This is a genomic window from Staphylococcus sp. 231237_7MaSpsaltlick, assembly GCF_043107035.1.
In genome coordinates, this window is sequence record NZ_JBICNX010000001.1 from 57,672 (window position 1) to 173,014 (window position 115,343).

The window sequence follows — 115,343 nt, forward strand, 5'->3', positions numbered from 1 at the left end:
ATTTTATCAATTTCTTTTTTTAAATCATTTTCCGCTTTATCCAAGTCTACACTTTCTTCATATTCTACTGTAACCATAGAAGCATTTTGTATGGACTGTGCTGTGACATTTTTAACACTAGCCATCGATCTAACTTGATCGTCAATCTTATCACTGACGTCTTCTTTAACTGTTTCCGGCGTAGCACCTGGCATAGAAGTTTGTACTGTAATCATTGGAGATTCTACATCAGGTAATAATTCCAATTTCATTTTAGCACTAGCATATAATCCACCTAAAACAACCAATATTACCATTAGAAATATGGCGAATTTATTCCCCAACGAAAACTGCAACATTTTCTTTATCATATAATTTCCCCTCTCCCGTTTCTTAAGTAAGACACATTCTGTAGTAATAATAAATTTTCTCTTTTTGATGCGTTAACATTAATTAATATAAATACCGGTAAAATATGTATACATAAATAGCGCACGTTATATAGTTTATTAAATTAATTCTAAAACTTTATAACGTGCATGCATTTGAATTTGACTGCTTATTTATTTTTTAATTTTCTTGATAATTTAATTTTTGCTTTAGTAAGTTTAGGTTTAAAATTCTCAATAACTTGATATAGTGGTTGATTTAATACATAATCAAATTCACCAATTTTTTCACTCAAATAAGTGCCCCAAACTTTTTTAAATGTCCATAAACCATAATGATCAGAAGTTTTATCAGGATCGTTATCTGTGCCCCCAAAATCATAAGTCATGGCGCCATGCTCTCTAGCATACTGCATCATTGCAAATTGCATATGATGGTTTGGTAAGAAATTACGATATTCATTTGAAGAAGCACCATATAAATAATATGATTTATTACCTGCGAACATTAACAATGCGCCTGATAAGTATATACCTTCTGGATGATTAGTTTCTAATGTAACCATTTCATCAATCAGTTCTTGCGTTTTACTGATTTTATTATCTGCATCGTTGATTTTATTAAGTGTCTTTTTATCTTGTTTCTTCTCAGCTAGTTTTACTTTTTCAGCTTCAATTTCTTGTAATTCTTTTCTTAATTCTTGTAAAACTGGTTTGGGTTCTAATTTAACTAGGAATAACTCTGCATCACCGTCAGGATGTAAGGCATCATAGATATTCTGGAAATAGCTAATATCTCTTGTTAAAAAACCATCACGTTCTCCTGTAATCTGCATTAAATTAGCAAATGTTTTTAAACCTTCTCTATTTGAATGTTCAACTGTCGTACCACGTTTTAATGCCAATCTTACTTTTGAACGATTACGACGCTCAAAACTTTGAATCAATTCTTCATCTGTTTTGTCGATTGGTGTAATCATTGTCATTCTTGGTTGTATGTAATCTTTAGATAGTCCTTCTTTAAATCCTTTATGTTTAAAACCTAATGCACGTAAATTGGTTAAAGCTTCCGCACCTTTATCTACTTCTACATCTGGATCAATCTTAATTGCATACGCTTTTTCTTCTTTAGCAATTTGCATAGCAGCTTCCAACAATGTCTCTAAAGCCAACTTATTACTATAGTCAGTAACAAAACCACGTGAAATATAACAAAGTGTATAAGGCAACTTAGGCACTTTTTTAAACAACAGTTGTCCTACACCCACAATTTCTCCTTCTTCTCCAACTGCGATACGTCTTGAATACCAGCCAGTTAATGTCTTGGTTTCAGCCCATTTAGTTAATTGTAATAAGTCACCTTGCGGATGAGCTTTAACAAATGCATCATGCGCTTGATTAGTGATATTCATCTTTTCCATAAAAACCGATTTCTCCTTTATCAATTCAATTCTTTGATATTATATATTGTTTTATTCTAATTTTCACATACAAACCATCATTTGCTATACTATAATAAATATAGAAATGAGGTTTTTTTATGAGGATTTTTATTACTGGTTTACTATTATTAATTAATTTAATTTTCATTTTTCAAGCTATCAATGAACCACTTACAATTTCATATTTAAGCTTAAGAATCATTTTAGCAGCTTTCACATTTATAATATCTGTTTATTTAGTATTATTGCGTACTCAAAAAATTTCTACTTACTTAGCTATTTTAACACTTATCATATCTTTGATACACATATTCATAATTGCACATAGTGCATATTTATATATTTATTAGTCTGCTATAAATTTGTAACTTAAACCACGTATAATTAATGTATAAGGGGACGTTGTTTTATTATCTTTTATAGTGACTGATTTATAACCTGAATCATTACCATCACTAATGTTAAATAATATTTCATCCCCCATTAATTTTAATGTTGTGACACTTTCTGTTTCGTTTATAATTTCCATATCAAACCAACGTTGCCACTTATTCACTGTATGTTCACGCTCAGTACTAGTCAATTCAACAGATTGAATTATAAATTCATTTTGACGTAGTGATGCTAACTTTTCATTCCGCGTATCTTCTTGTTCATTCCATTGGATAAAAAATGGGGGTTTTACTCTATAATCTGGGTCAGCAATATATAATAATTTCCAAGACGTTTTATCACCTTTCATATTCTCTCTTTGCATGTTTACAGGACCAATAACCTCTACATCTTTTTTTTCTAAGTCTAATTTTAATTGCTCAATATCTTGTGTACGAAAGGCTAATGTTTTTAAACCTTGTGCATAATTATCTTGAACTATTTTAGAAGGAAATGACACCCTGCCTTCGTCAGTTTTAATTATTTTTTGTAAGACATCCGGTTTGTATACATCAATTAACTCAATATATGCATTGTTTAAGTAAGCCAACCTATTATATGTACCTAATTTCTCGTGTTGTCCACCCTGTTGTAAAGTTAGCAAATGTCCTGGATATTTAAAGTTGTCCAAATGTTGTATATAGTGTACTAAATGATCTAATTTTAAATATTGCATAACTTTTCTCCCCTGTTTTCGTCTTTAACCTTATCATAACAAATTGCGTACCACTTTACTTCTTATAAACAGCCAAATAATTTGTTAATTCTATCTATATCACAATTTTTCACCGTCACTTAAAAAGATACTATTGATTTATTTACTAAAAAGGTTTAGAATATTATTCGTTATTAAAAGTTAGCTTTGCTAACTATTTTCAGGAGGTTATTATGAATACATCTAGTATATTCAATAATTTAATTGCAATTTACCGACCTTATACAAAGTTATTTTCACCTATATTTGAAGATTATGACTTATACCCTGCACAATGGTTAGTAATGAAAGACATTGCGCTTAATTCACCAACTACTTTAGTTCAAATTTCTAAACGTCGCGCAATCGAAAAACCTACGACTCGTAAAATTTTAAAAGTACTCTCTGAAAAGTCTTTGTTAAAGATAGAAACAGGTGATGATAAAAGAGAAAAATTATTATCTTTTTCTGAAGAAGGACAAGACCTTTATGACAAAATTAATAAACGTGTGTCTATCGTGCAAGAAGAAATCATTCAAAAAACTGGTTTATCTGAAGATGATTTGCAACATACAGTTAAAGTCATTGAAAAAATTCATAAAGAGATAACAAAAATGGAGGAAATATAATATGAATCAATCATCATCCATGAGATCCCCTATATGGACTAAAAGCTTTAATATCAATTTTATAACGAACTTTGCAATATATCTTAGTATGTATTTACTTATCGTTATTATAGCCAGTTATACTAAATCAGAATACAATGTTTCTGATAGTATCGCTGGACTCGTTTCAGGCTTATTTATCATTGGCTCACTAATTGGTCGATTCGCGACCGGTAAATATGTTAATAAAGTAGGCCCAAAGACCATCTTATTAATTGGTTTGATATTCTTAATCATCACGCAACTCTTTTATTTTATAGAAGGATCATTGGCGTTATTAATGTTTACTAGATTAATTAATGGAATTGCTACAGGCGTTACTACTACCGCAACAGGTACAATTGCAGCATATGTAACACCAAATGATAGAAAAAGTGAAGGTATCAGCTTATTCTCATTAAGTCTTGTTATTGGCGCCGCAATAGGTCCTTTCTTTGGTTTATTACTTATCAATACTTTCCCAATTAAATTATTATTTTTGATTTGTTTGGTCTGTGGCATTGTTAGTTTTATTATTTCATTCTTTGTAAACCTAGAGTTTAAATTAGAAGCAAAAACGCAAACTACGTCTGAACAATTTAAAAATAAGAAATTTAATATCAACAATTATATCGCAAAAGAAGCAGTACCTGTTGCTATCATTATGTTAATATCAGGTCTAACGTATTCCTCAATTCTTACGTTTTTACAGTTCTTTGCACAAGAAATCAACCTTGTAACTATATCTAGTTACTTCTTTATATTTTACGCTATCGCTTCGTTAGTTACTCGACCAATAGCAGGTCGCTTAATGGACCAAAAAAATGAAAATGTTATTGCATACCCAGCATTCTTTTTCTTAATTATTACTTTTTTAACCTTGAGCATTACAAATAATGGTTGGTTACTTATTCTAGCTGGTTTATTCTTAGGCGCTGGTTACGGTAATATTTCTTCCTGTATGCAAGCAATTGCTATAAAAGTATCTCCACCTGCAAAATATGGCATAGCTACTTCAACTTATTTCATAGGGCTTGATTTAGGCCTTGGTTTTGGACCATATGTATTAGGCTTTATCACTTCTTCTGTAAGTTACGCACAACTTTACGCCATCATGGCAATCATTGTATTGATAACTGCAATTATTTATTACTTTTTACATGGTAGAAAAGTAAAGCAATTAACTTCTAACTAGAAACTATTTATTTAATATTTAATATTATTTTATTATCTAACTATGGTAATAAAATAGTAAGGATAAGAATCTAGAATATAAAATTCTTGTATTAGTGAAAAAAGACAATTTCTATTGAAATAAAATAGAAATTGTCTTTTTCATTATTGTTTTGGTTATAGTTAGCTCGTTAATTTAGTTTAGTCGTGTTTATTAAATTATACGTAAGGGCGTTATTTTTCTAAAGTATTATAATGTAAAATTACATATAAATGTTGAGGTATTTTGGCGAGACTTTTGAGGGAACAGGATAAGCTGAGGACTACAGGCTGAAGCTGTCCCTTAAGAAAGCGAGCCAACAATACGAAGTATTGAATAAAAAGAAGCACTCAGATGTTTTTCTAGGATTTATGCCCCAACCTAATCTTTACTTTTGTAGTTATATCACTTATGTATCATTTTGTTGGTTGTGCAACATTAATTTGCTCAACCTCTTTAATGATGCCATCTAATAACTGTTTTTGAGCATTATTGTAATAATAGAAAACTTGTCTTTCGTCTGTCTCAGAACGAACTTTCGAAATCAATTCTTTTTTGTAAATCTTTCTTATAATTACGTCGATTTTACTAGTATCCCAAAGCATTTCGAAATGAAGGGCATCTCGTAATTCTTTACCACTTATTCTTGTAGCTTCGTATACTTTAAACAATACAACAAATTCTTCAATTGACATTTTATGCTTCGATTTTAACCAATGCTTTAACTGACACAAATCTCTTTCAGATGTTATAAAATATGATACTTTACTATCCATAAAAATGGCCTCCTTATTGACTACTCTAGTTGTTTTATTTGGCTTTACTTAATGAATAAGCTTCAAAAGTATTATATAACACTTTCTTCTTTTAATCTATTATTTTTAATCGAAAAGATAAATATTTTTTTCTATTGAACATTATTTATATCACTTAAAATGAATATCTTTAAAAATTTGTATTCCCTAAAATGTTTCAACCTCGATTAACCTCTTTATTTAACATTATTATTTTATAATCCTTTAATCTCTTTATGATATGATATAATTATAGTAGTGTTTGCTATGCTAATGTGTTTGTTTTTATTTTATTTTTAAAAACAAAATAATCCCTATTAAAGTAAGCAATGTATGAAATGCCTACTTTAATAGGGACGTAGTAACAAGAAATGAGTGACCCCATTCAAGCAATGTAATGGTTACGTCGATGTTCTTAATATTTAATGATAATAGCTATTATCATTAAATAAGTTAATTAAATTAACCACCAATATAATTCATGTTTATTTTTTTACGTTTTCTATTTTCAACTGTTTGGGCTGTACGTTCATCTGAATAACGATCATCTCTTATATTCCACAGAAGCTTAAATTGTTCAAATAACTCGGTATCAGTCGCGCCATTTCTCAAATATTCTTTAACATCAAAACCATCTACTGTACTAAATAAACATCCATAGAACTTGCCATCTGATGAAAGCCTCGCGCGTGTACATGTAGAACAAAAAGATTGAGAAACGCTTGTAATCAAACCAAATTGCGCTTCAGTGCCTTTATGTTTATAATATTTAGCCACTTCCCCATAGTATTTAGGGCTAACAGCTTCAATATCAAAGTCTTTTTCAATCATTTCTAACATTTCATCTTTCGTAACAACTTTACTAAAATCCCAACCATTATCATTACCGACATCCATAAATTCGATAAATCTAATTTCAATTTCCTTATCTTTAAAATATTGAATCATTGGAAGAATTTGATTATCATTAACACCCTTTTGCACAACAACGTTGACTTTCACCTGAAAACCAATAGAAACAGCATAATCAATCTGTTGTAGGATTGTTGAAGCTTTAATATTCCTGTTATTTATGTCTTGGAATACTTCATCCTCAATCGCATCAAGACTTACATTTATACGTCTTAAACCAGCGTCATATAGCTTTTGACCATGTTTTTTTAATAGCAAACCATTGGTAGTAAGGCCAATATCTTCAACTCCATCAATTTGATTTAATTTGTAAATAAGTTTATCTAAATCACGTCTTAATAACGGTTCTCCACCTGTTATTCTTATCTTTTTTACACCTAACATTGTATAGACTTGAGCTATACGTACCATTTCATCAAATGAAAGCAGTTCATCTTTAGGTAAGAACACAAAGTCGTCACCAAATATTTCTTTTGGCATACAATAATCGCAACGGAAGTTACATCTATCAGTAACTGACAATCTTAAATCGCGAATGGGACGTCCGAGTTTATCAGTTATTTGTTCTACCATAACGTTAGGCCTCCTTATCTATTTAATATATCTTGTTGTAAAGAGTCCAAATCTTGTTGATAATTTATATTTTTATACCAATAGTCTGGTGATTCTATAGTATCTACACTTAGCCAGTCACTTTTAACTTTGCTATATACATTTTTCAAACTGAAATCGTCTGAAACTAAAGCTTCGTTCATCGTCTTTAATGTATGTGGACTGTAAAAAGCCAAAGTCGGTATAGGCCTTCCCTGTTCATGAAAACCTGCAACATCTAATTGATCCTCTATCAAATGTTCCACCATAAATTGATATAATTTACTAATTGCTTTTTGCGTTATCATTGGCGTGTCAACCGAAATCACAAAAAAGAGTTCTTCATTTTTATATAAGTTCATCACGGAACAAATACCTGCCAAAGGGCCTTTACCTTTATTTTGATTATCATCAATAACAATATCTTCATAATCAAATTGTGTGGCTAAATCTTCATTTGTACTTATTATGATTTGATTAAACATATTTGTTGCTTCTAGCACACTAATAATTCGCTTATAAAAATATTGCGAGTCTATTTGTGCAAAAGCTTTTGGTTTGCCGAATCTCTCTGATTGTCCTCCGGCAAGTATAATAGCCTTCATGTCTTATTTACCCTCCGCTAACTGGTGGAATTAATGCCACTGTATCATTTGGATGTACTATGTCATCATGTTGAACGAATTCTTCATTAATTGCAATTTGAAATTGTTTATCATTGATTTGTGGATAACGTTCAAATAAATCTGTTAAAAATTCATCTACCGTAATATCATAACTCAAATCAATATCTTCAGATGTTTTCGCTAATATATCTTTGATTTCTGCAAAGTATAATACCCTCATTTAGAATCATCTCCTTTAACAGCATCATAATAATTACCATGTTGATGTCCTTGCCATTGTGCGCCATCTTCCCATATTTCTTTTTTCCAAATAGGCACAATTTCTTTAATGCGTTCTATTGCGTATTCATTTGCACGATACGCATCTTTACGATGGGGAGATGAAACACTTATAAGTACAGCAATATCTGATATCTTTAGTGGTCCTATCCTATGAACAATCGCCGTTAAGGTCCCTGGCCATTTTTTTGAAATTTCATCACCTATTTGCGCAAGTTTCTTCTCTGCCATAGGAATATAAGCTTCATATTCAAGGTATTCTGTTTTTATTCCTTTTGTCCATTCTCTTACATGTCCTGTAAAAACTACAATCGCACCCTGATGTTCATTTAACACAAACTCCCTGTACTTTTCTGTTTGTATGGGTTCATTCACTACTTCAAACTGCTTCATTTAATGCATTCCTTTTATCTTAAAATAAGTTAATAACCAATTTTCATAATGCTCCATTGCATTGATATCATTCATTTTCATATAATACTGTACATTGGAAAGCTTGGCTAAAGCTTGGCGCTCATTTTCATTAGTGTAAACGACTACTTTATCAAAACCTGCATTTTTAAAACCTTCTACCAATATGATGTCACTGTCTATTGTAACAGATTCATTTATGATTTCCTCAAGACTTTGTTTCTCATTTCTCGTCACTGTTTGTTGATATACACGCCCCTGTACAATGCTTTGATCAGCACCAGCATGAAAATGTTTCATATGATCCACCTGATCTTTTTGTAACGTAATATCATCATCTTGAAAATCCTGTTGATATTGTCCATGGTGCTTTACAGTAGCAACGGTTAAGTCATGTGCTTTCAAAAGTTTAATTGTATGTGACATCAAAGTGGTCTTGCCTGAGTTTTTAAAACCTACTATTTGTAGAATCATATAAAACAATCCATTTCATAAGCTTGTGACTCCGTTAAAATAACATCTACTGTATACCCTTTTTGATATCCTCTTGTTCCCCCTGGCAACATTATCATCGCATTACTGTGTGCAATAGCAACCACTGCACCCGATTTATTAAATCCAGAAGGTACGACTGTCATCGCTTTTCCATTAAAAGTAGCTGTTGCACGTACGAAACGGGTAAATGGATTAGCTTTGGTTAAATCTTCCATTAAAGTCGCCTGGATAATTTGAGGATAAATAGCTGTTGCCCCCATCATATGTAGTACGGCAGGTTTAACGTACAGTTCAAAACCTGTAAAACATGCAGAAGGATTACCAGATAAACCAAATAAATATTTACCATCAGCTACTGCGACTGTTGTTACACTACCAGGTCGCATGGCAATTTTATTAAACAATACTTTCGCATTAATCGCGTCATAAATTTGTGGTAAATAATCAAAATCACCAACAGAAACACCTCCTGTTGTGATAACAATATCATGTTTAGACATAGCATCTCTTACTACTTGAATACTACTTTTCAAATCATCCTCTTGAATTTGGTAAGATGCTACATCTAAACTTAACTTTTGACTTAAGGCTACAATCATAGGCCCATTTGAATTTCTGATTTTACCTGGTTCTAATTCATCACCAACTTCTAGTAACTCACTTCCGGTAGCAATAATACCAATACTAGGTTTATCAAATACTTTAACGTGAGTGTAGCCATACGTTGCTAGCACGGCTATACCGCCTGGATTGATTTGTTGACCTTTATTTAATACTATATCACCAATCTGTGTTTCCTCACCTTTTAAAGACACATTCTCATTGATATCAAAAGATTTTCTTATAGTAAAACTTTGTTTATCTTCTACTGTTTGTTCTAACATTACTACTGCATCTGCACCTTTTGGCATTTCAGCGCCTGTCATAATACGTACCGCTTCAAAAGGCCCTACTTCTTTTTCAGAAACTGATCCTGCACCTATATGATCAATCACTGTAAAAGTAATTCTATGATTTCCACTGGCACCTTCAGTATCTTTACTTCTCAATGCAAATCCATCATAAGGCGATTTATTAAATCTCGGGATTTCATATGTAGCTACAATATCTTCCGCTAATATATAATTAGCACTGTCTTCTAAAGGCACTTCAATTTGTTTAGTATAAATATTTTGGCTCACAACACGATCGATTGCTTCTCTTACTGGAATTGGATTTCTTTTTTCAACTGTCATTTAAAATCTACTCCTTAAAAAAATGGATTTCGTGATATACTAGGAAACGATTAGGAGGGATATCTTTGTCTGAATTCACACATATCAACGAACAAGGTAATGCTAAAATGGTTGATGTCTCAGAAAAAAACATTACCAAACGTACAGCCATTGCGCATTCAAGTATTACAGTTAATCAAGCAATTTATCAACAAATTGTCGATAATACAAATAAAAAAGGCAATGTACTCAATACTGCACAAATCGCAGGTATCATGGCAGCAAAAAATACTGCTGATATTATTCCTATGTGTCACCCATTACCGCTTACTGGGGTTGATGTTTCATTTAACTGGAAAGAAAATGCCACATCGTTTACTTTAAATATCCAAGCAAGTGTTTCGACAACTGGAAAAACTGGCGTCGAAATGGAAGCACTTACCGCAGCTTCTGCAGTTGCGTTAACCGTTTATGACATGACTAAAGCTTTAGATAAAAGCATGGTTATCGGTGAAACATATTTGCTATCTAAAACTGGTGGTAAATCTGGTGATTTCCAACGACCGAATTAATACTCAGTTATGTATTTTTAACTAGTATATGCCGCGCTAAATTGCATATAATAATATGATTTATGATATTACTGGCCTTAAACTTATATTGTTTTGGTAAATGGATATCATCACGTGTAACAAATATTGAACCAATTTACTTAGGAGCGAAATGATTAAATCAATTGATGTTTTTGATTTTTATATCGCTCCTGCTTTATTTTGTTATTTCTTGGACTAAATGATTTAATTCAGGTTTTATTAGCTTGTTTAAAGCTAATCTAACTGCACCGGTAGAACCAGGTACACTAAAAATTAATCGTTTTCCAATTGTCCCTGCAATCGCCCTTGATAATATTGCACGACTACCAACATCTTCAGTATAACTAAGATATCTAAACAACTCTCCAAATCCTTCAATTTCCTTTGTGATAAGAGATGACACTGCTTCTATGGTCACATCTCTTTGTGCGATACCTGTCCCACCCGTAGTGATAATCACGTCAATATCTTCAGTCAACCATTGTTTTAACTGAGTCTGTATAGCAGACATATCGTCTGTTACAATGCGGTAATGATTTTCGTCAATATGAACGTTTAATTCAGATAGGAGCGATATTGCTAATTGACCGCCTTTATCTGTATCGTAATTTCTTGTGTCAGATACAGTTAGTATTGCGCAATTTATATCTTTATCTAACTTTACGTTCGTATGCATCGTTATCAATCCTCCTTTATCCAAAAAGTTGATTCATTAGTTTAATAGCTAAATCAGGCTTTATCATGCCATGTATTAGCATTCTTCCATTTTTAAAACTTACTATTCGATACCCTTTGTATTTAAATTGAAGCAAATAGTCGTTACGCTTATATGCAATTTGATGTTCTACTAAAAATGCTTCTAGCATTTCCTGGGAAATGTTAGGGTTTTCATACTGCACTGTATCTCGTCCGCATAAACTAACAAATTGCCGCTTTGTTTTGTTTAAATGTGGGTATGTGGGCGATTCTCCACATGTCGGACAATGTGCCCGCTGTAATTTACTATAGCCGAACGTAAAATGTGTACCCTCCCATAAGTCTCCGTATGTTACTTTGGAGCCAATGCCTTGCTTGGTTAACACTTTTAACGCGTCCCTCATCTGTAAACTTGTCGTCATACCTACAGCTGGTTGGATGACGCCAACTGTATCGCAAGTTCTGTTAATAACAGGTAATTGCGGTATCAAACAATTAAAGCATGGCGTTAATCCTGGGATAAACGCTGTTTCTACATATGTACTTTCTACCACACCACCATATATCCAAGGAATTCTTTGTTGGAATGCAAAATCATTGATCAATTGACGCGTTTCAAAGTTATCTGTCGCATCTAATATAAGCTGTACATTTTTACAATGTTCATCTAAAAATTGCCGATTAACATGTGCAATATGACAAATTAAATGTAAATCTTGGCGAATTGCTTTTAAATGCCGTTCAGCTGCAACGACTTTAGGTAAAGCTTCATGTGCGTCAATTTCCGTATATAAAGTTTGTCTTTGTAAATTACTGAACTCAATATAATCTCTATCGACGATTGTCAGCGCACCTACACCAGCTCGAACTAGACTTTCAGCAAGATGTGTCCCTAAAGCACCCATCCCAATAATTACAACATGCGCATTTATAATTTTATCTTGTCCTTCAGGACCAATGTGTTTAAATAAAGTTTGTCTTGAATAGCGATCTTTAGTCACACGCATTACCCCTTCTATACATCATTGTTTCCATTATAAATCTTGGGTCACAATGTAACAATGTTTTGGTATTAATATTATGAAAAGTAGTGTTTTCCCTTAGCTAAATATTTGTAGTTAATAATTCATTTCTATATTGAAATTATTTTCAATAAACTATATATTAATTAATCATACCCCTTGCTTAAGCGTTCATGATACAATTAATTGAATACTATTCGGAGGTGAATCAATGGCACGTTCAAGGGATTATGAACAACTATTAACCCAAGCTAAAGACATCGTGATTAATTCTATAGGTGAGACTATGGATCTTTACGGGGTTAACCGTAGCGTTGGCAATTTATATGGGACGATGGTGTTCGAACAAAAAAGCATGACACTAGATGAAATGCGCTATGAATTACAAATGAGCAAACCAAGTATGAGTGCAGGAGTTAAAAAACTTCAAGAATTTGATGGCGTTAAACAACAATTTACGCGTGGTAGTAGAAAACAACATTTTGTTGCTGAAAAAGATTTCTTTACTTTCTTCGGTAATTTTTTCTCACAAAAATGGAATAGAGAAATTAAATTAAATTTATTGGCAATTCAACGAGCAGAAAAATTATTGGACCCCATTATTCATTCAGAAAGTGCATCTGAGGAAGTCATCGAAGAAGCTAAAGAAATGTCAAAGCAATTGGACCATTCTAAAGTATATTATGCTTGGTTATCTACATTATCTGAAGCACTTAATACAGGGGAAATTTTCGAACATTTCCCTATTCCAAATACCCGTGACGAATAAAAGGCATGAAGTTCCAATTGGGACTTCATGCCTTTTTCAAATTTGGATAATTAAACCATCATAAGCGATTGTCGCATCCAAGCCTGACTGCTTTAATTGTTGTTCTAACATCATTAACTGTGATTTATTTAAACTTTCTGTTGCTTCTATATGTGTAAAGTAAGTATGTTTTGCATTTATTTCACGTGCAAGTGCTACACTTTCATCAAATCGTGTTTCTCCTAGACCGTCAAGAATCCCTGCTTCAAGTATACGTTCATGAGTTACAGGATTAACTTCGTTACTACCAAAAGGTAAAATCGCCACGTCAACTTCTTTTACCTTTTGGCTAGGTTTATAATTTTTTATTTCGTCTGGGATAATCAAAATACGTTGTGTATTCGTGATAATATAAAATCCAAATGCAATTTCCTCTGCTAATTGAACCCACTCTATCGACACATCTTTAATATTTATTGTTGAATTATTTTCTAAAACTTCTTTTTCAATCACGCCAATTTCACTCAAGTAATTCAAGTGGTCCCAATGACCTAAATATTTTTTAAAATCTGCCTTTTGTTGCTTTGTTATATAAATTTTAGACATTTTTGATTGTGGTATTTTATTAATAAAATCATAGTTGAGTGTTTCCCATATTCTAAGACCCATTGTATGATCTGGATGCCAATGTGAATATAATCCATATTTTATATCATATATTTGAGAACGTCGTAATTGATAAAAAATATCTTCCGAGGTATCAATTAACAATTGTAAATCGTGAATATAAATAGCTGGGCCAGTTCGCTGAACAGTGTCTTTATGTTGTGAAACTGACTTATACAAAGAAGGCACGCCACCAGCAGTCCCCAAAAACTCTATTTTCATATATTCACCGTCTTAAAAAGTATTTATAATAATCTTAAACCAAGCATTTAGAGAGACTGGATAGAAGTCGATTTTTATAAATTGCTTTCTTTGTATTCTTCTAATATTACATGAAGATGTGTTTCTATATAACAAACAAAGTCTTAGGTATTAATTCTTCAAACTGTATAGTTTATTCATTGTAAATATCCAGTATAAGTATTATTCAAACAATATTTATAACTTCATGTGCTAAGCCAGTAGCTTCGTAATCGGAATGTGTCACAAATATAATAGGTATTTGCCATTTTTCAAATATACGTTTAACAAGCTCTATACTTTCTGTTTTAGTTGCGTCATCTAAACTTGAAAATGGCTCGTCTAATAATATCAAATCTGGTCTTGTACTTAGCGCTCTTGCTAATGCTACACGTTGTGCTTCACCACCTGATAGTCGCAAAGGGTATTGTGCTTTTAAGTGCTCAATATTTAATTGCTGTAAAAGTCTGTCTATATGTTGAGAAGGTTTGGCCATAAAAGTTATATTATGATAAACATCCATATTAGGAAATAATTGATAATCTTGAAATAAATAACCAATATTTCGTTTTTGTATTTTCACGTCTATAGCCCGCTTTGTATCAGAAATAACGTGATTATTGAGTTGGATAAAAGCATTATTCGGCTTTCTTAAACCAGCTATCATATTTAATAATGTTGTTTTTCCTATCCCCGAAGGCCCCTTAATCGCATAAATTTTAGGCTTATTATCCTCGATATCGATTTTTAACTGTTGATCTTTTAGTAGATGATTTAAATGTATTTTCAACAATTACTCCACCTCCCTAAAACGATCTTTATTTAATATATTTATAGTTCCAATTACAGTAATTGCAAATGCTACCAACACGATTACCCATAACCAAGCTTGATTTTCTTTACCTTGTTCTACTAAGAAATAAATTTCTAATGGCAATGTATTTGTTTTATTTGGAATATAACCCGCTACCATGAGCGTGGCGCCAAATTCACCAATCGCACGTGCAAAACTCATCATAATACCTGAAAGTATTGGCCGTTTGGATAAAGGAAAAATTAGTTTAAAGAATATTTTATTCTCACTAGCTCCCATTGTCCTAGCAGTATTTATCATTTTATGATCAATGCTACGAAAGCCTTGTACGGTATGCTGATACATCAGTGGAAAACTTACGATTACTGAGGCAATAACAGCCCCAGTCAGAGTGAAAACAACTGGCATATTTAATACGTTCTTGAAAAATGCACCCACGAAACTTTGGGGTGAAAAGATAATTAGCAAAATAAAGCCCATTACAGTAGGTGGTAATACAATTGGTAATACAATGATACTTTCTAAGATCCTAGCAATGATACCATGGCGTTTATATAACCATTTTGATATTAAAATACCCATTAAAGTAACAATAATGGTACTAATTAGAGCTACTTTAAGTGATATCCAAAATGGTGTCATATCTTGCATTGCTAAAACCTCCTATACCTCGAATTTATATTTTTTCATAATAGCTTTTGCTTTATCTGTTTTTAAGAAATCTATCCATTCTTTAGCTAGCTTATCATCTGTTATCGTAGCAGATTTATAAACAATTGGATTTTGTAATTCTGCGGTATTAATCTCTTTGACTTTACTATTACCGTTTTGTTGACTCTGATATAAATCTGTCTGGTAGACATAACCCATTTGCGCATTACCTTTTTCAACATAATTTAATACTTGGCGTACATCTTTTGCATAAACGAGGTGAGCTTTAACACTGTCAAATAAATCATTACTTTTCAGATATTGTTCAGCGTATTTGCCAGCTGGTACTGATTTGGTTTCCCCAATAGCTAATTTGTCCCCATCTTTAATGTCTGTAACAGATTTATAGTCACTATCTTTTCCACCGATAAGCACTAACTTATTTTTCGCGTATTCATATGTATTTTGTGCATGATCTTTGTCTACAAGTGCATCTACATCTTTTTCATTTGCTGACATAAATACATCAACAGGAGCACCTTTTTCTATTTGCTGTCTTAAAGCACCTGAACCGCCATAATTAAATGTAACGTCTACATTACTATGTTCATCTTTAAAAGCTTTTTCTAAATCTTTTGTTGCATCTGTAAGACTTGCTGCTGCTGCAACATGTAATACTTGTTTTTCATTTTCTTCGTTTTTCGTTTTAGCATTTTTATTACTATCATTTTCATTAGAACACCCTGCCAAAATAATTGTTAGGACAAGAAATGTAATAAGTAAGTATTTAATTTTAATTTTCAAAAAAATCACTCCTTCACTTTATTATATGCTTGCAAATAAGAAAATAAAAGCAAGAAAATAGGAATAAGATAGAAGCAAATCAAAATTTGTTATTTGATAGCCTCATCTTACTCCTAACCAACAACAAGGTAGATAAAGTTTCATAAAAGCTACTTTATCTACCTTGTTTATACTATTATTGTTAATTTATTTTATTCATAAAATATCTATGAAACGTTTAAATGCCGCTCGACCAAACTTAGTATTTTTAAAGACACCTGCATCCTCTAATACACGTTTAAATTTGTAACCTACTTCATTATCTACAATTTTATTTACATTGTCAGTGTCGATATCATAAGTTTGCTTCATATCATCAGCCCATTGTTTATGGACGCCTAGATTAATATGGACTGCACCTAGTAAATATGATTTCACTTGTTGCAATTCTTCTTTTAAACGGCCAGGCAATATCGCCGTTCCCATCACTTCTATTAGTCCTATATTTTCTTTTTTGATATGTTGTACGTCTTTGTGTGGGTGGAATATGCCATCTGGAAACTCCATAGAAGTCTGATTATCTCTCAATACAATATCCAATTCATACAATTCATCTCTATACCTTGCAATAGGTGTAATCGTATGATGTCTCTCTCCCTCTTTGCTATAAGCCTTAATATCTACACTATTATCAGAATATTGATTCCACTGCGTCATCACATGTGTAGCCGCTTGAATTAACTCACTACTGTTTTTACTTTTTAATCTAATCACACTCATTGGCCAATTTAAAGTACTTGCTTCTACCGATGGAAAATCTGTTATATTAAATTTTTCAATTTCCGTTGCATTATCCATAGGGAATACATGTCTCCCAGTTTGATAGTGATTATGTGATAGTATAGATCCACCTACAAGCGGAATGTCCGCATTAGAGCCAATAAAATAATGTGGGAATTTTTTTATAAAATCAATTAAATTAACAAAGGTTTGTTTATTTACCTCCATCGGCACATGTTGTTCAGAAAAAACAATGCTATGTTCTAAGAAATAAGCATATGGAGAATATTGAAATCCCCATGGTTGTCCATCTAAATTTAAACGTATCACACGATGATTAGCACGCGCTGCTTGGGTAACAGAGCCTTGAAAACCTTCATTTTCAATGCACAAGGCACATTTAGGATACTCCGTAGCAGGCGCAGCTTTAGCTTTTGCAATTTGCTTTGCATCCTTTTCTGGTTTGGATAAATTAATAGTTATTTCAATATCACCATATTCAGTATCCACTTCATAATTAATATTGTTTGCTATCGCATCTTCTTTCACATAATGATTACGTTTAGCAATTTCATAAAAATAATTCGTCGCCATTTCTGGCGATTGTTCATAGGCTTCTCTAAACTTCCTATTAATGACTGACGGCCTTGGTGTGATTAAATCTAAAAGTTGTGCTTCAACAATTTCTCTAACGTATAACGCATCTTCAATGCAATTTTCATTTATAGCTTCATTAATCCAATATTGTGTTATTTCATTTGCTGTAGCATCTTTAGCTAATGGGGATTTCAAGCTCTCTGTAACCCCTCGAGCATTTAAAATACGCAATAATTGATTTTGAATATAAATACTATCTTCTTGTTCATAATCACCAAATGAAATTGCTTGTGCGACAAATTGCTGCACTAATTGTTGATTTAATAACATGCGTTATCCCTCCAAACTTTGTTGATAACCATTAGGATGCTGATGATGCCATTGCCACGCTGAATCAATGATGTCGTGTATATTATCATGTTGTGGTTTCCAACCTAAGACAGACTGTGCCTTATCACTTGCCGCAACTAACTTACTTGGATCCCCGGCTCTCCTTGGCCCAACTTCAGCTTTAATTGGTGCTTTTGTTACTTTACGTGCTGCTTCTAAGATTTCAAAAACAGAGTAGCCTTGACTACTACCTAAGTTAAACGCACCCGATACGCCTCCGTTTTGTAAATACTGATAAGCTAAAATATGTGCATCAATTAAATCTACAACATGTAAATAATCTCGTATGCAAGAACCATCTTCAGTATCATAATCATCACCAAAAATAGTTAAAGCATCACGTTGTCCTAACGCCACTTGCAATACAATAGGAATCAAATGTGTTTCAGGGCGATGGTCTTCACCTATCCATCCACCTTGTTTAGCACCAGCAACATTAAAGTAGCGCAGCGCAGCATAGTTTATACCATAAGCATTATGGCACCAATGCATCATTTTTTCCATCATTAATTTACTTTCGCCGTATGGGCTCGTTGGTGTTTTAGAATCTTCTTCTGTGATTGGTACTATATCTGGTTCTCCATATACTGCCGCTGTTGATGAAAATATAATATGCTCTACTTGGTGCGCATACATTACCTCTAATAATACTTGTAAGCCATATACATTATTATTGAAATAAGCTAATGGTTTTCCTACAGATTCTCCAACTAATGAGTATGCACAAAAGTGAAACACACCTTCAATATGTTCATTTGTAAAAACGTGTTCTAAAAATGCTTTGTCACGAATATCACCTTCATAGAAACTTGCATCTTGATGCACTGCCTCTCTATGTCCCGTTCCTAAATTGTCTACAACTACAACTTTGTAACCTTTCTCAATCAATTGATCTACGGCATGGCTGCCTATATAACCTGCCCCACCCAACACTAAAACAGACATATAAAAACCTTCCTTCATTTATTTTGTATCACTTATAAAGATGTTACGCCACCGCTAATACCTACGTGGTAAAACGATGGTGCATAACCAATTTTTTCTAAATAAGCTTGGGAAACTTCATGTTCTAATTGCTTGATACTGTCTTTATGCACTAAGGCAATCGCACAACCTGCAAATCCTGCACCTGTCATTCTCGCCCCCAATACACCATTAACTTGTTGAGCTGTTTCAGCTAATGTATCCAATTCAATTCCTGTAACTTCATAATCTTCTTTCAATGAAGCATGAGACATATTAAGTAGTTTGCCAAATTGTTCGAAATCATCTTCCGCAAGTACTTTACGCGCAAGTTTTGTACGTTCATTTTCTGATACGGCATGCTTAGCTCTACGACGTGATACTTCATCTTTAATAAGATGCTTATTTTGATTAAATCGGGCTAATGTAAGTTCGCCTAACGCTCCTATATTCAATTCTTTTTTTAATGCTGCAAGCGCAGATTCACATTCCGCTCTGCGCTCATTATATTTACTTTCAGTCAATGAACGTCGTTTATTCGTATTCATTATAGAAATCACATAATCTCCAAATTTGGCTGGTACATATTCAAACTCCAATGTTGCAGTATCAAGTAATATTGCATGGTTTGCTTTACCCATGCCAATAATAAATTGATCCATGATGCCTGAGTTCACACCCATAAATTTATTCTCGACCAATTGACCTATTTTAATAAGCTGCAAACGTTCTAATCTCAAATCAAATAAATCTTTTAATAACCAACCTGTAAGTATTTCGATTGAAGCAGACGACGACAAACTGGCTCCATTTGGAATGTTACCTTCGACTAAAATATTAAATCCTTGGTCAATTTCATTGAATGTTTCAGTTAAATATTTTACGACGCCTTTTGGATAATTCGCCCAATCATCATCTTGATTAAATACTAAATCATCCAAAGTGAATGTTACGATGCCATTTTCTTCAAAATTATTTGAATAAAGTTGAATTTTACGGTCGTCTCTTTTAGTTGCTAATCCATAAGTTCCTAATTCTATTGCTGCTGGAAAAACATATCCCCCATTATAATCAGTATGTTCCCCAATTAAATTGATTCTTCCAGGGGCAAAAGCGCTGACTTCAGCTTCTACACCAAATAACGTTTCAAACTTTTCGTGCATTGCTTGTAACATAAGATTCCCACTCCTTTTTATCTACATTAAATGCAAAGTGATTAATTCTTTTTTATTAGTAAACACAAACAAAGTTTACTTGTTTACTAAAAGTTTTGTCAACGTAATATACTTCACTTAGACTTTAAAAGTATTCCGAGACTTCAATGGTGCTTCTACTACTATATGAATAGCAAGCTTTCTTGTCTGATTAATACGTTCTTCTGCCATCCTTACTGCAGTTCTACCAAATTCATCTACAGGAATATGTACACTACTAATAGAAGGAACAGCATATTGGATAACCTCTAAATCATTAAAACTGATTAACTTTACATTCTCTGGTATTGCAATTTTATTCTCTTGAATTTGCTGTAAAATGCCTATTGCGACCATGTCATTTCCTGCAACAAACACTTGTGGGAGCTCCTGTTTGTGCTCTATAAATGTTTTAACCGCTAGCTCACCGTGTTCTTTTTTCCATCCATTAAGCAATGCTATCGTTTCTAATTGATGTCTTTCACACCAAGCTTGATAAGCTTTATATCTTACATCAGTTGCATTTGAAGTTGGGGTGCCATCTAAATCTCTTATTGTATGATACCCGCCTATGTATGCTATGCGTGTTAAACCTAAGCCCTTTATCTTATCTAGCAAGTTAGTCATAGAGTAATGAAGATCTGAATATACAGCATCTATAGATTTAGGTACATGGGGATTATTAATTACTACCATATTAGGATTATAATATTGGAGTTTGTGTAGCGCATCAACTGAAAAATTACCTATAACGATAATTGCTCCCGCTTTTTCTATTGTATTTAATTCATTATCGTTTTGATTACCATCTATACGTATTGTTCGCTTTAACGATAGATTTAAACGTTTAACTTCCGCTTCAATTGCCAATCGAATTTCTCTATAATATGGGTCTGACATTTCTTTAGCTCTTGACGCATAAGTAATGATTTGAATACTTTTATTTTTTCTTGTTGACTTGTGATATTGTTTCTCTTTTACTATTTGGTGGATACGCTCTCTAGTATTTTTTGATACCGAAAGTGTTGGATCGTTATTCAATACTCTGGATACAGTACCAGGACTAACCTCTGCTAAATGTGCAATATCTCTTATACTTACCATATCAAATTCACCTCTTTATTTTGTTTACCTCAAGTTTACTTTCATTAGATTCGTAAATCAATCTTAACTATTTCTAATTCATAATTACGGTTTAAGTGTTCCTTCTACTTATATTAATTTACATGAGTAAAATCGAATTATTTTTTTATAATTAAAAATGCGCTAAAATATAAAGTGAAGACGAAAAGAGGTGTATGGATGAATGAAGACGTTTTAACCAACCAACCAATCGTACGATATGAAAATGGTAAACTTATTGAAAAAACGGATCACTATGTAACAGAATTCCCTTTAACAATTATGGTCAATGGAGAAGAATTCGCTACCGTAATCTGTAGCCCAAACCATATGGAGGAACTTGTACTTGGTTTTCTAGCGTCTGAAGGGGCTATTCTAAAAAGTGATGACTTAAAGTCAGTTCAAATAGATGATAGTAAAGGGTTTGCTCACGTTGAATTAACAAAACCACTAGGAGAACGTTTTGAATATTCAACTAAAAGAATGATTGCATCATGTTGTGGTAAGAGTAGGGAATTTTATTTTCAAAATGATGCTGCTGTAGCAAAAACTTCTATGTCAAAAATTGTTATTAGCCCAAAACAAATTCTAAATATGATGACACGTTTACAAAGTGCAAGTGCCGTTTTCAAACAAACTGGTGGTCTTCATAATGCAGCTATTAGTGACGGAGAGGCGTTCTTCGAACATCGTCAAGATATCGGCCGTCATAATGCGCTCGATAAACTTTATGGTTATTGTATCCAAAGACACATCCCTGTGAGAAATAAAGTGCTAATTTTCAGTGGACGTATCTCCTCTGAAATACTAATTAAAGCCGCTAAAATAGGTGTAGGTGTTATACTTTCGAAATCTGCCCCAACCACGTTAGCTGTTACGCTAGCTGAAGACTTAAATATTACTGCAGTTGGCTTTATTAGAGACGGAAATTTCAACATATATAGTCACCCTGAACGCGTCCAATTAGAGCATATGTAATAAATAATTCACTAATATACAAAACGATCCTAAGACATAATTATATGTCTTAAGATCGTTTTTTAATTTACATTTAAGCTTGTTCTTTCAATATTTGGTAGCAATAACTGATAAAAATGTATCCTTGTTTGATATACATGTGTTTCGCACTATCCTCACCATCAGCGATAAGGATAATAACTTTATCTTCCGAGACATCGGCTACAAATGATTGCATCGTTTTACCTATCCCTCGTCTTTGATAATCTTCTAATACACCAAAACCATCTATTTCAACTGTTTTTTCAGTAATTATTAAATCTAAAATACCTACTGGAATGTGATTATCGTAAGCAATAATACGTGATTTATTTTCGCTTCGAAATTGATTACGTATTACTCGAATACTTTCTTCTGTGTATTTAAGTCCAAATGGTTCCGAAAACTGTCGATAGATTTTAATATAGTCTTCTAAGGTTTGATTCGTGACAAATTTTACGTCAATATTATGATTTTGAGTTCTACGAATGTTTTTCGCCTCAATTGCATAAAGTTCCATACACCCTAATTCGAAGCCATAGGATTTAATTTCATCTAGCCAAAGTTGGCTTAAAGGTGTATTCTCCGGAAAAGTAAACGCTAAATGGTCAGAATATTGTTGTCTATGTAAACTTTGTTGCATTTCCATATGTTGTTTCCAATCCTTGATTGCAGGCATTTCTTTATACATCCATTTATTCGCATCATATACTAAAGGTTCTTCTGGCGTTAAATAAATTGTTTTAACCTGATCGTCAGAATAAATTTTACCTTCTTGAAATATATTTGCCATCGAAATCGTCATGAACCCTCACCCTATCTTATTTGCTTCGTCTATTCTTACGAATGTCTAATGATTTTATTTTAACAACTGTTTAAATTGGCTATGATTTAGCATGATATTACCAATCAAACTTGCGACAATTGCTTTTAAAATATCAGCAGGCATAAATAATAATGATAATGAAACAGATTTCGTAATAGGTAAATTAGTTATCAATCCCATTATGATTGTACCTGTGATATCTAACAATAAGACGCCAAAAACGATTGTTGTAATTAATAGTACAACAAAATTAATTTTTTTAAAATATAAGTCTCTTACCAAACCAATAAGATATGTAATAACTGGATACATAAATAAAAATCCTGCTGACGGTCCAGCAAATACACCAATTCCACCGCGACCACCTGATAATAAAGGTAACCCCGCAGCTACTAGTAATAATAAAACAATGACACTTAACGTACCATATTTACGACCAAGCAAAATTGCCGCTAGAAATATACCAATGTTCTGTAATACAATCGGTACGGGCATGACAGGTAATGGAATAGCAGGCACAAAACCTAGAACAGCTATAATTGCCGTCATTAAAGCAGTATATACTAAATATTTTGTAGTCAAAGTGATTCCCCCTTCAATGAGAAAAATTATATCACAAATGTAAACTAATAAAAACAATAAGTTTACATTTATGAAGACATAATTTAAGGAGCGAGTTTGAAGCCAAAAGATAACTTTTGACTTCATATGCTCGCCCCTTAGGCTAATTAATCATTAAAATTTATTTACATATACTTTTATAGAATATAAATTTCTATTTATTTAAAAATTTCTCTTTTAAATCTTTTCTCATATATTCTAATGTATAAGGGTCATTATACCAATATGTTTCTGCTTGAACTTGAATCACTTGATTATTTTGAACAGCTGGTATATTTTGCCATAAATCTGTTTTTTCATAAGCTGGTTTTGCTTTACCTTCACTTGTTGAAACAATGTAATCGCCTGCATAGTCTGCAATTTTTTCTTGCTTCACTTCTGCCCAGCCTTCTTTTTTAACTAGGTCATTTAATTTGTCAGGTATTTTCAGGCCAAAAGCTTGGTATAATACTTCGCCGCCACGACCCCAGTTTGGTCCGTAGCTATATAATTTTTTATCAAATTCATCAAAGATAGAGACTGTTGCATCTTCACCGATTTTCTCTTTGATTTCTTGACCATCTTTTTTAGTTTGTGATTTCCATTCTTTTTCCCATGAAGCTACTTCATCTTCTTTACCAAGCAACTTACCTAATTCTCTTTGTTGATCTAAGTATTTATGCTTCCCATAGTCATAAACAACTGTTGGTGCAATTTTATTGTATTTTTTAATGTTCTTATCTGTAGAGTAAACAACGATTAAGTCTGGCTTAGCTTTTGCTACTTTTTCTACATCATTTTCCCCGATTTTTTCTACGTCTTTAAACTTATCTTTCAGTAATTTACTACTGTCTACTTGTTCATTGACAGCTACAATATTACCTCCAAGATATTTAATACCGCCAGCATATGTCGGCGCTACAACAGCAATTCTTTCAGGATTTTTTGGTATATCTAGGCTTTTACCACTATCTAATTTATATGACTTTGTTTCTTCTTTTTTGTCACTATCTGATTTATTACCACATGCAGCTAAAATAAGTACTAAAACAAGTAACGGAAACACTAATTTTTTCATAATTCTCCTCCAATGAAAATGATTATCAGTACCAATTGATTATATAATGACTCAAGTAATTTTACAATAGTAAACAAGTGAATTTTTTATTTTTTTAATTATTAAAAAATGCATAGTTATTGTATTGCTCTTAATATTTAAAAATGATCTAATACGCTGTGTGCAATATTTGTATATGCCATGTCTTCCATAGGCGGATTGTGTAAACCAGCGCGCATATCTCTATAATAGCGTTGTAAAGGACGTTCCATTTCAAGACTTTTCGCGCCTACAATACGCATTGCAATATCTATAACTTCTAATCCCTGATTCATTACCATCACTTTACTGGCAGATGTTTCATTCCATTTCACTTTTTGAGAATCTTCATTATTATATAAAGCAGCTGTACTCCATAAGAAGTGGCGTGCAGATAATAAAAGTGTTTCCATTTTCCCAATATTTTGTTGGACAGTCGGTAAATCACCAATTGTTCCTTCTATACTATTAGGGCTATACGTTTTGGAAAAATCTACTGCATAATCACGCGCAGCTTGAGCGATACCTAAGTAAACACTTGGTATGTGTAATATCCATCCATTAGGCTTTTTACCACCAGCACCCCTTATTTCGACAAAATTTTCTTCTGGTAAATGTACATCATTCAATACAAGGTCATGGCTTTCTGTTGCACGCATGCCTACCATATTCCAATTATCTGCTATTTCCACCCCTGGAGTATCTTTAGTTACTAAGAAAAAACCCACTTGGTCGATTGCTTCGTAATAGGCACTTACTACAAAATGTGTAAGCCCTTTGCTCATAGATGTAAATGTCTTCACACCATTAAGTACAAAGCCGTCGTCAACTTTCACTACATTAGTTGCCGGTCTGCCACCACGTGTTGGGCTACCAGTTTCCGCTTCACTAACTGCTCTATTCACTAATGCACCTTTCTTGACTGCTTCAGCAAATTGATTAAGCATATCTGGTTCCCACATTTGTTGTTCATATAATTGTCCAATTACACTCAAATGCCAACCTATTGATAAAGCAGTTGCGCCATCGATTGATCCCAAATAACTTTGAAGTATCACCATATCTTCAACAGTCGCACCTTCACCACCGTATGCTTTCGGTAACGTTAGTAATGTATAACCTTCATTTACAAGCCACTCAATATTTTCGTAGGGAAAATGTGAATGTATATCATTGTATTCTGCTTTCGCTCTAAACTCGTCTTTTATAGTATCTAATTTAGCAATCCATTTTTCTTGAATCTCCGTATGTATTAATGCGGAAGTATTCATTTCCTTCACCTCGTTCGTCACTTTTTCCTTATTAAATACAAGTTTAACACTCGCTATGATTGAAATAAAGCTTTTCAAGCGCAAAAACCTTACTTTACCGATAAGATTTATTATGATAGTTTATACTTAATGAAATATTGGGGGAAATTGAATGATTAATGTTAAACATCTTATACATAAATATAATCAAAATACGATACTTAATGATGTAAGTTTTGCTCAAGAACAAGGTACTGTTACTGCAATTATTGGGCCAAGCGGTTCTGGTAAAACAACATTATTAAGGACTTTAAATGCATTAGCCTTACCAGAATCTGGGACTATTACTATTGGCGATGAAACATTTAATGCTTCAAAGCACACTAAAAAGGACATTACAAAATTACGTCAAAAATCTGCAGTGGTCTTTCAAAATTATAATTTATTTAAGAATAAAACTATTTTAGAAAATATAACTGTTGGTTTAATACATGGTAAAAATCACAGTACAACTCAAGCTAAAGAAATCGCGTTATCCTATTTAGAACGCGTTAATGTGCTAAATCAAAAAGACAAATATCCAATCCAACTGTCTGGCGGTCAAAGTCAACGCATCGGTATCATACGTGCCCTTGCCCTTAACCCAGATGTATTATTGTTGGACGAACCAACCTCTGCGTTAGATCCAGAATCTATACAGAGTGTACTATCACTCATTAAATCAATTGCACAAGAAGGTATGACAATGGTTTTAGTAACACATGAAATTGAATTTGCTAAAGCTATTGCCGATCAAATGATATTTATTGATGATGGTCAAATTATTCATCACGGTACTCCACAAGAAGTATTAGATAATTCTAAATCTGAAAGGATTCAACGTTTCTTAAATAAAGTCATCACGGAGCGTGATAATCAATGATTTTAAAAAGAGCATTTATTACTGTCCTTGTGTTTTCATCTATTGTTCTATTAACTGCTTGTACTCAAACCAACAATTCAAATAAGGGTACGCAAAAAAAAGAAGTTAAAGTAGCATTATCAGCAGAAGTCAACCCACCATACCTGTATACCAATAAGCAAAATGAGTTTGTTGGGCTCGATATGGATTATATGAAATTAATTGAAAAAAAGTTACCACAATATGACTTTAAATATGAAATAGGTGAAGAAGAATCAAATTTAGTTGGTATTGGTGCTGGTAAATTTGATATGGGAATTAACTGGTTTTTCAAAACACCTGAACGCGAAAAACAATTTCTGTACCAAGATGTGCCCTATAGTTATGCGTTGCCTATGTTAGTAGTCAATAGTAACAATACGGACATACACAGTTTAGATGATTTACCTGGAAAATCAATCACACCTATGGCACCTAGTGGCGGACTATATTCCATTTTATCTCAGTACAACAAAAATAATTCTTCAAAAATCAATATTAACACGATTCAAGAACCTTCTAATGGAGACAATTTAAAAATGGTCAGTCAGCAACGACGTGATGCCATGTTATTAAACTGGAATACTTATAAAGCCATTCAAACACAAATCAAAGAAGATGTTAAAATTGGTGGCATTGTAAAAAAAGAACCTCTACATATCGTTTACAATAAAAAACATCAAAAATTACATGATGATGTTGATCAAGCGACATTAGAATTAAAAAAAGAAGGTAAATTACAAGCACTTTCAGAAAAGTATTTTGATATTAATGTCTTCGATGACTTAGATGAAATTAATGACAAAAAAACACAATTGGAGGTTCAACGATAATGCAATCTGTAAATTGGTTAGATTTGTTTGGACAAGTATTACAACAATTACCCTTAACTTTATTAATGATTGTTATATCATTGATATGTGCATTGATTCTAGGCTTTATATTAGCCCTTATTCGCATTAAGCAAATTAAGATACTTTCACCAATTGTAAGAATTTATTTATCTTTTATACGTAGCACACCATTACTCTTACAACTATTTTTAGTTTACTTTGCACTGCCCCAACTATTGTTATTGATTCATATAGATATTAATCATTTTAGTAGATTATTTTTCGTTATCTTAGCCTTCACATTACATACTGGAGCTTATTTATCAGAAATAATACGTGCTGGATATCAATCTGTAGACTACCATCAAATAGAAGCCGGTTTATCAATCGGTCTATCCTATCCTAGAATACTAAAAGAAATAATTGTTCCACAGGCTTTAAGAAATAGTATTCCAAATTTAACAACGCAAATTATTGAACTGGTAAAAGATACTTCATTAGCTTTTACTATAGGCATCATTGATATGATGGGACAAGTTAAATTGATTATCGGGAATAATTATGGTTTAGGCATGTTAGAAGTTTATATTGTCATTTCAATCATCTATTGGATTATCGCTTTAATTATACAAGGCACATTTACTTTTATAGACAAACGTGCACAAAAACCATATCGCATTTAAGGAGGATATTCATTTGGACTTTGTTTTATATACAATAACTGAAGTGCTTAAAGGTGTTCCTAATACAATAATGATTTCTATTGTTGCCATAATCGTAGGCCTGATTGTAGGATTATGCTTTGCACTGATTCGCTTAAAACACGTTCCCGTACTGTCGCACTTTATCATTGTTTACAATTCATTTTTCAGAAGTACGCCATTAATCGTTCAGCTGTTTATTTTATATTATGGCTTACCTGCTTTTATTATATTTTTAAACGATCAATTCAAATGGCATATTAATCCAGATATTTTTTCACCTTTAATGATTGCTTTTATTGTTTTTTCATTACATGCGATAGCTTATCTATCAGAATCAATAAAGAGTGGATTACAATCGGTAGAATTTGCTCAAATAGAAGCAGCTCAAAGTGTAGGTCTTTCAAGGTTTCATATTTATAAAGAAATCGTTTTGCCTCAAGCTTTTGCGTATGCCCTGCCTAATATAGAAAACCAATTTATTATGCTAATTAAAGGGACATCACTCGCATTTGCCGTACAAGTCACTGAAATTATGGCAGTAAGTCATGTAATTGCTAATGAAGGTTATCAGTTTATAACAGTTTATTCAGTTGCAGCAGCATTTTATTGGCTATTAGCCATTTTATTAGAGTTTCTATTTTCAAAAATGGAATACAGAACAACACGTTACTTAAATACACGCACAACTTGATACAAATTAATACGTCTTAAAGATAGTTATACTTTATTTACAATAGCAACTCGCTATTAAAATAATATAGCGTTTACGTTTGTCAATCAAACTGCCAGCGGTTTTAATTTTGCTGGTTGTTTTATTCATTCAATCATTAAAACTACTCTAATTAATAATTATTAATGATCTTACGTTTACTCCACCTTTATTAACGCTTTATATTCAAAAATGAATTTAAAAGTTATTAATATGGATACATTATCAATATTAATAACTACCTGTAAATATCACCTATTACAGACGATGAACTTGTAGAGTTTTAGCTCATAAAAAACAAAGGATACGATATCAAGCTTCTACATCTTGAACATTGTATCCTTTGTTTTATAATACTTTTTTATATTTAATATATGTAGAAATATGACAAAATAAATCATTTTTAAATAGATCTTATTGTCTCTATCCTTTCTAAATCAGCCAACGTTTCATTCTCAAAATATTATAACGCTAAGCTTTTAGCATATTGTTTTTTCAATTTATAATACTTTTTAACCTTTTTAGACATCGTTCCATTTTGTAGTTCATTTTTAGTGATAATTGGATAATCTTTAAATATAAGAGAACCTAAGTATCCACAAACTGCACTGCTGATAGCACACATAACCGCAACTGTAATCACAGTTAAGGCGTTATTAAAACCAAACATAACCATAAGTCCAGCTATTGGTGTAGCAGTACCCGTCGCATCATTTACTAATCCAAACATAGCTATAATCACACCTGAAATTGCGCCACCAACAAAGTTAGTTATGTATACAGGTATTGGATTTGCAGTTACAATATCTGCTTGAGATAACGGTTCAATAGCTACTGAAATTGTCGTTTTGCGATCTCCGAACTTCATACGTTTAAATAGTACAAAATTCATAAATGAAGAACCGAATACTGCCAATGCACCTATAGCCATCGGAGTACCAGTTAATCCTAGTAATGCAGTCAATGCCATTGAACTTAATGGCGCAGTGGCAACCACAGTAATAATACCACCTAAAACAATGCCCATTAATATTGGGCTTGATGTAGTAGATTCTTTAATAATATTACCGATTTGAAGCAAACTTGCATCAACCAATGGCGTAGTACCAATTGCGATTAATCGTGTAATTGGTGCAATAACGATGATTGCTGCGATTAAGTCAAGTCCATCCGGTAACTTTTCTTCCATCCATTTCATACCAAAACTAACAATATAAGCTGCAATGAAACCGGGTAGTAAATCCATGTTGCCGCAAGCAACTGCAATAACAAATGCATAAACAGGAGATACACCCATCGCCAATGCCACTAATCCAGCAGCTGCAACACCACCAAGTCCACCGGCAGCATCTCCTAATTGGCCTAAAAATGGTATACCAATCAAGTCTCCTCCCACATACTTATGAAATGCTTCAACTAAAAATGACGCAATTGCAGCATTAGCAAGAGCACCCATCGCCTTACCACCATTAGGCGCTTTACTCGTGAATAATGTAAACAAACATAATACAATCCCTAAAAATATGACTCCAATTAGTAAATTCATGATAACACCTTTCCCAGTCGTTTTTGTATGCGCTTTCATTCAACAAATATTAGTATAACACAGTTAATTTGTTTCTAAAAATAAATATTAGTTGGATACATAATAAATATTATAATTTTACATTATTCAGAATATTCTTTTTATTTTTACTTATGTACAATTTGGTTTCACCACTACCTTCATCAATCATTACAATGTTTGTTGCAATGTTTTAATTATCTCATTTATTTTACCACGTTGCGTTTCATTCACACGAACAACTACAGTTCGTTCATCTATTTCACTTCTCTTTTTACTCAAATACCCCATTTTAATTAGTTTCTGCAAAGCTTTCGTTAAATAATAAGGTTGTAGTTCTGAATACTTAGCTATTTCTTTTGCCGTAATTTCATTGTCTTTACAATTGAAAATATAGTTTAAAATGAATATTTCTTCATAGTTAAGCTTATGTTGCTTTTTAGTTGTTTTGAAAAATTGTTTGCCCTTTTGATACGTTGTAATTAATTCATTTAGTGTTTTAAAATTTTGTTCAATCATAAAACCACTCCTTCTGTTTCTTCGTGATGTTAATATGTCAAAGTGATTCCTAACAATATTAATATAATAATTCTATACTATTACGTGGCGTTAATTCAATATCTCCAAGTATAAGAAATATTAAAAAATACTACTATTTTTTTAGTATTTACTTTTCAATTTCAAATTTTAGTTGGATATTCATTCTTTTTATTACTAAAAAAAGAATATGTCTAACCATTGCATTTAACAAATGATGATTTTGTAAATTACAATCTATTCCCTTCTCTCTTAACTACTCGGATGTATCACGAATATAATAATAAAGTAAATCATAGATATTCTATTTCAAAATTTATTTTTTTATATGTCCGAATGTTATTCAAATATAACTATTTTCATTATTTACCATATAAATAAAGTAAAATAGTGCCTAAGTCACTTGTCTTACAACAATAAAAGCCGAAACATACTTAAATGTCCCGGCTCTTGTCATCTATATAGTGACACTTCAAAAGTGTTACTCTTTATTTATTAATACGTTTAAATTAATGACTTACTTTTTTTTACAATCAATTGTGTCAAGGAAGCTTAACGCTGCTAAACCTGATAAATCTAAAGCGTGTTTAGCGCCTGCTTTACCATGACCAGCTTCAAAATGTTTGTATGCAGCTACACCTAAAACTGAAATTGTTAATAGTGAAGCAACACGAGAAAGTCTTTTACTAGCAAAACTTAATACGAAGAATACGGCACTTAATGCTTCTACTGAACCAGCTAAAGGTACTGCGTTTGAAGGTAAATTAAATACCTCTACAAATGTATCTTTCATTGATTGGTCACCTTTAAGTTTAGGTTTTGCTGCGCCATATAATTCTTTAGCTAATTTTAAATTTGTTAAATAACGTAATATCATTACAAAATCTCCTTTTATTTGTTTTCAAAAAATTTATCTACAATAGGTTTTACCCGCTCTGCCAACAATTTAATTGTGTTAATTGTGTTTTCATGTGGCATTGATCCAACAGGGGTATGCAACATAAAGCGCGTAATACCTAAAGCTTCAATCGTTTCAATTATTTTTTGAGCAACCGTTTCAGGACTGCCTACATATAGTGCGCCATTTGGTCCGGCTTCTCGCTCAAAACTATTCTCATCATACATTGGCCATCCACGTTCTTTTGCCAATATATCATGATTTGCCTTAACCGATGGAAAGAACTCTCGTTTTGCCTGTTCATCTGTTTCAGCAATGTATCCCCAAGAATGTGTAGCTATTGGTAGTTCATCTACGTTATGTCCATAAGATTCAGCAATAGATCTGTACATATCTATATTTCTTCTAAATCTTTTTGGGTCGCCACCTATTATAGCATAAGTTATCGGTAATCCTAATGCTCCTGCTTTTAAAGAAGATTCAGGTGTACCTCCAGTAGCAATAGTAATCGGTAGTGAACCTCTTTCTGTTCTTGGATAAACGCCTAAATTATGAATTGATGATCTCATATGACCTTCCCAATTTACAATTTCCTTTTGGTTAATCTGCATTAATAAGTCAATCTTTTCATTGAAAAGTTGCTCATAATTTTTCAAGTCATAACCAAACAATGGAAATGATTCAATAAATGATCCTCTACCTACCATAATTTCAGCACGTCCATTTGAAACTGCATCCAATGTAGAAAATCTTTCATAGACACGCACAGGGTCGTCAGAAGATAGTACAGTTACTGCGCTACTAAGTTTAATATGTTTAGTATTCCTTGCTGCGGCTGCTAATACAGTTACTGGGTCAGATACGGCATAATCAGGCCTATGGTGTTCTCCTAAGCCATAAACATCGAGTCCATATTGATCTGCTACTTTAATTTCTTCTATTATATTACGAATTCTCTGTGCGTTACTAATAGCAGGTTGATAACCATCTTCCATATATATGTCACTGTTATCAGCAAAAGATGTTAAACCCAATTCAACCTTCATGTGTTCACCTCACTAATTAGGTATAATTTTTATACTACTATATTAATACCTTCCTTATATGGTGTCAATATCATTGCTTAAATAACAAATATTAAATTAATTAGCATAATACATTAGACATTTCATCATAATAAAGTAAGTAATAATTTTAGATTTTTAAATATCTAAATCTTGCATTTTTTAGCGTTTCAAATTTTCTGTTATTTTACAGCCTTGTAATAAAGCGTAGTGCAATGTTACACCAAGTTAATTGAAAATGCTGTAACAACAGCGATTATACACATGAAGTCTTATATTTCTTTTGTTACATAAACAGATATATTATTAGAACTAAATTACAAAATGATAACAACCCACACAAACGTAAGTTTTTCTGATAAAGTATTGCTTGTCGTTAAAACAGCGAATAAAAAATTATAAAAATTGTCGTTTAGAGACTGGGATATATTTATTTACAATTCTTAGGAGGATATTTAACAATGAAAAAAATCGCTACAGCTACAATCGCTACTGCAGGAATCGCTACTTTTGGTTTAGCTCAACATGAAGCAGACGCAGCAGAAAACAATAATGGTGGTTATAATCCAAATGACCCTACTTCATATAGCTATTCTTATACAATAGATCAACAAGGTAACTACAACTACACTTGGGAAGGTAACTGGAACCCAAGTCAAGCAGACCAAGGTCACTCAAACAGTGGTTATAGCTACAATAACTACAATAACAATAATTCATATGCTACAAGCAACACGAACTCAACTCAATCATATACAGCAAATAACCAAGGTACTGGTGGAAGTGGCGCAGTTTCAAACTCAACTTCAAGCAGCAATGTTAAAGTTAGTACAACTAGTGCACCATCAAGTTCTTCAAACTCAATTTCAAATACTTCAGGTTCTTCAAACAACCTATATACTGCTGGACAATGTACATACTATGTATACGACAAAGTTGGCGGTAAAATCGGTTCTACTTGGGGCAATGCTAACAACTGGGCTAGCGCAGCAGCATCTTCAGGTTACACAGTAAACAACAACCCTTCACAAGGTTCAATCTTACAATCTTCAACTGGTGCTATGGGACATGTTGCATACGTTGAAAATGTTAACAGCGACGGTTCAATTAACGTTTCTGAAATGAACTACGGCCAAGGTGCTGGCGTTGTAACTTCACGTACTATCTCTGCAAGCGAAGCTTCAGGTTACAACTACATTCACTAATAGTAATACAAAAAAGACCAAATGCTATTTTAGCATTTGGTCTTTTTATTATATTTACAATTAAATGTTCACTATATCCATATTGATTAATAATGCTTGCATTAGCTACATAAATCAAAACAAATATCTTACTATATTTAAATTTTTTACTTCTCTTTTTAAGTTATCTTTATACATCAAGATATGATTAAGGCTTTGCTTTATGATAAAAAATCATTATTTAAGTAATCCATTCAAATATCGCAATATACCTAATATTTCATCTAAAAGCCTTTGCTACATTAATCAATCGATTTTGTCATGTAATATCGCTACAATATACAAAACAAAACCGATTGCACAATAGATAACGGAAGTATATTTAACAATTTTTACCTATATTGAAATATTGATGAGTTTCAATGTCTAATAGTAATATCGCTACAATTATTACTATGTATAACAAAGATCCACCTCATTCATAGTTATATTTAGCCTGTTTATAATTTTTTAAACTTCTAATTTGAATTTCCTATTAAAATAAGAGTCAAAAACTTGTATATTATTAGCATAACAAAGCATTATTCAAACTGATATTTGACTTTTCACAGGAAAAAAGTGCGTATAAGATAACGTGACAGAAGCCAAGTTTATTTAAAAATGATTTCGTCATCCCTCACATCCCTCAGTAAAGATACCTAGAGAGTGAAAGGAATACTAGGTTTACCTGAGCTGAAACTTATGCATAAGTTTCACTAGCTCAATATAATGATTAAAGCTGAGACAATAAAAATTTGCCTCAGCCTTTCCCATGCTTTCCTATTCAAGTGTTAAAAACTCTAAACATTTTGACTCCAATTAATTAAAAATGCTCACTCTGTTACTCTTGCTTTTTTAATACCGATACCGCTGAAACCATAAAATAGTGCAAAAACGATACATAAATAGCATGGAATTGTCCATATGAAGAATTGATCTACAGTCACTCCTAATTGTTGTGTATAATAAATGCCTGATGTCCCCCAAGGAATTAATGGAATAATCATAGTTCCAGAATCTTCAAGCGTTCTAGACAAATTAGAACGGTCAAGTCCCATTTTATTATACATTTCCAACATCAATACACCTACCATAATAATTACAACAGAAGCTACTCCTGCTGCAAGAACCATCATAATACCGCCAAGTACTGTAGCTAGTATTAATTGACCAACAGAATTGATATTTTTAGAAATTTTATTAAGTATTACATCTAAACAACCAGCTTTTTCAACAATGCCGGCAAAAGCATAACCACAAAAAATTGTAACGACAATTTCAGTCATACTCATCATGCCACCCTGTTCAATTAAACCAATTGTTCTATCAGTTAATTCTCCATTATTTGATGACGCCATCGCTTTATTGAACCCATCAAATGTTGATTTGAACCCATCAACCATATTAAATCCATTATTGAATACACCAACAATAATGGCACTTAAACTCGAAATAAGCATTGCTGGTACTGTAGAAATTTTTATCAACAAACAAATAATAATGATGACTAACGGCAACCAAACAAAAATATTAATATTATAAACTAGGGATAGTTCATTGAGTAATTCATTAACATTTGAAGTATTCGTATTTCCACCAAATTGTCTTCCAACAATATACCAAACAATGAGTCCTATAATCGAAGCTGGAACTGTTGTCCATATCATTGCTCTAATATGTGAAAAAATATTCACTTTTGTAACTAATGCAGCTAAATTTGTTGTATCAGACAAAGGCGACATTTTGTCTCCGAACACTGCTCCTGCGATAATGGCGCCTGCAGCCATACCTTCTGGGATATGTAATTGTGTGGAAATAGCCATTAATGCGATACCTGCTGTAGAAGCTGACCCCCAAGCTGTACCAGTCGCTACAGATGTTATAGCACAAATAACAAAAGCTGATACTAAAAACAAATTAGGATTTAAAAATTCTAATCCATAATAAATTAATGCTGGAACTGTTCCTGAAAACATCCATGTTCCAACGATAATTCCTACTGATAAAATAATAAAAATTGCTGGCATCGCTGTTGCTAATCGATGCGTTATACCTTCTTCTAAATCTTGCCATTTCAAACCTACACGTCTGGCTATCAAGGCTGCGTATGCAGAAGATAAAATTAATAATGCTTGTATAGGTATTTCAAAAACCACAAAACCTGTAATAACGATTACAATCATGACTAATATGGTTGAGATTGACTCTAAAAATGTTGGTTGTCTTTTCATACGCAATCCCCCTTGCTCAATTATTTTAATTAATCAAGCCCTAATTTATCTTTCCCTAACTCGCCTATCGTCAGCCCTTCTTCAAAGAAGTCACGCTCTAAAATAGTTGAAGCAATGACAATAATTGCATCAATATTCGGTGTTGGAACATCAATCTCACGTCCAAGACTAGACCATAATACAAGACCAAAAGCAATATCTTCAGTTAAATAACGATTTTTAACATGATTTGGCCCCTTTATTTGTGAAAATACTGGGCTTGTATTAAATAATCTATTTAATGGCTCATCCTCGTCTTGCCTTTCTAAATAACCACGTTCAATACGTGCTTCCTTCGCTGAGGATAACTCAAACCCTAATTTACGTCCTAATGTTAGGCGTTCTAATTCAACTGCATGTAGTAACCTCACTGTATGTTTAGTAATTCCCTCTTCATATAAAGCAAATTCATCTGCATAATCAATGCGCCCTACGTTTAATAATGTTGGACCTGGATGAACTTCAGGGTTACCATTCTCTAAATTAGTTTTCCATAAGCTTTCTTCTTTTACAATATATGGATATAATATTTCAATTTTATCGAAACAGTCACTCAAATAATCTTTATCATAAGTTGAAAAATGTACTTTTCTCACGTTCAATGATAAATCTACACGAGCTTCTTCAAAATTCACTCGTGTGCCATAAGTTAACGTATTGACTTCTGCAAAATGAGGCATGACATCTATATGCATATCTTCCAGAACATTCATAAACCGTATAGAACCCATAGCTGCTGCAATATTGAAGAATATCAATTGTTCTTTTTTCACGAAAGGCGCCATAGTATGAGCATAATGTTCAATGAATGATGATGGTATGATTACTTGAATAACTTCGGCATCACCAATTACATATTCCATATCATCACTAATATCTGTAAATTCTACAAAGCTTTCTTCACCTTCATTGTTAAAAGTAAATCCACCTTGTTCTAACGCTTTATCAAATTTATTAATAGATTGATTCCGACAATATAACTTCACTTCATGTCCTTTATTAATCATATCTAACGCTGCTGTTACCGCTCCATTCCCTGATCCTACGATAGCAATTTTCATAACCAACCCTCTTTCCAAGTTTTTTAGAATGTACAATTTATAATGTTACTTTCAACTATAACCTAATAAGAAATTGAATAAACACTGGTTTACAACTTAATTTTACGGCTATAACATAAGTAAGATACCTATAGTGGCATTGCTACATTTTAACAACTAAAGTCAGATCAAAATAGATGTATCTTGAAAATTTTTGTATTATTTTAATTACATACTAAAGTCCACTTATATTTGATATGATTATATTAAAGTAAAGGAGGTTTGTTTCTTATGACAGAACAGTTTGACGAGCAAGTTTCACACACACACGGGAATCAAGAACCAGATGCGGACGCAAGATTAATGGCAACACTTATTTATGTTTTAAGTTTCTTTACATCTTTAATTGCACCATTAATTATTTGGTTAATTAAACGAGAAGAATCGCCATTTGTAGATAGAGCTGGTAAGAATTATTTGAACTTTTTACTTTCTTACTTAATTTGGGTAACCGTTGCTACAATCGCTATTCTTATTATTATAGGAATTATTATTCTTCCAATACTTGTACTTTTAAATTTCATTTTCACAATTGTAGCAGCTGTAAAAGCATATAATGGTGAAGATTATTTACCGCCATTATCAATTAGATTCTTCAAATAATTTGAAACGCAATTTTGTGACTTTTTACAGTGAATGTAACAATAAAGTCGGAGCGTATTCCAAATTTATAGCAAAAACCTTGTAATATCACCGTTTATGAAATATTACGGCTCGATACTATTTTGTAACCTTACATCTCGTTTATTACAACGATATGTGAGGTTTTTTTAATTGTTTTACAAAAGCGTAACATTCCACACAAAGCTTGATTCATCTGTTAGAGTATTACTTGTCGTTGAAAGCAAAGCGAAAAATAAAATTTAAATTTAAAGATAAGCATTTAAGCTAAAATATAAACTTTTAAAATCTTTGGGAGGATTTATTAATTATGAAAAAATTAGTTACAGCAACAACGTTAACAGCAGGTATTGGTGCAGCAATCGTAGGATTAGATCACGGAAACGAAGCTGATGCAGCTGAACAAACACAACAAAGCCAACCAACAAATGAAACTACACAATCTAACCACTCAGGTGCTAACTTATATACTGCTGGACAATGTACTTGGTATGTATTTGACAAAGTAGGCGGAGGCATTGGATCTACTTGGGGAAATGCTAATAATTGGGCTTCTGCAGCTTCTTCTGCAGGTTATTCAGTAGATAACAATCCAGAAGCTGGTTCAATCTTACAATCAGGTTCAGGCCCAATGGGTCATGTGGCTTACGTTGAAAGCGTTGGTAGTGACGGCTCAGTTACAGTATCAGAAATGAACTATAACGGCGGACCTTATTCAGTAAGTGAACGTACAATTTCAGCTGGTGAAGCAAGCTCTTATAACTATATCCACGTAAACTAATATATAGTTAAAAATTAATATTGGTATTTCACATAAATAATTTTAATTCAACTTATTTATACTTTATACCCTATTGAGTCCGGAACATAAACATATGTTTCGGACTTTTTTTTAAAGAACTACTTTTTCATTTATGAAAATTAGTAGTTCTTACACATGAGCGTTAGCTCAGGTGTTCCTTTTATGAAAATTATCAGTGTTCTACACATTAACTTCAATTATACGCTTATTAAACTTTTCCAACCTCATTACCCTTATTACCCATATATTAATATTCAAATTTGATTTTTTTGTCTCCCACTTTTCTGATAATTTTCTTTTTTTATGAAAATTAATCGCAAATTACTATAACTTTTATACAATTAATAACATTGAATTCTTATATATTATTTGAGAAAATAAAATAGTTTAGTGAAAAAAGGAGGCACAATTTATGCAGTGGTTTAAAGTTATCTTAGCTGGATTAATTGAAATATTGTGGGTAACAGGACTAAATGCTGCTGATTCTTTACTTAGTTGGACTGGTACAATCATCGTGATTATAATTAGTTTCTTCTTAGTTATTTCCGCTTGTAAATACCTTCCAGTTGGGACAGTTTATGCTGTCTTTGTTGGTATTGGCGCAGTTGGAACTGTAGCAGTAGATATGATCTTTTTGGGTGACCCGTTTAACTTTTTAAAAGTCGGCTTAATCATTTTATTAGTTATTGGTATTATTGGATTAAAATTATCAACAGAGGAGGCTGAAAGCTGATGGCTTGGTTTATATTATTTATTGCGGGGTTATTAGAAGTCGTCGGCGTTGTTATCTTAAATGAAATTGCACGAACTAAAAATAAATGGCTAGTTGTACTCTTAGCTGTCGCTTTTGTCTTTAGTTTTAGCACACTTAAAGTCGCAATGAATGATATACCAATGGGAACTGCTTACGCCATTTGGAGTGGTATTGGTACTGGAGGCGGCACTTTAGTTGGTATGCTCATCTATAATGAATCTAAAAGTATAAAGCGCATTTTCTTTATTGCTCTTATTATCTTATCTATTGTTGGATTAAAATTAATAAACTAAATTTTAAAAATGTAAAACGTTTTCATATTTTTCTATATAATCATCACTTTTATTTGTTTGACTCAATGAAATTTACTATACTTTAATATAAAGGAAGTGATTATACATGGTAAAAGTTTATATAGCAGGTCCAATTCCAGAGGTAGGACTCAACTTATTAAAAGATCAAGGTTTTGAAGTTGATATGTATGAAGGCAAAGGCATTATTGATAAAGAAACACTAAAAGAAGGTGTGAAAGATGCAGATGCATTAATTAGCCTACTTTCAACGAATGTAGATAAAGATGTGATTGATGCAGCAAATAATTTAAAAATTATTGCAAATTACGGTGCAGGTTTCAATAATATAGATGGCGATTATGCACGCCAACTCAATATAGATGTTACCAATACACCTAAAGCTTCAACTAACTCAACTGCTGAATTAACATTTGGACTTGTACTCTCAGCTGCAAGACGCATTGTAGAAGGAGACAAATTATGTCGTACAACTGGTTTTGATGGATGGGCGCCATTATTTTTCCGTGGTAGAGAAGTTTCTTGTAAGACTATTGGTATTATCGGGCTTGGAGAAATTGGTAGCGCAGTAGCAAGACGTGCGAAAGCATTTGATATGAATGTGCTTTATACAGGTCCTAACCAAAAAGTTGATAGAGAACGAGAAATCGGCGCTAAATACGTAGATTTAGATACATTGTTAAAAAATTCGGATTTCGTAACAATAAATGCTGCATATAATCCAAAAATGCATCATCAGATTGATACTGAACAATTTAAAATGATGAAACCAACAAGTTATCTTATCAATGCTTCAAGAGGCCCTATCGTACATGAACAAGCCTTAGTACAAGCTCTAAAAGATAAAGAAATTGAAGGCGCAGCATTAGATGTTTTTGAATTCGAACCAGAAATTAACGACGAACTAAAAACATTAGATAATGTTGTACTCACACCGCATATTGGTAATGCAACATTTGAATCTCGTGATATGATGTCTAAAATTGTTGCAAATGATACAGTTAGTAAATTGACTAATAATGAACCTAAATACGTAGTTAACTAACGTTTTAAATATATTTTTAAAAGTTATTAGGCAATAAGCAAAGAACCTAGAGACACGTTTTGTAAATCAAACGTATTTCTAGGTTCTTATTATTTATTACAATATTTTATTTGCTTTTTGCTTTATATAAAAATTTCGTTTGTCTAGACACCAATTGATTGGGTATTAATTTAGCAATTTTATTGCGCAAAGCAATTAATGGTCTATTACTTAGTTGTGCTAATTTACCTATTTTTCTAGACTTTTTGATTACTTTCTTTGTATGTTTAACACGTAATTTATCATATTTTTGAAGTGCTTCTTCAAATGGGTACGCCCCCAAACAATTTGCAAGTACAATAGCATCTTCCATCGCTTGTCCTGCACCTTGTCCCATGTTTGGCGTAGTTGCATGCGCTGCATCGCCTAAAAGTATCACACGTTGATAAACGAATGTTTTCAAAGGTTGTAAATCATACATATCATGTAATAAAATTTCTGTTTCACTTTGTTTGTCTAAAATCTGTCTAACTTCATTAGGAAAATGATTAAATCTAGCTTGCAGATGAGGCTTACCATAAGACTTCAATCTAGCATCTTGTGCTTTAGTATTAATTGAAATAAACCAATATGCTTTATTATTCAATAATGGGACGATTCCTACTCTTCCTTTAGATGACCAATATTCTTTGGCAATGTTGTCCGGTTTAATATCTACATCTTCCACTAAGCCTCTAAACACCGTATAACCTTGATATAATATTTTACTATTAGGCGCTATTGTGCTGCGGATATGAGAATGTAAACCATCCGCACCAATACATAAATCAAATGCTTCTGATTGATGTTCAGCAAAATGTAATTCAACTTTCAAGGCACCACTATCTACGCGCTTTACTTTATGATTTGTATATATGATAGAGTCAGGTACGTATGATTTAATAACATCTAACAGCCCTTGTCTTGTCATAGTTAAATTCACAGTATTCTTTTTAAGTTTCGCTTTACTTAATACGTTAGCTTTCTCGTCTAAAACTTCCATCACATCTATAATTTGCCCAATATTTTTAATACCTTTAGCTAAATCATGTTTCCCTAATTTATCGATGACGTTACCACCGATTCCTATACCTGCTCCAGCTTCAGCTATTTCTCTATTTTTCTCAAACACCTTTATTTCATGTCCTTGTTCTTTTAATAAAGCTGCTGCGGTTAAACCACCGATGCCTGCTCCAACTATAGCTATTTTCATTTTCAAACCACTCCAACTTTCCCTAATCTTCTCTATTGTTATTGTTTATAAATAATAATCTTTATTTACATGATCTTTTTTTATACCTAAATCATTGTAGTACCTTTGCATAAACGTTGCGATATTTTCATCCCATTCAATATCACTGGCATATTGATGTTCTCCTGGAGATTCTGGATTCCAACGCATTTGATATAACGAAAGTTGCTTATTTTCAAAATAATTATTTCTTACAAATTTAGCCCCACCCATAATGGCCTTTTCAGGGGAAGTCCACTTCTGTTTCTTAGCAAAACTACTACCAGTGTGCACAGCATCTTCATCAAATGCTCCTATACCATAAAAGTTATAGTAGTGTTCTCCATCATCTTCAATGCCTTCAGCTAAATCTGATTGTCCGTTACCCGTTTCTACAAGCGCATGACTGATTAAATATAGTACGTTTACTTCATATTCATCTTGCGCTTTTAAAAACGTCTTACCTTTATTTTTTAAAATGCCTTTGTCTTTTAAGATATTATTTACTTCTTTTTCAGACATTGGCACTTTTTCAGAAATATCCATGTGATTCAAATTATCTTTTTCATTATTAACATCCATTGCTTGCTTTACATCTCTTTTTGAAGCATCAACAAATTGACCATCTTTTTCGGTCATATTTAATGTACCTGCTCCTACTTGTTTATCAACCGCTTCATCAAACGTGTGTGTCTTACGATTATCAAACAAATCCGTTTCATTAATAACCAATAAAACAACAAATATTAATACAATTAATGCCACCAAAATCAACGGTAATTTACGCTTTAGATTTTCATTCATTATGTGAAATAACCCCTTATCCTACACTTTATTTTGTTAATGTAACATAAGCAAATACAATAGCAATTAAAACAATTACAAAGGAAACATTAATTGCTATTCTCATACCTTTTCTATCTCTAAATAACGTGTTAAATATAGTTAAGCTAATGACTAAAGATAATACAAACATGGTCATCGCTATTAAGATATTATAAGTTAATAAAAATACAATACCGATAACTAGAAATATATTAGACATTATAGCTGAGATTTTTATCATTTTCGGATTGATACGTCTTCCACTCCTAACCTTAAATAATAAGTTAAATAAAACACTAATAATAGAAATTGTATCACATTTAATCATCTTTCAATATGTCATTTTAAAACAATAACAGTAAAGCTATCAAAAGAAATTCAAATTCCTCTGTTGATTTCATCACACTCTCTACAGATAATTTGATTTTTAAGCAACTAAATATGTATTAATCGATACAATCTAACGCCTTACCTTGAACATAGCAAAGGCTAGGACAATAATAACTATCCTAGCCTCGCTTATTTCATATAATTTTATAATCACAAACTAACTATTCTCTAGACATACCTCTTAGCATATTCAGCATATACGTCAAGCTACGGTTCATTTCATCATCTTTCAAAATTCCCATTAAACCAGTAATAGATGTTTTTTGATTTGGATTTGCTTTATTTGCAACGCTTAAACCTTTATTTACTTTATTAAGCATTGTCGATAGGTCATTTACATTTAAATCACCAAGTAAGAATACTAGTGAAGCCATATTAGAAATTAACCCTGTATACTGCTCTTTGTTGAGTTCAACAGCAAACTTATTAGCAATAACGCCTCTACTTTTAACTGCACCGGATAATGCGTCTAATAATTTAGCATCATCTAATGTGCTGATAATATTAATTGCTTTTAAGATACTATCTTTATTTGCAACAATTGCATCTGTAACTTCTGCCAAACTATCTTGCTTCAGTTCTTCTTCGGACTTTTGCATACGTTTAATATTAGTTATTCTTTCAGCCATTATTTATCCACCTGACTTCCTGGGAATGTATAATCTTCACGTTTCCATTTGTCTTGAACTCGAACACTATACTGTGGTTGACGTTGTTTATTGACACGGAAGTTTGTAGGATTTAATGGTGATTTACCTCTACGTGTTTTAACTTCCATACGACAACTTGTGCGTTTGTATGACGGCGTATCTGTGTCTTTATCAACATCACTATTGGTCAATAAGTTGATTGCACCTTTATCACCATGAACCATTGCGTTATTATTCAAAGGAATATAAATTTCTTTGCCTTTTACTCTGTCTGTTACGTGCGCAATTAATTCTGCTTCACCAGATTCAGAAATCAATTTAATTTCTGCCCCTTCATGAATATCTCTTTCTTTAGCAAGTTCAGGAGATATTTCTACAAAGGCATGTGGCATTTTATATTCCAAACCTGGAACTTTATAAGTCATATTACCTTCATGGAAATGTTCTAATAAACGTCCGTTATTAACATGTAAATCATACTCTTCATTTACTTTAAAGAAATTATCAAATGTCAATGGATAGAAATTAGCCTTTCCATCTTCAAAATTAAACCCATTAAGATATAATGTTGGTTCATCTTTACCATCTTCAGCAACTGGCCATTGTAAACTATTATAACCTTCAAGTCTGTCATAATTCACGCCTGAATAAAGTGGTGTTACTCTAGCAATTTCATCCATGATTTCACTTGGATGTGTGTAACCCCAGTCATAGCCTAATGATTTTGCTACTGCTTGGATAATTTCCCAATCAGGTTTAGAATCGCCTTTAGTATCTAAAGCTTGGTACAAACGTTGGATACGACGTTCTGTATTTGTAAATGTTCCAGTTTTTTCAAGTGAAGGACTTGCTGGTAATACAACATCTGCATATGTTGCTGTAAATGTAAAGAATTCATCTTGTACTACTAAGAAACCGACTTTTTCTAATGCTGCTTGTACATAGTTGATATTTGAATCTACAATACCAGTATCTTCACCATATAAATATAGGGAATCGATTTCACCTTCATGTATGCCTTCCATCATTTGATGATTATCTTTACCAGGGACACTTGGTAAAGATTGACCATATTCCCTTTCAAATTTAGCGCGAATTTCATCGTCTACAACCTTTTGATAGCCTGGGAATTGATCAGGCATACTGCCCATGTCACTACATCCTTGAACATTGTTATGTCCACGTAGAGGATAAGCACCTGTACCTGGTTTTCTATAGTTACCTGTTGCTAATAATAAATTAGAAATTGCAGTGGATGTATCACTACCTATATCTTGTTGTGTAACACCCATCGCCCACGCAATAGATACTGTCTTGGCATCGGCTAATTGTTGCGCGAAATCAATTAAATCTTCTTTAGCAATACCTGTAGTTTCTTCTGCAAATTCCATTGTATAAGGCGCTAATGATTTATAATAATCTTCAAAATGGTTAACCCATTCATCAATAAATGACTTATCATGCAATTCGTTATCAATGATATATTTTGTCACAGCAGATAACCAAACTAAATCTGTACCTGGTTTTGGTTGATAGAAATTATCGGCACGTTCAGCCATTTCATGTTTACGAATATCAAAGACATTTAAAGTATTGTTATATAATTTATGACCTCGCTTAATACGAGATGCAATTACTGGGTGTGCTTCTGCTGTGTTTGTACCTATCAATACAACCATATCTGCTATCTCAAGATCATCTATAGAACCTGAGTCACCACCATGACCTACAGTTCTAAATAATCCTTTAGTTGCTGGAGCTTGGCAGTAACGTGAACAGTTATCTACGTTATTTGTACCAATAACTTGTCTAGCGAGTTTTTGCATGAGATAAGATTCTTCATTTGTAGCTTTTGAAGAAGAAATAAATGCTAAACCGTCAGCGCCGTGCGATGCTTTCACTTTGTTAAAGTTGTTCGCAACAACTTTTAAAGCCTCTTCCCATTCAACTTCTTCAAACTGCCCATTTTTACGTACTAAAGGTTTTGTTAAACGTTCATCTGAATCAACATAATCCCAACCAAATTTCCCTTTAACACAAGAAGAAATTTTATTCGCTGGTGATTCGTGTTGTGGTTGAACTTTTAACACTTCTCTATCTTTTGTCCAAACATCGAAAGAACAACCTACGCCACAGTATGTACATACTGTCTTAGTTTTTTCGATACGCTCTTCACGCATAGCCGCTTCTGAATCTGAAACTGCAAACAACGGACCATAACCAGGCTCTGCCTTCTTAGTTAAATCAATCATCGCTGCAAGTGAACCTGGCTCTAAATCTGTCATATAACCTGCGTTACCTTCCATGTTCACTTCTAGCATTGCATTACACGGACATACTGTTGCACATTGTCCACATCCTACACATGATGAATCATTTATCGTTGTATCATTATCCCAGATTACTCGTGGCTGTTGGCGTTCCCAATCAATTGTAAGTGTTTCGTTTACTTGAACGTCTTGACATACTTCCACACAACGGCCACATAAAATACATTGATCTGGATCATAACGATAAAACGGACCATAATCTTTTTCATAGGGTTTTTCTTTATATTCATAAGTTTGGTGTTCTAAGCCCCATTGGTCCATTGTATTGTGAATTTCACAATCACCATTGTTATAATCACACACAGTACAATAGAGCATATGCTTTTCTAAAATTCTATCTAGCGCTTCTTTTTGACTCGTTTGTACTTTATCATTTTGCGTATTAACAATCATTGGTCTATCTATCGTCGTGCCACATGCTCGTTGCATTTTCCCATCGATTTCCACAGTACATGTATCACATGTTTGTATAGGACCTAACGATTCGTTATAGCATATCGACGGAACAAAAGTATCTTGAGATTTAATAAACTGTAGTAAATTTGTTCCGGGTTCTACAAGATAGTCTTTACCGTCTAAAGAGACAATTAAATGTTCTTGCATGATCTTCACCCCTATTATTATTTATTCTGCCCATGTAAAAACTTCATAAGATGTTAGTTAACATTCCATCTAAAAAGCCCCACACTTTTTTAAGATAATGTTACTTACATTGTATATGTATTTACATTAAATGTTAAGGTATTCTATTATATTTCACTGTTTTTTATTCTTTATTTAGTATGTAGCACAAAATTAAAAATATGGAAAATGAAACTATTACGTTTACAGTAGTCATAATTCACATAAAAAAGCTATATGTTTACATGGTGCTGTAAACATATAGCTTTATAAATTATATACCTAAATTATCTTTAATTGTTGATTCGATTTCACTTAACGAACTATCACTCGGAACAAAGTAATACAGTCCATCATCTTGTATGCCACCTTGACCTTCTAATTGATGTCTATTGACATTGTCGTTAGCATCTTTATAATTACTTCTAACTTTATTTAATTGCCCAATTGAAAGGTCTGTCTTGACGTTGTCTTCGATGTGATTCATCAATGAATTAAAGTGTGTAACCGAACTTACACTTGTCAGTTTGTTCGCAAGTCCTTGGATAACTAATTGTTGACGTTCTTGTCGTCCAAAATCTCCACCAGCACCATCTTCTTTACGGCTTCTTATAAATGCCATAGCTTCTTTGCCATCCATCTTTTTGTTTTCGCCTTGATTAAACTGATAGCCATCATATGAAAAAGTAGCATTACTTGTTACTGAAATACCGCCAACAGTATCTATCATGTCTTTCATACCATCCATATCTATCGTTGCATAATGATCAATTGGTACATTTAATAATTTTTCAACTGATTTCACAGCCATATCTGGACCACCATATGCATAGGCGTGGTTAATTTTTTCGGTTGTACCTTTACCAACGATATCAGCTTGTGTATCTCTAGGGATACTTACAATTTCAGTCGTTTTCTTTTGTGGGTTTATCGATAATACCATCACCGTATCACTACGTTGCCCGCCTCCATTTGCATCTCTTTTAGCATCTGAATCTACACCAAATAATGCTATATTAAATGGATCACCATTATCTAAGTTCACATTTTTATCTCTCAATGCCGATTTGTCTCTATCTAACGGGTTATGTATTGACCCTCCGACAGAAAATATTTTGAAACCTAGGTAAATCACTGCTAGTAAGGCAAATAAAACTAATATTCCCAAAAACCATAAAAATATTTTAGCAGGTAATCCCATTTTTCTATTCTTCTCAGAACGATTCACTCTTATCATGCTCCATTTCCATATTCAATTTTCTACTCTATTTAATAATACATTATATAGTATTATTTTTTAGATGACATAGTTCTTAAGACCTATTATTTATTAAATAAAATATTAATATAGTAAATCACTTTCTTTATTTCTTATAGCCCTTACCCGAATTCAAAATTGCTAATACTGCTTCATGGCATGCGGGGTTACTAATTATAAATGGACCTGCCTTAGCAAAATCTAACGCTGTGTTATCCAATGTTGTCATTTTCAATCCAAGTTCACTTGAAAATAAGAATTGAGCTGCAATATCCCATGGTTTAGGATTTGTATTTATATGAGCACCAAATTGTCCTTTAATAACACGAATTGAATCTAGACCACATGAGCCAATACAACGGTAGCCAAAGGATCCATCCTGTAAATCATGAATAGTTTCATCATTAATCACCAATGAATTAAATGAAATAATTGCTTCTTGTAAATCTATTGGTTCTGGTTCTAATATTGGCTCGCCATTTACATAAGCACCGTATCCTTTAATTGCTTTATATAATTTTCTATGTGGATAATCATAGATATAAGATAACACTGGTTCTCCATCAACAAAGTAACCTAAAATAATACAATAATCTTCTTGTTGTTTAACTAAATTTGTCGTGCCATCTATAGGATCCATTATCCATACATGCCCTTGTCTCGCATTGATATCAACATTAGACTTTTCTTCAGCAAATAATTGGTGCTCTGGAAAATGTTGAGCTAAAAATTGCTCGAATTTTTGTTGAATCGATTTATCAACGTTTGTTACTAAATCAAATCTATTTTGTTTTGTGCTCGTCACCATTTCTTTTATAAGGCTAGGGATAATATCATCTAAAGTTTCTAACCAAGCTATTACTGAATCATCTATGTAATTTAATTGTGCTTTTTCCATATGTTGTACACCTCTTTTAAATAGTATGTTTAATAAATAATCATTATGTATAATTTGTTATATTCTATCATAGAATTATCAAAGAAATATATGATAGCCCCCTAACTTTGAAAACTCTTGTATTTAAATATGTAGCTTTTTTATACTCTTACATCACATAAATAAAACCGACTAGCGATGCTAGCCGGTTAAATAGAAAGGAAAGTAAGTAATAAATATTGAAGATGTTTGATTAGTAACTCGTACGAATAGATGTTAACAAAACTATTATGTAATAGCCTACCCCTTTGTCATCTACTCGCTATCCCCTTGTTACTAAATTCATATTAACATAATCTTCGTTAATATGTAAGCGTTTTCTTTAAATTTTTAAAAATTTATTTTCTAAATGTCGTCATTGTCACTTTTATGCTATACTAAATGTAATATGTAATCATTCGGGAGGTGACTTTCTAATGAATAAACGCGAAAGACAAAATAAGCTTGTTCTAGCCATTCAAGAGAATAAACAAATTACAGCATCAGAGTTAGCTTCAAATTTAAATGTGTCAAAGCGTACGATTTTAAGAGATATTCAAGATTTAGAAGACCAAGGTGTCAAAATACTAGCAAAACATGGTAAACTTGGCGGCTATCAACTACAAGAAACACCCAATAGTTATGAGATTGAGTTGACTGAGAACCAATTATCAGCTTTGTTCTTGGTACTCAATGAAAGTCAATCATATACAACACTTCCATACAGAGAAGAAATTAATGCTATTATTAAAAAATGTCTCAACTTACCCTATACTAAAATGAGACGCACGCTAAAAAAACTAGATCGTTATATTAAATTTGACAAACAACAACACACAAACTTACCACCTATCTTTTCTGATGTACTCATATATAGTACCGAAAGAAATGTAATGGCGATGGAATTTTACAACAACAATCAAGTTGTAACAGAAAATGTCATTTTTATTGGCCTCTTATGTGATGAAGGATTATGGAAAGCAATTATCTTTGAAATTGGACTCGGTAAAACAAATGAAATTCCAATTGTTGATATCCACGATATTTCGTATTCATTTGAAAAAACGATTAAAACGCAAGATATAAATATAAATAATTATCAACAATTTTTAAATCCAACTGAGTCATAACAACCAGTTGGATTTTTTAATTTTCTGTTGTCGTGACGAATTACACTTTTCATTATATAAATTGAGAAAATGTCACAAACTCTTCTATATCCCACTTAGCATCTTCTATACAGTTTAACCACATCATTATTTAGCTAGGATTTAATATCTATTTAAATTAATTTCATAAATTACGAAAGGATGTTTTTATGTATCACCTAGAATTACACAATCTCAAGCAACGTATAACAAAATTATTAAACTTAATCGAATTATATAAATATGGCATTATGACCGATCATAGAGATAAATTAAAATTTCAACAAGACTTACATACTTACATCGAACATGATTACAACGATTTTATCCAAAATAACTTGCATCATAATTCCCTTTTTCATTATAACTATTTCAACTTTTTATCTAATCAAATAGAAGATCCAATGGATGAATTTACAATTGGCAATACGCTCAAGCACATTGAAACAGTTCAAGAACGCCTACTTAAAATACTAAAATTACTCTCCGCTGTTTTGTAATAAAATTTCACTTAATTGTTTTATTGAAAATGAAATTGTAATAGTTTTTCATGTATTGTACAATGAAAACGATTACAGTAATTAAGGAGTGATAACTGATGCATGGCTTTTCTATTTATCTCGGCCAACCCATCGATAAGTCGTATATTAGGCGCATGGTCGATCTAGGGTACAAAACGATTTTTACTTCAGTTCAAATACCTGAGGAAAATGAGGACACTAAATATCGCTATTTGGGAGAACTTTTAGAATTTTTATCAAACGATCAGCTGAACTATATGATTGATATCAATCCTTCGTTGCTGGATCATCATTTTTATGAATTTTTAAAGCAATATGAATCTGCACAATTTATAATTCGAATTGACCACAGCACTTCAATTGAAATAATAAATGAAATTATAAGCAATGATTTTCAATGTTGTCTAAATGCTAGTATCGTTTCAAATCATTTACTTCAACATTTATATCAACACATGAAACATTTTGATTACTTATGCTATTGTCATAACTATTACCCTCGACCAGACACAGGGTTAGAAACCCAATTTGTTAAATTACAAAATGATTTAATTTTATCATATAATCCACAGGCTAATATTTATGGTTTTATCGTAGGCACAACACTTCGTGGACCCCTTTTCAAAGGCTTACCGACAATAGAAAATACAAGGTATATGCATACAATTGAAAGCGCCCAGTTACTTCAAGACTTAAATACTCAGCATATTATGATTGGGGATCCGCGTTTGAATAATCAATGCTCACGACAACTTATCTCATTTTTAACACAAAGACATTTTAGTTTATCCATAATATTATGTGATTCACAAGCTGAAGAGATATTACTAAAGCCACACACGGTGCGTTCCGACAATCCAGGCAATTTAATAAGATCTCAAGAGGCCCGTAATTACTGTAAAACTGACATACAGCCATTATTGATATCTGAAAGAACACGCGGCTCCGTTACTTTAGACAATAAACATAACGGGCGTTATCAAGGTGAGCTACAAATCATCAAAAAAGTATTACCATCTCACAAAAACGTCAACGTTGTAGCGCAGATTGACACCGACGACATACCACTCATCAACTGTATGCGACCTAATGATTCATTTGAATTCACTATAATTGGTAAGGAGTTAAAATTATGAACAAGTCAATAACTGAATCAAGGAATGAAGCAACAATGCATTTAGATGAAATGACTATTCAGCAAGCTTTAGAAACAATGAATGCCGAAGACCAAAAAGTAGCAGAGCAAATAAAAGTTATCTTGCCTGAGCTAACAAAAGTAATAGAAATTACTACACAACAATTTAAACAAGGTGGTCGTATTATCTATATGGGCGCAGGCACAAGTGGTCGATTAGGCGTGCTAGACGCAGCAGAGTGTGTACCGACATTTAATACGGATACAAATGAGGTCATTGGATTAATCGCTGGTGGACAACGCGCGATGACCGTTGCTGTTGAAGGTGCTGAAGATGATGAAGCACTGGCACAAGAAGATTTACAACATATCCACGTTTCTGAAAAAGATGTTGTCATTGGCATTGCTGCAAGCGGTAGTACACCTTACGTCAAAGGTGGGCTAAAATATGCAACTCAAATTGGTGCATATACTGTAGCAATTTCTTGCAATGTGAACACTCAAATTAGCAAATTAGCACAATTCCCTATTGAAGTTAATGTTGGACCAGAAGTATTGACTGGTTCTACTAGATTAAAATCAGGCACTGCTCAAAAATTAATACTGAACATGATATCTACTATCACAATGGTTGGTGTTGGCAAAGTGTACGATAACCTTATGGTTGATGTTAAAGCAACAAATCAAAAATTAATTGATCGCTCTATTCGTATCATTCAAGATATTTGTGATATTTCTTATGAAAAATCACAAAAATTATATAAAGATTCAGATCAAAATTTAAAAGTAGCAGTTGTCATGCACCTATGTAATATATCAAAATCGGAAGCTTCAAAACGTTTACAACGCAACGACAATATTATCAAAAAAGCCATTAAAGACTAAATATTTTTTAAATACAACTGTCATTTATTTACACATTTCATAAATTTTTAATGACAGAAAAGGAGGTCATTTTATGACAAAAGAGCAATTACTTGCTGAAAGTATCATAGACGCTGTAGGCGGACTTGATAATATGGATAATGTTATTAATTGTATGACTCGCGTTAGAATAAAAGTATTAGATGAAGATAAGATTGACTATGAAAATCTAAAAGCCATTAAAGGAGTTATGGGTGTCGTAAAAGACGACCGAGTACAAGTTGTTGTGGGCCCTGGAACAGTCAATAAAGTAGCTTCTCATATGTCTGAGTTAAGTGGTGTACGTTTAGGTGAAACGATTCCTCATAACAGTAAAAATTATCGGGTAGATGCCGAAGCAAAAGCCAAAGAAAATAAATCTTCTATTCAAAGCAAACAGCAACGTGGTAAATTTAATAAATTACTAAAAACAATCGCTAATATCTTTATCCCTCTTATTCCTGCATTTATTGGGGCAGGTTTAATTGGCGGTATCGCAGCTGTATTAAGTAACCTTTTAGCAGCTGGTCAGATTTCTGGCGAGTGGGTAACGCAACTCGTCACCGTTTTTAATGTTATTAAAGATGGTATGCTAGCCTATTTAGCAATCTTTACAGGTATTAACGCTGCTAAAGAATTTGGCGCTACGCCAGGTTTAGGTGGTGTTATTGGTGGTACAACGTTATTAACGGGTCTAACTGATGAAAATATGATTACAAACATTTTCACAGGCGAACCGTTACAAGCTGGTCAAGGTGGTATAATCGGCGTTATTTTTGCAGTATGGCTCCTTAGTATCGTCGAAAAACGATTACATAAAATTGTTCCAAATGCCGTAGATATTATCGTTACGCCAACAATTACTTTGTTTATTATAGGCCTTTTAACAATCTTTATCTTTATGCCTTTAGCTGGTTTCGTTTCAGATGGCCTTGTTTCAGTAATAAATGCAATTATCGATGTTGGTGGCGTCTTTAGTGGATTTATTATTGGTGCATTTTTCCTACCACTAGTTATGTTAGGATTGCACCATATGTTTACACCAATTCATATTGAGATGATTAACCAAACTGGTGCAACTTATTTGCTACCAATCGCTGCGATGGCAGGTGCTGGACAAGTCGGAGCTGCTTTAGCATTATGGGTAAGATGTAGTAAAAATACCACACTTAGAGATACACTTAAAGGCGCCCTACCTGTTGGATTCTTAGGTATTGGTGAACCACTTATATATGGTGTTACTCTACCTTTAGGGAAACCTTTCATTACAGCATGTATTGGTGGCGGTATCGGAGGCGCTGTTATCGGAGGCATTGGGCACATAGGTGCAACCGCAATTGGCCCAAGTGGTATCTCATTATTACCATTGATTTCGGACCATATGTACTTAGGCTATATAGCCGGATTACTCGCAGCATATGTCGGTGGTTTCTTATTCACTTATTTCTTTGGTACAACAAAAGCTATGCGAGAAACTGATACTCTAGGTGATTAACTATGACCAACGTACTATATAAAATTGATCGACAATACACGGAATTAACTAAAAGTGAGAAAAAAATTGCAGATTATATTTTGAATACACCACACAAAATTATCAATATGTCTGTTCAAGATTTATCTAATGAAATAAATACAAGTACCGCTTCTATTGTTAGATTCAGTAAGAAAATGACTGAAAAAGGATTTCAAGAACTAAAAATAGCTATCTCTCGCTACTTACCTGAAGAAACGTTAAACAACAATCATCTTGAATTAATGGATAATGAAACAGTAGATGTATTGAAGTCTAAAATGTTGTCTCGTGCTACAAACACTATGAACTTTGTGTCAAACCATATTGATAATGAAACTATAGATATGATATGCGAAAAAATGCAAAGCGCTCGTACAATTTTTCTATTTGGTTATGGCGCTTCACTTGTAATTGTTACAGACCTATTTCAAAAGTTATCTAGAATTGGGTTAAATGTAAGGCTTTTACAAGAAACTCATTTGTTTATGTCTACACTCGCTACACATGATGAACGTGATTGTATTATATTCGTAACAAATCAAGGTAGCCATAGTGAAATGCAATCCATGGCAAAAGTAGCAACAGATTATCAAATTCCTATAATTACTATTTCAAGTTCAAATGATAATCATATTGCAAAAATATCAGATTATACGTTGATATATGGGCAAACGGATGAAAATGAATTACGTATGGCTGCAACAACATCTTTATTTGCTCAATTGTTCACAGTCGATATTTTATATTACCGTTACATCGCACTAAATTACAATGATTCATTAGATGCTATTACGCAATCTAAAATGGCTTTAGACAATTATCGAAAGCATTTATCAAATATTCATTTCAAACATTAAAATACAACCTACCTATCAAACGATTTTTACATTGCTAGGTAGGTTGTATCTTTTTACAATAGGTATATGAATTAGAAATTTTAGCTCATATAATTTTTAACCACCAAATAAAGAAAGAAGCCAGAGATAAATCAATGTTTTATGTGATTTATCAAACTCACTTCTTTCTTATTTGTCATTATTTATAATTTTCTCACTGATTTTATACCAATTTCATTTGATTCAATTAGTTTTGTTCATTTTTGAAGAAATCAAAGATATTGTTCGCATTATCCGTGTTATCAATATTTCCTCTAAATTGCTCACTACCAGGTCCGTATGCATAAGTGTTTACGTCTTCACCAGTATGACCATATGTCGTCCAACCAGTATGTGATTTATCATTAATTGGCTTTTGTACTGCGTCTTGTACTTTTTGCATTTGTTCTTTATACTCATCCGATTCTTTATCTAACTTATTAAGTTTTGTTGCTTCATCTTTAACTTTATCAATTTGTACTTGCTCAACATCAAAGCCATAACCCTCTTGAATTACTTTCTGTGGATCTTTACCTTTAGCAATCTCTTTGGTCATATACATTCCTGAGTGTTTCATAGATTGAATTGCTTCTGGATTCCACACATAATCTTTACCTTTAGCAATAGATAAACCACCCGTTGAGTGATCAGCTGTTGCAACTACTAATGTATCAGGATTTGATTTCGCATAATTTGTTGCAAATTCAAATGTTTTTTCGAAACCATTCATTTCAGACATTACACCTGTTATATCGTTTGGGTGCCCAGCCTTATCAATAGATGCACCTTCTATCATTAAGAAAAAGCCTTTATCATTTTGTTGTAATTTATTTACTGCTGTATCTGCCATATCTAGAAGTTTAGGATTTTTATCTGGTGCGTCAATTTGCAATGGCATATCGTTATCAGCAAAAAGCCCTAGGATTTGTTTGTTCGTGGACTTTTGCATATCTGTTTTATTATCGACAACATCATAACCGTCTTTTTTAAATTTATCTACTAGATTACCATTTTCTTTGCCAAAATATTCTGCTCCACCACCTAGTAAGACATCTACTTTATGCTCACCATTAATTTTATCGTTATAGAATTGTTTAGCAATTTCATCTTTTTTATCACGGCTATCAACATGTGCCGCGTATGCTGCTGGTGTTGCATCAGTCAATTCTGCAGTAGACACTAGTCCAGTCGACTTTCCATTTTCCTTAGCTTGCTCTAATACAGTTTTTACCTTTTGCTTATTGTCATCTAAACCAATTGCCCCATTATAACTTTTATGACCAGAACTAAACGCTGTTGCCCCAGCCGCAGAATCAGTTACATTTTCTTTTGGATCACTAGGATTTGTACGTTGATTACCTACTAAATATTTATCAAAAGCAGTCTTTTCCATTTCTTTTGTTTCTGGATTATCAGCAAAATAACGATAAGCAGAATTGTATGAAGGACCCATACCATCCCCAACTAAAAATATTACATTTTTTGGATTTTTTGGATTCCCCATATATGAAACATCATTTTCTTTTGACGTATCTCCTCCACCCGAGGCATAGGTTGACTGCGCACTCCCCAACACAGAACCCATAATAATTGCACTTGCCACAGAAACAGTTGCTAATTTGTTAAAAATTTTCATAAAGTAATAACTCCTTTAAATATGTATTATAGATCTACACTTTAAGTGTAGTGCAGAAGTTTTGAGTAATTGTTTTAACGCAGTAAATTTTATGTAAATTAAAGATAAAGTTATGTATTCAACGAGCCAAATCTCACATACTGATAATAATTAAAAATAATAACAAGACAGACATCCTTTATTTGCTAAACAATTTCGTTGTATCAATACTTTCTCAACAAGGAGACTAAATGACATAAAAAGACAAGGAGTGAGACAGAAATCTAATTAGTTTAAAAAGATTTCATCGTCCCACCCCTTTAAGATGACTATATTTAATAATAAAAGATTTACTTGAGCTAATGCTCATGCACAAGTTCCACTATCTTTTAATAAAGGAACACTTGAGCCAAAATTCATGTGTAAAAACCACTAACTCATTACATTGAGAAGTGGTTCTTTAGAGAAGTGGGACTTTATACTTTAAAGTTGTTGATCTTTACTTAATTTATGGTAGCCCTTCAAGAAGAAGAACATCGTCATAAACAATAGGAATACAATACCGATAACTACTGAAACCACAGTTTCTTTATTAAATAACATGCCAATTAACACCATAATAAAGAACGCCATTGTAATGTAGTTTGTAAATGCGCCACCTGGCATCTTGAAGGGATGACCTTCCACTTCTTCAGGATGATTTTTTCTAAATCTTAAATGACTAATTAAAATCATGAACCATGGTACCATACCTGGTAAAATCGAAGCGCTATAAACATATACGAATACACTATCAGCACCTTTAATAAACAATGGTAAGATTACATTAAGTAAAGCACCAATTAAAATACCTGTGGCAATTGCTAGTACAGTCCAAATAGGGACACCATTTTTCATTACTTTACCAAAGAATTTAGGTAACATACCTTTTTGAGATAGATTTAATGACATACGGCTGGCACTAAATATACCTGAGTTACAGCCTGACATTGCTGCAGTAAGTACAACAAAATTGATTAATCCAGCTGCAAAAGTGATGCCGACTTTAGCAAACGTAGCTACGAATGGGCTACCGATATTTCCTAATTCATCCCAAGGATAAACTGTAACAATTACAAAAATTGCACCAATATAGAAAATCAAAATACGCCAGATAACACCGTTAACCGCGCTCTTGATATTTTTTTGTGGATCTTTTGTTTCACCAGCAGTAATACCAATTAATTCAACACCTTGGTATGAGCCGATAACAATTGAAAGTGCAAAGAAGAAGCCAATCCAACCATTAGGCATAAATCCGCCATGAGACCATAAATTCGAGAGACCAATTGCTTCTCCACCATTTCCTAGACCAAAGAAGATAAGACCAAAACCTGCAACTATCATTAAAATAATTGTAACTACTTTAATCATCGCAAACCAAAACTCAAATTCACCAAACGCTTTAACAGATACAAGGTTAGCACCGGCTAATAACGCTACAACAATAACACCCGGTATCCATTGTGGTAAATCAGGGAACCAATAGTTCATATATTCTCCGACTGCGATTACCTCACTCATACCTACAACTACCCATTGGAAAACGTTGCTCCAAGCCGTTAGATAACCTGCTACTGGATGTATGTAATCACTTGCAAAGTTAGCAAAAGAACCAGAAGTAGGATGTAAATAAACCATTTCTCCCATCGCTCTCATTACTAAGAATAAAAATATACCTGCAATTAAATATGCAAATATAACAGAAGGACCTGTCCATTTTATAGTGCTTGTAGCTCCCATAAATAGTCCTACACCAATCGTTCCACCAAGTGCAATCATACGCATTTGACGTGCACCTAGCCCCCTCTGTAATTCGTTATTATCTTTCATCATTCAAACCCCATCTCTTTCAAATATAAGTGGAACTAAATTCACTTATTATGACGTTATTATACTATAAATTCAAAAAATTAAAACAATTATTTTCACTTATATGTAAGGGCTTACATAACCATTTAACAATTGTACGCGATTTTACATTAAAAAGTAAAGCTTTATTAAAAAAATATTCCCTTCACAATCTACTATTAAAATAGAGCGAAAATCTAATCCCAAGTGAATTAATGTAGAAATTGTGAAAAATATCACAAATACTTGCTAACATAGTATACTTATAATTAATTATAGAAAGCGAGGATAAAAAATTGAAGGAAAAAAACATTAAATGGGATAAAGTATTTTATGGGAAAGCTTGGATTGACCACGTAGTTGATACCATCAAAACTAAAGACATTTTACAAAGCTTTTATTTTAAACGCTATTTACTTCGAGCTATAATGGCTGGTTTTATTTTAGGTGTTATTACTGTCTTCGTTTTGCTTATTAAAGCGTCACTAGACACTCATCTACCTTCTGGTGTTATCAATATAATTGCATCTATAGCATTTAGTTTTGCCTTAGTACTTATCTTATTTACCAATTCAGAATTGCTAACGAGTAATTTTATGTATTTTACAGTTGGCTTATATTATCGTGTCATTAGCCCTACCAGAGTTTTTAAAATTTTTACACTATGCTTTATCGGTAATGCCTTAGGCGGATTTTTATTTTTCTTGTTATTACGTCATTCTGATGTGATGACCACTGACATGTTAATACAATTAGAGCACACGATTGAACATAAGACTTTAACTGCTGGCTTTACTGCAATATTGATTAAAGCAATTTTCGCTAATTTCTTCATTAATATTTCTTTAGTCATAGCAATGCAAATAGATGATGTTTTAGCTAAAATGTTCGTCATGATGTTTGGTGTATCTATATTTGCATTTATGGGTTATGAGCACGTTGTATATAACTCCGTACTATTTGGTGGCGGTTTAGTCTACCAAAGTAGTGAATTAATATTTATCCCTGTGAGTATCAATTTAATAGCTTCAGCCATCGGCAATTACATCGGTGGCGGATTAATTATAGGTTTATTCTATGCTTATTTAAATGATCATCACCAATATGAACATAAAATACCAAGATAACTACTAATACAATATTTCATCTATTTTGTATGGTATAATTTTCAGTAGATTTTATTACAAAGGAGTTATATATGAATAAACACTTAATGAAACGTACGCTTACGGTTTCCATTATATTTGGTGTGTTATTTTTCTTTTTAAATTATTTTAGTGAGTCTGATAGTTCAGTTGCTCCTTTAATATTAAAAAGTGTAATGGTTATCTTTGTTTTTGGCATTTTATATTATACTTTATTTTCTATTGTAAATTCTCCAGAACGAAAATATAAATTTGGTATAACTATTCCTATTGCATTATTAATTGCGATTATCATAAGTGCTCTCTTTTCAGCAATAAAAGCCGGAATCATTATTGGATTAATCTTAGGTATTATTGCCGGCTACGTTTGGGAGTTTTTAACAAAAAATCAAAATGGTGGTGACAAATAATGAGTGTAATATTAGGAATCATCGTAATTATTTTATTAATTGTAAGCTTAATTCCAAATTTGAAAGCCTATAAAAAAACTAAAGAAACCGGAGAAAAGAATCCCCGGTTTGCTATCATGATAGGTATAGATGCTATACTGCTTGTTCTTGTATGTGTAACATTAATATTTCAACTTTTATAAAACAGATGACGCTTGTCTTGTAAAGCGTCATCTGTTTTAGTATATATAATCAAAATCTATCTTGTAGTACTAAATAATATAAAGCTACAGCTCCTAATAAATAAACCATTGTACCGACCATAAATGAACGAAATTGTATCTTAAAAGGAATCTTTTTATTAAATATTGGCCCTAAAACTAAATTACCTATAGCTAATATGATAGGGCCACCTAAGAAAAATATTAATAAATAACCATTCATACAACTAACTCCTATCAGCTTCAAAACATAATGCTATGATTTCATCCGCAGACAAATCTTTCCCTGTATATGCAATATGACTGAAGTCTTGTAATTCGGTCATGTGATTCGTGTTAACAATAACATCAAGGCCCGCAGTCACAGCTGCTGTTGCACCGTTTACTGAGTCTTCAATCGCTAGGCAATTTGCTGGGTTATAATTTAACCTTTGGACAGCAGTGAGATATGGATCCGGGTTTGGTTTAATTGACTCTACATCTTCACGTCCTACAATAACATCTATATATTCACTCAATCCTAAATTGTCAAACGTTGGCTGAATATCTTCACGATAACTACTTGTGGCAACTGCCATAGGTATATGACGTTTTTTACAATATTCCATAAGCTGATGCATAGCATCAACAATTGGTAAAGTAACACTCGTTTCATTATGTTCTAAATAAATCTTTTCTTTATCATTCATACCGATTTGTGCTTCCAAATAACTATGTAATTCCGTTGCGGCGCCTCCTATAGATTGACGATAAAAGTCTAATGATATTTCTTGTAAATTGTGTTGAATTAAGTGCTTATTAATAATTTCATACAGATGTTTTTCAGTATCTATAATTGTGCCATCAAAATCAAATACAACTGCCTTATACATAATTACGCCTCCTATTTAATATGGGGTAACATTCATTTAATGATAGCTTATCATATTTCATATTTTAATTAACTAATAATATATCTATTTTTATAACACAAATGAATAACATTAAAAATGGTCGAATCCATAGCATAGCTATAAATTCGACCATTAAGTTGCTCTAATTATTTAATTGTTTACTTGACTGTCCACAGTTTATAATTTGGCCTATCCTCTCCTTACTTTTATCGTTTATTCCAATACTTAGCTAATATTGGTCCAGTAATATTGTGAATCAGACTAAACACAGCCCCTGGCACTGCAGCTAATGGACTAAAATGAACGGTGGCTAATGATACAGCTAGCCCTGAATTTTGCATACCCACTTCAATAGAAACAGCTTTTTTATCAGCTCTTTCTAAACGGAATATTTTAGCCAAAGTATATCCAAGTGTGTACCCCACAACATTGTGTAATATAACAATTGCAAAAATCAATAAGCCAGTTTCAAGTATTTGTGATTTACTTCCCCCTACTACCGACGCTAAGATAAGTGAAATTGCTACAACTGAAACAATAGGTAAAGCTGTCGCTGATTTAGCGGCAAAGTTTTTAAATGATTTTTGTAAGACAAAGCCTATGATGATAGGAATTAAGATCACTTGAACAACAGACCAAAACATACTCATAAATGATACTTCTAACCATTGATTAGCAAATAAATATATTAAGGCTGGCGTTAAAATCGGTGCTAATAGTGTGGATACACTTGTAATTGCAACTGATAAAGCGACATTTGCATTAGCAAGGTAACTCATTACATTACTTGATGTTCCGCCAGGACAACATCCCACTAAAATGACACCTATAGCTACTTCAGGTGGTAGATGAAATAATTTAGCTATTAAAAAAGCTGCTACTGGCATAATTGTATATTGTAATATAACACCAATCATTACAGCACGCGGCGCTTGAAATACTATTTTAAAATCTTTAGGGTCAATCGTTAACCCCATCCCTAGCATAACAATACCTAATAAATAAGGTACCCAACCACTTAGTGTTGCTAATTGAGCAGGAAAAATAAAACCTATAATTGCAGCAACTAACATCCATAATAAAAATGTGTTGGTTGCAAACCTACTTACTTTTGATAACATCTATAAACACTTCCCTTTATGTATTAACAAAGAAAAATGTATCATACTTTATACTTCCAAACAACTTAATTTTCTAAATATTCTAAAAATAACATCTGTAATCAATTACTATGAAAAAATTTTAACTTCGTTCTTAAGACCTAGTGATTCCAATAAAAAAGAGTGGTACAATCTAATAGAAATAATAACTTGTGGAAATTTAAGTGTAATTGAATATTATGATTAATATAGATAAAACACTTTCTATAGATATTGGGGGTATCATATGTTTTTAGATAAAACTGAAACTTTTGTGTTAAATATTGGAGGATTAAATAATCGTGCCACAAGAAAAAATTTAACCAAACTTTGTAAACAAATACAATTTTGTAATTCATTTAAATTTACGATTTTCAAACAAAATAATTTGTATGCTTTGGAGATTAATTTACCAAAGCAGCAATTACCATATATAATTAGTTTCCTTAGTTTTCATAACTATTCTATTTATCAAATACTACTAGGTACAGATACTAATGACCTTTTAGATTTAGATCATTTATTATTATCTTCGAGACGTTTTGAATTAGTTGTAGATGGACTTCGTGACGCATTCATTAAAGACAAAGTCATCGATATTTTGAATTTAATAAATCAAACCGAATACATTACATATACTTTCAATCGCAATAAGATAAACGTATCTACGTCACCCTCAGTTTTTGCAAAACTCATATATATGATTGCTACACATAACATTGATATACTTGGCGCTGCATACCAACCTCGTTGGATGAATAAAGCTAGAATTTCATAGTATAAATATAAATAATAACAAAAGAAGAGGAACCGAGACATATATTTTTGTCTTGGTTCCTCTTAATCTAACCGCAATAGTTACTTAGAATGAAATTATTAATTAATTCTTATACGAGCGTTTTGTCGCTTGTTTAATTTATCCTATATTACTTATATATAATTATTTTACATCTTCATTATTCACTAAATTTTCAAATGCTTCTCTTACTTGAGGCACTGACATACCTACAACCACTTGGACATTTTTGCCACTTTTTACTAATCCATGCGCCATTTGATTATGTGTAAAATACGCACTATCTTCGACTTTCTCAACGTCGTTCACAGTAAGTCTTAGGCGTGTGGTACAGTTTGTTACATCTTTGATATTTTCCTTACCACCTAAACCTTCTAAATAATAAATCGCCTTATCTTCATACTCATTCCCTGTGGATATTGCGTTATTATCTTCATTCTTTTTACCTTTATAATCATTTTTGTTATATAACTTCATATCTTTTTCATCTTTTTTACGACCAGGAAGTGGAATATCAAATTTAAGAATTAAAAACCTAAATAAGAAATAATAAATCGCAGTAAATCCTAAGCCTATAATGATTTGTATCACATAAGTTAACCAATGATTTTGTGCTAACGGTATCCAGTTTGTTGCAAAGAAGTCTAATAGTCCTCCACCAAAGTTACCTACTAAACCAAATCCATACATCATCGTATCCATTGTTGCAGCTAATAACGCATGGAGAACAAATAAATAAGGCGCTATAAATAAAAATGTGAATTCTAATGGTTCTGTTATACCAACTACAACTGCAGTTAATGTTGCTGGAATAAGTAATGCTGCAATTTTCTTTTTATTTTCTTTAGGTGTAGTTGAATACATCGCTAAAGCAATACCTATAGCCCCAAAGACCTTACCATTACCTTGTAGCATAAATCCATATGGGAATTGTTCTTTTAATGGTTCAGTGCTTTTAGCAAATTCATTAACGTGTTCAAACCATTCTGCTTTTAAGCCATGATTGACTACAACAGGACCAACTTCAATTGGTGCATATATAAAATGGTGTAATCCTGTTGGAATTAATACTCGTTCTAAGAAGTGATACAACCAAACGCCAATATAACCTGATCCAATAATAAAGCCTTGTAATGAAGTAATACCACCTTGCACCGTCGGCCAAATAACACATGTAAGTAGTGCTATTGGTAACATAACAAAGAATGATATCGTCACCACAAATGTTAGACCTTGGAAAACGCCTAACATCTCTGGTAATCGTTTACTGTAGTATCGATTATGTATCCAAGTTATGATACTTGAAATGATAATTCCACCAAGTATATTCGTATCTAACGTTTCAATCCCAGCAATCGCTTTAAGTCCTGTTACATTGTCAACGCCTTTTTCCAAATTCGCTCCAAATGTATGCGGCCATTGCGTAAGTATTGCATTTATAAAAGTATTGAACATAAGGTAGCCCATCAATGCTGCTAAAGCTGCATGTCCAGGCGCTTTTTTAGCCAAAGATAGTGGCAAACCGACCACAAACACAACTTCCATATGATTAAAAATTGTCCAACCACCAGCTTCGATTACTGACCAAATTTTAAACCAAGTTGTTCCATCAGCAGCAATGCTTCCCATAATCGATGGATTTTTAAATAAAGTGGCAAATCCTAAAACAATACCAAAAAATGCAAACATTAATACAGGTACAATCATCGCACTCCCAAATCGTTTAATTGCATTCATAGTCGTATAACCTCCTATTTCTATACATAAGCATTTATCTACACATCGTTCATAATAAATCTATAAATATAATTCATTGAGTATGTGTTGTATGTGATTAATTTAATATTAAGGGAAACGCTTACATACAGACAATAGTTTGACGCCATTCGGAACAATTTTGTATAATCAGATTATATTTTCAAAACATGAAAATATTTTCATGAAGTGTGAGGTGACAAATTTGTTTTTAGATGAACGTGTTAATACTAACTTTAATAAATTAAATGAAAATGATTTACATATCGCACATTTTATTAATACACATATCCTACAATGTAAAACGATGAAAATACAAGAATTAGCAGAACACACCCACGCATCTAACGCCACCATTCATCGTTTCACACGTAAATTAGGCTTTGATGGTTATAGTGATTTTAAATCTTATTTAAAATTTGAAACTGAACAATCACATCAATTAGCTTCAGATTCAATCGAAGGTTTTAAACAAGAAATCGAAAATACTTTCACTTATTTAGAAAGAATCGATTATGACCTGATTACAGATAAAATTTACCAAGCAGAAACCGTTTATTTATATGGAACTGGATTAGCCCAAATGAATGTTGCTCAAGAGGCACAGCGTATCTTACTAACGGTACATAAAAATATTATCGTACTTCATGACGTACACGAATTTAAAATGGTATTGAATAAAACAACACCGAAAGATATCTTTTTTATCATTTCTCTTTCTGGTGAATCAGAGCAATTAACAGATATCAGCAATTTATTACAGTTACGTCAAAAATATTTTTTCTCTGTTACCACTTTAAAAGATAATACCCTTGCTCAGAAAGCAAATTATAATATTTATGTATCTAGTAATACATTTTACTTAGCAGACGGCATAGATTATTCAAGCTTTATTAGTTACCATATTTTCTTCGAAACCTTATTACGAAAATATAATGAACGTAAAGTAATAGGTGAATTGTACTAAAATATACTTTCCAACTATCATCTTATTCGACATGTTCAAATAACCGTATTGAGGCTTAAATGATTACTTTGAATTTATTACTTATAAAAAGCTCCCTCTAAAGTTTTTACACATTTAGTAATTACTTTAAAGGGAGCGTTATTTATTTGAAGTAACGACCGAGCAAACCGTATAAAGTATTTCCTTTGATACGGGCCGAAACTTTATTCAAACTTAAACGATATTATCAGAATTATGAAAATCCAACAAAATCATATCAGACAATATGATTACAATATCAACTCAACAATATTATAAATCCGCTTCAAACTCTTCAAGTGTTAATTGTAGTTTGTCGAATAGCATTTCAAATCCATGCGCCGTTGAATCATGATATTCTTTCTTCTTCTGTTTATATTCTAAAGATGTTAATCTTCTTTCTCTTGGTACAAAAGCAGTATAATTGAAAACCATTTGTGTAATGCCAGGTTCTCTTTCGAATATTTCTACTTCTATCGTATCTTCTGAATCGCTTAATTCTGGCATACCAATTGTCATGACGATATATTCATAAGGCAATAATGAAGCAAAAGTACCTTGTACTACATTTTCCTTACCTTTACGAACATCAACAATTTTATACGTTCCATTTTGTTCCGCAGCTACTTCAATAGTTTTATTTGTTCTTTCAGTTGTCATAAACCACTGTTTAAGAAAGCGTTGGTCTGTCCACGCTTGGTATAATAATTCAGGCTCTACTTTGAATAATCTTTCAAGACGAATTTCAACATTCTCATTTTCTACATTGTATTTACCCACGATCGATTGTTCACCTACTTTCACTCTTATTACTATTCTAACGCATTCCACTATACTTCTAAACAATTAATACATAAATATAGTAATGTTCTTTAATATTTATAAAGCTTTAACAATCTCATTTTATCGCTATTAGTCAGTAAACGTCAAAACTTTCATTTTTAGTGAATATTATCTAAATAAACTTCACGCTTATCTTAGCATATTCTGTTCACATACTATTTATTAAAAAAAGCGAATGAGCCCGGTATACACATGCCCGGACTCAAATTTAATATCAATTATAATCAGTTAAAATTTAAAATCACAGTGAAAACAAAAAATTTTCGAATGCTTTCTAAATCCTATTTATCAATTTATAACTCCGACACACTAGCCAGTACTTAAAAGTCTACCTCACTTCAAATTTAAATATATCTTAATTACTTTTTATTTAATCTAGGCAATCTAAAGAAGATTGCTATCAGTCCACAAACACCTAATATCATTGGATAAATAGAATACGGTACTAATTCAAATGGAGATATAGACGCCACACCTGCAGCCGCAATCAGCTGAGGACTATATGGCAACATACCCTGGAAACAACTCGCAAACATATCTAAAATACTGGCTGATTTACGCGGATCTACATCATATTCTTCTGATATATCTTTCGCTAATGGGCCTGCCATTAATATAGAAATAGTATTATTTGCTGTTGATATATCTGCAACACTTACTAAGCCAGCAATCCCTAATTCTGCACCGCGTTTAGATTTAACTTTACTGCGTACAAAATTTAACAACCAAGTAATACCACCATTATGTTGAATCAACGCAACTAATCCACCAATGAGCAATGCAATAATCGCTATATCTTCCATGCCGATAATACCTTTAGATATTGAATTTAATAAGCCAGTCCATCCAAATGAACCATAAATTAATCCAATAATTGCAGAAAGTACAACACCACCGATTAATACGATAACGACATTTACACCTATTAGTGCTAAGATAAGCACAAATAAGTATGGAATTACTTTAATAAGGTCATAATCGTAACTTTTACTTGCATCTATGTGCGCACCATTAGTTAAAAACCAAAGCACAATAATAGTAAATATCGCACCAGGTAAGACAATTCTTATATTCACCTTAAATTTATCGCTCATTTTCGTTTTCTGAGTACGTACTGCAGCTATTGTAGTATCAGAAATCATCGATAAATTATCACCAAACATAGAGCCACCAACAACAGTAGCCATTGTGATAGCTGCTGAAACATCTGTAGCCTGACTTAAACCAAAACCAACTGGCGCTATAGCAGCTACCGTTCCTACAGACGTACCCATTGATAAAGATACAAACATACATATAATAAAGAGCCCGACAATAATTAAGTTTTCTGGTATTAATGATAACCCTAAATTAACTGTCGACTCCACGCCGCCCATATCTTCTGTCGTTTGGGAAAATGCACCTGCTAACAAGAAAATCAACATCATTAAAATAATATTAGAATGTCCTGCACCTTTTGTAAAAACTTCAACCTTTTTATGAAATGCTTCTTTTCTGTTTAATGCTAAGCCAACGATAGACGCAACTAATATAGCTACATTGAGTGGCATCGTAGTAAAGTCACCCGTACCAATACCTACACCTAAAAACATACCAACAAATACGATTAAAGGTATCAAAGCCCATGCGTTACCTTTTTTTGTCTCCTCCATACATAACCAACTTTCCTAAATATTAAAACAGAATCTAACATTCTATTATTTTTTAGTCCTAAAAATAAAAAAACTCTTTCTATTTAAGAAGAAAGAGTAATCTGTGATTCATTCTTATCTTCTAGCATAATTTATGCTACTGGATTTGGCACACGCATCATCATGTTGCCGAAGTATCAACGGGCCAGTCCCTACACTTCTCTTGATAAGTTATTATTTTATTTTATTACAGTACAGTATTAATCGTAATTCGTCAAATAGGAAAGCGGATAGAAAACAATTTTTATAAATGCTTTCATTTTCTCTCCCTTCCAACTATCTATTATTTCAATAAAGCTTATTTTGTTAAATATCTTTTAGTTACTCCATTGGACGTTCTATTGTGAATTTATTTCCTAAAGAAGCGTAATCATTACCCGCTAAACGAGCTACTGCACTAAGCGCATCGGCGTCTATTTTACTATCTTCAAAATAAACGGACTCATCAATATGAAACATGACTACTTCACCTATAATTAAGTCAGATCCTTCTTGAGAGTCACCTAACGGAATAATTCTATCTAACTTACATTCCATACGAATTTTTGCTTGTTCAATGCCAGGCACTGAAACTAATTCAGAGTCAACACAATTCAGGTTTGTTCTTTCCAATTCATTTTGGTTACGGATCAATGGTGCTGCTGTTTGGTTGATTTGTTCTACTGTAGCTTCATCTGTGATATGGACAACAAACGATGCCGTTTCCTCAATATTTAAAGAAGTGTCTTTGCGTTTCCCTTCAGAACGACCTGTAGAAATCATAATCATTGGAGGCGCACTATTAACAACGTTGAAAAAGCTAAATGGCGCTGCATTCAAACGCCCTTCTTTATCTTGGGAAGTAACAAATGCGATGGGTCTAGGTATCACACTACCACTTAATAATTTATAATTTTGCTTTTTAGTTAAAGTATCTGCTTTAAATTTCTTCATAAATGATTCCCTTACCTTTCTATAAATAAGAAGGAGGTAGGATATCAATGTATCCTTGCCTCCTTATACTTAGTATCGTCTAGATATCAAAATACTAATAGTTAAATTAGATTACGGTCTCATTTCTGCATCAATTCTAATCTAATTGGGTACCACCTGTCACACCATAAACTTGGCCTGTTGTATAGCTTGATTCCTCGGCAGCTAAATGGACGTATACGCCTGAAAGTTCAACGGGTTGGCCAGCTCTACCTAAAACTTCTTTTTGACCAAAAGTAGGAATTTTAGATTGGGGCTGTCCACCAGAAATTTGGAGCGGTGACCAGAATGGGCCTGGTGCTACACAGTTCACTCGAATCCCCTTACTACCTAATTCTTCAGATAAGCTTTTGGTAAGTGAAATAATAGCTGCTTTGGAAGCGGCATAATCATGCAAGATTGGACTTGGATTATACCCTTGTACAGATGACGTCAATGTAATCGTTGCACCTGGTTCTAAATAATCAATTGCTTTTTGCACTGACCAGAAAATAGGATAGACATTTGTTTCGAATGTCTCAGTAAATGATTCAGTATCAAAGCCTTTAAGATTATTTCTATATTGCTGATGTCCTGCTACAATTGTTACATTATCTAATCCACCAAGTTTATTATAAGCTGTTTCAACTAAATCATAGTTAAATTGTTCATCACGTATATCACCTGGGATTAATACCGCTTTACGACCCGCGGCTTCAATCACTTGTTGCACTTCTTCAGCGTCTACTTGCTCAGCCGGTAAGTAGTTAATCGCCACATCCGCACCTTCCTTTGCATAGGCAATAGCAGCGGCTCTACCGATAGCAGAATCTCCACCAGTCACTAACATCTTGTAATCTTTCAAACGTCCGTAACCGGTATAAGTTGTTTCACCACAATCAGGCTTAGGCTCTAATTTATCTTGTAAACCTGGAATGGCTTGTTCTTGTTTCGGGAAATCTTCACTTGAAAATTTTGTTCTAGGATCTTGTCCTGGCATATGCAAACACTCCTTATTTAAAGAATATGCTTATGCATTACCCTGATTTTTTAACTTTTAATACATCAATCGAAGATTCTATTTAGATTGTTCGTTTAAAAGTTTTTGTACAAAACTTACGAAATAATCAGGTACTTTTTCTAATATACGTTCATCTGGATCATATTTAGGATGATGCAGATCATATTCACTATTAGAACCAATAAACACAAATACACTTGGATATTTATTTGAGAAACCAGAAAAATCTTCTCCGATGGTTAATGGTTGATCCATAATACTCACATTATAACCTACCGATTTAGCAACCTCTATAGCGTCTTCTGTTAATTTTTCATCGTTAACAACTGCACCTGGTAAACGATGATATAACGTTTCAATTTCAACACCAAATGCTTCTGCAAGGCCACTTCCAATTGCACGCAAGCGTTTTTCGATGTAATTGCGTTTCTCTTCGTCAAAACTTCTCACTGTGCCTTGAACATAAGCTTCATCTGCAATAACGTTCCATGTATTACCACTCGATACTTCACCGATAGTAACAACGCCATTATCGAATGCTGATAAATTTCTACTAACAATTGATTGCACGCTATTAATTAATTGTCCTAACACAATAACTGGATCATTACCTTGTTCAGGTTTTGCAGCGTGAGCCCCTACACCTTTAATTTTAAATTCAAAACGATCTACCGATGATGTAATAACACCTGATTTTACTGCAAATTCATCAATGTCTAATGTAGGGTAATTATGATAGCCTAACACCGCTTTAGCGCCTTCTATCGCGCCTGTATCAGTAATATGATACGCACCATAACCTAGTTCTTCTGCAGGTTGGAAGATAATGCGTACGCGCCCAGCTAATTGCGATTCAATTTCTTTCAATTTTGTCGCTACTGCAAGTATGCTCGCCATATGAATATCATGTCCACAAGCATGCATCATACCTTCGTTCGTAGATGTAAATTCATGTACAACTTGCTCTTTAATAGGTAATGCATCTATGTCTGTTCGGACTGCTACAAAATGTTCACCTTGACCAATCTCTGCTACTAAACCAGTTTCTAATGGTAAGTCTAAGATTGTAATATTATATGATTCTAAAATTCTTCTTAATCTTTTTGTTGTTTCATATTCTGCATCTGATAATTCTGGATATTGGTGAAAAGTTCTCCTCCAATTTATGTAATCTTCATAATGTGGCATTACATGTCACGTCCTTTCTTATTTTTTAAGCGCAAAATGAGATAGTAGGCAATTGTTACAATTACTACACCTGCAGCTAAATTATTCGTTATTAATATAATCGCCATCGTTAACGTTACTATACACCCATTAAAAATTGGTGCCTTTTTAACAAACGATACAGTTCTTCTATCAAATGTATTTAAAGATATCGTAATTAATACGGTTGCTAATACCGCCATAGGTATTTGACCAATAATACTTCCAAATACAAATAAACCAAAAAGTAGAAAACTACCAGTAATCAAAGTTGAAACTCTCGATGTTGCTCCCATACTTAAATTAAATTTTGATTGTCCCACTAATGCGCTACCACCATATCCACCAAACAATCCTACAATAAAATTTGCAATACCTTGACCAATTGACTCTTTGTTTTTATCACTAGGCGTATCCGTAACAACGTCCATCATTCGAGCAGTTAAGGTTGTTTGTACAACAGCTACAATGGCCATTGTTAATCCATACATAAAAATAATAAAAACAATTTCCAAATCATAGTTCATGTTAGGTAAACTAATATTGGGTATACGCACATGTATGGGAGCTAAATTGTGAACATATTGAATATCTGGCTTAATTAACCAAGCAGCAAATGTTAGTACAATAATAGAAACTAAAGGCGCCGGTATAATTTTTATATATCGTTGAACCAACCAAATAATTAAAAATGAAATTAGCACAAGAATATAAGTAGTATTAGAAATATAAAATATATTATCAAGCTGAGATGTGAATAGGAGTACCCCGAGGGCATTCATAAACCCTATTACAACACCTGTAGGAATATAATCCAATAGTTTATTTGTATGACAGTAACCAAATATAATTTGAATTATTCCCATAAAAATTGTAGCTAAAATTACTGCTTGCATACCATAACTCGCCATAAGTGGTGCTACGACTAAAGAGACACCACTACTTGGCGCTGAGACCATTAAGTTCCTATTTCCTGTAAAACTAATAACAATCATCATCAATCCTGTACTTAACATGCCTATTGTCGGGCTCACGCCTGCAATAAAAGAAAACGCGATAGCGCCTGGTAGAAGTGCAAGTGCTATTAATACACCAGATAGTGCATTCGGCATGATATTACCTTGCCATTGTTTGATATAACTAATGTGTGTCACGCCGAATGTCACCTCCATATGTTCCTATTGTCATATGGTATCATAATTGTCGAAATATTTTATCAATTCTGTTTATCAAAATATAAAAACATCAGTACTTGAGCTGATACTCATACGTATGTACTACACTACCAAATATTACAAATACAAAATCATTATTTTTGCGATGTCCTTAACTCCTACAAACATCTCTATGCTTATATAAATCACTAGATAAACATATATAATACTAACAATTTAATGTAGTTTCTATTAAGAGATATTCTATAATAATATTTGTTCTTGATTTTACACTTTAATATAAATTAATCATTTACTGTTTTAATTTCTTAGTAAATACCCTTCACTCTTTATACATAAAAAGACCGCCTACTTTTTAATTGGGTAACTTTGACTTAATGAAGATATCCAATTACTAATAGACAGTCCTTATTTATAAATATTTAAATTGGCAGTAACTATATAAAAGCTAACCACTCGCTTCTTCATTCCAAAATCATACAAGCTTGTTAATTGTTTATATTCCTTTTATAGACTAAGTCACATAGCAAACATGTTAACTATGAAATCATAAGGTTCTTCGTAAAATAAATATCCATTTAGATTTAATAATTATTTTTGAGAGTGTTTTCATCATTATCTTAAGCTCAAGATGTTCAGTGTAAATATAATTATTATTACATTGATATACAAATTTATTAAATTATAGTTGATAGGGTTTTCTATTACATCAATCTTGTTATTGAGAATTTATTATAAATCCATCTTACTAATAAAGCTGCGCTAATAAATAAGCCAATATAACCAAATGTTTTGAAAACGAAATTTACTAAATCAACAAAACCAATGAAACTAAGTAAAAATGAGGCAACTAGTGAAATACTAAGCAGTAAAACATATTGTTTACTTTTGGGTTTAGTAAACCTGTTTAAAAAAGTATACAACATACCAACACAACCGTTAAATATTACCCCAATCATGACCGCTGACATAAAAACGCTAACCAATGGATGTATATCATTAGCTAATAATAATGTCGGTATATCTACACTGTTTGCTTTTTGAATATTTGCTAATAAACCACTTGTCATGATTAATAGTAAGATACTGAATCCTAAACCACCATAAAATGAACCTCTTCTCGCTGCTTTATGACTAATTGAATCACAACCGATAATGGTTAAAAACCCAAAACTATTGCCAATAATCAACCCACCATATACAAGGGCATCCCACCACCAAAAAGGACTAGAGGTTTGCGAAGGTTGGATATATTTATTCACTTCTGAAAAAGGAACTGTTGGATTAATAATGTTATATCCTGCAATGATTAACACTGCTATTACAAGAAATGGGGTTACCACACTTAATACTACCATAATGCCATTAAATTTAAGTTGTAATACGATGAACAGTAAGATAACAATTGCTAACGATCCAATCCAAATTGGTAGATCAAACCCTTGATATAAGGCTGAACCACCACCTGCTATCATAACTACAGTTAGCCCCAACAAAAAAAATATAGTCAGATAATCTAATATACGCCCAATAAATTTACCAAATATATTATTTAACGATATTTCATAAGTATTTGCATCTAAAAGATAGCCAATTTTTGAAGTTTGTCGTGTTGCAAAAGTTATAATAATACCTGTGAGAATCACAGCTATATATGCATAATTACCATGATTCACAAAGAATTGTAACAACTCTTGACCAGTAGTAAAACCGGCTCCTACAATAAAGCTTAAATAAGCCAAAGTTACTTTAAATGCTGCTTTATTATCTTTGCTCATTACCCATAGCATCCCCTTTTCGATTATTTGTAAAATAATCTTGTAGGATTTCAAATAATAATTAAAATTCAAGTTTTTATTTGACAACAAGATTTACTTTTATCTTCAAATAGATAATTTTGAGTATATTTTATCCTACAAGTTACAAACATAATTAACATAATCGAAAATAGGTTTATGATTTGTCAACCGATGTTAAATTCAGATTGTAATAATAACTAAGAAGTTACTGAATCAAACTTCTTTTGTTCATTATAAAAATTCTCATAGGATAAAATAATTTAATACTAATTAAATAAAATATTTCTAAGCTATTTTATCCATAAACTAATAAATCATTAGTAAGCGCTTACAAAATATTTTTTATTTTTTTATCTTCTTTAATTTCGTTAAATTCTAATAAGCTATTAATATTTTGAGCTGCTGTAAACCCTGTCTGAATAGCCGTCTCTGTATAGAGAGTTCCTAAATAATCTCCAGCTAAATATAATCTGCCTTCGGGTTTAGTTAGTGTTGGTTGTATCTTAGCACGACCTGGGTAAACATATGCTGAACCATACGGAAATTTGTTAACATGTCCTTCTACAACATAATTTCTAAAGCCTGGGAACATGTCCTCTAAATCATTTAAATAAATTTCCAAAATTTCTTCTTCTGATTTATCTATTAACATTTTTCCCCTATTTGCTGGAGAAAAAGTCATAAAACTACTACCTTGTTCTCTTTTTTTCTCTGAAGCATGATTCACATTAGAATTATGAATCAAAACATCAAATGATTTTTTGGGTGTAGCAAAAGCATATACATCATCCCATACTTGTTTTCCGCTTTCATTTGTTAAAAATGAAGCACTCACATGAGGTCCATATTTAATTTTACTTAATGCATTATCAAGTTCAGCACTAAAATTCTTAGTTATTTTTCTAGTTATGGGTGCAGGAGTCGCTAGAACCACATAACGTGCTGTTTCAGTAATTTCTTTACCATTTTTAATATAACGCACTGTCACAAAATCTTGGTTATGAACTACTTCTCGAACTTCTGTTTCAAGCTCAATTTGATGTTTTAATGTTGATGCTATAGTGTTGGTTAAAGTTGAAGGACCTCCTATTATATTTTTTGAGAGTCCGCCTTCTTTGCTCCAAATCATATCAAAGTATCCCACACCTGAGCCAGCTGATATTTGTTCTGGATCGCCTGTAGAGCGACTTACTGTAGGTCGAAATATTGCATCTGCATCTGTAGGTAATTTACCAGTAAATTCAGAAAATGTTTTATCATTCATAAAATCTAGAATACGTTGTTGCTGGACACTAGGTTCTTCTAAAGGACGTTTCTTCGCTACTTTACTATATTTCATAACTGCTAACCTAACCTTTGCGCCAACAGTTAACATTGCCAACCTTGCTTTCCAAGACATCGGTACCCTAAATGGATAAAGTTCTACTCTTCCGCTCAATAATAACTTTCCATTTAGATGCATAGCAGATAACGTGCCAGGTACAGGTGTAGATTTAACACCTACAGATTGTAATAATTCATCAGTAGCTGATCCTTCTCCTGCATAGACATGACCTCCCCAGTTCAACCAATAGTTACCTCGTCTTTCTGACATTACTCGACCGCCTACACGATTTGATGATTCTAGTAACAATATATTGTGGTTTTTGAGGCGCCAAGCTGCTGAAAGCCCAGCTAGGCCACCTCCGATAATAATTACGTCTTTCATAATTAAACACCTCTTATTTTAACTATTATTTATTTCATCCAATACTACTTTCATTTTTTCTTCAAATGCTGGAGTGGCCGGTTTTAACGGTAAACGGCATGTTGTTCCAGAAATACCTAAAACTTTTAATCCTGCTTTTACTGTCCCAGGCACTGTTTCTTCTTCTAATAAATTATACAAAGGAAGTAATTGTTTATTTAATTCTATTGCTTCTTGAATGTTATTATCTTGCACAAGTTTATATAAGCGAGCGATTTTACTTGGAACTAAATTATCTACTAAACCTATTGCTCCCTGTGCACCAATTGCTAATGAAGGTAAAAATAGATCTTCAAAGCCATTTAATAATGCAAAATCAGGGTCATCTTTAACTAAATCAAGCACCTTAGAAGTGTGAACACCATCTGCAGTGTTTTTAATGCCTACTACACCATCAATTTTACTAATTTCATGAATGATTTCTGGTGCAAGTTCAACTCCAGTGGCTTCTGGATAATGATAAATAACTATACCAACGCTTGTACTCTCTGCTACATTTTTATAATGTTCTACAATACCTTCATCGCTTGTAACCATATAATACGGGTTTATAACTAAGGCAGAATCTACACCCACACTTTCAGCGAATTGCGTTAATTCAATTGTATCTGATGTTCTATGACATCCTGTTCCTGCCATGACTTGTACTCTGTTATTCACTTTTAAAGTTACAAATTCTATAATTTGTTTTCTTTCTTCTATAGTCATTAACGAATACTCTCCAGTACTACCGCCGACAAGCACGCCTTGAAGACCTCCAGCAATCACATGTTCAATTAAATTACCGAATGAATTATAATCAATATCTCCGTTTTCTAACATTGGCGTTGGTAGCGCTGCAATCATTCCATATGGTTTATACATAATAAATCCTCCATTTATTTTTATTTAATCAATATTAATCATTACACTTTTGACTTCTGTATAACTTTGTAACCCGTATTCACCACCCATTTCTCTTCCAATACCGGATTGTTTATAGCCGCCGAAAGGCATTGTCTCTAATTCAAGACCAACTGTATTAATCCAAACCGTTCCTGCTTTCAGTTTTTTAGATATATAATGGGCATTTTTAAGATTCTGTGTCCAGACACTTGAAGCTAATCCATATTCACTATTATTGGCTCTATCTATAACTTCATCGATTTCATCAAATACAAATACTGCCATTACAGGACCAAAGATTTCTTCTCGTGCAATTGTCATATCATCTTCGACATCTGCAAAAATTGTAGGTTCTATATAATAACCTTGTTCGTTAACTTTACTACCACCAAAAATTAATCTTGCTCCTTCTTCATTACCTTTATTAATATAATCAATTACTTTATCTTGCTGTCTCTTAGAAATAAGCGGCCCCATGTCAGTTGATTGTTCCATACTTGGACCTACTTTCACGTTTTCAGCTCTTGTTTTTAATCCCTCAATAACTTCCTCATATATATCACGATATACATAAATTCTTGTACAAGCACTACAGTTTTGGCCTTGATTATACATTGTCCCATCAAAAGCACCATCAATCGCTTCATCTAAATCAGCATCTTTTAGTAATATAGCTGGAGATTTCCCACCTAACTCTAACGTAATATTTTTAATTTGCTCTGCTGCCCCTTTCATGACACCTTTTCCAACATCTGTCGATCCAGTAAACGCTACCTTATCTACTTTTTCATGATTAACAAGAAATTCTCCAGCAGTACGTCCTGGCCCTGGTACTATATTAACTACGCCATCTGGAAAACCTGCTTGTTTAAATAAATCAGCCGCATAAAGTAGTGATAGTGGAGTTTCTGTCGCTGGTTTAATTACAATGGTACATCCTACTGCTAATGCTGCACCTAACTTCCAAGCAGCCATTAACAATGGAAAATTCCAAGGTATAATTTGACCAACAACTCCTACTGGTTCATGTAAAGTATAGCTAACTAAATCATTTGATATTTGAGTCGTTTTACCGGATATTTTTGTTGCAAAACCAGCATAGTATTCAAATTGTTGGATTGTACCATCTATATCGTCTGCTAAAGCTACCTCATAAGGTTTACCACTATCAATAGCTTCTAATTCGGCAAGTTCTTCGCGATTTTCTTTTAATAATCGTGCAAATTCGTAAATTATATTTGACCTTGTATGCGCTTCCATTTTTGTCCAAGAACCTTCGTCAAATGCTTTTCTCGCAGCTTCAACTGCTTTATCTATATCCTTTCCCCCAGCTTCACTTACATTCGCTACAAAGTCTTCTGTTGAGGGATCAATTACTTCAAAAGTATTGTTGTTTATCGCTTTTGTGTAATTCCCATCTATATATAGCGGGATTTCTCTACTTAAGAACTCTTGTACCTTTGGTTTCAAATCTTTAATATCAAAATTCAACATTTAATTGCCTCCTTAATCTTATTGATTTGAATTTTAACACCAAAAATGAATAAATGTAAACCTTTTCAAATAAAAAAGGAATTTTTTTATTCTTATATTGTTATTTGATTACTGCAATTCTTCTGTTATTATTAGTTAAAATAAGAATTATTATCGGAAGGAGAGGATTCTTAATGAACAGAAAAACATTATCTTTAAAAGAAAAACTTGTAAATAGAAAAAGTACTCTACCTAAAAAACAACAAAAGTTATGTAATTATATACTTAAAAATTTTGAAGATTTAGGCCTTACAACTATTAAGGAACTCTCAAATAAAGCAGATGTGGGTATTTCTACAGTGATGAGAACCATCAATGCTTTGGATTATAAAAATTTTAATGATTTTAGAAAAGATATTTACAACGAAGCTCTACCAAGTAATACTAAATTCTCTCTAAAGAATGCTTTTATCCATAGTGAAAAATTGAAGACCAATACTTTGACCAACGTATGGGATAAAAGCGTGGACTTATTAAACCAATCGTTGAAAACTGATTTAATTGCTAACTTTGATATAGCAGTTCAATATATTGAACAAGCGACAAGTGTAAGTATTTTGGGAACTAGACCTTATAAATCAACAGCTTTATATCTTGAACATTTATTAAATGAATTCTATTTAAATGTCCATCAACTAAGCGGGGATACAGATGCAACACTCGATAAAATAACTAAAATGGCTGCTAAAGATATTCTTATAGTATTTGCATTTGAACCCTACACATATTCAGTCATTAACGCAGTAAAAGAAACAAAGAACCAAGGGAATGATGTATTGTTAATTACAGATTATGATTCTTCCCCAATTATCGAATATGCTTCAGTAACATTAAAGTTGTCCGTTAGTAAAGATCATTTTTCAATCGTACCAATAATCGCCCTTATAGATGCATTAGTCTTAGAATTAGGAAAACGTACATCCGAATCTTCATTAGATAAACTTAGAACACTAGAAGATACATTGATTAGAAATAATGTTACATATCATAAATAATTTTTAAATAGAATTTTGCTGGCATTATTTTTTAGCAAAGTTTCCACTCCTTTCTCTTGGACAGATTAGTATTAGAATAGTGTCACTATTATTGATTTGGAGGTACAGATATTGAATAGTTCTCAAGATAAAATAACTATGAGTGTTATTTTAATTGCCGGCAAAATATTGCTATCTTCAGGTGCTGAAATTGCACGTGTAGAAGACACGATGAAACGAATGGCTCTCTGTATGGGCTATAATAATAGTCAAGGATACGTTATAAATAACTTTATAAATTTTTCTCTTAGCGAAAATCACGATACACGTATTGTTCGAATCAATAAAAATGCAACAAATCTACTTAAAATTTTTCAAGTTAACTCTATTTCACGTCAACTAACCAATAATAATATTTCAATTCATCAAGCTTATAATCTTTTATCCAATATTGAACATACGACTTTAACCATCGCTTTATGGAAAAAACTTATTGCGGCTGGATTTATTTCACTTAGCTTTTTATATTTACAAGGCGGTGATTGGCAAAATATTATTCCTACATTTATTGCTGGCTCTGTTGGATTTTTAATCGTTGAGTGGATGCAAAGTAGGTCACCAACAATGTTTATACCCGAATTGGTTGCTTCTTTTGTATTAGGTTTTATTATTTTATTAAGCGCAAAACTATTTAATACTAATCAAACAATAGGCCCGGCAATGATTGCTTCTATTATGCCTATTGTGCCTGGAGTCTTAATTACTACTGCTATACAGGATTTATTCAGCAGACATATGTTAATGTTTACAGCTAAATTTTTAGAAGCTTTAGTAATCGCTTTTGCTATTGGATCAGGAATTTCAATTGTTTATTTAATTTTTTAGGGGGTCAACGTTATGACGTTTATGTACACTTTGTTTTTTAGTTTTACAGCTTCTTATTTTTTTGCATTGATATACGACGCCCCTAAAAAATTGTTCTTACCAGCTGGCTTAGCTGGTGCACTAGGCTATATAATTAACTTCACCCTAAACACATCATTTCAAATGGATAGCATCTACACAAGTTTATTAGGGAGTTTAACTTTGGGTTTAATCAGCCATATAATGAGTAGATTATTCAAATCTCCTGTTGTTGTTTTTATGATTCCTGGTATTATTCCTTTAGTACCAGGAAGCCTAGCATTTAGAGCTATGCAGCAACTTGTGACACTAAATTTCACTGATGCAAGCAATACATTTATTAGAACCATACTCATTGCTGGCTCAATAGCACTAGGTTTAATAATTTCTGACCAACTATCTAAAACCTTGAATATAAGGAAATTTATGAAAATTAAACGAAATCAATTATAGTAAACATAAGTCATTTACAAATGATTATCAGCTTATATCAAAGAAACTCTATGAAGAGTTATGATGCAAACTATAAAAAATAGATGCTTCACAGTTATTTTTTATAGTTATAGTGTGAATTAGTTCGACAGATTCTTGGATTTTAAATTCATATTAAAAATCTGAACAACTTTACTCCCATTTTCTAAAATTCCATTGGAGTATATAGAGTTCTTGAACTATATAGGAAAATAAAACTTATTAAAAGAATTTCATTTAGACATAGAATTTATAATGGTTTCGTAACCTTACTTCAAGACTTTTTATTACTCCAAAAAAAAAAGAGAATAAGCAACTTCAAGTTACTTATTCTCAAAAAATTCATATAATTTCTTTGGCAAAGACCCAATAAAACGTCAATTTCTATATCATCTCGATAGAAATTGACGTTTATGCTTTAATCAGAGATTTTTCTGTCTCATACTCTCAATAAAATAATTAGATTAACCTTTTAACTGAATTTTATTATCTAATAATACTTTACCATCTTTAATTACTGTTTCGGCATGGTTAATACCGTAATGATATGGAATATATTCATGGTTTGGCGCATCCCAAATTACAATGTTTGCTTTATCGCCTTCATTAATTGTTCCAGCATCTACATCTATTGCTTTTGCAGCATTTACCGTTACCGCATTCCAAATTTCATTCGGTGATAGTTTTAATTTTAATGCAGCAATAGACATTACAAGTTGTAAATTATTGGTAACACAACTACCAGGATTAAAGTCTGTTGCAATTGCAATCGCGCCATCATTATCTAGCATGCCTCTTGCATCTGCATATGTTTCTTTACCTAAATAAAATGTTGTTCCTGGAAGTAATACAGCTACAGTATCACTTTGTTTTAATTTCGCCTTACCTTCTGTACTAGAAGCAACAAGATGATCTGCTGAAATTGCGCCTTCATCAATAGCTAATTCGAGTCCACCTAATGGGTCGATTTCATCAGCGTGTATTTTCACATTAAACCCTAATGCCTTAGCAGCTTGCATATACTTCCTTGATTCCTCGATAGTAAATACACCTGTCTCACAAAATATATCTGCAAAATCTGCGTATGGTTTAACTTCAGGTAGCAAGTCAATCATTTCTTGTAAGAATGCTTGATTTGATTTTGCATCTTTCGGAACTGCGTGAGGTCCTAAAAAAGTATGCTTCATATCTAAATTGTATTTGTCTGCCAAGCGGTTAGATACACGTAACTGTTTAAGTTCATTTTCTTTATCTAAACCATAACCACTTTTACTCTCTACAGCTAACACACCATGTTCAATCATTGTTAACAGATTCTTTTCTGCTTTTTTAAACAATTCATCTTCAGTAGCCTTGCGAGTGGCTTCAACTGTAGATAAAATGCCGCCACCTTGTTCAAGAATTTCTAAATATGAAACACCTTGTCTTTTAAGTGACATTTCATGTTCACGTGACCCTCCATGCACAAGATGTGTATGAGCTTCAACAAGTGCCGGTGAAACTACTTTGCCTGTCGCATCAATAACTTCATTCGCTTCATAGTCATCAGAATGGTTGCCTGCATAAACTACTTTGCCATCTTTAACAACGACGGTTCCATTTTCGATGATATTTAATTCATCTAATTCTTTTCCTTTTAATGGGCGTTCAGTTGATTTTGGTAAAATAAGTTCTTTTATATTTTGAATGATTAAATCGTTCATTATTTACCTCCTTTACCTGTAATCATTGGGATTTTTATGCCTTTTTCTTTTGCTACTTCAATTGCAGATTCATATCCAGCATCAGCATGTCTCACTACACCCATACCCGGATCCGTAGTAAGTACACGTCCTAAACGTTTGTCTGCACGTTCTGAACCATCCGCAACAACAACCATACCAGCATGCAACGAATAGCCCATACCTACGCCACCCCCGTGATGGAATGAAATCCATGAACCACCTGCTGCAGTATTGATTAAAGCATTTAAGATAGCCCAGTCACCGACAGCATCAGAGCCATCTTTCATTCCTTCAGTTTCTCTGTTTGGACTTGCAACGGATCCTGAATCTAAGTGATCACGTCCAATAACAATAGGTGCAGAAATTTCGCCGTCACGTACTAATTTATTTAGTGCTAAGCCCATTTTTGCACGTTCTTCGTAGCCTAACCAAGCAATACGTGATGGTAAACCTTGGAACGCAATTTTTTCTTGAGCTAAATCTAACCAACGTATTAATTTTTCATTGTCTGGAAAAATTTTCCTCATTTCCTCATCAGCGCGTTCAATATCTTTTGGATCTCCACTTAAAGCTGCAAAGCGGAAAGGACCCTTACCTTCACAGAATAACGGACGAATATAGGCAGGTACAAATCCAGGGAAATCAAATGCATTTTCTAATCCATCATTAAATGCGACTTGTCTAATATTATTACCATAATCAAATGCGACAGCACCATTTTTTTGGAATTCAAGCATATATTCGACATGTTTCCTCATAGAAGTTTGAGATTCTTTAACATATTGTTTTGGGTCTTTATCACGAATTGCTTTAGCCTCTTCCAACGAGTAACCTTCTGGTATATAACCATTTAATGGATCATGTGCGCTTGTTTGGTCAGTTACAATATCAATTTTAAAACCTTTATCTAAAATTGCTTTATGTGTATCGACAGCATTGCCCACTAAACCAATAGAAAGTGGTTCCCCTTTATCTCGTGCTTCTGCAGCTAGACGTAAGGCTTCATCTAAATCATGTGTTTTCACATCGCAATAACGTGTCTCCATACGTTTATCAATACGTGTTTCATCTACATCTACACCAATTACAACACCGCCGTTCATCGTAACGGCAAGTGGTTGTGCACCACCCATACCGCCTAATCCAGCAGTTAATGTTACTGTACCGTTCAATTTACCACCAAAATGTTGATTGGCAAGTTCACCAAATGTTTCATATGTACCTTGAACAATACCTTGAGAACCAATATAAATCCAACTACCTGCAGTCATTTGCCCATACATCATTAATCCTTTTTTATCTAATTCGTTAAAGTGATCCCAATTTGCCCATTCTGGAACCAATACTGAGTTAGAAATTAATACACGTGGCGCTTCTTCATGTGTTTTAAATACAGCAACTGGTTTACCTGATTGTACTAACATTGTTTCATCTGCTTCTAATGAGCGTAATGTTTCTTCAATCGCTTCAAATGCTTCCCAATTTCTAGCTGCCTTTCCAATACCTCCATAAACTACCAAGTCTTCTGGACGTTCAGCTACTTCAGGATCAAGGTTGTTATATAACATTCTTAAAACCGCTTCTTGTTCCCAACCTTTACATTCAATGTCTAAACCTTTTTTTGCTACTATTTTTCTCATGAAAAATCACTCCTTAATTTAATAAAATTAATCCTTTGTTTAAAATATCCATAATGCAAATGGAATAGTAATAAGTAATGTGAGTATCACTCTTTCAAACCATATTATGACTAGTTTACCAACTGATATTTTAACTTCCGTCGATAGAATAACTGGTACTACACTTGAAAAGAAAATAATGGCTGAAACACTCATGACTGCTACTGTAAATCTTGTCGCTAAATCAGCACTTTGAGCTATCGCTGCTGGCAACAACATCTCTACTATAGAAATTGTTGAAGCTTGAGCTAAAACTGCAACATCACTTACAGGAAATATACTTATAATTGGATAAAAAATGTAAGCAATATATTCAATAATTGGTGTATATTCCGCGATAATTAGTCCTAAAAATCCTATCGACATAATAGATGGTAAAATAGCAATCGTCATTACAACACCGTCACGCAAATTCTCTATCACATTTTCTATCAATGTTTTCGAATTTTTGACAGCTATCTTAGCTTCTAACCATGATTCTTTTAATAATGGCATATCTCTACGAATTTCTTCTTTGTACGGTTGGCCTTGATACGTCGTTGTCTTTTCTGTTCTTATAGGTGGGATTTGTACCGTTATTGCAGTTACAATAAATGTCACTGCTAAAGTAAACCAAAAATAAAGATTCCAATATTCTATAATACCTAATGTATTTGCTACGATAATCATAAAAGTAGCAGATACCGTTGAAAAACCAGTTGCAACCACTACTGCCTCTTTGTGCGTATATCCCCCATCTTTATATACCTTGTTTGTAATTAATAAACCGATTGAATAGCTACCTACAAACGAAGCAACAGCATCTACAGCTGATTTTCCTGGCGTTTTAAAAATAGGTCTCATTATCGGTCTACAAATAACACCAATAAATTCTAGTAATCCAAATCCTATTAAAAATGATAAGAATATTGCACCTATAGGAATTAATACGCTTAAAGGTATTGCCAACTTCTCATATAAAAATGGCCCAATACTTTCTGTTAATACAAAACCAGGTCCAAAATCAAATACCACCATAAAAGCAATAAATACCCCTATGATTTTAAATAAACTAAAGACTATATCTGTTTTAGACTTATTCCATTTCTTATTGATAAATGGATGTGCTGCGCCAATCAATATTAAAATCAATACATAGTACGGTAAGATTGGATTAAGTAATTTCGATATCCACTGTACGATATGATCAATCATAATCGTTGATTGACCGCTAATAGTTACTGGTACAAAGAAAAAGATAATACCAATCAAACTATAAACGAAAAATTTCCACATGTACTTCACGCCCCTTACATGAAAGTACGCCTCCCTCTATATTTCACAGTATAGTATGTTATTATATAGACTACCAATATAAATAAACTAATTATTGATAACTTAAAACTATAAATAAATTTTTTAGAGGTGTATGAGATATGAAGATTGTTCAATTAGAATATTTTGTAGCAGTTGTAAAATACAATAGCTTTACGAAAGCCGCTAATTTTTTACACATTAGTCAGCCGTCACTAACTACTACGATTAAAAAAATGGAATCAGACTTAGGTTATGATTTATTTACGCGAACTACTAAAGATATTAAAATCACTGAAAAAGGTATCCATTTTTATAACTATGCACAACAACTCATACAGAATTATCATCAAACAATAGAGAAAATGTATGATCTTAATATGGGACATGTGCCTAAAATTAAAATATCCATTTTAGAATCTACGAACCAGTGGATTTCTCAAGTATTAGCTACACATAAAAAACAGAACGCAGACCAGACTTACCTCGTTTCAGAAATTCATGACCAAACTAAAATCATAGAATTACTCATTAATTTCGAAAATCATCTCGCTTTCACAAATGAGCAAATTATTCATGAAGATATTACATCCATACCATTATACGAAGAGTCTTATGTATTAATCACACCTAAAAATGCGTTTCCATATAAACGCACGACGTCAATTGCATCTTTACCACTCATTTTACCAACTAAAGGTTCTCAGGTACGTAAACACCTTGATGACTATTTTAATCGAATGAATATGCATCCAAATATTGTTATTGAAGCTGACCGTTTCGAAGCAGCAACTAATTTTGTCCATAGAGGATTGGGGTATGCAATTATTCCTCGTGTTTATTATCAATCATTTAACGCACGAGACTTAGATGCAATAGATATCCGTCCAACGTTAAGTCGTTCGATTTACATCAATTACCTAAAAAAAAGAAAGCACTCTGAACGCGTGCTTTCTTTCATTGACCAATGTATAAACTATTGGAATTTTAAAGGATAAAATGATGGAAGAAATTAGCTGATAATTTGGCTGTTCTATTATCGACATCATATTTTGGATTAGTTTCAGCAATACTAATCGTTGGAACTTTTTCATTCGGTATAATACGTTTTGACAATTCGAGGACAACATGTGGGAATAGTCCAAGTACGCCGTTTGCACTCACACCTGGTGCAAAAGCGCTATCAATAACATCCATACATATTGTAAACATGATGACATCATGATCATGAATAAAACGTTCTACTTTATCCTTAATTGGGGGAGAAATTTGGTGCAGTAATTCTTCCGAATAAACATAACCGATATCTTTAGTTTCAGCGTAATCAAATAATGCTTGTGTATTACCGCCTTGTTGGATACCTAACACAAGATAATCAGCATTGTCGTCCTGTTCTAATATTTGTCTAAAACTCGTGCCAGATGTAGAGTATTCTTCCTCTCTCGTATCAAAGTGAGCGTCTATATTGATAACACCAATCGATTCATCTGGATAAGCTTCACGTGTACCCAAATACTGTGCATATGCGATATCATGCCCACCTCCTAATAGAAATGTTTGTTTATGTCTTTTAATGGATTTGGCTACGTAATGGGCAAACTCTTCCTGTGTTTCTTCTAAAGTTTGATGGTCGTGTTCTACATTACCATAATCATACACGTTACACTTTCTAGTTACAGGTAGATTAGCAAACACCTTTTTAATTGCGTCAGGCCCTTCTTTAGCACCTGTTCGCCCTTTATTAAGTTCGACTCCTTTATCTACTGCATAGCCTAATAAACCTACACCCTGACGTGGTTCATTGTAGTCATCCTCAATATTGCGAAACTGTATCGTTTGAAAATGTCTAAATTGCGATTCATCTGTTTCACTATCTATTCTGCCTGTCCAAAGATCACGTTGTGCTAGTTTATACATAGTTCTCCTCCTTATAATTACTTAATTACCACCTAAAAGTATACGCTTACATTATAGTCAATTCAATTTATAATTAACTTTACCCAATTGTGCACGCTATAATTTAAAAAATTGCCAAAAATATTTCAATTAGATGTTAGATAATGTAAAACTATTACATTTCAATGATAAATCCTTAATTTAATTTATTTCTCTATGATAAATATGTATAATTAAGAACGAATGATTTTTCTGAAACCCTATTGGAGGTTACATAATGAATACAAAACGTATACCCGGTTTTCAATGGGCAATGATGATATTTATTTTCTTCATTATAGCCTACGCATTACCCATTATACTTAAAGATTTTCAAAATACAGTACCATTTAAGAGCTTTGTCTTTGACATGAGTACTCTAGCTCCACTAATTGCTACTATAATTTGTCTTATCGTTTTTAAACAAAAGCGTACGCAATTAGCGAGTTTAAAACTCTCGATTAGTTTAAAAGTAATTGAACGTGTCATTTTGGCACTCGTGTTACCATTGCTTATTTTCATCATTGCTATGGTAAGTTTTAATATCTTTGCTGATAGTTTTGTTTTATTACAAACAAAAGACTTATCTGTTTCAATTCTATCTATCATAATTGGACAAATTGTAATGGCGTTCTTTGTAGAACTTGGTTTCCGTTCTTATTTACAAAATATCGTTGAGAATAAAATGAATACATTTTTCGCATCTATTATTGTTGGTTTTATGTATTCTATATGGAACGTTAATATTGCCTTTAGTTTTGATTATGCAATATACAGTTTCCTATACTCGTTTGCCTTTTCAATGATTGCTGGGGAATTAATTCGTGCTACAAAAGGACGTACAGTTTATATTGCAACAATCTTCCATGCGTCCATGTCATTTGGACTTGTCTTCTTATTTAATGAAGAATTAGGTGAAGTTTTTGCTATGAAAGTAATTGCATTGTCTACGGTTGCTGTCGCAGTTGTATACATTTTAATTAATCTATTTATCCGTGTAATACTTTATTTCTTCACGAAACGAAACTTAGATGAAGTTGAAGAAAACAACTACCTTGATCACGTTAATGAAGACGACCAAAACGATAAAACATCAGAACATCATCAAAATAATACTGATGACGTTAAGAACAGAGAACATCAAGATGATAGCTCTACTACTGTAAATGAGATTAATCAAAATGAGGATCATCAACAATCAAGCTCAGACGACTCTGTAGCACATGGTTCGCCAACAGCAGATTCTAACTATACAGAAGAGAACACAATTCATACAGAAGAAGATAATAGCCGTGCTAATATTATTAAAGAAAATACACCTTCTGCCGATTCAAGTGAATCTGATGCAATGGCGCATCATAACGAACCACAAGAAGATAACAATAAATTAAACCGTTATACTAACAGTGCTGTTGAAGCATCAACAGAAAAAGCACACCCAAACTCTAAAGATGCATCACCACGTCAACATGACACGAATGTGCAAGAAACTAAAACACAAGATGACAACCCAAGCGACAATGACAACAGTAACCAACGCTCACCATTTGATTTAAAGAGTAAACGTGGTCACCGTCGTTAATATATAAAAACAAGAGCTAAGACATAAATGTCTTAGCTCTTGTTTTCTATTATGACTATCTTTAATCAAGCTTTAAGTACATGAATAATGGACAATTTTAATTTTTACTATTATTAAAATTAAGTGAAGTAAGAGTGAAAAATTATTTATTAATAATTTTAACTCCAGCTTCCGTTCCAATAATTGCTTGATCTGCAACATCTAAGAAGTACCCTGTTTCTAATACGCCTACGAGGTGTATTAAATATTCATGCATTGCAGCTGGCTCTATATTTCTATTTAGATCAACATCTAATATATAATTACCATTGTCTGTAATAAACGGTACATCATCTGCCATACGTCTTATGACATTTAAATTATCATATGCTTTTATTTTTTTAGATACGAGCAACCAATTAAATTTATCAACTTCAACTGGTAATTTAAACGTTTGACCCAAGTAATCCACGCATTTACTATCATCCGCTAAAACGATAAATCTATTAGCCATGGCATCAATGACTTTTTCCCTAAATAAAGCGCCACCGCCACCTTTAATCAAATTTAAATTGTTATCAATCTCATCAGCGCCATCAATAGCAATATCAATTACTTCTACGTCATTAATATCAACTACACGTATCCCTAATTCCTTTGCAATGAATGCTGTTTTATTGGAAGTACATACACCGGTTATATTAATTTGTTCTTGTTCCAGTTTCTCTGCAATTTTTGGGACAAGCAATTCAATCGTTGATCCAGAGCCAATTCCAACAATCATACCATCTTTGATTTGGTCTAATGCATCATTAAATGTACTTATTTTCAACTGTTTCTTATCCATAATGCTTCCCCTTTTATACTGTACTTTTATCCTTATTGTACATGAGATTCATTAAAATACATAGTTCAAAAATCATTTTCCAGAGTAAATTATATCTTTACTTGCATATTCATTTTATTGTTTTAAAATTATAATTATTAATTATCTGGAGGTAAAAATAATGATTTATACTTTAGAAGCCATCTCAACAGGTAAAGTTGAAGATTTACCTTATAGTGCTAAACGACCAATGCGCTCAGCTTTAAATAAAAAGAAATTTGTCGGTAATATGTGGCTATCAAAAACTGGATTCGTTGAGGATGAACAAGAATATAAAGGTCACGGTGGCCCTAATAAAGCTGTTTGTCTATACAGTAAGAAAAATTATTCACTGTGGGAACAAGATGTGTCAGTACTTCCAGAATATGCGATGTTTGGTGAAAATATTACTGTCTCTGATATGGACGAAAAAGATGTACATTTCGGTGATCAATTTCAATTAGGAAACGCAATATTAGAAGTTTCAGAGATTAGAGAGCCATGTTGGAAAATACAAGAAAAGTATAAAATACCCAATTTAATTAAACGTATGTCCGTTTCTGGTAAAACTGGTTTTTATTTTAGAGTTTTAAAAGAAGGCTATGTCCAAGAAGATTCAAATTTAGAGTTAATTAAACGAGCCGATAATGCAACATTACTTTCAGTTTTTGACTTAAATGAAATTTATTACAGTGATAATAAAAATATTGAACGCTTAACGTACGCGCTAAAAAATCCATATTTAACAGAAGAAAGAATATCAAAACTTGAAAGATTCTTAACACGCGCTAAAAAATCTAAAAATAATTAAGGGAGTGGGCCAGAAATCAAATGTGAAATTTGATTTCTTACGCCTGCTCCCTATTTCTGTTTTATAGACAAAGGTTAAACACCTTTATATACAATTCCAGACTTAACATAAGTGTATCATTTCTCTGAAATTTTATATGATGTTTTAGAGTAAAATGGCTGATTTGCCTCTAATATAGATGGTGCTTCATCACCAAATAAATTGATATCATTCGGAATACATTGTGTTTCTAAAGTAAAGCCAGAGTGCGCTTTGTAAATATTGAAGTCACTTTGCCAACCTGTTGTATCATTAAATGTGAATATAACAATATTAGGCATGTCTGTTTTAACAGTTAGTAAGAAATGTTTATTCTCAACTGTCATCTCATTGCCACCTATATCGAACGGATGATCCACACCACCAAAACGTTCCATTTGTTCTTTAACTATTGCATCTTCACTATTAAAAATATCCTTAAATTGGATGTTTTGTTCATTAAATATGTCCACTAAGTCAATAGGATTTTTGGTTTCTACAATATTATCCTCATCCAATGTATACATATCTAATTTAGAGCTTGAAATACTGTGATTATCAATAACATTATTGTCTCTATTAAGATTGAAGTATACATGATTCATTGGATTAAACAACGTTTTTTGATTAGATGTAGCTTTATATTCAATCGTCCATTTATGATCAACATCATATGTGTGAATGACTTCTAAATCTATATCTCCAGGAAAATGGTCATCCTCACTTTTTATAACCGTAGTAAAAATCACTTTAACTTGACCAACTTGCTCTTCAATTCTGTAATCGAAAAAGCGCTTATCTAAACCTTTAGGTCCACCATGAATATTGTGTGGGCCATTATTGGCTTCAAGTTTGTATTTTTCACCATCTAATTCAAATGTTGCATTTGCAATTCTGCCACCATATCTTCCAACAGTAGCACCAAAGTTATAAGGGTTTTCAATATAAAACTCATCTGCTTCAACTACATTACCAAGTACAATATTGTTATCGTCATACTTCCATGAAACAATTCTAGCGCCATAGTTTGTGAAAACTATCTTCGTATCTTCATTATCAATTTTAATCAAATCAATACCATTACTTTGACTTTCTACTTTTGCAAACATCCTCAATTACTCCCTTTCAAACCCGCCGCCCTTCATTGTTCATTTAATGGCGATAGGCGTTGTCATGAATAAAACATCATTTTCAAATGCTAGCTAAAAATTGCAGAACTTGAGGGGCTCAAGTGTATCATTAAGCAATTTAAAGACTTCGTTGTAAATCTGGCAATCACGAAAATAATAAAACTAAACAACTAAAATCGTTCACAGCCAAGCCTTACTTTTCCACACACTTTAATTATTGTACTATTTGACTGTATGTCGTTTATCACAATTTACGCTTCCCTCAATCATAAACCATGACTCTAACAATCAGTTAAATATAATAAGTTATCGATGATATGTATATAAAAAATTTCTTATCTATATATAAGTCTCTTATATTGTAACAATTTATACAAATAATTAGCTATACTATTGTTGCATTTTATCAAACAATATTGAAAATTGTTATAGTTTTTTCTATTTTTCACTATTTTTCTTTAACTTTAGTTTATTTTAGAATCACTTGCTGAATAAGGACGACTAACTCTTGAATAAATTTAAGAGGTTAGAATAACTTTATATCCTAACCTCTGAGTTTAATCCATTAATTTTTTTTATTAAAAATGCGTTTTATCGAACCTATAAAACCTTTGTCAAAACTTAAAATTGTATCTTTATAACTACGCACTGCAACCCATAATAATACAAATATCGTTACAATTGATAAGCCAACACTAACGAGGATTTCCCATGTTGCAACATCTGGTGTAGACGCTCTAACAAACATAACAAACGGTGACATAAGTGGGATAAAGCTTGCGATTTTCACAAGTAATGTATCTGGATTCATCACACTAAATAATGAAATATAAAAAGCAATCATACTAACTAAAGTCATAGGCATTAAAGCCTGATTAATGTCTTCAATACGTGAAGTAATTGAACCAAGTATTGAAGCTAAAATAATATATGAAAAAATACCTATGATCAACGACACAAACCCTACAATAGCTAATTGAAGTGTCAGTTCATTCGGTTCGACTTTAAATCCTTGTAACATATCACCAATATCGAATGTTAAGAAACATATCACACCAACTATTACAAAAATACTTATTTGCGTTAATGCTACTGCAATAACGCCGGCCATTTTAGCAAAGAGATGTGTTACTGGTGTTACACTTGTTATAATCATTTCGATAACACGTGACGTTTTCTCAGTGGCAATTTCCATTGCAACTTGACTTGCGTAATTAAATATAATGAAGAACATAAGCATAATACCAAGATAAACAATTACAGTATTAAAGCCTTTTTGGGCCTCACTTAAGTTGGAACTTTTAGCATTATTAGCAATTATTTCGGAGGAGACATCGCTTTGGGCTTGTAGTTGCTTTAACTCTCCTTGAGATAAATCTAGACTATTAGCTACAAATTGCGTTTGAATTGTCGATAATGTCGCCTTTAACTTTTGTTTATCTTGCTCTGAAACAGTATCTTTACTTAAAATTTTACCTGATAACTTTTGGTTATCATTTAATTTAATGATATAAGCTTTATCTAATTTTTCGCTTTCCACTTGTATCCTTGCTTGTTTTTCAGATACTTTACTAAATTTCGCGCCTTCATCTAGTTGGTTTCCTTGTGACTTAATAACTTCATAAATCTGATTATTAGATGACACAACCCCAACTTTATCAGGTCCATCATTGAATAAGTCAATAATTTTATTAATATTAGATGCGGCGAGCATCAGAATTATCACTACAGCAGTAAATATGATAAATGATTTGGCTTTCACTTTATTTTTATAAGTTAACGAAAAAGTAGCCCAAAATTTATTCATTGATATCACCTACTTTCGCTATAAAGATTTCATTAAGCGATGGTTCTACAACTTGGAATCGTTTAACAAATCCATAACGCGTCACAACATCATAAATTTTTTCCGCAATAATTTCCGATTCAATGGTCGCTTTAATTTCTCGTTTATTTCTTTCTACATCCAAAACGCCCCCAATAGCATCAATTTCAGGCATTTGATGTTCAGTTTCAATAACTACACGCTTATAGCCATGATTTGATTTCACTTCATCAATAGCTCCAGAAACAACTAGTTCCCCTTTATTTAATATGCAGACGTTATCACAAAGTTCTTCGACATGCTCCATACGGTGTGAACTATAAATAATTGTTGTTCCTTCATCATTCAAATCTTGAACAGCAGATTTCAGTAATTCCACATTTACAGGATCAAGTCCACTAAATGGTTCATCTAAAATTAATAATTCTGGCTTGTGTAACATACTTGCTAAGAGTTGAATTTTTTGTTGATTTCCTTTAGAGAGGGCTTCAATTTTCTTTTCTCTATTTTCTGTAATGTTAAATCGATTTAACCAATAATCAATTGCTTCCGTAATATCTTTTGACTTCATACCTTTTAACGTCGCCAAATATCGCAACTCATCTTCTACTTTCATCTTAGGATGTAACCCACGTTCTTCAGGTAAATAACCGATACGATTATACAATGATTTATCAATAATTTTACCATTGTAAGTTATTGCTCCTTCTGTAATCGGAGTTAATCCTAAAATCATCCTAAAAGTTGTTGTCTTTCCTGCCCCGTTTCTCCCTAAAAATCCTAACATCTTTCCTTTTTCTAAAGAAAGTGAAATATCATTCACGGCAGTAAAATTTTTATACTTTTTCGTGACATGTTCAATCATTAATGACATGACATATGGACCCCTCTCTTTTGAAATTACTTTAGACTCATCATACCATTTATTCCATAACACATACATTTTAAATAATAAATTTTTCAATACTGTATACTTTATTTTTCACAAAATATCTTACTCAATAAAAACTATGATGTTCTTAGCTTTACATCGAATAATGTAAGCCCTATCATAAAGTTAAATAAGAACTCAAACACTTATTATTCATCAATAACAAATAGGAGGCATTACAACATGACTTATAGTATCGGCATCGATTATGGCACCGCTTCAGGTAGAGTGTTTTTAGTAGATACATCTAATGGGGATATTATTTCTACTTATATAAAAGAATATCAACATGGCACCATCTCTGAATCTTTGAACGGCAAACCTTTACCACACAACTACTTTTTACAACATGCAGAAGACTATACCTCAATTTTAGAAGAAGGTGTTAAGCATGTGTTAGCTGAAAGTAATGTTAGTTCAGATTCTGTTATTGGTATCGGGGTTGATTTTACAAGTTGCACAATTGTGTTCTTAGATGAAGACTTCAAACCATTACATCTTAACCCTGCTTTAAAAGATAACCCACATTCATATGTTAAATTATGGAAACATCATGGTGCACAAGATGAAGCAACACAAATGAAAAAAGTCAGTGATGAGATAAACCCATCATGGTTAGATTATTACGGGCATAGCGTTAATAGTGAATGGATGATACCAAAAATATTAGAAGTTAAACATAAAGCACCTGAAATATTAAAACAGACTGCTTATATAATGGAAGCCGGCGATTATCTAGTTAGCTTACTTACTGATAAAAACATTCGTTCAAATTGTGGTATTGGCTTTAAAGGTTTTTATAATGAAGATGATGGCTTTAATTATGACTTTTTTGAAGCTGTAGACCCAGAGTTACCTGTAATTGTAAAAAATAAATGCGAAGCACCTGTAGTCCCTATTGGGGAAAGCGCCGGTAATCTTAGTGAATACTATCAACAATTGTGGGGACTTTCTGTTAACGTGCAAATATCTCCTTACATCATTGATGCACATTCAGGTGTATTAGGTGTAGGTGCAATCGAACAAGGTGAATTTACGCCAGTAATTGGAACGAGTACTTGTCATCTTATGTTAGACCCTAAACAGGAACCTATTCCCGCAATCACTGGTTCTGTAAAAGATGCAATCATTCCTGGGTTATACGCTTACGAAGCTGGACAAGCGGCCGTTGGTGATTTATTCAATTACTCTGCAGAGCTTGCACCAAAAGCAATTGCAGATCAAGCTGAACAACAAGGTATTTCTATTTTTGAATACTTAGAGCAACTTGCTAGCGAAATACCAATCGACGAGCAACATGTTACAGTACTTGATTGGCATAACGGCAATCGTAGTATTTTAAGTGATAGTCATCTAACCGGTAGTATCTTTGGCTTAACGTTACAAACACCTTTTGAAATGATTCACCGAGCTCATATCGAATCAACTGCATTTGGTACTAAAATGATTATGCAGCAATTTGAAAATAATAATATTCCTGTACACACGGTATACGCTGCTGGCGGCATTCCAATTAAGAGTGAACTTCTAGTTGATATTTATGCCAACGTGCTTAATAAAGAAATAGTAGTTATCGATTCAAGCAACGCTACTGCTTTAGGAGCTGCAATGTTGGCTGCAAACGTTGGTGGTGCATATGCAACATTAAAAGAAGCTGTACAACAAATGAAACAACCTATATATTATCGCAAACAGCCAGAACCAGAAAAAGTAAAAAAATATGAAATACTCTTCCAACGTTACAAGTCATTACACGATTTACTAGGTAAATCACATCCTGAACTCTCATATATTGATTAATAATCTTAGTTTAATATAACAAACATAGGAGTCCAAGACAGCTATTTATGTCTTAGACTCCTATGTTTATATTTTATAATCAAACGCAAAACTAACTATGCTTTAATATTTAAAATTATCCCGTTTTTTATCTTGTTCTTTGATTTCATCAAATGAATCTTCGCTATTTTTAAAGTGATCTGATTGATGACTATCATTTTGGACGGATTCAGTATTAAATGAATTTGAATGATTATCTTGTAGGTAGTCTGGAGATTGGGCATATTGACTATATTTATGACTACTGCCGTATTTATTTATTTTTCTCTCACTATCTAAACAAGCAATGACAATCATATAAATACCCAGTCCTAAGTTAGCTAGTCCAAAAACAATCAGTATAATACTAGTCATTATATTTGTTTCATTTGGGTCATTTAGTTCAATGATAAAATTAACAATATTAGCAATCACTGACAAGCCTAAATAAATTAATGGCATGAGCATTGTTCTACCTGTATCATGAAATCTTCTTATCAAAATAGCCCAGTTTGGAATAAGTGTAGCTAAAGAGTAAATAACAGCATATATTATACTTAAAAACATTATAAGCACGCCTAAACCTATCGTAGAATCTGTATACGCAGAAGCGCCCGCTAACATTACAAAGAAACCTGTGAATCCTAAAACAATCGCAGGTAGCAAGAAAATAATATGCCATAATACCATAAACCAATATTCACTTCTACGTGACCGCCCTGTAAAGTTAATATAGTTTTTCCAATATAATTTAAGTGCTTGTCCAAAACCAATTTTCCTCTCCATAAGCTCCCTCTTTTCATTTTCCTTAGTTTAAGATAAGATTTATTTTGTACTAGATTTTAATAGATTATATGTAAAAACCTACTAACCTTATCATAAAATAGTGTAACAAAATATAACCTTAGTAGTAACACAATTTTACAACTTTTTAAAAATTATCGAAAAAAATTTAAATTTACAAACTATATATTGGAGGGCAATTTATGGATTTTATACAACGAGACACTGTTACAATTGCCAAGGACTTATTAGGTGTACGCGTTATCTATCATGACGAATTACAAACTTACACTGGCTATATTGTAGAAACAGAGGCCTATGTAGGCAAAAAAGATCGTGCTGCGCATGGATTTAATGGCAAGCGAACACCAAAAGTGGAATCACTATATAAAACCGGTGGAACAATTTACGCACACGTTATGCATACACACTTACTCATTAATTTTGTAACCCAATTAGAGGATGAACCTGAAGGCGTATTAATCAGAGCGGTAGAACCTGAAGAAGGTATCGAGGCAATGACACACAATCGCGGAAAAATAGGATTTGACTTAACAAATGGGCCAGGAAAATGGACCAAAGCATTCAATATACCAAGACATTTAGACGGTTCTAAAATTAATGAAGGCCATTTACAAATAGATTCTAAAAATAGAAAATATCCTAAAATGATTGAGGAAAGCGGTCGTATAGGCATACCAAATAAAGGTGAATGGACAAATAAGCCTTTACGTTTTACCGTGAAAGGCAATCCATATGTTTCTAGAATGCGCAAATCTGATATGAAACACCCAGACGTAACTTGGCGTGATTAATATTGGCAATAACAACTTTATCTATATATACAATAAGAGGTTGAGACTTTTGATTGTCTCAACCTCTTATTTTTTACTAAATACATATCATGATTAGCATTTGGTAATTTAGCTAAAATTTTATTCTTTACGCTTTTTCTTCTGATCTAACAATCCAAATTGAATTGTTATTATAGTACAAATCACAAATATTACAGGGTAAAATGAATATTTTAATACTTCTAGGTAAGACACATCTCCATACTGTTCTACCATTAACATACCACTATCATGTGGTAACACCATTAATGCACAACAAGCAAATATATCTAATAAACTTGCCATGCGTTTTGGTGGCACTTTATATTCGTCGCCAATTTCTTTTGCAATGGGTGCAGAAATAATAATTGCTAATGTGTTATGTGACAATGCCGCAGAGAGCACACCAGACATTAAACTGATTACATATTCTGCACTTTTACGTCCTTTAGCTTTTGCTTTCATTGCTTTGATAATCCAATCAATACCACCATAATAGCGAATTAAAGCGACAAGCCCTGAAACTAAAAAGGCTACTAAAAAGATGTTAAACATACTTTCCATACCATCACCAATAGCTCTTGTAAACTGGAATATACCTAATTGACCTTGTACGATACCTAATAAGCCTGCCATAACAATTCCAATAATAAGCACAAGAATGACATCTAAACCAGCTATTGCAGCAATTAATACAAATAAATAAGGTAAGATATTAATGAAATTATAACTTAAGTCACCTTCTACCTTACCTGTTCCGCCTACAACAGCGTAGAAAACAGCCGTGATTATAGCAGCAGGTAATGCGATAAATATGTTCATTTTGAATTTATCTCTCATCTTAGCACCAACACCATTGGTTGCAGCAATTGTGGTATCAGAAATTATAGATAGGTTGTCGCCAAAATAAGCTCCTGCTATTACAGCTGCACCAGCTGCAGCAACACTCAAATCAGCTGCTTGTGCTACTGCAACACCTACTGGGATAAAAGCAGCTTGTGCCCCAGTTGAAGTACCTAATGTTAAAGCTGCAAAACCACTCATAATAAATATTCCGGGAATGAGTAAACTTGGTGGAATAACAGAAAGTCCCATATTCACCATAGCCGTTTTACCACCCATTTCAGATGTAACAGTTGAAAATGCACCAGCAAGTAGTAGAATCAGACCTAAATTAACTATGCCAGAATTCCCTGCATGTTCAGTAAATATTTGTACTTTTTTAGTAAAAGCTGTTTTTCTGTCATAACAAGTCCAAGCTATAACAATACCTATTAATATTGCAACATGACGTGGCAATTGATCAAAGGCGTCTTCTTTACCTAGAGCGGTAAAAGTAATACCTACACCTATATATAACACTAAAAATATTGCTAAAGGCAATAAAGCTAAGGCGCCATATTGTTTTTCGCTTCGCATAGTTTGTTCCATAAATGAGCTCCTTATTCCTAGGGATTTTATATGATATATATGGTAAATCAAAAAAGGGATAATGTCATTTTAAATACATTATCCCTGCCTTCAATATTAATTATTTAATTGTCGTATCTCCTGTGTCTGTTACAATTTTAACTAAATTTTCGCCATTACCAATTTTCTTATCTTTTAATTTACTATTTTCAATATTTAAATCTCCAATATCACTGTTAAAGTCTATTAATGTGTTCTTAGGTTGATCTCCACCATAATTTAATACAACATCTCCAGTATCCGTTTCAGCATTTGTAGGTTTATCCATAGGCATGTCTTCTATGGTTAGCTGTCCTGTATCCGTTTCAAACTGCCCTTGGTTATACTTAGACTTTTCTACTAAAATATCAGCAACATCGCTAGAAGCATTTAATTTATTATATTTTGAATCTTTAATTGCTAACTTACCAACATCTGAATATATATTTGCTTGTTCCACTTCAATATTATTCAAATCAATTGAACCGTTACTTGAATCAATCTTCATACTTTTCAAATGTTTAGGTACAGTCACAACAACGTCGTTCTTTTTAAATCCTAGAAGTGACAAATTAATATTAGACGCACCATCATTATCTGTAAGTTTTAAATCACCTTTACTTATCTGCGCATTGATTTTCGTCTGTTCATTCGAACCTTTAGACGTTATGTTAAATTTGTCTCCATGCTTTACCGTTAGATTGCTATGCTCAAAACTAACTTTTAATGCTTTAATATCACTTTCTTCATATGACTTATTAAAGTTTGTTGTTACATCTTTTGCTTTTTCTTGTTCAATTTTAAATTGTTTAATTGTTCCTATTGCACAAATTACTGTAATGACCAACCCAATTATAAAAGTAAATATTAATACTTTCCTCATCTAGTAGCACTCCCCTTTACTACTTTAATATTCCATTTCAAATATTTAACACATAAAATGTAAAATCCTTTTGTAATCAAATACGTGATAACAAATAAAATAAGACCTAAACCAAATAAGACGCCTGTCGTGTATACTTCAAGTAGCATAATCTCTTGGAACCCTACCATAACAGCTTTAACTAATAATGCGATGGGGGTAAATATGAAACTAAGTGTTGTTACAATTAATGACAGTACTATACTTAGAATTATTATAAAAGGAATTAAAATAACGAAAAAATTGAGCAAACTTAAACCCATTACTGATACAACTGCATGGCTTACATCACTAATATTATTACTTTGTTCTGCTTTTTCTATCGATGCATTTGCATTTAATTGTTTCGCTAATTGCTGTGGATCACCTAGTTCTTCTGAAATTTGATCTTCAGTCTTTCCTTCTTCCATACCACTGTAAAAATGGGTGTCGTATTCGTTTATGATATCTTGACGTTCATTATCATCTAAATGTTTTAAATGTTTATGTAATATTTTAAGATACTCAGTTCTTCGCATTATCGTCACTCTCCTTAATAAATTGATTTACAGCTTTTGAAAATGCTCCCCATTCTTCTAATAATAAAGTTAATCGTTCATTGCCTTGATCAGTCATTTTATAATATTTTCTCGCTGGTCCCTCCGTTGAAGGTTGGTAGTAAGTAGTTAACTCTCCGCTTTTAACTAATCTCCTGAGTATTGGATAAACCGTTCCCTCGGCAATAGTCATATACCTTGATATATTTTGAACAAGAGAATAACCATATTGGTCATCCTTTTTGATTATGAGTAAAACGATAAGTTCTAATGCACCCTTTTTAAACTGGCTATTCATTAATGTCCTCCTTATAATTAAAATCAGTACTATATATTACACAGTAGCTTGAATAAAATATAACACACGCTATTATACATTACAAGGTACTGAGTTATACTTTGTTCAATCAACTTTAAATATACTATTATAATTAAATATATACACAACAAATTAATTTCCTTTTTGGTTTTTTATTAAATCTCTCAATAATCATTTTTATTACTATCATTCTATTTTTCAAAAATGTATAATCAAGTTTACGGGTTTTGTAAGCGTTCACTCAAGTGACGTTTATATATGATTAATTTATTAGTTTTGTATACTATTATTTAAGGGGGAATGAACATGCTAGAGTTAGATGCTATTACCACTTTAGCCTTAGCAAGCGTATTGTATCTTATAGGAATCTATATTATTAATCACGTTGGTATTTTAAAAAAATTATGTATACCTGCACCAGTCATCGGTGGTTTACTCTTTGCTGTCATGGTAGCAATTTTAGAATCAACAGGATTATTAACTATAAAGTTAGATTCTGACTTTATTCAAGATTTCTTTATGCTTGCCTTTTTCACAACGATTGGACTAGGAGCTTCATTTAAACTTCTTCGTTTAGGTGGTAAAGTCTTAATAATATATTTTATTTTTTGTGGCGTTCTAGCAATCTTTCAAAATATCATCGGTGTATCACTGGCAAAATTATTAAATATACCGCCTTTATTAGGTTTAACAGCCGGTTCTATGTCAATGGAAGGAGGACATGGTAATGCAGCAGCTTATGGGAAAACAGTCCAAGAACTTGGAATTGATTCTGCAATAACAGCAGCTTTAGCGGCAGCGACCCTAGGCTTAGTTGCTGGTGGTTTAATAGGCGGCCCTGTTGTTAAATTTTTAATTAATAAATATAATTTAAAACCTGAAAATGCTGAAGAAACTGTCAAAGATTATAGTGATGTGACGGCTAATCAGTATTTACATAAGCGTATGGCACCAACTACTGTATTTCTAATGCAATTTGCAATTGTTGCCATTTGTATGGCCATTGGTTCATATCTAGGAACTCAATTTTCTGATTTAACTGGTATAAATATCCCTATATATGTAGGTGCAATGTTTATTGCAGTTATTATACGGAATATATCTGAATATAGTAATTTAAATATTATTGATATGAAACTTATTAACAGTATTAGCGATGTATCACTTAGTCTCTTTTTATCCATTGCGTTAATGAGTATTCAACTAACTGAAATTTATCAATTGGCAATTCCATTAATCATTATTGTATTGGTTCAAGTCGCTTTTATCGTTTTATTCTCTGTAATAATTTTATTCCGAGGTTTGGGTAAAGACTATGATGCTGCAGTTATGACGGGTGGCTTTATTGGACATGGTCTTGGAGCAACACCAAATGCGATGGCTAACTTAGACGTTATTACCAAGAAATATGGTGCTTCTCCAAAAGCCTATTTAGTCGTACCAATTGTAGGTGCCTTTTTAATCGATTTATTAGGTGTGCCAATAGTTACAACATTCATTAATATCTTTAGCTAAGTTTATATGGATTTAAACAATCATTTTGAGAATTTAACATACTTGAAATCTGTAATTTCAGATATTTAAAAAACAAGGCCGGTACAGTTATCAATGAACTGCTCCAGCCTTGTTTTAATTTTGTTTCATATATCTACTGTTTTATACCATTATCATAGTTACTTATTTAATATCTAAACCTCTTTGTTCAATCCATGATTGTAGTTTTGGGCTAAATACCATTTGTGCGTGTTGTAAATCTTTGATTGATTTTGCATTAAGCATCGTCATTATTTTTTTCATATGATCCGTAAATTGTTCTGTATAATTCAGTGTTTCAGTTATACCATAATTTTCAACATGATTTAAAAACGGGCGTGACATTCCTACAGCACTTGCGCCAAGGGCAAGACATTTCACTGCATCTAAAGGAGTTCTGACTCCACCACTTGCCAAAATATCCATATCTTGTTGATATGATGTACTTTCTAATAAAGATTCTACAGTTGTTTGCCCCCATAAACCTAAATAATCCATATCCTTATATGTACGTCTTTCATTTTCAATATCGACAAAATTAGTACCGCCTCTACCACTTACATCTACGTACTTAATACCAATTTCATTCAGGCTTTTAATTGTTTCTTTACTCATACCAAAGCCGACTTCTTTAACTATAACTGGTACATCTACGCGTGTTACGATTTGTGCTAAATTCTCCATCCATGTAGAAAATGTTCTATTACCCTCTGGCATCACTAATTCTTGTGGCGCATTGACATGAACTTGTAACGCTTGAGCATCAAGTAACTTAACTGATTCTACAGCTTTATCTACGGGAACGTCTGCACCCACATTACTAAAAATAATACCTTCTGGATTCGTTTCACGTACGACACTAAACGAAGAAGCCATTTTGCTATTTCTTAATGCTGCATGCGTTGAACCGACAGCCATCGCAATTCCAGTCTCACGCGCGATAACAGCTAATTTTTCATTAATTTGTTTCGTCCACTCGCTACCACCAGTCATCGCATTGATATACAATGGTTGGTTTAGCGTGAAATCTATTAAATTACTTGTTAAATCAACATCATCAACATCAATATTAGGAATAGAATGATGTACAAACCTTATTTCATCAAAATCTGAAATTGTTGCATCTTTCTGGGCCATTGCTATTTCTACATGTTCATTTTTACGTTGTTCTCTTTTTATATCGCTCATTTTCCGCTCCTACTTTCAACACATTTTTAAATTAATTTTATTATATCGAACTATCGTTATATTGCTATAACTTATTAAAACCATTTTTCTTTTTTAAAGTAGTATATACAGCCCAAGCTTATCGCTAACATAATCGTTAAGACGATATAATAACCATAATGCCATTTCAGCTCAGGCATATTTGTAAAATTCATACCATATATACCTGTAATCAATGTCAAAGGTAGAAATATTACCGACACCAAAGTCAATATTTGCATTATATTGTTCATTTTAAATGAGTTATATGACGAATAATTATCTTTAATTTCATCAGTCATCTCTTGGGACATCTTCAAAATATTTTGTTGCTTTATAATATGATCCTCTACATGTTGAATATACATATGATTCTTCTCATCTACAAGTAATAGGCTACTTTCTTTGATATTACCAACTAATTCTTGTATTGGGTAAACAATGCGCTTCATTTTAATAATATTCGACCTTATTTTAAACACTTCTTCCATAATGTCTTTCACTGGAGTGCCTTTGAGTTGATAATCCTCAAATTTGTATACTTTATCTTCAATTTCATAGATTAAATCAAAGTAACTATCAACCATTTTATCTATGATGTGTAACGCGATATCAAATGTTTGTAACCCCTTTTGATTATCTGTAGTCAACATATGTGTGAGGTCTGTTAAAATTGAAAAAGGCTGATGATGATAAGTAATAAGGACTTGCTCTTTTATGAATAAATTCAACGCCTTGTTACCACTGCTTTTGGTATCAATACTATGTAATACGATATACTGATAAGCATCGTATACTTTGTATTTTGCCCTAGGCGTTCCATTAACTGTATCATCGATTTCGAGTTTATTAAAGTTAAAATACGACTTAAAAATCTCGTTTTCCGATTCTGAAGGGTCTTGAAAATCGTACCAAACAAATGTGGCTACTTCAGGTACATCATGCAAGTGCGAAGCTTGCATTAATGCTTGTCCAGGAGCCTGATATTTAATTGTAATTGTCATAGTTCCCCTCCTTAAATCATTTACTTTATTTTATCATGAAACTGTTCAAGTGTAAGTTTATGTTATTTTTAGTAAACTAACATTGTAGACAAGTAAAACTTGTTACCATTTGATTATTAACTTTCGACTATCAAGGAGTGTCTTCATGCAAAACCCATTTACTATTAATCACTATGTAACACAAGATATGATTGACCATAATAATCATGTACATGATGCACAATATAATATCGTTTTCAGTGATGCTATCAACCAATTTAATTACCAAAGAGGATTATCTTTAGATGAAAGAGAAAATTTAAGCTATACCCTATTTACTGTGGAAGAACAAACCGCTTATTTATCTGAATTAGTAGAAAATGATGAATACCAAATTACCGTTTATTTATACGATTATAATGAGAAAAGCGTGCACTTTTTCTCAATCATGACGAAATCAGATGGTACAACGGTTGCAACTAATGAAGCTTTGATGCTAGGCATCAACCGCAAAACCAAAAAAACCTCCCCATTTCCAGAACAATATGCAAATCAAATAATTTCCTATTATGATAATCAACAGCTTATAGACTGGCCAAAACAATTAGGTCATCGTATAGGAATCTCTAGATAAGGAGTTGAGAGACAAATGACAAAAAATATTCAGGCACGTGTTGAATTACAATTATACGATTTATTTGATCAAACTAAATTTGAGCTTAGTGAACTTAATCAAAGTAAAAGCCTTGTTATCAATGGGCCTGATAGTCAATTGATTAAACGTGGCTTAGATATTAGTTATTTACAAGGACAAAAAAGAGCTATTGATCACATTGACGCCATTTTAAAATCTTATCCAGATGAACAGGCTTTCATTTCTAATTTTAATGAGTATACAACAAAGGTTTTAAATGATTATGACACTGCTTTACAAAAATTTAAAATGCTTGAACAACCAACTAGTGATTACGAAGATATATTGGCCCATCATTACACTTTAATGGGGCAAAAATTCATCATCGATTCTATTAATACGACAATTATAAATCAATAACCCTATACTGTTTTTTATATAGAAATCTCATTGCCAATAAAGTTAGCTTTATTGGCAGTTGTTTTATCCTTCATGAGGTTAAAGTTTAATCAAATGTATTTCTATTTCCTACTCATTGTTGTTCAACAATATGTACGCATTAACATTTATTATTGTTTTTCATAAAAAACAGCTTTGGAAACCTTGTTAACTTTGATTTCCAAAACTGTCCGTTAAAGTTAGTAACTTTAAATCACTTAAAATATGAATTTATTTACTCATTAATTGTTTCAACAATTTGTTTAATTACTTTATGAGATTCTCTAATTGGTAATAATGGAAAAGCATGAACCATACGTTTATACTCATAAAAGTGAATTTCTTGTTGTTCTGAAGCTAAAATCCCAGTAAATTTCAGCATGTCTGGAAGATAAATTTCATAAGTGCCAGCAAACATATAGATTGGCGGTAAATCAATTAAATTACCGTTTATAGGAGAGAGTCTTGTGTCATTTAATGGTAAATTGTTTGACCAACGTTTTAATATTTTCTGAACTCCCTCTTTATCTACCAGTACATCTTTTCGATCTAAAACTTCAGTAATGTCTGCATTATCTAATTGTGCATCTAATAACGGAGAAAATAAATATAGTTTTTTAGGCATTGGTTGCTCTTGCTCTTGCAACTGTTGAACTAGACTAAGCGCTAAAGCGCCGCCCGTGCCATCTCCCATAACGATAATATCTTTGCTATTAACCTCTTTTAATAATTCATTATATACTTTAAAAATAGCATTAAATGTATCCTCAATATTATATTTTGGTGCTTTTGGATAGATAGGCATAATAACTTCATTTAAAGTGCTTAATGCAAGTTTATCCATGTATCTCCAATGAAAAGCTGACGGTTGTAAAGTATTATAACCACCATGAATGTATAAAATCTTTTTTTCCTGACTATGCCTAAATCTAAATCTAAAGACTTGCATGTCATCTAATATTTGTTTATCTAAATCAGATTTAACGTTTAATGTTTCTGGTTGTTTGTGTTTCTTATCATTGATCTTTTTACGATTTTCCATGAATTTCTCAAAATCTTGGTCTGTGTTGAAAATAATAGATCTATGAGGCAATAGATATTTATTTATAAATTTAGTTGTTAGTCTTGATTTCATTCCATAATCCATCCAATCTATATTTATTGTGCAATCATTCAATATTCTTTGTTTTATTTATTAAAAAAAATAAATGTTATGGTAAAATTAATATAATGACCAAAAAAGCATAGTCATAATATAATGTGGGTAACTTAAAAACTAACAATTTCATTATTATTAAATTTAAAAGACATGTTAATAATACTTAAAATGTAGTAGTTATTAAACATTATAACAAAACAAAAGTCACAAAATAAACAAATGCTAGCAATATGCAGTGAAAGGAGTACTTATGGCCGATAAGCACCAACAATTTAAAGATTTTGAGCACACCCTAACTAGTGAACCTATGCAACGTGGTTCACAATATGAAAAAAAGAAAAGATCATGGGTTAGTATCATTATTCATATCATCGTTTTAATATTAATAGCGATTACTGGCTATAGTATGTTTAAAGAACCTATTTTCAATTTAGTTTTTGTTCAAGAAACTATTAACTTCCATCAACTTACTAATTTCCAAGATACAATTAATGATTTTTCGAATCTCAACATTAATATCGAAAGCATTGATGATCTTCAAACAAGTATAGATCGATTGATATTAGTCTTTTATGTATTCTTTATTGCCTGTATCGTTAGTTTAGTTTTAACTATTTTCACACTCATGTTTAATAGAACTGCATTAAAGATTGTAAACTTATTTGTAATTGCTATTATGTTAGTTATTACTTTTGGTTTTTCATATCTTATTAAAAATATTGCTACACGTATTGCTGATTCGATGAGTCAATACTATGTTTCAGTCAAACCCTCACAAATCTTAACCGAAGCAGATGCTCTCCATAATGCGTTTATATTACTAGGTTGTAGCATTGCTCTGATTTTAATTAGTTTATTTTTCAGAAACCGCAAAACTTATAAAAAGAGAATTATTTAAATCATATTACTAGAATAAGCATACAATTCGGTCAATAACTGAATTGTATGCTTTTATTATAATTACAACAAGAAGCTAAACTTTGTATCACACTAAAATCTATTTTTTATCAACAATATAAAAATATCAGTTAATGTTAATAGTTCTATATTTATAAACGTTGCAATAAAGCAACACACAATCTTTTATTTAACCTAATAGCACTATACATAAAAGAAACAGTAGCAGTTTAACGAGCTTCAAAATTTTATAAAATCAAAGAAAACGCCAATCCCTATTTTATTACAATAGAAATTGACGTTTATTTTTTAGCCAAAAATCATGATATTCTTAGTCTAACCTTAGCATATTTTATACAAAATACACTAGCTTAATTTCATATCACATTACTTTTCATTTGAAATGTAGTGTGATTTACCTTTTAGGAATAAACTTAAGATAAATGCAAGTGCACTTAATGCTGTGGCAATTAAGAATGCGCTATTTACACCATTAATTGAAGCAAGTTTTTGTACAAATTCTAATATTTGTGAAGTAGCCATTTGCTCTCCACCCATTGATTGTGCCATTTCTTGTAAACGATCTTTTAAAAATGGGCTTGTTTTATCTAAATCTTGTGCGTAACCAGCAGCGTATTGTGTAGTTTGTGTTGACATTACTGTGACTAATAACGCCGTACCAATTGAACCAGCCAATTGTCTTAAAGTATTAGATAATGCATTACCATGTGAAATCAGTCTTTGTGGTAATGAATTCATGCCTGCTGTCATAATCGGCATCATAATAAAACTCATACCAAACGAACGAATAATGTATATCAACATTAAATGTCCATACGTTGTATTCATATTTAATTTCGTTAATTCCCACGTTGCGTATGTCATGATACCAGTACCTACTAAAGCTAATGGTTTAATACCAATCGTATCTAACAGTTTACCTGCAACAGGACCCATAACACCCATAATTAATGCACCTGGTAGTAATAATAAACCAGATTGTATTGGCGTAAATCCTCTTAAATTTTGAAGATATAAAGGTAGTAAAATCATACCTCCAAATAAACTCATTGTTACAATCATATTGATTACTGTAGTTAAAGTAAATCCAGAGTATTTTAATACTTCCATGCTTAACATAGGTACACGCATTGTAAGCTCTCTAATCACAAATGCAATAATAAAGATGACACCTATAATTAATGATATTACTACTATAGGTGAGCTCCAAGTATTATTACCAGCTTCACTGAATCCATATAACAATGCCCCAAAACCGATTGTACTGAAGATAATACCAGGTATATCCGCTTTTGGATTGGTTGTAACTTGATAAACTCTAAACCAAATATATGAAATAGCTAGTGAAACTAATCCAATAATAAACATGCCATAAAACATAACATTCCAATGATAGTTCTCAACAATATAACCTGATAAAGTAGGACCAATAGCTGGTGCTAAAATCATGGCTATACCAAGTGTACCCATCGCAGCTCCACGTCTTTCGGGAGGGAAAATAGTCATAAATACATTCGTTCCTAATGGCATAAGTATACCAGCACCAATCGCTTGTAATACACGACCTGCCATCATCACTGTGAATGAACCTGATATACCACAGACTAGAGAACCAATAGTGAATAATGTCATTGCTACTAAAAATAATTTTCTATAAGAATATTTGTTAAACAAATATGCACTAATCGGTATTAAAATACCATTTACTAGCATAAAGCCTGTCATTAACCACTGACCAGTGTTTGCAGAAATGTTAAAATCAGTATTGATTTTAGGCAAAGCAACGTTTAATAAGGTTTGGTTTAAGATAGCTATAAACATACCAAATATCATTGCTAATAGTACTTTACCTTGTGATGTTCCTTTACCAAACATAAAGGAACTATGCTTTTCTTTTAATTTTTCATTTACTTTTGCTTCTTCAGAATTTGGATTGATATTTTCGTGATCAGCATCTGTTTTATCTTCTGAAACATCAGCATCTTCACTGCTTAAAGTATCGCTATTTTCCAAATCTTCTTCTGTTGCTGTTTCTGACTCCATAGTTGATTCGTTAGAACCTTCTTTGTCACTTACATTAAATTTAGATTGATAATTTTCATTAGAAGCATCACTTCCGTGCTTCGTTTGTTCCATTTGTCTTCTCGATTGTTTTTTCTTTCTTTTTGACATAAAAAGATTAATCAATCCAACAAAAATGAGCGCTATGACTACGTAAATAATAATGAAGGTCATTGTCATTTATAGACCCCCCTTAATTTTTATGAATTTTAACTTCAGCGTTCATTCCTGGAACAACATTTTTAGATGGTTTTGAATCAAGTGAGATTTTTACAGGTACTACTTGAGAAACTTTAGTATAGTTACCATCAGTATTTGATGAAGGCATCATTGAAAAGCTTGAAGCTGTAGCTTTACCAATTTCTTCTACTTTACCTTTAAGTTCAGCCTTTTCGCCGTCAAGTTTTACATTTACATCTTTACCTTCTTCAACATCTGAAATGTCTTTTTCATCAACATTTGCAGTAATATAAGAATCATCTAAATTATAAGCATAAGCAATTGGAGATCCTGCTTGCGCGATTGAACCTTCCATGCCGTCAGTTTTTACGATTGTTCCATCTTGTGGCATTTTAATATCCATTTTTTGTGATTGGCCATCTTCACCTTTAGCTGCTATTTCAGCAACTTTATCGCCTTTACTTAGTTTTTCGTTATTTTTAACATCAAATGATTTGATTTCGCCTGATGTTGGCGCAGATACTTTAATTTGTTCCCCGTCAACTTTAGCGTTTTCTGTACTTACAAATCCTGTAGCTTGATTATAAAAGTGGAAACCGACTACACCAATAATCACTAGAACTACAATGGTAATGATGTTGATTAATACCATTTTTTTCATTACTCTTTCCTCCTATTTGCTTTTAAAATTCACTTTATATATTATAGATACATGCAAGATAAAAAAACACCAACACTTATATAAAATGTGTTGGGTTTGTATCCACCGTGTTTTTGAAGGAGTAAAAATGAGACAAAGAGCAAAAGATAAAATAATCAAAAGTATGATTGTACTATTAGAAGAACACCCTTTTGAAAACATCACGATAAAAATGCTATGTGCATATAGTGGTATAAACAGAACGACATTTTATGATTACTTTGTAGATAAATATGATCTTTTATCTACAATACAAATGTATCATCTACAAAAGTATTCAAAGTTATTAAATTCATTATATGACAGTCAAAATAAAGAAGAGATAAATCATTATAAATTATATAAATTTTTCAAAAGTATTTTAACTTATATCGAACGACATTATGGTTTCTTTCATGCAATATTTGTTTCACACCCTAATCGCGATTTGTTTTCTGATTATGTAACACTTACTAAGGAAACATATACTAAAATTATTGTAGATTATACAAATGTAAAAATGAAAAAACAATTTGTTACTTATGCATTGGGCGGCCAAATCGGTATCGTATATTTATGGATACGTGAAGGCTGTCCTGAATCGGCAGATGAACTTGCTCAAATTCTTCTTGCAAATGTAATTAAACTAAGACGCTGATAAACATATTTTTATTAGTGCTATCGCCTATTTACTTGAGTATAAAAAAGACGCTACCTTAAAATATAGCGTCTTTTTATATTTAATTTTTTAAGATGATTGAGGCTTAAAAACAAAATAATTTATAACTTGTAAGATAATAAGTAAGATACCAGCTAAGATAATTATTATAACGTAAGGAACGAAACTCATTTCTCCCATTACACCTACTAATGGAGAAACTAATCCCCCTAATAGAGATTGTATAAGCCCTAATAAACTTGATGCACTACCATTACCCCCAGTGCGTTCTTCCATTGCAATAGAAAAACCTAAGGTCGCTACTCCAGTAACTGGTGCAACAAGTATAATAAAACCAATAAATAAAATCCAAATTGGCAAATGTGTAATTAATGTAACTGATACAACCACAACACCTATTAATTGAATCATAGTTAAAATACGTAATAATGTTTGTCTATCTATATAATCGATCAACTTACCTGTTAGTTGACTAGAGAAAATCAAGCTCAAGCCAATCAATGCAAACATAATACTAAATTGTTGAGCAGACATATGATAAATATTTTGCGTAACAAAAGGTGATACTGAAATATAACTAAATAGCATTATAAATGTTACACCTTGTATTAGCATAGGTAATACAAATCTTGGTGTCATCAATAATAATTTGAAGTTTTTAAATATACTTATAATATGTGGGCTATCTCTACGTTCCTCCACTAATGATTCAGGAACTTTCAGCAGAGAGCCAAGTAACATCAAGATCCCGAAAACTGTTAATATAACAAAAACCATTCGCCATGTAGCAAATGACAGTATAACGCCACCGAGTGCTGGTGCTATAACTGGAGCCACTCCATTAACTAACATAAGCAATGCTAAAAACTTCGTTAATTGTTTACCGCTATATAAATCACTAGAAATCGCTCTTGAAATAACAGCGCCAGCGCCACCACAAAAACCTTGGACAAATCTTAACGCAACCATTACCCAAATATTTTCTACAAAAATAATGCCAATACTTGCCAAAGTAAATAATAACATTGCGACTACAAGTGGTGTTTTACGTCCCATAGCATCAGATATTGCCCCAACAAATAAGTTGCCTAATGCTAGTCCAATCATAAAGAGTGACAAAGTTAATTGAGAATTTGATGTTGTGGTATTAAAATCAGATTGAATCTGTGGCAATCCAGGTAGGAACATATCTATAGATAATGCACCAATAGCAGTGAGTGCCCCTAGTATAATTACGAACAATAAAGATTGTTTACGTTGTTCTTGATAATTAGACATATTTATTCTCCTCACAATGATGTATGATTTCGTTGATGAAAATGTTTATATTTTTTAATTTCTTAAAATTATAAACATTCTTTTACAAGTTATTTTAAAGTTCATTGTTACTATTATAGCTTTAATAATGAGATAATTAAATAGTTACTTGTAACTCATATAAACTGAATATTTCTATTAAATAATGTAACTTGAGAATCTTATGCATGAACTCTAAATTTGTTGATCATGTGTAAGAATAACTAACTTCAAAAAGTGGAACGCCTGAGTAAAAACTCATGCGTAAGAACCACTACACTTCAAAAAATGGAACGCCTGAGCAAAAACTCATGCGTAAGAACCACTAACTCACTAAAGTGAGAAGTGGTTCTTTAGAGAAGTGGTTCTTTAGAGAAGTGATTCTTAAAAAAAGTCCAGGACAACTACTTATGTCCTGGACTTTACTCACCATACTTAACGCTTATTAAGGCGCAAAATGCTTAATTTACTCTGAATATTTAACTACCTTTAAATTACCGGCATCGTCATTGCCTTCTAATTGATAATCAACTGAACCGTATTGACCATTTTCTTTCAATGCATTAGCAGTTACATAATAAGTATTACCTTGTTTTACAATTTCAGTAATTTGAGGTTGTTGCAAGTAAAATAAATCGTTCCCTTTTACACCACTTCTTGTTGCTTTATAATTATCAGTATCTTCTTTGAGATAATTAGAAACTAATGAAAAATTACTTTGACTATGCGCCCTATTCATTGCAGCAGTGTAATTACCGAAAAAATTAGCCACCTTATTTCTGAAGCTATTTTCTTCTTTTTCTTTCTTTTCTACATATTCTTCAATCTTATCACTATCAAAGTTCAATGTAACATTCGTCTTATCTTTAAGATTATCTGTTTTCACAGTTGTTTCTGCAGATTTAAATGTCTTCTTCTTGGCTTCCCCTTCAGCAGATATTGTTAAATCTTTAGTTTTAGGATATGGGCCAATTTCTTTTGCTTTAGCATAATCATATGATTTATCATTAATTGTCACTTTAACCGAGTCTTTATCTATCTCTGAAGCGCCATTTAACTCTACTTGAATATACGCCTCATCAAAATCTTCCTGTACATCTACAGTTTCGTTATTGCTATTATTAAAATTAAATTTTAAGTGACCATCAAACTGCCCGTTTTCCATCTCTTTTTTAGTTTCTAAAGCGTAATCACCGGGGATAAACTTGCCTAATGAAGTTGCTTTATTTTTCTCTGCTACAACGGTTTTTTGTTTGTCACCA

At 32.5% G+C, this 115,343-nt stretch carries 112 protein-coding genes and 1 riboswitch (2 of these 113 cut by a window edge); of the genes, 39 read left to right on the plus strand and 73 right to left on the minus strand.

The genetic code is table 11. The features are described from left to right. The 3 genes from ACF91D_RS00350 to ACF91D_RS00360 all read right to left on the minus strand — a co-directional run. Positions 1 to 350, minus strand: partial view of an efflux RND transporter permease subunit gene (locus ACF91D_RS00350; protein WP_327620712.1) — the 5' end (the start) only. Its footprint begins 2,848 nt before the window's first position; the window shows 350 of its 3,198 coding nt (coding positions 1-350); its start codon is at positions 348 to 350; its stop codon lies off the left edge, out of view. Between the two features lie 188 nt (positions 351 to 538). After that, positions 539 to 1,789, minus strand: a complete 1,251-nt coding sequence (locus ACF91D_RS00355; protein WP_327620713.1) for a lipid II:glycine glycyltransferase FemX — start codon at positions 1,787 to 1,789, stop codon at positions 539 to 541. Between the two features lie 367 nt (positions 1,790 to 2,156). Continuing rightward, the gene (locus tag ACF91D_RS00360; protein ID WP_069792418.1) at positions 2,157 to 2,918 is read right to left on the minus strand and encodes a VOC family protein; all 762 of its coding nucleotides are present in this window, start codon (positions 2,916 to 2,918) and stop codon (positions 2,157 to 2,159) included. Between the two features lie 212 nt (positions 2,919 to 3,130). Here ACF91D_RS00360 and ACF91D_RS00365 point away from each other — a divergent pair, with 212 nt between their 5' ends. Both ACF91D_RS00365 and ACF91D_RS00370 read left to right on the plus strand, forming a co-directional pair. Next, positions 3,131 to 3,565, plus strand: a complete 435-nt coding sequence (locus ACF91D_RS00365; RefSeq protein WP_101051093.1) for a MarR family winged helix-turn-helix transcriptional regulator — start codon at positions 3,131 to 3,133, stop codon at positions 3,563 to 3,565. Between the two features lies 1 nt (position 3,566). After that, positions 3,567 to 4,778 carry an MFS transporter gene (locus ACF91D_RS00370; RefSeq protein WP_069792417.1) on the plus strand — a complete coding sequence of 404 codons (1,212 nt, stop codon included), beginning with the start codon at positions 3,567 to 3,569 and terminating at the stop codon, positions 4,776 to 4,778. Between the two features lie 434 nt (positions 4,779 to 5,212). Here the strand turns inward: ACF91D_RS00370 and ACF91D_RS00375 are convergent, their stop codons facing one another. The 7 genes from ACF91D_RS00375 to ACF91D_RS00405 all read right to left on the minus strand — a co-directional run bounded on the left by ACF91D_RS00375 (position 5,213) and on the right by ACF91D_RS00405 (position 10,139). Beyond that, positions 5,213 to 5,572 (minus strand): SarA family transcriptional regulator, encoded by a 360-nt coding sequence (locus ACF91D_RS00375; protein ID WP_039068013.1) that lies wholly within the window; start codon positions 5,570 to 5,572, stop codon positions 5,213 to 5,215. A gap of 480 nt (positions 5,573 to 6,052) precedes the next feature. Further along, positions 6,053 to 7,075 carry a GTP 3',8-cyclase MoaA gene (gene moaA, locus ACF91D_RS00380; RefSeq protein ID WP_069792416.1) on the minus strand — a complete coding sequence of 341 codons (1,023 nt, stop codon included), beginning with the start codon at positions 7,073 to 7,075 and terminating at the stop codon, positions 6,053 to 6,055. A 14-nt stretch (positions 7,076 to 7,089) separates the two neighbouring features. After that, positions 7,090 to 7,698, minus strand: coding sequence for a molybdenum cofactor guanylyltransferase MobA (mobA, locus tag ACF91D_RS00385; protein WP_039068015.1), 609 nt, complete (start codon positions 7,696 to 7,698; stop codon positions 7,090 to 7,092). Between the two features lie 7 nt (positions 7,699 to 7,705). Continuing rightward, a complete protein-coding gene (gene moaD, locus ACF91D_RS00390; RefSeq protein WP_039068017.1) occupies positions 7,706 to 7,939 on the minus strand; it encodes a molybdopterin converting factor subunit 1 in 234 nt (77 codons plus the stop codon). Beyond that, a complete protein-coding gene (locus ACF91D_RS00395; RefSeq protein ID WP_039068018.1) occupies positions 7,936 to 8,391 on the minus strand; it encodes a molybdenum cofactor biosynthesis protein MoaE in 456 nt (151 codons plus the stop codon). The genes moaD and ACF91D_RS00395 overlap by 4 nt, the downstream gene beginning before the upstream one ends. Next, the gene (gene mobB, locus ACF91D_RS00400; protein ID WP_101051095.1) at positions 8,392 to 8,883 is read right to left on the minus strand and encodes a molybdopterin-guanine dinucleotide biosynthesis protein B; all 492 of its coding nucleotides are present in this window, start codon (positions 8,881 to 8,883) and stop codon (positions 8,392 to 8,394) included. Continuing rightward, positions 8,880 to 10,139: a molybdopterin molybdotransferase MoeA gene (locus tag ACF91D_RS00405; protein ID WP_101093819.1), complete on the minus strand. Its 1,260-nt coding sequence runs from the start codon at positions 10,137 to 10,139 to the stop codon at positions 8,880 to 8,882. The genes mobB and ACF91D_RS00405 overlap by 4 nt, the downstream gene beginning before the upstream one ends. A 65-nt stretch (positions 10,140 to 10,204) precedes the next feature. Between ACF91D_RS00405 and moaC the strand changes: the two genes are divergently transcribed. Further along, positions 10,205 to 10,690 carry a cyclic pyranopterin monophosphate synthase MoaC gene (gene moaC / locus ACF91D_RS00410; protein ID WP_327620714.1) on the plus strand — a complete coding sequence of 162 codons (486 nt, stop codon included), beginning with the start codon at positions 10,205 to 10,207 and terminating at the stop codon, positions 10,688 to 10,690. 196 nt (positions 10,691 to 10,886) lie between these two features. Here the strand turns inward: moaC and ACF91D_RS00415 are convergent, their stop codons facing one another. Both ACF91D_RS00415 and ACF91D_RS00420 read right to left on the minus strand, forming a co-directional pair. Next, positions 10,887 to 11,393 carry a MogA/MoaB family molybdenum cofactor biosynthesis protein gene (locus ACF91D_RS00415; RefSeq protein ID WP_172643877.1) on the minus strand — a complete coding sequence of 169 codons (507 nt, stop codon included), beginning with the start codon at positions 11,391 to 11,393 and terminating at the stop codon, positions 10,887 to 10,889. Between the two features lie 10 nt (positions 11,394 to 11,403). Next, entirely contained in the window at positions 11,404 to 12,408 is a 1,005-nt protein-coding gene (locus ACF91D_RS00420; RefSeq protein WP_069792412.1) for a ThiF family adenylyltransferase, read from the minus strand. 232 nt (positions 12,409 to 12,640) lie between these two features. Between ACF91D_RS00420 and cudC the strand changes: the two genes are divergently transcribed. Next, complete coding sequence (gene cudC / locus ACF91D_RS00425; RefSeq protein WP_107548703.1) at positions 12,641 to 13,198, plus strand: choline uptake/conversion transcriptional regulator CudC; 558 nt, start codon at positions 12,641 to 12,643, stop codon at positions 13,196 to 13,198. 36 nt (positions 13,199 to 13,234) lie between these two features. Here the strand turns inward: cudC and ACF91D_RS00430 are convergent, their stop codons facing one another. From ACF91D_RS00430 to ACF91D_RS00465, 8 genes are all read right to left on the minus strand, one after another. Then, positions 13,235 to 14,065, minus strand: coding sequence for an MBL fold metallo-hydrolase (locus ACF91D_RS00430; RefSeq protein ID WP_327620715.1), 831 nt, complete (start codon positions 14,063 to 14,065; stop codon positions 13,235 to 13,237). A gap of 205 nt (positions 14,066 to 14,270) precedes the next feature. Continuing rightward, on the minus strand, positions 14,271 to 14,876 hold the full coding sequence (locus ACF91D_RS00435; RefSeq protein ID WP_318759821.1) for an ATP-binding cassette domain-containing protein: 606 nt from the start codon (positions 14,874 to 14,876) through the stop codon (positions 14,271 to 14,273). Continuing rightward, positions 14,877 to 15,548, minus strand: coding sequence for a molybdate ABC transporter permease subunit (gene modB / locus ACF91D_RS00440; protein WP_039068029.1), 672 nt, complete (start codon positions 15,546 to 15,548; stop codon positions 14,877 to 14,879). Between the two features lie 12 nt (positions 15,549 to 15,560). Continuing rightward, positions 15,561 to 16,346: a molybdate ABC transporter substrate-binding protein gene (modA, locus tag ACF91D_RS00445; RefSeq protein WP_101051164.1), complete on the minus strand. Its 786-nt coding sequence runs from the start codon at positions 16,344 to 16,346 to the stop codon at positions 15,561 to 15,563. Between the two features lie 201 nt (positions 16,347 to 16,547). Continuing rightward, complete coding sequence (gene galT / locus ACF91D_RS00450; protein WP_069792409.1) at positions 16,548 to 18,038, minus strand: UDP-glucose--hexose-1-phosphate uridylyltransferase; 1,491 nt, start codon at positions 18,036 to 18,038, stop codon at positions 16,548 to 16,550. Between the two features lie 3 nt (positions 18,039 to 18,041). After that, positions 18,042 to 19,043, minus strand: coding sequence for a UDP-glucose 4-epimerase GalE (galE, locus tag ACF91D_RS00455; RefSeq protein ID WP_039068032.1), 1,002 nt, complete (start codon positions 19,041 to 19,043; stop codon positions 18,042 to 18,044). A 32-nt stretch (positions 19,044 to 19,075) separates the two neighbouring features. Beyond that, positions 19,076 to 20,236, minus strand: a complete 1,161-nt coding sequence (locus ACF91D_RS00460; protein WP_039068034.1) for a galactokinase — start codon at positions 20,234 to 20,236, stop codon at positions 19,076 to 19,078. 117 nt (positions 20,237 to 20,353) lie between these two features. Next, a complete protein-coding gene (locus ACF91D_RS00465; RefSeq protein ID WP_039068035.1) occupies positions 20,354 to 21,358 on the minus strand; it encodes a LacI family DNA-binding transcriptional regulator in 1,005 nt (334 codons plus the stop codon). A gap of 198 nt (positions 21,359 to 21,556) precedes the next feature. On the opposite strand from ACF91D_RS00465, the gene fdhD reads away from it, so the two are divergent. Then, positions 21,557 to 22,354 carry a formate dehydrogenase accessory sulfurtransferase FdhD gene (gene fdhD / locus ACF91D_RS00470; protein ID WP_039068036.1) on the plus strand — a complete coding sequence of 266 codons (798 nt, stop codon included), beginning with the start codon at positions 21,557 to 21,559 and terminating at the stop codon, positions 22,352 to 22,354. 73 nt (positions 22,355 to 22,427) lie between these two features. Here the strand turns inward: fdhD and ACF91D_RS00475 are convergent, their stop codons facing one another. The 4 genes from ACF91D_RS00475 to ACF91D_RS00490 all read right to left on the minus strand — a co-directional run bounded on the left by ACF91D_RS00475 (position 22,428) and on the right by ACF91D_RS00490 (position 26,165). Next, positions 22,428 to 23,177, minus strand: coding sequence for a GNAT family N-acetyltransferase (locus ACF91D_RS00475; protein ID WP_039068037.1), 750 nt, complete (start codon positions 23,175 to 23,177; stop codon positions 22,428 to 22,430). A gap of 54 nt (positions 23,178 to 23,231) precedes the next feature. Further along, positions 23,232 to 23,780, minus strand: a complete 549-nt coding sequence (locus ACF91D_RS00480) for a biotin transporter BioY (RefSeq protein ID WP_039068038.1) — start codon at positions 23,778 to 23,780, stop codon at positions 23,232 to 23,234. Between the two features lie 193 nt (positions 23,781 to 23,973). Then, positions 23,974 to 24,876 (minus strand): ABC transporter substrate-binding protein, encoded by a 903-nt coding sequence (locus tag ACF91D_RS00485; protein ID WP_039068040.1) that lies wholly within the window; start codon positions 24,874 to 24,876, stop codon positions 23,974 to 23,976. Positions 24,877 to 25,013: 137 nt separating this feature from the next. Next, positions 25,014 to 26,165 carry an acyl-CoA dehydrogenase family protein gene (locus tag ACF91D_RS00490; protein WP_039068041.1) on the minus strand — a complete coding sequence of 384 codons (1,152 nt, stop codon included), beginning with the start codon at positions 26,163 to 26,165 and terminating at the stop codon, positions 25,014 to 25,016. A 151-nt stretch (positions 26,166 to 26,316) separates the two neighbouring features. Between ACF91D_RS00490 and ACF91D_RS00495 the strand changes: the two genes are divergently transcribed. From ACF91D_RS00495 to ACF91D_RS00510, 4 genes are read left to right on the plus strand one after another with little or no spacing between them, the layout of a single operon-like run. Next, positions 26,317 to 27,066 carry an amino acid ABC transporter ATP-binding protein gene (locus ACF91D_RS00495; protein ID WP_392436353.1) on the plus strand — a complete coding sequence of 250 codons (750 nt, stop codon included), beginning with the start codon at positions 26,317 to 26,319 and terminating at the stop codon, positions 27,064 to 27,066. Next, positions 27,063 to 27,917 carry an amino acid ABC transporter substrate-binding protein gene (locus ACF91D_RS00500; RefSeq protein ID WP_039068044.1) on the plus strand — a complete coding sequence of 285 codons (855 nt, stop codon included), beginning with the start codon at positions 27,063 to 27,065 and terminating at the stop codon, positions 27,915 to 27,917. Before ACF91D_RS00495 ends, ACF91D_RS00500 begins: the two co-directional genes overlap by 4 nt. After that, positions 27,917 to 28,600, plus strand: coding sequence for an amino acid ABC transporter permease (locus ACF91D_RS00505; protein WP_039068045.1), 684 nt, complete (start codon positions 27,917 to 27,919; stop codon positions 28,598 to 28,600). The genes ACF91D_RS00500 and ACF91D_RS00505 overlap by 1 nt, the downstream gene beginning before the upstream one ends. Positions 28,601 to 28,613: 13 nt before the next feature. Beyond that, on the plus strand, positions 28,614 to 29,312 hold the full coding sequence (locus ACF91D_RS00510; protein WP_039068047.1) for an amino acid ABC transporter permease: 699 nt from the start codon (positions 28,614 to 28,616) through the stop codon (positions 29,310 to 29,312). A gap of 481 nt (positions 29,313 to 29,793) precedes the next feature. On the opposite strand, the gene ACF91D_RS00515 is transcribed toward ACF91D_RS00510, so the two are convergent. From ACF91D_RS00515 to ACF91D_RS00530, 4 genes are all read right to left on the minus strand, one after another. Next, complete coding sequence (locus ACF91D_RS00515; RefSeq protein WP_039068048.1) at positions 29,794 to 30,876, minus strand: PTS sugar transporter subunit IIC; 1,083 nt, start codon at positions 30,874 to 30,876, stop codon at positions 29,794 to 29,796. A gap of 189 nt (positions 30,877 to 31,065) precedes the next feature. Further along, on the minus strand, positions 31,066 to 31,413 hold the full coding sequence (locus ACF91D_RS00520; protein ID WP_039068050.1) for a transcriptional regulator, SarA/Rot family: 348 nt from the start codon (positions 31,411 to 31,413) through the stop codon (positions 31,066 to 31,068). Positions 31,414 to 31,948: 535 nt separating this feature from the next. Next, the gene (locus ACF91D_RS00525; RefSeq protein ID WP_039068051.1) at positions 31,949 to 32,308 is read right to left on the minus strand and encodes a DoxX family protein; all 360 of its coding nucleotides are present in this window, start codon (positions 32,306 to 32,308) and stop codon (positions 31,949 to 31,951) included. Between the two features lie 14 nt (positions 32,309 to 32,322). Then, entirely contained in the window at positions 32,323 to 33,375 is a 1,053-nt protein-coding gene (locus ACF91D_RS00530) for an LLM class flavin-dependent oxidoreductase (protein WP_327620719.1), read from the minus strand. A gap of 479 nt (positions 33,376 to 33,854) precedes the next feature. Between ACF91D_RS00530 and ACF91D_RS00535 the strand changes: the two genes are divergently transcribed. Then, a complete protein-coding gene (locus tag ACF91D_RS00535; RefSeq protein WP_069792405.1) occupies positions 33,855 to 34,598 on the plus strand; it encodes a CHAP domain-containing protein in 744 nt (247 codons plus the stop codon). An 851-nt stretch (positions 34,599 to 35,449) separates the two neighbouring features. On the opposite strand, the gene nhaC is transcribed toward ACF91D_RS00535, so the two are convergent. Together nhaC and ACF91D_RS00545 are read right to left on the minus strand one after the other, a co-directional pair. Next, positions 35,450 to 36,847, minus strand: coding sequence for a Na+/H+ antiporter NhaC (nhaC, locus tag ACF91D_RS00540; protein ID WP_107548483.1), 1,398 nt, complete (start codon positions 36,845 to 36,847; stop codon positions 35,450 to 35,452). 29 nt (positions 36,848 to 36,876) lie between these two features. Continuing rightward, positions 36,877 to 37,947, minus strand: coding sequence for an NAD/NADP-dependent octopine/nopaline dehydrogenase family protein (locus ACF91D_RS00545; protein ID WP_039068056.1), 1,071 nt, complete (start codon positions 37,945 to 37,947; stop codon positions 36,877 to 36,879). A gap of 270 nt (positions 37,948 to 38,217) precedes the next feature. Here ACF91D_RS00545 and ACF91D_RS00550 point away from each other — a divergent pair, with 270 nt between their 5' ends. From ACF91D_RS00550 to ACF91D_RS00570, 5 genes are all read left to right on the plus strand, one after another. After that, positions 38,218 to 38,589: a DUF4870 domain-containing protein gene (locus tag ACF91D_RS00550; protein WP_039068057.1), complete on the plus strand. Its 372-nt coding sequence runs from the start codon at positions 38,218 to 38,220 to the stop codon at positions 38,587 to 38,589. A gap of 328 nt (positions 38,590 to 38,917) precedes the next feature. After that, entirely contained in the window at positions 38,918 to 39,388 is a 471-nt protein-coding gene (locus ACF91D_RS00555) for a CHAP domain-containing protein (RefSeq protein WP_039068058.1), read from the plus strand. A gap of 433 nt (positions 39,389 to 39,821) precedes the next feature. After that, a complete protein-coding gene (locus ACF91D_RS00560) occupies positions 39,822 to 40,142 on the plus strand; it encodes a DMT family transporter (protein ID WP_069792402.1) in 321 nt (106 codons plus the stop codon). Continuing rightward, positions 40,142 to 40,456, plus strand: a complete 315-nt coding sequence (locus tag ACF91D_RS00565) for a DMT family transporter (RefSeq protein ID WP_069792401.1) — start codon at positions 40,142 to 40,144, stop codon at positions 40,454 to 40,456. The genes ACF91D_RS00560 and ACF91D_RS00565 overlap by 1 nt, the downstream gene beginning before the upstream one ends. Positions 40,457 to 40,562: 106 nt before the next feature. Then, positions 40,563 to 41,519 carry a 2-hydroxyacid dehydrogenase family protein gene (locus ACF91D_RS00570; RefSeq protein WP_039068062.1) on the plus strand — a complete coding sequence of 319 codons (957 nt, stop codon included), beginning with the start codon at positions 40,563 to 40,565 and terminating at the stop codon, positions 41,517 to 41,519. A gap of 106 nt (positions 41,520 to 41,625) precedes the next feature. Here ACF91D_RS00570 and ACF91D_RS00575 read toward each other — a convergent pair whose 3' ends face one another. The 7 genes from ACF91D_RS00575 to ACF91D_RS00605 all read right to left on the minus strand — a co-directional run bounded on the left by ACF91D_RS00575 (position 41,626) and on the right by ACF91D_RS00605 (position 49,740). Then, positions 41,626 to 42,750, minus strand: a complete 1,125-nt coding sequence (locus ACF91D_RS00575) for an FAD-dependent monooxygenase (RefSeq protein ID WP_327620720.1) — start codon at positions 42,748 to 42,750, stop codon at positions 41,626 to 41,628. A gap of 45 nt (positions 42,751 to 42,795) precedes the next feature. Continuing rightward, positions 42,796 to 43,572: an N-acetylglucosaminidase gene (locus ACF91D_RS00580; protein WP_039068065.1), complete on the minus strand. Its 777-nt coding sequence runs from the start codon at positions 43,570 to 43,572 to the stop codon at positions 42,796 to 42,798. 28 nt (positions 43,573 to 43,600) lie between these two features. After that, the gene (locus ACF91D_RS00585) at positions 43,601 to 43,834 is read right to left on the minus strand and encodes a hypothetical protein (RefSeq protein ID WP_039068066.1); all 234 of its coding nucleotides are present in this window, start codon (positions 43,832 to 43,834) and stop codon (positions 43,601 to 43,603) included. A 310-nt stretch (positions 43,835 to 44,144) separates the two neighbouring features. After that, entirely contained in the window at positions 44,145 to 44,612 is a 468-nt protein-coding gene (locus ACF91D_RS00590) for a helical membrane plugin domain-containing protein (RefSeq protein ID WP_039068067.1), read from the minus strand. After that, positions 44,612 to 47,566, minus strand: coding sequence for a formate dehydrogenase subunit alpha (fdhF, locus tag ACF91D_RS00595; protein ID WP_069792399.1), 2,955 nt, complete (start codon positions 47,564 to 47,566; stop codon positions 44,612 to 44,614). The genes ACF91D_RS00590 and fdhF overlap by 1 nt, the downstream gene beginning before the upstream one ends. 292 nt (positions 47,567 to 47,858) lie before the next feature. Next, positions 47,859 to 48,821 (minus strand): LCP family glycopolymer transferase, encoded by a 963-nt coding sequence (locus ACF91D_RS00600; RefSeq protein WP_237282863.1) that lies wholly within the window; start codon positions 48,819 to 48,821, stop codon positions 47,859 to 47,861. A 127-nt stretch (positions 48,822 to 48,948) separates the two neighbouring features. Next, entirely contained in the window at positions 48,949 to 49,740 is a 792-nt protein-coding gene (locus ACF91D_RS00605) for an inositol monophosphatase family protein (RefSeq protein ID WP_039068074.1), read from the minus strand. Between the two features lie 455 nt (positions 49,741 to 50,195). Here ACF91D_RS00605 and ACF91D_RS00610 point away from each other — a divergent pair, with 455 nt between their 5' ends. The 6 genes from ACF91D_RS00610 to ACF91D_RS00635 all read left to right on the plus strand — a co-directional run bounded on the left by ACF91D_RS00610 (position 50,196) and on the right by ACF91D_RS00635 (position 55,838). After that, positions 50,196 to 50,888 (plus strand): helix-turn-helix transcriptional regulator, encoded by a 693-nt coding sequence (locus tag ACF91D_RS00610; RefSeq protein WP_039068075.1) that lies wholly within the window; start codon positions 50,196 to 50,198, stop codon positions 50,886 to 50,888. A 188-nt stretch (positions 50,889 to 51,076) separates the two neighbouring features. Beyond that, entirely contained in the window at positions 51,077 to 51,406 is a 330-nt protein-coding gene (locus ACF91D_RS00615; protein WP_069792397.1) for a hypothetical protein, read from the plus strand. 98 nt (positions 51,407 to 51,504) lie between these two features. Beyond that, positions 51,505 to 52,563 carry a MupG family TIM beta-alpha barrel fold protein gene (locus ACF91D_RS00620; RefSeq protein ID WP_069792396.1) on the plus strand — a complete coding sequence of 353 codons (1,059 nt, stop codon included), beginning with the start codon at positions 51,505 to 51,507 and terminating at the stop codon, positions 52,561 to 52,563. Beyond that, positions 52,560 to 53,447 carry an N-acetylmuramic acid 6-phosphate etherase gene (gene murQ, locus ACF91D_RS00625; RefSeq protein ID WP_069792395.1) on the plus strand — a complete coding sequence of 296 codons (888 nt, stop codon included), beginning with the start codon at positions 52,560 to 52,562 and terminating at the stop codon, positions 53,445 to 53,447. The genes ACF91D_RS00620 and murQ overlap by 4 nt, the downstream gene beginning before the upstream one ends. Before the next feature lie 73 nt (positions 53,448 to 53,520). Beyond that, complete coding sequence (locus ACF91D_RS00630) at positions 53,521 to 54,960, plus strand: PTS transporter subunit EIIC (protein WP_327620721.1); 1,440 nt, start codon at positions 53,521 to 53,523, stop codon at positions 54,958 to 54,960. 2 nt (positions 54,961 to 54,962) lie between these two features. After that, a complete protein-coding gene (locus ACF91D_RS00635; protein ID WP_069792393.1) occupies positions 54,963 to 55,838 on the plus strand; it encodes a MurR/RpiR family transcriptional regulator in 876 nt (291 codons plus the stop codon). 226 nt (positions 55,839 to 56,064) lie between these two features. On the opposite strand, the gene ACF91D_RS00640 is transcribed toward ACF91D_RS00635, so the two are convergent. Together ACF91D_RS00640 and ACF91D_RS00645 are read right to left on the minus strand one after the other, a co-directional pair. Then, positions 56,065 to 57,492, minus strand: coding sequence for an alkaline phosphatase (locus tag ACF91D_RS00640; protein ID WP_327620722.1), 1,428 nt, complete (start codon positions 57,490 to 57,492; stop codon positions 56,065 to 56,067). A gap of 462 nt (positions 57,493 to 57,954) precedes the next feature. Further along, a complete protein-coding gene (locus ACF91D_RS00645; protein ID WP_069792392.1) occupies positions 57,955 to 59,343 on the minus strand; it encodes an amino acid permease in 1,389 nt (462 codons plus the stop codon). A gap of 314 nt (positions 59,344 to 59,657) precedes the next feature. Between ACF91D_RS00645 and ACF91D_RS00650 the strand changes: the two genes are divergently transcribed. The 3 genes from ACF91D_RS00650 (at position 59,658) to ACF91D_RS00660 (ending at position 61,098) form a co-directional block, all read left to right on the plus strand. Continuing rightward, a complete protein-coding gene (locus ACF91D_RS00650) occupies positions 59,658 to 60,488 on the plus strand; it encodes a formate/nitrite transporter family protein (RefSeq protein ID WP_069792391.1) in 831 nt (276 codons plus the stop codon). A 71-nt stretch (positions 60,489 to 60,559) separates the two neighbouring features. After that, positions 60,560 to 60,916: a hypothetical protein gene (locus ACF91D_RS00655; protein ID WP_039068085.1), complete on the plus strand. Its 357-nt coding sequence runs from the start codon at positions 60,560 to 60,562 to the stop codon at positions 60,914 to 60,916. Further along, positions 60,916 to 61,098, plus strand: coding sequence for a hypothetical protein (locus ACF91D_RS00660; protein ID WP_069792390.1), 183 nt, complete (start codon positions 60,916 to 60,918; stop codon positions 61,096 to 61,098). The genes ACF91D_RS00655 and ACF91D_RS00660 overlap by 1 nt, the downstream gene beginning before the upstream one ends. A 49-nt stretch (positions 61,099 to 61,147) precedes the next feature. On the opposite strand, the gene ACF91D_RS00665 is transcribed toward ACF91D_RS00660, so the two are convergent. The 3 genes from ACF91D_RS00665 to ACF91D_RS00675 form a co-directional block, all read right to left on the minus strand. Next, positions 61,148 to 61,339 (minus strand): hypothetical protein, encoded by a 192-nt coding sequence (locus ACF91D_RS00665; protein ID WP_039068087.1) that lies wholly within the window; start codon positions 61,337 to 61,339, stop codon positions 61,148 to 61,150. 4 nt (positions 61,340 to 61,343) lie between these two features. Next, the gene (locus tag ACF91D_RS00670) at positions 61,344 to 61,988 is read right to left on the minus strand and encodes an HAD family hydrolase (protein WP_069792389.1); all 645 of its coding nucleotides are present in this window, start codon (positions 61,986 to 61,988) and stop codon (positions 61,344 to 61,346) included. A 227-nt stretch (positions 61,989 to 62,215) separates the two neighbouring features. After that, a complete protein-coding gene (locus ACF91D_RS00675; RefSeq protein WP_202847917.1) occupies positions 62,216 to 63,130 on the minus strand; it encodes a bile acid:sodium symporter family protein in 915 nt (304 codons plus the stop codon). Positions 63,131 to 63,395: 265 nt separating this feature from the next. On the opposite strand from ACF91D_RS00675, the gene ACF91D_RS00680 reads away from it, so the two are divergent. Next, on the plus strand, positions 63,396 to 63,926 hold the full coding sequence (locus ACF91D_RS00680) for a hypothetical protein (protein ID WP_069792387.1): 531 nt from the start codon (positions 63,396 to 63,398) through the stop codon (positions 63,924 to 63,926). Between the two features lie 162 nt (positions 63,927 to 64,088). Here the strand turns inward: ACF91D_RS00680 and ACF91D_RS00685 are convergent, their stop codons facing one another. Then, positions 64,089 to 65,681, minus strand: a complete 1,593-nt coding sequence (locus ACF91D_RS00685; protein WP_101051142.1) for an alpha-glucoside-specific PTS transporter subunit IIBC — start codon at positions 65,679 to 65,681, stop codon at positions 64,089 to 64,091. Positions 65,682 to 65,904: 223 nt separating this feature from the next. Between ACF91D_RS00685 and ACF91D_RS00690 the strand changes: the two genes are divergently transcribed. Next, complete coding sequence (locus ACF91D_RS00690) at positions 65,905 to 66,666, plus strand: MurR/RpiR family transcriptional regulator (protein ID WP_327620723.1); 762 nt, start codon at positions 65,905 to 65,907, stop codon at positions 66,664 to 66,666. Between the two features lie 291 nt (positions 66,667 to 66,957). On the opposite strand, the gene ACF91D_RS00695 is transcribed toward ACF91D_RS00690, so the two are convergent. From ACF91D_RS00695 to ACF91D_RS00740, 10 genes are all read right to left on the minus strand, one after another. After that, on the minus strand, positions 66,958 to 67,464 hold the full coding sequence (locus ACF91D_RS00695) for an SRPBCC family protein (protein WP_039068094.1): 507 nt from the start codon (positions 67,462 to 67,464) through the stop codon (positions 66,958 to 66,960). A 422-nt stretch (positions 67,465 to 67,886) separates the two neighbouring features. Next, on the minus strand, positions 67,887 to 69,179 hold the full coding sequence (locus tag ACF91D_RS00700) for a Na+/H+ antiporter NhaC family protein (RefSeq protein ID WP_039068096.1): 1,293 nt from the start codon (positions 69,177 to 69,179) through the stop codon (positions 67,887 to 67,889). Between the two features lie 111 nt (positions 69,180 to 69,290). Further along, positions 69,291 to 69,391: riboswitch (SAM riboswitch) on the minus strand. A gap of 148 nt (positions 69,392 to 69,539) precedes the next feature. After that, positions 69,540 to 70,151, minus strand: a complete 612-nt coding sequence (locus ACF91D_RS00705) for a flavin reductase family protein (protein WP_069792384.1) — start codon at positions 70,149 to 70,151, stop codon at positions 69,540 to 69,542. A gap of 136 nt (positions 70,152 to 70,287) precedes the next feature. Beyond that, positions 70,288 to 71,169 carry an SDR family oxidoreductase gene (locus ACF91D_RS00710; protein WP_069792383.1) on the minus strand — a complete coding sequence of 294 codons (882 nt, stop codon included), beginning with the start codon at positions 71,167 to 71,169 and terminating at the stop codon, positions 70,288 to 70,290. Between the two features lie 78 nt (positions 71,170 to 71,247). Continuing rightward, positions 71,248 to 72,378, minus strand: coding sequence for an amidohydrolase (locus tag ACF91D_RS00715; RefSeq protein ID WP_069792382.1), 1,131 nt, complete (start codon positions 72,376 to 72,378; stop codon positions 71,248 to 71,250). Then, positions 72,378 to 73,568 carry a SulP family inorganic anion transporter gene (locus tag ACF91D_RS00720; RefSeq protein WP_327620724.1) on the minus strand — a complete coding sequence of 397 codons (1,191 nt, stop codon included), beginning with the start codon at positions 73,566 to 73,568 and terminating at the stop codon, positions 72,378 to 72,380. The genes ACF91D_RS00715 and ACF91D_RS00720 overlap by 1 nt, the downstream gene beginning before the upstream one ends. 707 nt (positions 73,569 to 74,275) lie before the next feature. Beyond that, on the minus strand, positions 74,276 to 75,349 hold the full coding sequence (locus ACF91D_RS00725; protein ID WP_208182069.1) for a YkvI family membrane protein: 1,074 nt from the start codon (positions 75,347 to 75,349) through the stop codon (positions 74,276 to 74,278). 349 nt (positions 75,350 to 75,698) lie between these two features. Continuing rightward, entirely contained in the window at positions 75,699 to 77,078 is a 1,380-nt protein-coding gene (locus ACF91D_RS00730; protein WP_327620725.1) for a flavin monoamine oxidase family protein, read from the minus strand. Positions 77,079 to 77,096: 18 nt separating this feature from the next. Beyond that, entirely contained in the window at positions 77,097 to 77,981 is an 885-nt protein-coding gene (dapA, locus tag ACF91D_RS00735) for a 4-hydroxy-tetrahydrodipicolinate synthase (RefSeq protein ID WP_327620726.1), read from the minus strand. A 24-nt stretch (positions 77,982 to 78,005) separates the two neighbouring features. Beyond that, on the minus strand, positions 78,006 to 79,496 hold the full coding sequence (locus tag ACF91D_RS00740; protein WP_327620727.1) for an aldehyde dehydrogenase family protein: 1,491 nt from the start codon (positions 79,494 to 79,496) through the stop codon (positions 78,006 to 78,008). A gap of 173 nt (positions 79,497 to 79,669) precedes the next feature. Between ACF91D_RS00740 and ACF91D_RS00745 the strand changes: the two genes are divergently transcribed. The 3 genes from ACF91D_RS00745 (at position 79,670) to ACF91D_RS00755 (ending at position 81,865) form a co-directional block, all read left to right on the plus strand. Further along, the gene (locus ACF91D_RS00745) at positions 79,670 to 80,530 is read left to right on the plus strand and encodes a MurR/RpiR family transcriptional regulator (RefSeq protein WP_119584703.1); all 861 of its coding nucleotides are present in this window, start codon (positions 79,670 to 79,672) and stop codon (positions 80,528 to 80,530) included. A 111-nt stretch (positions 80,531 to 80,641) separates the two neighbouring features. After that, the gene (locus ACF91D_RS00750; RefSeq protein ID WP_119584702.1) at positions 80,642 to 81,394 is read left to right on the plus strand and encodes a threonine/serine exporter family protein; all 753 of its coding nucleotides are present in this window, start codon (positions 80,642 to 80,644) and stop codon (positions 81,392 to 81,394) included. 12 nt (positions 81,395 to 81,406) lie between these two features. Beyond that, positions 81,407 to 81,865, plus strand: coding sequence for a threonine/serine exporter family protein (locus ACF91D_RS00755; protein WP_119584700.1), 459 nt, complete (start codon positions 81,407 to 81,409; stop codon positions 81,863 to 81,865). A gap of 482 nt (positions 81,866 to 82,347) precedes the next feature. Here the strand turns inward: ACF91D_RS00755 and hutI are convergent, their stop codons facing one another. Genes hutI through ACF91D_RS00770 form a run of 3 tightly spaced genes read right to left on the minus strand, consistent with a single transcriptional unit; the run spans position 82,348 to position 86,561 of the window. Then, positions 82,348 to 83,586 (minus strand): imidazolonepropionase, encoded by a 1,239-nt coding sequence (hutI, locus tag ACF91D_RS00760; RefSeq protein WP_107548471.1) that lies wholly within the window; start codon positions 83,584 to 83,586, stop codon positions 82,348 to 82,350. After that, on the minus strand, positions 83,586 to 85,247 hold the full coding sequence (gene hutU / locus ACF91D_RS00765; RefSeq protein ID WP_119584698.1) for a urocanate hydratase: 1,662 nt from the start codon (positions 85,245 to 85,247) through the stop codon (positions 83,586 to 83,588). The genes hutI and hutU overlap by 1 nt, the downstream gene beginning before the upstream one ends. A gap of 39 nt (positions 85,248 to 85,286) precedes the next feature. Continuing rightward, the gene (locus ACF91D_RS00770) at positions 85,287 to 86,561 is read right to left on the minus strand and encodes a YjiH family protein (RefSeq protein WP_069792378.1); all 1,275 of its coding nucleotides are present in this window, start codon (positions 86,559 to 86,561) and stop codon (positions 85,287 to 85,289) included. Between the two features lie 140 nt (positions 86,562 to 86,701). Here ACF91D_RS00770 and ACF91D_RS00775 point away from each other — a divergent pair, with 140 nt between their 5' ends. Further along, the gene (locus ACF91D_RS00775; protein ID WP_101051153.1) at positions 86,702 to 87,577 is read left to right on the plus strand and encodes a LysR family transcriptional regulator; all 876 of its coding nucleotides are present in this window, start codon (positions 86,702 to 86,704) and stop codon (positions 87,575 to 87,577) included. Here ACF91D_RS00775 and hutG read toward each other — a convergent pair. Next, the gene (gene hutG, locus ACF91D_RS00780; RefSeq protein WP_069792376.1) at positions 87,567 to 88,496 is read right to left on the minus strand and encodes a formimidoylglutamase; all 930 of its coding nucleotides are present in this window, start codon (positions 88,494 to 88,496) and stop codon (positions 87,567 to 87,569) included. The genes ACF91D_RS00775 and hutG overlap by 11 nt on opposite strands. 256 nt (positions 88,497 to 88,752) lie before the next feature. Here hutG and sdpC point away from each other — a divergent pair, with 256 nt between their 5' ends. Then, entirely contained in the window at positions 88,753 to 90,096 is a 1,344-nt protein-coding gene (gene sdpC / locus ACF91D_RS00785) for a peptidoglycan release complex CPBP-like subunit SdpC (protein WP_327620728.1), read from the plus strand. 142 nt (positions 90,097 to 90,238) lie between these two features. Here sdpC and ACF91D_RS00790 read toward each other — a convergent pair whose 3' ends face one another. Continuing rightward, positions 90,239 to 90,925, minus strand: a complete 687-nt coding sequence (locus tag ACF91D_RS00790; protein WP_039068110.1) for a ribose 5-phosphate isomerase A — start codon at positions 90,923 to 90,925, stop codon at positions 90,239 to 90,241. Positions 90,926 to 91,082: 157 nt separating this feature from the next. Between ACF91D_RS00790 and ACF91D_RS00795 the strand changes: the two genes are divergently transcribed. Further along, complete coding sequence (locus ACF91D_RS00795; protein WP_069792374.1) at positions 91,083 to 91,751, plus strand: MOSC domain-containing protein; 669 nt, start codon at positions 91,083 to 91,085, stop codon at positions 91,749 to 91,751. A gap of 116 nt (positions 91,752 to 91,867) precedes the next feature. Here the strand turns inward: ACF91D_RS00795 and ACF91D_RS00800 are convergent, their stop codons facing one another. The 3 genes from ACF91D_RS00800 to ACF91D_RS00810 all read right to left on the minus strand — a co-directional run bounded on the left by ACF91D_RS00800 (position 91,868) and on the right by ACF91D_RS00810 (position 95,598). Further along, positions 91,868 to 92,878 carry an aldose epimerase family protein gene (locus ACF91D_RS00800; RefSeq protein ID WP_039068113.1) on the minus strand — a complete coding sequence of 337 codons (1,011 nt, stop codon included), beginning with the start codon at positions 92,876 to 92,878 and terminating at the stop codon, positions 91,868 to 91,870. 586 nt (positions 92,879 to 93,464) lie between these two features. Further along, positions 93,465 to 94,706, minus strand: coding sequence for an ABC transporter permease (locus ACF91D_RS00805; RefSeq protein WP_107548468.1), 1,242 nt, complete (start codon positions 94,704 to 94,706; stop codon positions 93,465 to 93,467). Further along, the gene (locus ACF91D_RS00810; protein WP_039068116.1) at positions 94,699 to 95,598 is read right to left on the minus strand and encodes an ABC transporter ATP-binding protein; all 900 of its coding nucleotides are present in this window, start codon (positions 95,596 to 95,598) and stop codon (positions 94,699 to 94,701) included. Before ACF91D_RS00810 ends, ACF91D_RS00805 begins: the two co-directional genes overlap by 8 nt. Positions 95,599 to 95,838: 240 nt before the next feature. Between ACF91D_RS00810 and ACF91D_RS00815 the strand changes: the two genes are divergently transcribed. Continuing rightward, complete coding sequence (locus tag ACF91D_RS00815) at positions 95,839 to 97,455, plus strand: ribulokinase (protein ID WP_327620729.1); 1,617 nt, start codon at positions 95,839 to 95,841, stop codon at positions 97,453 to 97,455. A 102-nt stretch (positions 97,456 to 97,557) separates the two neighbouring features. Here the strand turns inward: ACF91D_RS00815 and ACF91D_RS00820 are convergent, their stop codons facing one another. Further along, a complete protein-coding gene (locus ACF91D_RS00820) occupies positions 97,558 to 98,259 on the minus strand; it encodes a DUF805 domain-containing protein (RefSeq protein ID WP_392436354.1) in 702 nt (233 codons plus the stop codon). A 200-nt stretch (positions 98,260 to 98,459) separates the two neighbouring features. On the opposite strand from ACF91D_RS00820, the gene ACF91D_RS00825 reads away from it, so the two are divergent. Further along, positions 98,460 to 99,071: a DNA-3-methyladenine glycosylase gene (locus tag ACF91D_RS00825; protein ID WP_069792370.1), complete on the plus strand. Its 612-nt coding sequence runs from the start codon at positions 98,460 to 98,462 to the stop codon at positions 99,069 to 99,071. 120 nt (positions 99,072 to 99,191) lie between these two features. Here ACF91D_RS00825 and ACF91D_RS00830 read toward each other — a convergent pair whose 3' ends face one another. The 4 genes from ACF91D_RS00830 to ACF91D_RS00845 all read right to left on the minus strand — a co-directional run bounded on the left by ACF91D_RS00830 (position 99,192) and on the right by ACF91D_RS00845 (position 102,294). Continuing rightward, on the minus strand, positions 99,192 to 100,520 hold the full coding sequence (locus ACF91D_RS00830; RefSeq protein WP_069792369.1) for a Na+/H+ antiporter NhaC family protein: 1,329 nt from the start codon (positions 100,518 to 100,520) through the stop codon (positions 99,192 to 99,194). A gap of 100 nt (positions 100,521 to 100,620) precedes the next feature. Next, on the minus strand, positions 100,621 to 101,421 hold the full coding sequence (locus tag ACF91D_RS00835) for a DUF4097 family beta strand repeat-containing protein (protein WP_107548464.1): 801 nt from the start codon (positions 101,419 to 101,421) through the stop codon (positions 100,621 to 100,623). Next, positions 101,418 to 101,978 carry a DUF1700 domain-containing protein gene (locus ACF91D_RS00840; protein WP_069792367.1) on the minus strand — a complete coding sequence of 187 codons (561 nt, stop codon included), beginning with the start codon at positions 101,976 to 101,978 and terminating at the stop codon, positions 101,418 to 101,420. Before ACF91D_RS00840 ends, ACF91D_RS00835 begins: the two co-directional genes overlap by 4 nt. Further along, positions 101,965 to 102,294 carry a PadR family transcriptional regulator gene (locus ACF91D_RS00845; RefSeq protein WP_069792366.1) on the minus strand — a complete coding sequence of 110 codons (330 nt, stop codon included), beginning with the start codon at positions 102,292 to 102,294 and terminating at the stop codon, positions 101,965 to 101,967. Before ACF91D_RS00845 ends, ACF91D_RS00840 begins: the two co-directional genes overlap by 14 nt. Before the next feature lie 327 nt (positions 102,295 to 102,621). Here ACF91D_RS00845 and gltS point away from each other — a divergent pair, with 327 nt between their 5' ends. Continuing rightward, entirely contained in the window at positions 102,622 to 103,830 is a 1,209-nt protein-coding gene (gene gltS, locus ACF91D_RS00850) for a sodium/glutamate symporter (protein ID WP_039068125.1), read from the plus strand. A gap of 162 nt (positions 103,831 to 103,992) precedes the next feature. On the opposite strand, the gene fni is transcribed toward gltS, so the two are convergent. Both fni and corA read right to left on the minus strand, forming a co-directional pair. Continuing rightward, on the minus strand, positions 103,993 to 105,036 hold the full coding sequence (gene fni, locus ACF91D_RS00855; RefSeq protein WP_039068126.1) for a type 2 isopentenyl-diphosphate Delta-isomerase: 1,044 nt from the start codon (positions 105,034 to 105,036) through the stop codon (positions 103,993 to 103,995). A 74-nt stretch (positions 105,037 to 105,110) separates the two neighbouring features. Continuing rightward, positions 105,111 to 106,058: a magnesium/cobalt transporter CorA gene (gene corA / locus ACF91D_RS00860; RefSeq protein ID WP_327620731.1), complete on the minus strand. Its 948-nt coding sequence runs from the start codon at positions 106,056 to 106,058 to the stop codon at positions 105,111 to 105,113. Positions 106,059 to 106,203: 145 nt separating this feature from the next. Between corA and ACF91D_RS00865 the strand changes: the two genes are divergently transcribed. Then, positions 106,204 to 106,671: a thioesterase family protein gene (locus tag ACF91D_RS00865; protein WP_039068129.1), complete on the plus strand. Its 468-nt coding sequence runs from the start codon at positions 106,204 to 106,206 to the stop codon at positions 106,669 to 106,671. A 15-nt stretch (positions 106,672 to 106,686) separates the two neighbouring features. Further along, on the plus strand, positions 106,687 to 107,091 hold the full coding sequence (locus ACF91D_RS00870) for a hypothetical protein (protein ID WP_039068130.1): 405 nt from the start codon (positions 106,687 to 106,689) through the stop codon (positions 107,089 to 107,091). A 253-nt stretch (positions 107,092 to 107,344) separates the two neighbouring features. Here the strand turns inward: ACF91D_RS00870 and ACF91D_RS00875 are convergent, their stop codons facing one another. Continuing rightward, the gene (locus tag ACF91D_RS00875; protein ID WP_069792365.1) at positions 107,345 to 108,244 is read right to left on the minus strand and encodes an alpha/beta hydrolase fold domain-containing protein; all 900 of its coding nucleotides are present in this window, start codon (positions 108,242 to 108,244) and stop codon (positions 107,345 to 107,347) included. A gap of 274 nt (positions 108,245 to 108,518) precedes the next feature. On the opposite strand from ACF91D_RS00875, the gene ACF91D_RS00880 reads away from it, so the two are divergent. Continuing rightward, the gene (locus ACF91D_RS00880) at positions 108,519 to 109,166 is read left to right on the plus strand and encodes a hypothetical protein (RefSeq protein ID WP_039068132.1); all 648 of its coding nucleotides are present in this window, start codon (positions 108,519 to 108,521) and stop codon (positions 109,164 to 109,166) included. A 386-nt stretch (positions 109,167 to 109,552) separates the two neighbouring features. Here the strand turns inward: ACF91D_RS00880 and ACF91D_RS00885 are convergent, their stop codons facing one another. Both ACF91D_RS00885 and ACF91D_RS00890 read right to left on the minus strand, forming a co-directional pair. Then, positions 109,553 to 111,427, minus strand: coding sequence for a DHA2 family efflux MFS transporter permease subunit (locus tag ACF91D_RS00885; protein WP_107550150.1), 1,875 nt, complete (start codon positions 111,425 to 111,427; stop codon positions 109,553 to 109,555). 13 nt (positions 111,428 to 111,440) lie between these two features. Then, positions 111,441 to 112,088 carry an HlyD family secretion protein gene (locus tag ACF91D_RS00890; RefSeq protein ID WP_039069861.1) on the minus strand — a complete coding sequence of 216 codons (648 nt, stop codon included), beginning with the start codon at positions 112,086 to 112,088 and terminating at the stop codon, positions 111,441 to 111,443. A 127-nt stretch (positions 112,089 to 112,215) separates the two neighbouring features. Between ACF91D_RS00890 and ACF91D_RS00895 the strand changes: the two genes are divergently transcribed. Continuing rightward, on the plus strand, positions 112,216 to 112,764 hold the full coding sequence (locus tag ACF91D_RS00895) for a TetR/AcrR family transcriptional regulator (RefSeq protein WP_039069860.1): 549 nt from the start codon (positions 112,216 to 112,218) through the stop codon (positions 112,762 to 112,764). Positions 112,765 to 112,854: 90 nt separating this feature from the next. Here the strand turns inward: ACF91D_RS00895 and tcaB are convergent, their stop codons facing one another. Together tcaB and tcaA are read right to left on the minus strand one after the other, a co-directional pair. Continuing rightward, the gene (gene tcaB / locus ACF91D_RS00900) at positions 112,855 to 114,063 is read right to left on the minus strand and encodes a putative multidrug effflux MFS transporter TcaB (RefSeq protein ID WP_069792362.1); all 1,209 of its coding nucleotides are present in this window, start codon (positions 114,061 to 114,063) and stop codon (positions 112,855 to 112,857) included. A 484-nt stretch (positions 114,064 to 114,547) separates the two neighbouring features. Continuing rightward, a protein-coding gene (gene tcaA / locus ACF91D_RS00905) for a membrane-associated protein TcaA (protein WP_039069853.1) crosses the window boundary here: on the minus strand, positions 114,548 to 115,343 show its 3' portion. Its footprint extends 590 nt past the window's final position; the window shows 796 of its 1,386 coding nt (coding positions 591-1,386); the start codon falls outside the window, past its right edge; it ends in the stop codon at positions 114,548 to 114,550.

Excerpts from the sequence above, each read along its gene's own strand:
- ACF91D_RS00355 (WP_327620713.1), bottom strand. The coding sequence starts at position 1,789 with ATGGAAAAGATGAATATCACTAATCAAGCGCATGATGCATTTGTTAAA.
- ACF91D_RS00360 (WP_069792418.1), bottom strand. The coding sequence starts at position 2,918 with ATGCAATATTTAAAATTAGATCATTTAGTACACTATATACAACATTTG.
- ACF91D_RS00365 (WP_101051093.1), top strand. The coding sequence starts at position 3,131 with ATGAATACATCTAGTATATTCAATAATTTAATTGCAATTTACCGACCT.
- ACF91D_RS00370 (WP_069792417.1), top strand. The coding sequence starts at position 3,567 with ATGAATCAATCATCATCCATGAGATCCCCTATATGGACTAAAAGCTTT.
- ACF91D_RS00375 (WP_039068013.1), bottom strand. The coding sequence starts at position 5,572 with ATGGATAGTAAAGTATCATATTTTATAACATCTGAAAGAGATTTGTGT.
- moaA (WP_069792416.1), bottom strand. The coding sequence starts at position 7,075 with ATGGTAGAACAAATAACTGATAAACTCGGACGTCCCATTCGCGATTTA.
- mobA (WP_039068015.1), bottom strand. The coding sequence starts at position 7,698 with ATGAAGGCTATTATACTTGCCGGAGGACAATCAGAGAGATTCGGCAAA.
- moaD (WP_039068017.1), bottom strand. The coding sequence starts at position 7,939 with ATGAGGGTATTATACTTTGCAGAAATCAAAGATATATTAGCGAAAACA.
- ACF91D_RS00395 (WP_039068018.1), bottom strand. The coding sequence starts at position 8,391 with ATGAAGCAGTTTGAAGTAGTGAATGAACCCATACAAACAGAAAAGTAC.
- mobB (WP_101051095.1), bottom strand. The coding sequence starts at position 8,883 with ATGATTCTACAAATAGTAGGTTTTAAAAACTCAGGCAAGACCACTTTG.
- ACF91D_RS00405 (WP_101093819.1), bottom strand. The coding sequence starts at position 10,139 with ATGACAGTTGAAAAAAGAAATCCAATTCCAGTAAGAGAAGCAATCGAT.
- cudC (WP_107548703.1), top strand. The coding sequence starts at position 12,641 with ATGGCACGTTCAAGGGATTATGAACAACTATTAACCCAAGCTAAAGAC.
- ACF91D_RS00430 (WP_327620715.1), bottom strand. The coding sequence starts at position 14,065 with ATGAAAATAGAGTTTTTGGGGACTGCTGGTGGCGTGCCTTCTTTGTAT.
- modB (WP_039068029.1), bottom strand. The coding sequence starts at position 15,548 with ATGCAAGATATGACACCATTTTGGATATCACTTAAAGTAGCTCTAATT.
- galT (WP_069792409.1), bottom strand. The coding sequence starts at position 18,038 with ATGTTATTAAATCAACAATTAGTGCAGCAATTTGTCGCACAAGCAATT.
- galE (WP_039068032.1), bottom strand. The coding sequence starts at position 19,043 with ATGTCTGTTTTAGTGTTGGGTGGGGCAGGTTATATAGGCAGCCATGCC.
- ACF91D_RS00460 (WP_039068034.1), bottom strand. The coding sequence starts at position 20,236 with ATGTTACAAGCAATGCACGAAAAGTTTGAAACGTTATTTGGTGTAGAA.
- ACF91D_RS00465 (WP_039068035.1), bottom strand. The coding sequence starts at position 21,358 with ATGGTAAGTATAAGAGATATTGCACATTTAGCAGAGGTTAGTCCTGGT.
- fdhD (WP_039068036.1), top strand. The coding sequence starts at position 21,557 with ATGAATGAAGACGTTTTAACCAACCAACCAATCGTACGATATGAAAAT.
- ACF91D_RS00475 (WP_039068037.1), bottom strand. The coding sequence starts at position 23,177 with ATGACGATTTCGATGGCAAATATATTTCAAGAAGGTAAAATTTATTCT.
- ACF91D_RS00485 (WP_039068040.1), bottom strand. The coding sequence starts at position 24,876 with ATGAAAAAATTAGTGTTTCCGTTACTTGTTTTAGTACTTATTTTAGCT.
- ACF91D_RS00490 (WP_039068041.1), bottom strand. The coding sequence starts at position 26,165 with ATGAATACTTCCGCATTAATACATACGGAGATTCAAGAAAAATGGATT.
- ACF91D_RS00495 (WP_392436353.1), top strand. The coding sequence starts at position 26,317 with ATGATTAATGTTAAACATCTTATACATAAATATAATCAAAATACGATA.
- ACF91D_RS00500 (WP_039068044.1), top strand. The coding sequence starts at position 27,063 with ATGATTTTAAAAAGAGCATTTATTACTGTCCTTGTGTTTTCATCTATT.
- ACF91D_RS00505 (WP_039068045.1), top strand. The coding sequence starts at position 27,917 with ATGCAATCTGTAAATTGGTTAGATTTGTTTGGACAAGTATTACAACAA.
- ACF91D_RS00515 (WP_039068048.1), bottom strand. The coding sequence starts at position 30,876 with ATGAATTTACTAATTGGAGTCATATTTTTAGGGATTGTATTATGTTTG.
- ACF91D_RS00520 (WP_039068050.1), bottom strand. The coding sequence starts at position 31,413 with ATGATTGAACAAAATTTTAAAACACTAAATGAATTAATTACAACGTAT.
- ACF91D_RS00525 (WP_039068051.1), bottom strand. The coding sequence starts at position 32,308 with ATGATATTACGTTATTTAACAAATTTAAAATTAGCTAAAGAATTATAT.
- ACF91D_RS00530 (WP_327620719.1), bottom strand. The coding sequence starts at position 33,375 with ATGAAGGTTGAATTGGGTTTAACATCTTTTGCTGATAACAGTGACATA.
- ACF91D_RS00535 (WP_069792405.1), top strand. The coding sequence starts at position 33,855 with ATGAAAAAAATCGCTACAGCTACAATCGCTACTGCAGGAATCGCTACT.
- nhaC (WP_107548483.1), bottom strand. The coding sequence starts at position 36,847 with ATGAAAAGACAACCAACATTTTTAGAGTCAATCTCAACCATATTAGTC.
- ACF91D_RS00545 (WP_039068056.1), bottom strand. The coding sequence starts at position 37,947 with ATGAAAATTGCTATCGTAGGATCAGGGAATGGAGCGGTAACAGCAGCG.
- ACF91D_RS00550 (WP_039068057.1), top strand. The coding sequence starts at position 38,218 with ATGACAGAACAGTTTGACGAGCAAGTTTCACACACACACGGGAATCAA.
- ACF91D_RS00555 (WP_039068058.1), top strand. The coding sequence starts at position 38,918 with ATGAAAAAATTAGTTACAGCAACAACGTTAACAGCAGGTATTGGTGCA.
- ACF91D_RS00560 (WP_069792402.1), top strand. The coding sequence starts at position 39,822 with ATGCAGTGGTTTAAAGTTATCTTAGCTGGATTAATTGAAATATTGTGG.
- ACF91D_RS00565 (WP_069792401.1), top strand. The coding sequence starts at position 40,142 with ATGGCTTGGTTTATATTATTTATTGCGGGGTTATTAGAAGTCGTCGGC.
- ACF91D_RS00570 (WP_039068062.1), top strand. The coding sequence starts at position 40,563 with ATGGTAAAAGTTTATATAGCAGGTCCAATTCCAGAGGTAGGACTCAAC.
- ACF91D_RS00575 (WP_327620720.1), bottom strand. The coding sequence starts at position 42,750 with ATGAAAATAGCTATAGTTGGAGCAGGCATCGGTGGTTTAACCGCAGCA.
- ACF91D_RS00580 (WP_039068065.1), bottom strand. The coding sequence starts at position 43,572 with ATGAATGAAAATCTAAAGCGTAAATTACCGTTGATTTTGGTGGCATTA.
- ACF91D_RS00585 (WP_039068066.1), bottom strand. The coding sequence starts at position 43,834 with ATGATAAAAATCTCAGCTATAATGTCTAATATATTTCTAGTTATCGGT.
- ACF91D_RS00590 (WP_039068067.1), bottom strand. The coding sequence starts at position 44,612 with ATGGCTGAAAGAATAACTAATATTAAACGTATGCAAAAGTCCGAAGAA.
- fdhF (WP_069792399.1), bottom strand. The coding sequence starts at position 47,566 with ATGCAAGAACATTTAATTGTCTCTTTAGACGGTAAAGACTATCTTGTA.
- ACF91D_RS00600 (WP_237282863.1), bottom strand. The coding sequence starts at position 48,821 with ATGATAAGAGTGAATCGTTCTGAGAAGAATAGAAAAATGGGATTACCT.
- ACF91D_RS00605 (WP_039068074.1), bottom strand. The coding sequence starts at position 49,740 with ATGGAAAAAGCACAATTAAATTACATAGATGATTCAGTAATAGCTTGG.
- ACF91D_RS00610 (WP_039068075.1), top strand. The coding sequence starts at position 50,196 with ATGAATAAACGCGAAAGACAAAATAAGCTTGTTCTAGCCATTCAAGAG.
- ACF91D_RS00615 (WP_069792397.1), top strand. The coding sequence starts at position 51,077 with ATGTATCACCTAGAATTACACAATCTCAAGCAACGTATAACAAAATTA.
- ACF91D_RS00620 (WP_069792396.1), top strand. The coding sequence starts at position 51,505 with ATGCATGGCTTTTCTATTTATCTCGGCCAACCCATCGATAAGTCGTAT.
- murQ (WP_069792395.1), top strand. The coding sequence starts at position 52,560 with ATGAACAAGTCAATAACTGAATCAAGGAATGAAGCAACAATGCATTTA.
- ACF91D_RS00630 (WP_327620721.1), top strand. The coding sequence starts at position 53,521 with ATGACAAAAGAGCAATTACTTGCTGAAAGTATCATAGACGCTGTAGGC.
- ACF91D_RS00635 (WP_069792393.1), top strand. The coding sequence starts at position 54,963 with ATGACCAACGTACTATATAAAATTGATCGACAATACACGGAATTAACT.
- ACF91D_RS00640 (WP_327620722.1), bottom strand. The coding sequence starts at position 57,492 with ATGAAAATTTTTAACAAATTAGCAACTGTTTCTGTGGCAAGTGCAATT.
- ACF91D_RS00645 (WP_069792392.1), bottom strand. The coding sequence starts at position 59,343 with ATGAAAGATAATAACGAATTACAGAGGGGGCTAGGTGCACGTCAAATG.
- ACF91D_RS00655 (WP_039068085.1), top strand. The coding sequence starts at position 60,560 with ATGAATAAACACTTAATGAAACGTACGCTTACGGTTTCCATTATATTT.
- ACF91D_RS00660 (WP_069792390.1), top strand. The coding sequence starts at position 60,916 with ATGAGTGTAATATTAGGAATCATCGTAATTATTTTATTAATTGTAAGC.
- ACF91D_RS00665 (WP_039068087.1), bottom strand. The coding sequence starts at position 61,339 with ATGAATGGTTATTTATTAATATTTTTCTTAGGTGGCCCTATCATATTA.
- ACF91D_RS00670 (WP_069792389.1), bottom strand. The coding sequence starts at position 61,988 with ATGTATAAGGCAGTTGTATTTGATTTTGATGGCACAATTATAGATACT.
- ACF91D_RS00675 (WP_202847917.1), bottom strand. The coding sequence starts at position 63,130 with ATGTTATCAAAAGTAAGTAGGTTTGCAACCAACACATTTTTATTATGG.
- ACF91D_RS00680 (WP_069792387.1), top strand. The coding sequence starts at position 63,396 with ATGTTTTTAGATAAAACTGAAACTTTTGTGTTAAATATTGGAGGATTA.
- ACF91D_RS00685 (WP_101051142.1), bottom strand. The coding sequence starts at position 65,681 with ATGAATGCAATTAAACGATTTGGGAGTGCGATGATTGTACCTGTATTA.
- ACF91D_RS00700 (WP_039068096.1), bottom strand. The coding sequence starts at position 69,179 with ATGGAGGAGACAAAAAAAGGTAACGCATGGGCTTTGATACCTTTAATC.
- ACF91D_RS00705 (WP_069792384.1), bottom strand. The coding sequence starts at position 70,151 with ATGAAGAAATTTAAAGCAGATACTTTAACTAAAAAGCAAAATTATAAA.
- ACF91D_RS00710 (WP_069792383.1), bottom strand. The coding sequence starts at position 71,169 with ATGCCAGGACAAGATCCTAGAACAAAATTTTCAAGTGAAGATTTCCCG.
- ACF91D_RS00715 (WP_069792382.1), bottom strand. The coding sequence starts at position 72,378 with ATGCCACATTATGAAGATTACATAAATTGGAGGAGAACTTTTCACCAA.
- ACF91D_RS00720 (WP_327620724.1), bottom strand. The coding sequence starts at position 73,568 with ATGGAGGTGACATTCGGCGTGACACACATTAGTTATATCAAACAATGG.
- ACF91D_RS00725 (WP_208182069.1), bottom strand. The coding sequence starts at position 75,349 with ATGAGCAAAGATAATAAAGCAGCATTTAAAGTAACTTTGGCTTATTTA.
- ACF91D_RS00730 (WP_327620725.1), bottom strand. The coding sequence starts at position 77,078 with ATGAAAGACGTAATTATTATCGGAGGTGGCCTAGCTGGGCTTTCAGCA.
- dapA (WP_327620726.1), bottom strand. The coding sequence starts at position 77,981 with ATGTATAAACCATATGGAATGATTGCAGCGCTACCAACGCCAATGTTA.
- ACF91D_RS00740 (WP_327620727.1), bottom strand. The coding sequence starts at position 79,496 with ATGTTGAATTTTGATATTAAAGATTTGAAACCAAAGGTACAAGAGTTC.
- ACF91D_RS00745 (WP_119584703.1), top strand. The coding sequence starts at position 79,670 with ATGAACAGAAAAACATTATCTTTAAAAGAAAAACTTGTAAATAGAAAA.
- ACF91D_RS00755 (WP_119584700.1), top strand. The coding sequence starts at position 81,407 with ATGACGTTTATGTACACTTTGTTTTTTAGTTTTACAGCTTCTTATTTT.
- hutI (WP_107548471.1), bottom strand. The coding sequence starts at position 83,586 with ATGAACGATTTAATCATTCAAAATATAAAAGAACTTATTTTACCAAAA.
- hutU (WP_119584698.1), bottom strand. The coding sequence starts at position 85,247 with ATGAGAAAAATAGTAGCAAAAAAAGGTTTAGACATTGAATGTAAAGGT.
- ACF91D_RS00770 (WP_069792378.1), bottom strand. The coding sequence starts at position 86,561 with ATGTGGAAATTTTTCGTTTATAGTTTGATTGGTATTATCTTTTTCTTT.
- ACF91D_RS00775 (WP_101051153.1), top strand. The coding sequence starts at position 86,702 with ATGAAGATTGTTCAATTAGAATATTTTGTAGCAGTTGTAAAATACAAT.
- hutG (WP_069792376.1), bottom strand. The coding sequence starts at position 88,496 with ATGTATAAACTAGCACAACGTGATCTTTGGACAGGCAGAATAGATAGT.
- sdpC (WP_327620728.1), top strand. The coding sequence starts at position 88,753 with ATGAATACAAAACGTATACCCGGTTTTCAATGGGCAATGATGATATTT.
- ACF91D_RS00795 (WP_069792374.1), top strand. The coding sequence starts at position 91,083 with ATGATTTATACTTTAGAAGCCATCTCAACAGGTAAAGTTGAAGATTTA.
- ACF91D_RS00800 (WP_039068113.1), bottom strand. The coding sequence starts at position 92,878 with ATGTTTGCAAAAGTAGAAAGTCAAAGTAATGGTATTGATTTGATTAAA.
- ACF91D_RS00805 (WP_107548468.1), bottom strand. The coding sequence starts at position 94,706 with ATGAATAAATTTTGGGCTACTTTTTCGTTAACTTATAAAAATAAAGTG.
- ACF91D_RS00810 (WP_039068116.1), bottom strand. The coding sequence starts at position 95,598 with ATGTCATTAATGATTGAACATGTCACGAAAAAGTATAAAAATTTTACT.
- ACF91D_RS00815 (WP_327620729.1), top strand. The coding sequence starts at position 95,839 with ATGACTTATAGTATCGGCATCGATTATGGCACCGCTTCAGGTAGAGTG.
- ACF91D_RS00820 (WP_392436354.1), bottom strand. The coding sequence starts at position 98,259 with ATGGAGAGGAAAATTGGTTTTGGACAAGCACTTAAATTATATTGGAAA.
- ACF91D_RS00825 (WP_069792370.1), top strand. The coding sequence starts at position 98,460 with ATGGATTTTATACAACGAGACACTGTTACAATTGCCAAGGACTTATTA.
- ACF91D_RS00830 (WP_069792369.1), bottom strand. The coding sequence starts at position 100,520 with ATGGAACAAACTATGCGAAGCGAAAAACAATATGGCGCCTTAGCTTTA.
- ACF91D_RS00835 (WP_107548464.1), bottom strand. The coding sequence starts at position 101,421 with ATGAGGAAAGTATTAATATTTACTTTTATAATTGGGTTGGTCATTACA.
- ACF91D_RS00840 (WP_069792367.1), bottom strand. The coding sequence starts at position 101,978 with ATGCGAAGAACTGAGTATCTTAAAATATTACATAAACATTTAAAACAT.
- ACF91D_RS00845 (WP_069792366.1), bottom strand. The coding sequence starts at position 102,294 with ATGAATAGCCAGTTTAAAAAGGGTGCATTAGAACTTATCGTTTTACTC.
- gltS (WP_039068125.1), top strand. The coding sequence starts at position 102,622 with ATGCTAGAGTTAGATGCTATTACCACTTTAGCCTTAGCAAGCGTATTG.
- fni (WP_039068126.1), bottom strand. The coding sequence starts at position 105,036 with ATGAGCGATATAAAAAGAGAACAACGTAAAAATGAACATGTAGAAATA.
- corA (WP_327620731.1), bottom strand. The coding sequence starts at position 106,058 with ATGACAATTACAATTAAATATCAGGCTCCTGGACAAGCATTAATGCAA.
- ACF91D_RS00865 (WP_039068129.1), top strand. The coding sequence starts at position 106,204 with ATGCAAAACCCATTTACTATTAATCACTATGTAACACAAGATATGATT.
- ACF91D_RS00870 (WP_039068130.1), top strand. The coding sequence starts at position 106,687 with ATGACAAAAAATATTCAGGCACGTGTTGAATTACAATTATACGATTTA.
- ACF91D_RS00875 (WP_069792365.1), bottom strand. The coding sequence starts at position 108,244 with ATGAAATCAAGACTAACAACTAAATTTATAAATAAATATCTATTGCCT.
- ACF91D_RS00880 (WP_039068132.1), top strand. The coding sequence starts at position 108,519 with ATGGCCGATAAGCACCAACAATTTAAAGATTTTGAGCACACCCTAACT.
- ACF91D_RS00885 (WP_107550150.1), bottom strand. The coding sequence starts at position 111,427 with ATGACAATGACCTTCATTATTATTTACGTAGTCATAGCGCTCATTTTT.
- ACF91D_RS00890 (WP_039069861.1), bottom strand. The coding sequence starts at position 112,088 with ATGAAAAAAATGGTATTAATCAACATCATTACCATTGTAGTTCTAGTG.
- ACF91D_RS00895 (WP_039069860.1), top strand. The coding sequence starts at position 112,216 with ATGAGACAAAGAGCAAAAGATAAAATAATCAAAAGTATGATTGTACTA.
- tcaB (WP_069792362.1), bottom strand. The coding sequence starts at position 114,063 with ATGTCTAATTATCAAGAACAACGTAAACAATCTTTATTGTTCGTAATT.